Source organism: Streptomyces sp. NPDC033845 (genome assembly GCF_055576225.1).
Map to the genome: position 1 here is coordinate 55,515 of NZ_JBVIRI010000007.1, position 109,916 is coordinate 165,430.

The window sequence follows — 109,916 nt, forward strand, 5'->3', positions numbered from 1 at the left end:
CGGGGAGATCGTCCGGCTGCCCTCGGTGCACCTGGGCTTCGCGGCCCAGACCGAGCGCGGTCTGGTCGTACCGGTGGTCCGGGAGGCCCAGGGCATGAGCCCGGAGGCGCTGTCGGCCGAGTTCGCCCGGCTCACCGAGCTGGCCCGGACCGGGAAGCTGGCCCCGGCGGACCTCACCGGCGGGACCTTCACCCTCAACAACTACGGGGTGTTCGGTGTGGACGGCTCCACTCCGATCCTCAACCACCCCGAGGCGGCCATGCTGGGCGTCGGCCGGATCACCGCCAAACCGTGGGTGCACCAGGGCGAGTTGGCGGTGCGCCAGGTGGTGCAGCTGTCGTTCACCTTCGACCACCGGGTGTGCGACGGGGGCACGGCCGGCGGCTTCCTCCGCTTCGTCGCGGACTGCGTGGAGAACCCGGCGGTGCTGCTCCGGTCCCTCTAGGGGGCTCCGCTACAGCCAGATGTTGCGGGCCGCCGTCCACAGGGCGGCGGCCGTGAGCACCGCCGTGATCCCGCGGCGGCCCAGCGGCAGCCGGAAGCGGCGGCCCAGCAGGGTGGCCGAGGCCAGCCAGCGGCCGTAGCCGAAGGCCACCGCCGGCAGCAGGCCCAGCAGCACGGCGTTGGCGCGGACGGCGGCCGGCAGGTCCCCGTGCAGCAGGCTGTACGCCATCCGGGTGCCGCCGCAGGCCGGGCAGTCCAGACCGGTGACCAGCTGCCAGGGGCACCGGGGGAGCAGCTGCGCGGGGTCGTAGGGGCTGTGCCCGTAGAGGTAGACGGCGCCCGCGACGGCCGCGGCTCCGAGCACGGCCGGCAGGGCCCGTACCGTCCACGGTACGGGCCCTGAAGGAGTGTCGGGCAGACTCACGGTCAGCCGCGCAGGACCCGGCCCTGGGAGTCGGTGGTGGTGGTGCCGACCAGGATCATGATGGCGTCGATCAGGGCCCAGATGCCCAGGCCGCCGCAGGTGAAGAGCTGGGCCAGGGCCATACCGGTGTGACCGGTGTAGAAGCGTCCGGCACCGAAGCCACCCAGGAACAGCTGCAGGATGCCGGCGACGACCTTGGACTTCTCGGAGTACGGGACACCGTTCGGGGCGTAGCCGTAGGGCGCGTTGGGGTCGGACTGCGGGAAGGACATGAAGGGCTGGACCTTATCTGCTGAATTGACGCATGTTCAGGAAAGCGCGATCAGATCGTCGCACTTACCGTCACCTTATATGGCGTCGAAAGCCCCCAGGGAGAGGGCCGAAGGTCACAGATCAGCGACTGAATCCGTTGTCAAGATCACCGGAGCAGCAGGAGTTTTCCCACGTGGGCCCCGGATTCCAGCACCCGGTGCGCCTCGGCCGCCTCCGCCATGGGGAACTGCCCGAATACCACGGGCCGGACCCGCCCTGACTCGATCAGCGGCCAGACGTGCTCCCGGACCGCCGCCACGATGGCCGCCTTCTCCTCCAGTGGACGGGCCCGCAGCGAAGTCGCCGTCACCGCAGCCCGCTTGGCCAGCAGCGCGGCCAGATTGAGTTCCGCCTTGATCCCGCCCTGCAGACCGATGACGGCGAGCCGGCCGTTCACCGCCAGCGCCTCCACGTTCCGGGACAGGTACTTGGCGCCCATGATGTCCAGGATCACATCGGCACCGGCTCCCCCGGTGGCCGCGCGGAGCTCCTCGACGAAGTCCTGCTCGCGGTAGTCGATGAGGATGTCCGCGCCCAGTTCGGCACAGCGGGCCAGCTTCTCCGGGCCGCCCGCCGTCACGGCGACCCGCGCCCCGACCGCCTTGGCCAGCTGGATCGCCATGGTGCCGATCCCGCTGGCCCCGCCGTGCACCAGCAGGGTCTCGCCCGGACGGAGATGGGCCACCATGAACACGTTCGACCAGACCGTGGCCGCCACCTCGGGCAGGGCCGCGGCGGTCGCCAGATCGGTCCCCCGGGGCACCGGAAGCAGCTGGCCGGCCGGGACGGCCACCCGCTCCGCGTACCCCCCGCCCGCCAGCAGGGCGCAGACCTCGTCGCCCACCGACCAGCCGGAGACTCCCGGACCGAGGGCCGAGATCCGCCCCGAGCACTCCAGTCCGGGATACGGGGAGGAGCCGGGCGGCGGATCGTAGAACCCCTGCCGCTGGAGCACATCGGCGCGGTTCACCGCGCCGGCCGCCACCTCGACGAGGACCTCGCCCTCGCCGGGCACCGGATCGGGTACATCGGCCCAGACCAAGGCCTCGGGGCCGCCGGGCTGCGCAATGGTGATCGCATGCATGGCCCGGACAGTAGTACGCCCGCTCAGTCGGCGGGGGGCAGCGTCACCGCACGGCCGGCCGCCGGGTCCGCCCGGACGATCACGATCAGCCGGTCCGTCAGCTGGAGCGGGCTCGCGTGCGGATCGTCGTAGGCCAGCAGCCGGTGGCCGCGCAGCACGCTCACCACCAGGTCACCGGTGTCCCGGACGGACTTGCCGACCTCGGCCTTGTTCACCGGCCGCTCGATCATGTCCAGTCCGCTGCCCTGCTGGATCAGGTCCTCCATCACCGTGCCCGCACTCGGGCTGAGCACCGAGAGGCCCAGCAGCCGGCCGGCCGCACTGGCGCTGGTGATGACGGCATCGGCTCCGGACTGCTTCAGCAGCGGGGCGTTCTCCTCCTCGCGCACCGCGGCCACGATCTTCGCGCCCCGGTTGAGCTGCCGGGCCGTCAGGGTGACCAGCACCGCGGTGTCGTCCCGCTGGGTGGCCACGATGATCTGACGGGCCTTCTGCAACTCGGCCCGGAGCAGCACATCGGACCGGGTGGCATCGCCGACCACCCCGGTGAATCCCTCGGCGTTGGCGATGTCGATCACCTTGGCGCTCGGGTCCACGATCACGACCCGCTCCTTCTCCAGCCCCTTGGCCAGCAGGGTCTGCAGGGCCGAGCGGCCCTTGGTGCCGAAACCGACGACCACCGTGTGGTCACGCAACTGCTTCCTCCAGCGTTTCAGCCGCCATTCCTCCCGGGTCCGTTCGGTGAGGACTTCGAGAGTGGTGCCGACCAGGATGATCAGGAACAGCACCCGCAGCGGGGTGATCAGCAGGATGTTCACCAGCCGCGCGCTGTCGCTGTACGGGACGATATCTCCGTACCCCGTGGTCGACAGGGTCACGGTGGCGTAGTAGACGCAGTCGAGGAAATCGACCTGGTCATTGGCGTTGTCGTGATAGCCCGCACGGTCGATGTAGACGATGGTGACGGTCAGAGCCATCACCACCAAGGCCATCAGCAGCCGCTTTCCCACCTGCCAGAGCGGCTTCTCCACAATCTGCTTCGGCAGTTTGACGCGCCGTGAGGCGAGCTTGTCATCCGCATTGCGCGCCATTGCGTCATGGCCGCCCAGTTTCACGTGAAACACTCCCCCGCCGAGACTGCCCAGGGCAGTTCGAGAATCTCCAGTTCCTGACCGGCCCGGGCCCCGCCGCGCGGCACCACGGCCAGCGCGTCGGCCGCCGCCACACCCCGCAGCATGGCAGGCCCGCTGTAGCGCAGTGGCACCGCCAGGTCCCCCGAGAGCACCACGGGCACCAGACGGGTGTCCCGCGGATGCCCGGAGACCGCGTCGCGGACCGGCGCGGTCCACCCCGGCCGAGGGGCGAACCCGGCCAGCGCGCGGAGCAGCGGCTCGGCCAGGGTCAACAGCCCGGAAACCGCTGCCAGAGGATTCCCCGGCAGCCCCACCAGGTGCCGGCGGTCGTCCAGCCGGGCCAGCAGCATCGGATGGCCGGGGCGCACCGCCACCCCGTCCACCAGCAGTTCCGCACCGACCCGGGACAGCACCGGATGGACATGGTCCACCGGTCCGCCCGCCGTGCCCCCGGTCGTGACGATCAGATCGGCGGGGGACCCGGCCAGGATCCGGAACAACTCCTCGACGTCCGCCGGGCCGTCGCCGAGCCGCCGGGTACCGATGACATCGGCGCCCAGCCGGCGCAGCCAGGGGCCCAGCATCGGGCTCAGGGCATCCCGGATCAGCCCCTCCTGCGGCAGACCGGCATCGAGCAACTCGTCGCCCAGCACCAGGACCTCCACCCGCGGGCGGGGACGGGTCACCAGGGCGTCATAGCCGGCGGCGGCGGCCAGACCCAGTACGGCGGGGGTGACCCGGGCCCCGGACGGCAGCAGCAGATCCCCCGCGCGGCACTCCTGACCGCGCGGGCGGATGTCCTGACCGGCGACCACCGGGCGCTCCGCGAACAGCCGCTGCTTCTCCTGGTCGGCGCGGGCGTGCTCGCTGCGGATCACCGCCATGGTGTCCCGGGGGATCCGGGCGCCGGTGGCGATCGGTACGGCCTCCCCGTCGGCCAGCGGTGGGGGCAGAGCCGTGCCGGCCAGCACTCCGCCGGGGCGGACCGACCAGGGGCCGGGGCCGGCGACGGCCCAGCCGTCCATGGCCGAGGTGTCGAAGGGGGGCAGATCGGTGAGGGCCGCCAAGGGCTCGGTCAGGACCTCGCCGAGTGCCTCGGCGAGCGGCGCCCGATGGGATCCGGCCCGGCGGGCCGCTCCCGCCCGGGCGGCCGTCTCCCGGGCCCGGGCCCAGGTGGCGGCCCGGTGGCCGCCACCATCCGGGTTCCGGGCCACCAGAGCCAGGGCCTCGTCCAGCGCCTGCTCACCGGGCCCGCGCACCCGCCCCCCGCCTGCGGCGGCCACGCCACCCGCTCCGGCCGCGCCCGTGGCCTCCGGCCCGGCGGGCCGGCCCGACGCCTGCGCCCGCGCCGCGGCCCCGGCCACTCCGGCCGCGCCACCCGCTCCCGCCATGTCTGCTCCGGCCGCGCCGGCTCCGGCCGCTCCCGCCGTGTCGGCCGGGCCGGTGGTCTCCGGCCCGGCGGGAGGGCGCGGCGGCTGCGCCGCGGACCCGGGGGCCGGGGGCTCCTGCGCGGCTGCGGCCATGGGCTGCGCGTGCTGGGGCGCGGCCACGGTGGGGCGCGTCGGCTGCTGCCGCAGCGCGAGGTCCGCCAGCCCCTCGACCGGCACCGCCGGTCCATCGGGGCCACTCCCCGCGCCATGGCCCACCTCGGCCTGCGCCCCTGCGGCCCGCGCCGTACCCGACGCTGGGGCGGCGCCGGTGGCGCCCGCCCCGGCCGACTCCCCCTGAGACTCGCCGCCGGAGGCCGTACCGGGCTCCGGCACGGTGCCCGCCGGGCCCGGCCCCATGCCGGTGGCACTGCCCGCATCCCGGGCCGTCTCGGCCTGCGACCGCGATTCCGCGGCGTGTCCCGTACCCGGCTCCGCCGCAGTGCCGTTGGCGTCGGCCGATCCCTTGGCCGGCCCGGACCCCGGCTGCGCCTGCGGCGCGGTGCCGCAGGCGCAGCCCGAACCCTCGGACGGCTCGGGCTGCGGCGGCGCCCCTGTGGCGCGGGCGGCAGTCGGCTGCGGTGCGGCGTCGTTGGCGCCCGCGCCGGGATCCGGCAGCGCGCCTGCCGGGCCCGGGCCGGTGTCTTCGGCCCCGGACGCCCCCCTGGCCGCCTGCGCCTGCGGCCCGCGGGCTGAGGCCCTACCGGGCTCCGGCGCGGCGCCTACCGGGCCCAGGCCGACGCCGGTGGCGCTGCCCGCATCCCGGGCAGGCTTGGGCGCCTGCCGCGACTCCGTGGCTTGCGCCGAACCGGGCTCCGGCGCGACGCCGTGGGCCTCGGCCGATCCCCTGGCCGGCCCGGGCCCCTGCTGCGCCTGTGGCGCGGCGGCGGGGGCCGTGCTCGGGCCGGGTCCGGTGCTGCTGGCGTCGGCCTCGGCCGACCCTGTGGGCGGCTGCGCCTGCGGCGCGGTGGAGGACGCGCCCGGGTCCGGCAGAGTGCCTGCCGGTCCGGTGCCGGTGATGTCGGACTCGGCCGACCCGCTCGTCGGGTCGGGGCCCGCCGGCGGCTGGCCGGCGGAGGCCGTGGCGGGCTCCTGTGTGGTGCCCGCCGGGTCCGTGCCGGTACGGGTGGCGTCGGCGCCAGCTCGTTCTCCGGCGGGCGCGGGGTCCGTGGTGCGGGTCGCAGTGGTGGGATCGGTGCGTGTCGGCCTGGCGGCATGCGCAGGCTCCGAGGTGCGGGCCGTACCCGGCTGCGGTGCGGCGTTGTTGGCGCCCGCGCCGGGATCCGGCAGGGTGCCTGCCGGGCCGGTGGCGTCGGCGCCAGCTCGTTCTCCGGCGGGCGCGGGGTCCGTGGTGCGGGTCGCAGTGGTGGGATCGGTGCTTGTCGGCCTGGCGGCATGCGCAGGCTCCGGGGCATGGGCCGTACCCGGCTGCGGTGCGGGGTCGTTGGCGGCAGTCGGCCCCCCGGCGGGGGCAGGCTCTGGGGCGTGGGCCGTGGCCGTGGCGGGGGCTGTGCCCCTGGTGTCGGCCTGCCCGCCGGTCGGCTCGGGTTTCGGGACGGTGGTGGCGGCCTGACCCTCCGTCGGCACGCGCTCCGTGGCGTAGCCGTCGGTCGGCCCCCCGGCGGGAGCGGGCTCCGTGGCGCGGGCCGTGGCGGTGGGATTGGCGCTCGTCGTTCCGACGGCCGGCGCAGGTTCCGTGGCGCGGGTCCTGCGGGTGCCGGATTTCGTGGCGCGGGCCGTGGCCCTGGCGGCTGCCTGCCCGCCGGTCGGGCCGGGCTTGGTGGTGTGGGTGAGGGGTTCTGGGCGGCTGAGGAGGTCGATGGGGTCCACCGGGCCCAGGTGGAGGTGCGGGTATGCCGTGGGGGGCGGGGGCTCGGGTGGGGTGGTGGGGAGGAGCTGGGTGGGGGCCTCGGAGGACGGGGGGCGGGTGAGGCCCGTGGCGAAGGCGAGGGCTTCGTCCAGGGCGTGTTCCGCCGGGTCGACGGGGCGGGAGGCGGGGGGCGGGGTCATCCGGAGGGGGGTCCTTCGCCGGTCTCGGTCTCGGCGGCCCACCGCAGGGCCAGTTCGGCGGCCTGCCGGGAGGCGCGGGTCACGGCCTCGGCCGGGTCGGTACCGGCGGCCTGTGCCTGGGCGGCGGCGTAGCCGACCAGGAAGGTGGTCAGTGGTGCGGCGGGCCGGGCGACGCCGTGGGCGGCGTCACGGGCGAGGTCGAGCAGGGTCTTGGTGTCGACGTCGAGGTCGATGCCCAGCTCGTTCTTGACGGCGGTGATCCATTCGTCCAGCACGTTCCCATGCTCCCTGATCCTGGCCCTGGCGGCCGCGAGGTCCTCCCAGGTGTCGCAGTCGAAGGAGGCCGACGGCGGCGCCTGGACCCGGGCCAGGTCCAGTTCGGCGGTGAGGGCCCGGAGCGGGAGTCCGACGAGGGTGCCGTGCTCGGCGGCCAGCAGCGCGAGCTCGCGGCGCAGGGGTTCGGCCCGGTAGGCGGCGACCAGCGGCTGGTCGCGGCCCGTGGGATCGCGCAGCAGGGCCCCGTCGCGGTCGCCGGGGGCCGCCAGCAGGTCCCGTACGGTGTCGGGCGCGAGGAAGGGGAGGTCGGCGGAGAGGACCAGCAGCAGGTCGGCCGTGGTGTGCCGGAGTCCGGCGTCCAGGGCGGCCAGCGGGCCGCCGCCCGGCGGCTGCTCCAGGGCCCAGCCCACCGGGCGGCCGGTGGGCCGCCGGCCGCCGACCACCACGGTGGTCCGGGCGTCGGCGCAGGCGGCGAGGACCCGGTCGAGCAGGGCCCGGCCGCCGACGCTCAGCGCGGGCTTGTCGGCCCCGCCGAGCCGCCGGGCGGCTCCGCCGGCCAGGACGATGGCGTCGTAGGTCATGCAGCCGAGTATGCGTGGCGCGTGTCTCCGTCGTGGTCACCCGTTTACACGCGTCTTAACCCGCCCCCGGACCGGCCCCGGACCGGCCCCGGACCGGCTGCGGAACGGCCCCGGACCGCCCGCGTCCCCCGGCCCTGGGGGCACGGGGGACGCGGGTCCGAGGGGCTTACAGGTACGGGCCCGAGCGGATCGCTCCGTGGGGGCCGTCCTCCTCGTCGTGCGAGGCGCCCGGGGGAAGGGCGCGGCGCATCTGTTCCAGTTGGGCCCGCGCGGCCATCTGCTGCGCGAACAGGGCGGTCTGGATGCCGTGGAAGAGCCCTTCGAGCCAGCCCACCAACTGCGCCTGCGCGATCCGCAGTTCCGCTTCGGAGGGGATGGCCTCGTCGGTGAACGGCAGCGAGAGCCGTTCGAGTTCCTCCACCAGTTCGGGAGCCAGTCCGTCTTCCAGCTCCTTCACCGAGGAGGCGTGGATGTCCTTCAGACGGACCCGGCTGGCCTCGTCCAGAGGAGCGGCACGGACTTCTTCCAGAAGTTGCTTGATCATGCTGCCGATCCGCATGACCTTGGCTGGCTGTTCGACCATTTCCGTCACCGGGACCTCGCGCGACTCGTCATCGGCGCCGCCGACCGCCATCCCGTCCTGGCCCACGATCAGTACCTGCGGGGGGCTGTCCTGCGACCGTTCACTCCTCGGCATCTCCATGCCGTCATTGTCTCGCACACCTTCGTCACCACACGGTGTGCCCCCGCGGAGGGGTGATCCACCCTCCGCGGGGGCAGCGGGCCGGTCAGCCCGCGGCCCGGCGGGCCAGGGCGCCGTGGGAGCGGGTGACCAGGGCGGCCAGCAGGGCCGCGCCCAGCGGGACCAGGACCAGCAGCGCTCCGAGGGTCTCCCAGGGCACCACCACGGGCACGAAGGGCTTGACGTCCGATCCGAACCCGCTCGCCAGGGACTCCTGGTAGTGGGCCAGCTGTTCGCGCCGTTCGGTGAGCCGGAGCCCGACGGCGGGCAGCACACCGGCCGCGGAGCCCAGCACCACGCCCATCGCGGCGACCACCCCGCACTGGAACCCGCTGAGGGTGCGGCGCACCCGGGGAGCGGCGCCGACGGCGGCGAGGGTCTTCAGGTCGGCCTCGGCATCGGCTTGGGCCAGGCCGGTGGCGATGCCGGCGGCGCCGATGGTGACCAGTCCGGCGAAGACGGTGAGGACGAGCAGCATCAGCTGGGTCTCGCCCTGGTAGCCGTCCTCGATCCGGAACGCGGCGGCCAGGCCCATCCGGTCCAGTTCGCCGTCGAGCTTCTGCCGCTGCTCGCTGCCGGCCCCGCCGTCCAGGGTGAAGTACGTGCCGAAGGGGACGGTGCCGAGTCCGGCGGCCTTGGCCGCCGAGGGCGGCAGGACCAGTTCGATGCCCCAGGCCTCGGCGGATTCCGGTGCCTGGTGGACCGGGAAGCCGATCAGCTTGCCGGGCGGTTCGGTTCCGCGGGAGAGCGCCTCCTCGGCCTTCTGGAGGTCGGTGACGGCCCGGATGGTGGCCTTGCCGTCCTTGATGTTGCGGCGGTCGAAGGAGACGGCCTTGCCCTCGGACAGGGCCCGGGCGGCGGCCGGATCGGAGACGGCGAGCGCGGCCAGCAGCTTGGCGTCGGCGACCACGGTCTCGTGTTCGGCGTAGTGCGGCTGTTCCTTGCACCGCCAGTCGGCGTTCAGGGCCTTGCGCTGGGCCGGGCTGAAGGGGTCGGTCTCGCTGCGGTCCTCCCAGAGCGGGCAGCGCTGTTCCTTGGGCACCACGATCTCGGCCCGTCCGCAGCCCTTCTCGATCGCGTAGGGGTCGCAGTCGGCCCGGCCGATCACGATGCGTGCCACGTCCGCCCGGACGTCCAGGGGCAGGTTGCGGGCGAGGGCCTCGCGGGCGGCGGGCATGTCCCGCTGGCCGCCGGCCTCGGTGGTGCTGAGGAGTCCGGTGCCGGCCGGCAGCTGGGCCACGTACTCGTGGCGCATCTGGACGTCCCGGCTGTGCTGGTACGTGGCCACGGCGACGGTGCCGGCCACCGCGGCCAGTACGGCGGCCACGGCGGGGGCCGTGCGTCCCCGGTTGCGGACGGCGTCGCGCAGCGCCAGCCGGGGGGACAGCGGCAGCCAGCGGCCGAGCCGGCCGAACAGCCCGACCAGGGTCGGGGTGAGGGCGACGATGCCCAGTTCGGCGAGGGCGCTGCCGCCGGCGACGACCACGAAGCCCATCTCGGAGAACGTGCCGAGCAGGGCGATCGCGGCGCCGACCGCGACCGCGACCATGCCGATCACCGGGAGGACCCGGTTGGCCCGGCGCACTCCGCGGCGGCCGGTGAGCGAGGCCAGGACGGTGGCCCGGGAGGCGGTGACCGCGGGGGCGATGGCGGCCAGCAGTCCGGTGACCACGGCGAGCAGGGCGATGCCCGCCAGCTCCAGCGGACGCACGTCGAAGTGCCCGAAGCGGTTGCCCAGGAGGTCTTCCAGCACCGGTCGCAGGGCCAGGGTGAGCAGCAGGGCCAGCAGGATGCCGATGAAGGCCGCGGCGACGCCGATGACCAGGCCGCCGGAGAGCACGATGGCCCGGATGTGGCTGCGGTCACCGCCGTTGGCGCCGACCAGTCCGAGCTGTCGGCGGGAGCGCCGGGCGCCGACCGCGAAGGCGGGGCCGGCCAGCAGGCAGATCTCCAGCATGGCCAGGCCGACCACGGTGGCCAGGATGGCCATCTCGGTGGTCTGCCCGGTGATGCCGGGCTGGTAGGCGTCCTTCTCCTCGGTCTGGTAGAGCGGCACCTCGGAATCGGCGGGCGGATCGAGGATCACGGCCCGGGAGACGACCACGGCGCCCTTGGCGTTGGCCTCCTTGACCATGTTCCACGTGAAACCGGCGCTGCCCGCCACCTTCACCAGGTACTGGTCCTCGGTCATGACGCCGCGGAGTCCGGCCGCCTTCAGGTCCCGGTCCAGCGGGTCCAGCAGGGTGCCGGGCGGGGCCAGCAGCTGCTTCTCCTTGAGCTCGTCCGGCAGTTCGTAGGCCCCGACGATCGTGTAGGAGGTGCGCGACTCGCGGGGGGTCACCGAGGAGCCGACCGACAGCCCGGACTCGTCCAGGAAGGCCTGGGTGGCGATGAGTTCGCCGGACCGCTGGGGAAGCCGTCCCCGGTCCAGGGTGTAGAGCCCCTTCAACAGCGGGCCGCTGGTGTCCAGTTCTCGCAGGCCGGTCTCCATCACCCCGTGCGCGGTCCGGACCTTGGCCTGTCCGGACCGGTCCTTCAGGGCGGTGGACCCGGCCGGCAGGGCGTTCTCCAGCTTCGGCCGGGCCTGGTCCTCGCGCCCGGGTTCCGAGCTCGGCCCGTTGCCCCAGCCCTCCGCGGGCATGTACATGTCCCCGTCCGGGGACTGGAGGATCGGGTTCCCGCCGACCGTCTCGGAGAAGGTGACGAGCGCGTCGGTGGCGCCGAGGGTCCGTGCCAGCCGCTGTTCCGGGGACAGCTCGGCGCTGCGCAGGGTCAGGTCGGCGGCGCTCACGCCCAGGATGGGCAGCGCGATCATCGAGAGGACCAGCAGGCTGCGGCCCTTGGAGCGCCAGGCGTCGCGGCGGGCGATCCGGATGGCCGCGACCCAGGAGTGGTACCAGGAGATCACTGGCCGGCCGCCTGCCCGGAGAGCAGGCTGTCGGCCTGGGCGCTCAGGGTCTCGTCGACCACCCGGCCGTCCCGGAGGAAGACCACCCGGTCCGCCCAGGCGGCGAACCGGGGCTCGTGGGTGACCAGGACCCCGGCGGCGCCGGCGTCGCAGCGGGCCCGCAGCAGGCCGAGGACGGATTCGCCGGTCTCGGAGTCCAGGGCGCCGGTCGGCTCGTCGGCGAGCACCAGCCGGCGGTCGCCGACCAGGGCGCGGGCGATGGCCACGCGCTGCTGCTGGCCGCCGGACATCTCGTCCGGGAACCGGTCGGCGAGCTGGGCGAGGCCCATCTCCTCCAGGGCGGCCAGGGCGGAGACCCGGGCCTTGCGGGCGGATATCCCGTCGAGTTCGCGGGGCAGGGCCACGTTCTCGGCGGCGGTCAGGGCCGGGATCAGGTTGTAGTCCTGGAAGACGTAGCCGATGCTGCGGCGCCGCAGGGCGGCCAGCTGCTTGCGGTTGGCGGTGGTGATGTCGGTGCCCTCGACGATCACCCGGCCGCCGCTCGGGGTGTCCAGGCCGCCCGCGAGGGTCAGCAGGGTGGACTTTCCGGAGCCGGACGGGCCCATGACGGCGACGAGTTCGCCCGGGTACACGGAGAGGTCGATGCCGCGCAGGGCGTGCACCTCGGTGGCGCCGGTGCCGTGCACCCGGGTGAGCTGCTGGAGCCGGAGCACGGGTTCGGGTCGCCCGGAGGGCTGCTGCGGGTGGTGCCGGGTGTGGTGCTGCTGCTGGGTGTGGTGCAGGTCGGACATGGTGGTGGGGTCCCCCCTGGGACGGTTTCCGGGTCGGATTCGGGTCGGATTCGGGTCGGATCCGGGTCGGTTTCCGGGTCGGCTTCCGGGGCGGTTCAGCCGTGCGGGTGGCTGGCCGCGGGCCGCTCGGAAGCGATGGCGGTGGCCTGGGTCGGTGCGGGCTCGGCCCTCCGCTCGGCCAGGACGGAGAGCCGCACCAGCCTGGTCTCGGAGTGGTCGAGCCAGCGGGCCTCGGCCTCGGTCTGGAAGATCAGCTGTTCGAGCACCAGCAGCCAGGCCACGTCGTCGCGTTCGCTGGTCTGCCCGCTCTCGATGGAGGCCAGGGCCTGGGCCTTGAGCCGGGTGTAGTCCTGCATCGCCTTGATCGTGGCGCGCCGCTGGGCCTGGATGACGGCGCGGATGTCCACGCCGGGTGCCCCGACCGCCATGGCGAGCTTGATGGAGAGCTCGTCGCGGGGCGGGTTGGTCCGGTCGACGGGCCGTTCGTACCAGGTGGCCAGCTCGGTGCGGCCGGCCCCGGTGATGGCGTAGAGGGTGTGCCCGGCATCGTCCTCGCCGCCCGGTTCGACGAGGCCGTCGCGTTCGAGCCGGGCGAGGGTCGTATAGACCTGCCCGATGTTGAGGGGCCAGGTGGAGCCGGTGCGCGACTCGAACTCGGTACGCAGCTGTGAGCCGTACCGGGGGCCGCGTTCCAGCAGGGCGAGAAGGCCGTGGCGGATCGACATACTCAGTATGTATACCGAGTATGCCAGGCTGGGCAACCGCCCTGTGGCCTACATCTCAAGGGGGACGCGGACGGGACCGGCCGCCGGACCGGCCCCGGGGCCGGTCGCGGTTCAGTCGCGGCGCAGGCGCATCCCGATGAACCCGAGACCCACGCCCATCAGCGCGAATCCGGTGCCCAGCGGCAGCAGATGGGCGGCCAGATCGGCGGCCCGGGCGTTGGGCTCGGTCCCCAGCGCGGAGGAGGAGGTCCCGTCGCCCGTGCCGGGTTCCTCGGATCCGTCCGGCCGGCCGCTGGCGGCCGGACCCGGGGTCCGGGCGGTCTCGGGGAGGGTCTGGGGCTCCGGCAGCGCCTGGGCCTCGGGGCGGGCCGCCGTCCCGGGCGGCCGGGCCGGGCGGTCCGGCCGGCCGGCGTCCGGCCGCCGCTCCGGACCGGTGGGCCGCTCCCGGGCCCCGGGCTGCTGCTGTGCGTCGGGGTACTGCTGGGCGTCGAGCCGCTCCAGCCCCTCCGGGTGGACCGGCAGTGGCCGGGAGGCGAGGAGGGCGCGCGGGTCGGCGGGTGCCCCGGCGGGGCGTCCGGGCCGTTCCCGGCCGGCCCCGGCGGCGCTGCCGGCCAGCTCGCGGAGCCCGGAGTCCTCGGCCCGTGCGTACGGGTCGTCCGCGCGGCCGGCCGAGGCGGCCGGACCGGCCGGTGCCCGCTCGGCCAGCCCGTACGCGGGTGCGGCCGGCAGGAGCACGGCGCAGCCCAGCGCTGCCGCGGCGGACCAGCGCAGCGCGCGGAGTCGAGTCACGGGGAGCCCCTCCCGTACCGAACGACCGAGATGTCAGGCTCAGATTTGCATAAGTGTGCAAATCCGGCATCTCGGACACCCGGTGCCCGAGAGGCGGGCCCCGGCAAGATCCGGAAGAGACGGGCTAGGCGGGGTTGCCCGTGGAGATCACCAGGGTGAACTCGGCGCCCGTCTTGTCCACCGGCTCACCGGCCAGCGGGAACTGCTCCAGCACGGTGTCCTCGCCGTACGCCGCCTCGTCCCGCTCCTGGACCTTGTACTTCCAGCCGGCCGCCTGGATGCACTCCTTGACCGAGATCACGTTCTTGTAGCGGAAGTCCGGGGCGTTGACCTTCTTCGGGTCGTCCCAGGACTTGTACGCCTCCTTGCACTTCTCCGCGTCGATCGTGCGGCTCGGGTCCGGGCCCTTGTGGCCCGGCTTGGCCGAGCCGGTGCTCGGGGCGCCGTCGGTCGCCCCGCCCGAGGCACCGGAGGAGGCGGCGGCCGGGGTGTCCCCGCCGGAGGGCTCGTCGTCCTGGTTGATCACGATCGCGGTCACCAGACCGCCGACGGCGATCAGGGCCACCGCGATCGCCCCCATCACCACGGAGGTGTTCCGGCGGCCGCCCGGGCCGCCGCCCGCCGCCCGGTGGGGCTGCTGGGCCGGGGAGATGGTGAACGGCGGCGGGGTCTGCGCCCCGAACCCGTGCTGCTGGCCCGGCGCCTGGGTCTGGTGCTGCGGCGGGTAGGCGTAGCCCCCCTGCTGCGGGACCGGCGGCGGGGTGTGCTGCTGCGGCGCGTACGGGGACGGGGTGGGCGGCTGGTACGGCTGCTGGAGGGAGTGCGGCGGCGGCTGCGGCAGCGAGGCGTCCACCGGCGGGAACACGGCCGAGCCGACCCCGGCCCCGCTGTTCACCGGACCGCCCTGGACGATCACCGGCGCGGCCGTCTGCCCGGCCGACAGCACCCGGGCGATCTCGTCGCGCATCGCCGCGGCCGAGGGGAAGCGCTCGTTCGGGTTCTTCTTCAGCGCGCGCGCCACCAGCGCGTCCATGGCCGGGGACACCGAGCGGTTCACCGAGGAGGGCGCGACCGGCTCCTCCTGGACGTGCGCGTAGGCGATCGCCAGCGGCGAGTCCGCCTCGAACGGCAGCCGGCCGGTGAGCAGCTGGAACAGCATGATCCCGACCGAGTACAGGTCGGAGCGCGCGTCCACCCCGCGCCCCAGGGCCTGCTCCGGCGACAGGTACTGAGGGGTGCCGACGACCATGCCGGTCTGCGTCATCGAGGTGACCCCGGACTGCATCGCGCGGGCGATGCCGAAGTCCATGACCTTGACCACTCCGCGCTTGGTCATCATCACGTTGCCCGGCTTGATGTCCCGGTGCACCAGACCGACGTCGTGGCTGGTCTCCAGGGCGGCCAGCACATCGGCCGTCACCTTCAGCGCCTTGTCCGCCGGCATGGCCCCGTACTGGGCGATGTCCGCCGTCAGGACCGAGCCCAGCGGCTTGCCCTCCACGTACTCCATGACGATGTACGGCATCAGCGAGCCGTCGAACTCGTCCTCACCGGTGTCGAACACGGACACGATGTTGGTGTGCGACAGTTTCGCTACAGCCTGCGCCTCGCGGCGGAAACGTTCCCGGAAGGACTGCTCGCGGCCGAGTTCGGTGTGCAGGGTCTTGATCGCCACCTGCCGGTCCAGCGCGGTGTCGTAGGCGAGGTAGACCGCGGCCATCCCGCCCTCACCGAGCAGATCCCGTAGCTGGTAACGGCCACGGGCCAGGGAACCGCCTGCGTACCGGCCCTGAGTGCCGTCCTGGCTCATGACTGTTGCTTCCCCTCACCACGGCTGTGTCGCGCCCAGTCTGCCGGAGGGCAAGCACACGTCAAGCCGGGTGCCCGTTCCGTGACCAGGGGGTTGCCGGACAGTCACGGGCCCTCCACAGAAGTCCGTGCCCGAACGGTGACCCGCACGGAGGCTGTAGCGTTCGTCGGAGCACCCGAGACGAGCACCACACCGCACGCGCGGCCGAGAGAGACGACGGCGAGGACTGATGGCACCCGAACCCGAGGCAGGCGGAGCCGGGATGGCCGAGGATCCTTCGCACTGGGGGGCCGGCGGCCTCGTGGGCGACGGCCGGTACCGGCTCACCCACCGGCTGGGCCGTGGCGGAATGGCCGAGGTGTTCGCCGCAGAGGACGTGCGGCTGGGCCGCACCGTCGCCGTGAAGCTGCTGCGCGCGGACCTCGCCGAGGACCCGGTCTCCAAGGCCCGCTTCACCCGTGAGGCACAGTCGGTGGCCGGCCTCAACCACCATGCCGTGGTGGCCGTCTACGACTCCGGCGAGGACCGGGTCGGCCCGAACACCGTCCCGTACATCGTGATGGAGCTGGTCGAGGGCCGCACCATCCGCGAACTGCTGATCAGCGCCGAGGCCCCGGGCCCCGACCAGGCGCTCATCATCGTCTCGGGGGTGCTGGAGGCGCTCGCCTACTCGCACCAGCACGGCATCGTGCACCGCGACATCAAGCCCGCCAACGTCATCATCACGCACGCCGGTGCGGTGAAGGTGATGGACTTCGGCATCGCCCGGGCCCTGCACGGCGCCCAGTCGACGATGACCCAGACCGGCATGGTCATGGGCACCCCGCAGTACCTGTCGCCGGAACAGGCCCTCGGCAAGGCCGTGGACCACCGCAGCGACCTCTACGCCACCGGCTGCCTGCTGTACGAACTCCTGGCGCTGCGGCCCCCGTTCACCGGCGAGACCCCGCTGTCGGTGGTCTACCAGCACGTCCAGGACGCGCCCGTGCCGCCCTCACAGCTCGGCACCGGGGTGCCGGCCGAGCTCGACGGCCTGGTGATGCGCTCGCTGGCCAAGGACCCGGACGACCGGTTCCAGAGCGCCGAGGAGATGCGCGGACTCGTCCAGTACGCGCTCCAGATGCTGCACGACCAGGGCCCGCACACCGGCAGCTGGAACACCGGCCCGGTGTCGATGGCGCTGCCGCACGGGCGGGGTCCCGCGGCCACCACCGCGATGCCGATGGGGGCCACCGGGCAGCAGCCCGGCTACCCCTCGCACGCCTCCACCTCGCAGTTCCAGCAGCCGATGGTGCCGCCGCTCAACCCGGACGACGGCTCGGCCTTCCCCGGCGGCGGTGGGGGCGGCTACTACGACGGCGGCCAGGGCGGCGGCTACTACGACGGCGGGCACGGGGACAACGGGGACCGGCGTGGCGCCGGCCGCTGGAAGGTCTGGCTGTTCGCGGCGCTCGCGGTGCTCGCGATCGGCGCGGGTGTGGTGTTCGCCCTCGACAAGGCCGGGGGGAACAAGACCCCTCCGGCGAACAAGCCGTCCACCGCCCAGACCACGCCCTCCACCAAGGAGAGCACCCCGGAGGAGCCGCTGCCGGAGGAGTCCGAGGAGTCCCGGGAGCCCACCAGCAAGCGGACCAAGAGCTGGACGCCGAGCCGCAAGCCGTCCTACACGCCGAGCTGGACGCCCTCGTCGACGCCGACCCCGTCCTCCACGCCCTCGTCGGGTGAGCCCTCGGACGACCCCTCGTCCCCGGATCCGGAGCCGAGCAAGACCCCGGAGGAGCCGGAGCCGACGCCGAGCAAGACCTCGGAGAAGCCGCCGCCGGACGAGGGCGAGAACCAGCCGCGCAACCCGTAGCGCGGCGCGGCGCTCGCAGGGGCCGGCGTCCGTGGCTCAGAGCGCGTGCTGGAAATCCCGGTCGGACCGGCCTGATCGGTCCGACCGGCCGGCCAGGGTGTGCACGGTGAAGAACTGCGGCTCGATGCGCATGTAGACGGGGTCGAACAGCTCGCCGTCCACGTAGTGCGGCCCGCGGCCGAACAGTTCCAGTTCGGCGGTGGTCGGCTCCACGATCTCGGCCGTCCCGGTGAACTGGACCGACCAGAGGTCGATCTCGCCGGAGTTGAAGTTGTCCGCCCCGTAGGAGACGACGCTCCCGTTGCAGGCGTGGTGGTAGCCGAACCCGCTGTGCATCCTCAGGACCACCCGGCCGTCCACCACCACATGACGGGCGACGGCGAGGAAGGGCAGCGCGCGCATGCTGGTGGCCACCCGGCCGTAGGGGACCCGGCACAGGAGTTCGATGGCGTGGAGTTCCTCTGGGGACATAGGGCCACTGTCCGTTACCGGCCCGGTGTCGGGAAAGAGGATCCCGCCCCCAGGACCGGGGACGTTGGTCCCGAATGATTCCCCGGATGCGGTGAATCAGCTGGTCGGCACGTGATGCGGCGGAATCAGCTGCGCTTCTCGGCCTGGATCCGGGCCACGTAGGCGGCCGCCTGGGAGCGGCGCTCCATGCCCAGCTTGGACAGCAGGCTGGACACGTAGTTCTTGATCGTCTTCTCGGCCAGGTGCAGCCGCTCGCCGATCACCCGGTTGGTCAGGCCCTCCCCGATCAGATCGAGGATCTTCCGCTCCTGCTCGGTGAGGTTCGCCAGCCGGTCGTCGCCCTTGCCGTTCTTGCCGTCCCGCAGCCGCTCCAGCACCCGCGCCGTGGCCACCGGGTCCAGCAGGGACTTTCCGGCGGCGACGTCACGGACCGCGTGCAGCAGCTCATTGCCGCGGATCGCCTTGAGGACGTACCCGGAAGCACCGGCCATGATCGCGTCGAACAGCGCCTCGTCGTCGGCGAACGAGGTGAGCATCAGGCACTTGATGTCCTCGTTCTGGGAACGGACCTCGCGGCAGACCTCGACGCCGCTGCCGTCCGGCAGCCGCACGTCCAGGACCGCCACATCGGGCCTCGTCGCCGGGATCCGCACCAGTGCGTCGGCGGCCGTACCGGCCTCGCCCACCACCTCGATATCGGATTCGCTGGACAGCAGCTCGTAGACACCTCGGCGGACCACTTCGTGGTCGTCCAGGAGGAATACCGTGATTTTTCCATCTTCGCGCACGAAGTCAGTTTCACACACTCACCCCTTCCCTGCCGCTGTTACCCGGGATAACGTGCCGTTGTTCCGGCCCCCTGCAAGGCTGTGACCAGTGGTTGTTCCCGATTCCCCGGATTTACTTGGAAATCCAAGCAAAATCGCAGGTCAAATGGGGTTTCGCGGTTCCGCGACGCACTGGGTAACGTGCATTGCGCAGGGCACTCGCCGGGGCACCTGTCACGCCTGTTCTCCCAACCGAGTCGCACCCACCCCGTGCGCGGGTACGGAAACAGGCGAGCCGCACTGGACCCCGGAGAACCCGGGTGCCGGACCGACGGAGGAGCACACGTGACCGTGGAGAGCACTGCCGCGCGCAAGCCGCGACGCAGCAGCGGCACCAAGCGAGCGGCGTCCGGGGCCAGCCCCCGCAAGACGGCGGCCGCGGCCGCAGCCGCCGAGAGTGCCGAGCCCCAGCTCGTACAGCTGCTGACGCCCGAAGGGGACCGGGTCGAGAACGCGCAGAACGCGGAGTTCCTCCCCTACGTCGCCGACATCACCGCCGAGGACCTGCGCGGGCTCTACCGCGACATGGTCCTCACCCGCCGTTTCGACGGCGAGGCGACCTCCCTGCAGCGTCAGGGCGAGCTGGGCCTGTGGGCCTCGCTGCTGGGCCAGGAGGCCGCCCAGATCGGCTCCGGCCGGGCGCTGCGCGAGGACGACTACATCTTCCCGACCTACCGCGAACACGGTGTCGCCTGGTGCCGCGGGGTCGACCCGACGAACCTGCTGGGCATGTTCCGGGGCGTCAACCACGGCGGCTGGGACCCCACCGTCAACAACTTCCACCTCTACACGATCGTCATCGGCTCGCAGACCCTGCACGCCACCGGCTACGCCATGGGCGTGGCCAAGGACGGCGCCGACTCCGCGGTCATCGCCTACTTCGGCGACGGCGCCTCCAGCCAGGGCGACGTCAACGAGGCCTTCACCTTCTCGGCGGTCTACAACGCCCCCGTGGTGTTCTTCTGCCAGAACAACCAGTGGGCCATCTCCGAGCCCACCGAGCGCCAGATGCGCGTCCCGCTCTACCAGCGCGCCGCCGGCTTCGGCTTCCCCGGCGTCCGGGTGGACGGCAACGACGTGCTGGCCTGCCTGGCCGTGACCCGCTGGGCCCTGGAGCGGGCCCGCAACGGCGAGGGCCCGGCCCTGATCGAGGCGTTCACCTACCGGATGGGCGCGCACACCACCTCCGACGACCCGACCCGCTACCGGCGGGACGAGGAGCGGGCGGCCTGGGAGGCCAAGGACCCGATCGAGCGGCTGAAGGCCCACCTGCTGGCCTCCGGCGACGCCGACGAGGAGTTCTTCGCCGCCCTCGAAACCGAGAGCGAGCAGCTGGGCAAGCGGGTGCGCGAGGTCGTGCGCGCCATGCCCGACCCCGACACCATGGCGATCTTCGAGAACGTCTACGCCGACGGGCACGCGCTGGTGGACGAGGAGCGCGCCCAGTTCGCGGCCTACCTCGCGTCGTTCGAGGAGGGCAACTGATCATGGCCGTTGAGAAGATGTCGATCGCCAAGGCGCTCAACGAGTCGCTGCGCAAGGCCCTGGAGACGGACCCCAAGGTCCTGATCATGGGCGAGGACGTCGGCAAGCTGGGCGGGGTCTTCCGGATCACCGACGGCCTGCAGAAGGACTTCGGCGAGGAGCGGGTCATCGACACCCCGCTCGCCGAGTCGGGCATCGTCGGCACCGCCATCGGCCTGGCCCTGCGCGGCTACCGGCCGGTGGTGGAGATCCAGTTCGACGGGTTCGTGTTCCCTGCCTACGACCAGATCGTCACCCAGCTCGCCAAGATGCACGCGCGGGCCCTGGGCAAGGTCAAGATGCCGGTGGTCATCCGCATCCCGTACGCGGGCGGCATCGGCGCGGTGGAGCACCACAGCGAGTCCCCGGAAGCCCTGTTCGCGCACGTGCCGGGCCTGAAGGTGGTGTCGCCGAGCAACCCCAGCGACGCCTACTGGATGCTCCAGCAGGCCATCCAGAGCGATGACCCGGTGATCTTCTTCGAGCCGAAGCGCCGCTACTGGGACAAGGGCGAGCTCGATGTCGAGGCCATCCCCGGGGCGCTGCACGAGGCCAAGGTGGAGCGGGCCGGCACCGACCTCACCCTGGCGGCCTACGGGCCGATGGTGAAGGTGTGCCTGGAGGCGGCGGCCGCGGCGGCCGAGGAGGGCAAGTCGGTGGAGGTCGTGGACCTGCGCTCGATGTCCCCGATCGACTTCGACGGGCTCCAGCGGTCGGTGGAGAAGACCCGCCGGCTGGTGGTCGTGCACGAGGCCCCGGTGTTCCTCGGCGTGGGTTCGGAGATCGCCGCCCGCATCACGGAGCGGTGCTTCTACCACCTGGAGGCCCCGGTGCTCCGGGTCGGCGGCTTCCACGCCCCGTACCCGCCGGCCCGCCTGGAGGACGAGTACCTGCCGGGCCTGGACCGTGTGCTCGACGCCGTCGACCGCTCGCTGGCGTTCTGAGGAGATCCGCTGTGACGATCCGCGAATTCAAGATGCCCGACGTGGGCGAGGGCCTCACCGAGGCCGAGATCCTCAAGTGGTACGTCCAGCCGGGCGACACCGTCACCGACGGCCAGGTCGTCTGCGAGGTGGAGACGGCGAAGGCTGCCGTGGAACTCCCCATCCCCTTCGACGGGGTGGTGCACGAACTGCGCTTCGCCGAGGGCGTCACCGTCGACGTCGGCCAGGTCATCATCTCGGTGGCGGTCGACGGCGGCGAACCGGCTGCCCCGCCGGTCGAGGCGGCCGCCCCGGCCGCCGTGCCCGCGCCCGCGCCGGTCCCGGCGGCGGAGGCCGCCGGCGAGGCGGCCCCCGCCGCCCGCCAGCCGGTGCTGGTCGGCTACGGGGTCTCCCAGGGCTCCACCAAGCGGCGCCCGCGCAAGGCGGCGGCCCAGCCGGCCGTCGCCGCCCCGGCCGAGGCCGCCGCGGCGGCCGCCGCCGGAGTCGGGGCCGCCGCCCGGGCGCTGGCCGCCGGTACCGCCCCGGCGGGCCCGGACACCGGCCGCGCCGGCACCAACGGCACCGCTGCCCCGGCGTACGCCCCGGCCCCGGCGGGCGGGGAGCGGCCGCTGGCCAAGCCGCCCGTGCGCAAGCTCGCCAAGGACCTCGGCATCGACCTCGCCACGGTGGCCCCCACCGGCGGGGGCGGGATCGTGACCCGCGAGGACGTGCACGCGGCGGCCGCCGCCGCGGCGCAGGCCCTCCAGGCCGCCCCGGCGAGCACCAACGGCACCACCGCCCCGGCCCCGGCGGCCGTACCGTCCGAGGCCGCGGCGCCCGCGTCCGTCCCGGCCGCCGCCGAGCCGCTCGCGGCCGGTGCCCGGGAGACCCGGATCCCGGTCAAGGGCGTCCGCAAGGTCACCGCCCAGGCCATGGTCGGCTCCGCCTTCACCGCCCCGCACGTCACCGAGTTCATCACCTTCGACGTGACCCGCACCATGAAGCTGGTGCAGGAACTCAAGGCCGACCCGGACCTGGCGGGGCTGCGGATCAACCCGCTGCTGCTCATCGCCAAGGCCGTGCTGGTCGCCGTACGCCGCAACCCGGACGTCAACGCGTCCTGGGACGAGGCGGCCCAGGAGATCGTGCTCAAGCACTACGTCAACCTCGGGATCGCGGCCGCGACCCCGCGCGGGCTGATCGTCCCCAACATCAAGGACGCGCACGCCAAGACGCTCCCCGAGCTGTCCACGGCACTGTCCGGCCTGGTCGCCACCGCCCGCGAGGGCAAGACCTCCCCCGCCGACATGCAGGGCGGCACGATCACCATCACCAACGTCGGGGTCTTCGGGGTCGACACCGGCACGCCGATCCTGAACCCGGGCGAGTCCGCGATCCTCGCGGTCGGGGCCATCAAGCTCCAGCCGTGGGTCCACAAGGGCAAGGTGAAGCCCCGCCAGGTCACCACCCTGGCCCTCTCCTTCGACCACCGCCTGATCGACGGCGAACTGGGCTCCCGGTTCCTCGCCGACGTCGCGGCGGTCCTGGAGAACCCGAAGCGCCTGATCACCTGGGCCTGACGGCAACCAGCGAACGGCCGGCCCCCCCCACGGGGGACCGGCCGTTCCTTCATGCGGAGGGGGCCACGCGCGGTGATGGTCGGGTTCGGGGTGCGGGACGGGCAGGGGGAGGCCGGGAGGTGGCGGGCTGACCCACGGGGGACCGGCCGTTCCTTCGTCTAGGCTCCCGCCGGGGAAGGGGGTCGGATGGCCATTGCCGAGCTGCAGGTGTACTCCGTGGAGGAGGCCGACGTCTTCGGCGGGGTGTGTGTGGTGCGGTGCGTCGGCGGGGTGGCGCGGGCCGGGCAGGTGTACGCCGCCGGGGAGTCCCGGCTCGGGCTGCGGAGGATCGAGCGGTACGGGCGGGTGGTCGGGTCCTTCGACGCCGGGCACACCGCCAGGGTGCGGCTGAGCGGGGCGGTGGTGGCGCTGCTGGCCCGCGGGCAGGTGCTGACCTCGGTGCCGGCCGCGGCGCTCGGGCTGGAGGAGGTCGAGGCCTGGCTGGCCGCCGGCCACGGACTGCCCGCCGGGGGCTTCGGCCCGGAGCCGGCGGGCGCGGGCGGTGATCCGGATCCGGCCACCCTGCGGGTGCTGGCGCTGACCCGGATGCAGACCCCGGAGCTGCCGGACGCGGTCCGGCTCCGCTGGGGCCGGGTCGCGATCGTCGCGGCGGCCCGGGCGGACGGCTGCCCGGGCGGCCGGGAGCCGCTGTCCGCCGCGCTGGCGCAGGCGCGGGTGCGGGCGTATCTGGTGCAGTGCCTCGGGGACCTCCCCGACCCGACCGGGGAGGGGCTGGCGGATGCCGCCGCGCTCTGCCGGTTCGTGCTCGACCGGGTCGGGATGACCCTGGAGGAGGCGCGCCGGGCCGGGGCGGGCTGGCGGGAGCTGGACCGGGAGCGGATCCTGCGCCTGCGCGGGGTGAAGAGCCTGCTGGGCGCGGCCGGCGCCGCCCGCCCGTACCTCGCGGACGGCGATCCGCTGGCCGCCCTGGTGGACGAATGGCTGCGGATCCGGGCCCGGCTGCCGTGAACACCCCCGGGCGGGCGGCCGGAAGGGCCCCTTGACGGACCGTCCGGGCGGATGGACGCTCACGCTTTGGCATCCGTACGGTTCGAGGGGGGCCGGAATGCCGGAGGAGTACGACCGGCCGGTGGCGCGCGCGGGGGAACTGCGGGCCAGGCTGATGGAGTCCGGCGCGCCCTGGAGCGTGAGCGAACGGCTGGCCGACGAGGATCCGGTGCCGCCCGCACCGCTCGGGCTGGATCCGGCCGGGCCGCTGACCACCGCCGCCGAGGCCGGCGTGGTCGATCTGCGGGCGCTGGCCGGCCGGGAGAGCGGCAATCCGCACCTCACCCGCCGGCGGACCGCCCACGGGCTGCTCGCGGACCGCAAGGCGCAGGCCCTGGCGCCGCGTCCGGCCGCCGTGGACTGGCGGCACCGCTGGGGCTGGCCCTGGATCGGCCGGGTGAAGGACCAGGGCCCATGCCGGTCGGGCTGGGCCTTTGCGGCGGCCGGGCTGGTGGAGTCCATGGCCCGGATCGAGCACCACGTGTGGGCCGAGCGGGCCGCGGGGGACCTGCACGACGGGATGCGGGCCGGCTGCGGGCAGCGCGGCAGTCCGGAGGCCGCCCTCGACTGGATCCGGGACAACGGCGGGATCGCGGACCCCGACTGCCATCCGCCGGCGGACCCGCCGCCGGGGCTGCCGGCCGGCCGGCTGGAGGGCTGGCGGGCGGCCTATCCGCCCAGCTGGGACCGGTCCGGACGGACGGTGCGGATCACCGACTGGGTGCGGCTGGGGGATGTGGAGCAGCAGAAGGTGTGGCTGGACACGGTGGGCCCGCTGATCGCCTCCTTCGACGTCTACGAGGACTTCTTCGGGCTCGGCGCCGGGGTGTACCGGCGGACCACCGACCGCCGGGCGGGCGGCCACTGCGTGCTGGTGGTGGGCTATGACGACGCGGCCGGCTGCTGGCTGTTCCGCAACTCCTGGGGCACCGGACGGCACATGGCCGGTTTCGGCCGGATCGGATACGGGGAGGCCCGGATCGACCACTGGGCCAAGTGCGGGCTACTCGGCACCAATGTGGACCCGTGGACCAAACGCCGGCTGCACACCGGGAACGTCTACGAGAGCGGCAACGGCCGCGCCCACCGGAACTTCGAACTCCTGCTGGGTGACGCGGAGTCGCAGCCCGGCGGGGGCCGGCTGCGGCACTGGTCGCGGGCCGGTGACCCGCCGCACCGCTGGATCCGTGCCGGGGCCTTCGCCGCGGACGCCTCGGCGCTGCCCGCCTTCACCGGCTCCACCTACAACCGGAACATGGAGTCCCTGCACGTCACCCCGGGCGGCCGGCTGCGGCACTGGTACTACGAGCAGTCCGCCCGGACCTGGCGGGACGGCGGCCTGTTCGGCGCGGACGGGGACGCGGCGCCCGGGTCCACCCCCGGGTTCATCCAGAGCGACTACGGCAAGCCCGGCAACTTCGAGGTGGTGGTGCGCACGTCCGACGGCGGTCTGCGGCACTGGTGGCGGATCAACGGCTCGCCCTGGACCTGGCAGGACGGCGGCCGGTTCGGGGAGGACATCGCGCACTACGGGCCCGCGCTGGTGCAGACCCGGGGCCGTCGGCTGGACCTGGTGGCGGCCCGTACGGACGGCCGGATGCAGCTGTGGTGGCGGGACGACGCGGCCGGGTTCGTCTGGCGGCCGGGGGAGGTCTTCGGTGCCGGGATCGTCTCGGCGCCCTGTCTGATCGAGGGGCAGTACGAGGCCCGCGACGAGGAGACCCCGGGGAACTACGAGCTGTGCGCGGTGACGGCGGAGGGCCGGGTGGAGCACTGGTGGCGGGGCAACGCGAGCGGTTCGGGCTGGACCCGGAGCACGGCCTTCGGCTCGGACGCGGTGGCGGTCACCGGGATGCTGCAGGGCAGCTTCGGGTTCCATCTGGAGGTGTTCGTGCTGGGCACCGACCGGCGGGTGCGGCACTGGTGGCGGGACGGCGCCGGGGTCTGGCACGCGGGCGCGGTGATCGGCTGACCGACCACCGCGCCCGGTGTCCAGGTGCGGGTTCCGCTGTTCGCGGGCGCCGCGGGGCGGGTTCCGCTAGTCGCGGTTGGCGCCCGGCGGGAGCTCGCGGAGCTCGGGCAGACCGGAGCGCTGTGCCTTCGGCGTCGCACCGAGGCTGTAGTCCATGATCTTCTTCGCGTCGGCGTAGCGGGCGTCGACCGAGGTGGCGCCGAGCACCACGCCGATGACGGTCTTGCCGTTGCGGGTGGCGGCGAACACCAGGCAGGGGCCGGCCGGGGTGGTGGTGCCGGTCTTCACGCCGATCGCGCCGGAGTAGGCGCCCAGCAGCTGGTTGCTGTTGGACCAGGTGTACCAGCGGACCTTGCCGTTGGCCGCGGTGGCGTAGGCCTTCACGGTCGGGGACTTGACCACGGTGCGGAAGGTGCTGTTGCCCATCGCGGCGCGGGCGAGCTTCGCCAGGTCGCGCGGGGTGGTGTAGTTGTTGGCGCTGTTGTTCGGCGAATTGCCGTCGAACGAGTCGAACTTGGTGTTGGTCAGGCCCAGGGCCTTGGCCTTGTCGTTCATCTGCTTGATGAAGTCGGCCTTGCGGGCGGCGCGGGTGGTGCCCTTGCCGTACGCGTCGGCGAGGGCGTACGCGGCGTCGCAGCCGGAGGGCGCCATCATGCCGTTGAGCATGCCGGTGACGGTCAGCTTGTCGCCGACGAACAGGTAGGCGCTGCTCGCGCCGATGGAGTTGACGTAGTCCGGGTACGCCTTGTCCACGGTCAGCTTGCGGGCCAGGTCCAGCTTGGGCTGGGTGAGGACCACATAGGCCGTCATGATCTTGGTGGTGCTGGCCATCGGGCGGCGGGTGTCCGCCGCCTTGGCGTACTGGCCGACGCCGTTGGCGTTGTCCAGCAGGAAGGCGCCCTTGGCGGTCACCGTGGGCCAGCCGGGCGGGTTGGCGGCGTTGGCGGTGGCGGCGAGCGGGGCGGCGGTCAGCAGCGCGCCCGTGGCGGTGGCCACGATCACGGCGCGGCGGGCGCGCGAGAAGCCGGTTGTGCCGAAGTTCAAGAGAAATCCCCCGAGTTCGCGGTACGGATGGGTGCGTGGATCGGTCGGGGCCGGGTGTGTGACAAGGGCCCCCGGACAGTGACGCCCGGGAGTGGTGAATGGATGTGCGGGGGTGCCATGTTTTTGCTATTCCGAGACCTGGGGCCGATTCCGGACCCCGGTGGTCCGCATGCTGGACGGGGGTCCGCTTGTGTCCCTGTTGTATCTATGCTGCGTCCATGCCAGCAGCAGTCCGACAGCCCCCCGCCGCCGACCGGGTGTACCGGCACGTCAAACAAGGCGTGCTCGACCGCCGCTACGAGGGCGGCACCCTCCTCACCGAGGGCGAGCTCGCCGAGGCCGTCGGGGTCTCCCGCACCCCGGTCCGCGAGGCGCTGCTCCGGCTGGAGACCGAGGGACTGCTCCGGCTGTACCCGAAGAAGGGCGCCCTGGTGCTGCCCGTCTCGGCCCAGGAGATCACCGACGTGATCGAGACCCGGCTGCTGGTCGAGGAGTTCACCGTCCGCCGGGCCGTCCCCGCGCCCCCGGCGCTGCTGGAGCGGCTGGCGGAACTGCTGGAGGAGCAACGGCTGCACGCCGCGAGCGGGGACACCGCCGCGATGATGGTCGCCGACCGCTGCTTCCACGCCGAGATCGTCCGGCACGCCGGCAACGAGATCCTGGCCCGGCTCTACGACCAGCTGCGCGACCGGCAGCTGCGGATGGGCGTCGCCCTGCTGCACGCGCACCCGGACCGGGTGGCCCGCACCCTCGACGAGCACGCGGAGATCCTGGCCGCCCTGCGGGCCGGCGAGGCGGAGGCCGCGGCGGCGGCCGTCCGCGGCCATATCGGCCGGGTCTCCGCACTGGTCCGCGGGGCGGACCGATGACGGCGCCGTCCGCGCCGTCGGCTCCGTCCGCCCCCCGCCGGCCCCCGGCCGATCCGCCCGGCGGCCGGCAGGCCGTCCTGGTGTGGTCCGTCGGCGTGGCCGTCTACTTCGTGGCGGTCATCTTCCGCACCAGCCTCGGCGTCGCCGGACTCGACGCCGCCGACCGCTTCCAGGTCAACTCCTCGGCCCTGGCCACCTTCTCCCTCCTCCAGCTGCTGGTCTACGCGGGCATGCAGATACCCGTCGGCCTGATGGTCGACCGGCTGGGCACCAAGAAGGTCCTGACCCTCGGCGCCGTCCTCTTCACCGCCGGCCAGATCGGCTTCGCCCTGTCCCCGTCCTACGGGATGGCCCTGGCCGCCCGCGCCCTGCTGGGCTGCGGGGACGCCATGACCTTCATCTCGGTGCTCCGGCTCGGCACCCGCTGGTTCCCGGCCCACCGGGGCCCACTGATGGCCCAGCTCGCCGGGCTGGTCGGCATGGCCGGCAACCTGGTGTCCACCCTGGTCCTCGCCCCCGTCCTGCACGGGATCGGCTGGGTCCCGGCCTTCGCCGGCAGCGCGGTCGCCGGCCTGCTGGTCCTGGTCCCGCTGGTGCTGTTCCTCCGGGACAACCCGCCCGGACACGAGCCGGAGCCCGCCGGGTCCGCCTCCCGGGGCTTCGTCCGGACCCAGCTCGCCGAGTCCTGGCGGGAGCCGGGCACCCGGCTCGGCCTGTGGGTGCACTTCACCACCCAGTTCCCGGCCATGGTGTTCCTGCTGCTGTGGGGGATGCCGTTCCTGGTCGAGGCCCAGGGGCTGTCCCGGACCACGGCCGGCGGCCTGCTCACCCTGATCGTCTCGGCGAACATGGGGTTCGGGCTGCTCTACGGGCAGATCGTCGGCCGCCGCCAGTCCGCCCGGATCCCGCTCGCGCTGGCCACCGTCGGCCTGACCGCCCTGCTGTGGGGAGCCGTCCTCGGCTACCCGGGGGACCGGGCCCCCATGTGGCTGCTGGCCGCCCTGTGCGTGGTCCTCGGCACCTGCGGCCCCGCCTCGATGATCGGGTTCGACTTCGCCCGGCCCGCCAACCCGCCGGCCCGCCAGGGCACCGCCTCCGGGATCACCAACATGGGCGGCTTCCTCGCCTCGATGACCACCCTGCTGCTGGTCGGGGTGCTGCTGGACGCCACCGGGGACGACTACCGGATCGCCTTCTCCACCGTCTTCGTGCTCCAGGCCTTCGGGCTCAGCCAGATCCTGCGGCTGCGCGGCCCCGCACTCCGCCGCGAGGCGGCCCGCCCGGCCGCCGCGGCCGATCCGGCCGTCACGGGAGCCGGCCCGGTGGTCCCGCCGCAGGAGTCCCCGGCGGCCCCGGCCGCCGTCACGGGGTGACGGAGAAGTTCCCCAGGATCGCCTCGGCCAGCTCCGGATCGCCCTCCACCTTCACCCGGTCGGCCACGGCCGCCGGCCGCACCCGCCCGGCGGCCAGCCGTACGTACGTCTCCCAGTCCATCGCCAGGGTCACCGCCGGGCCCAGCGAGGGGGTGCCGTCCACCGACCCCCGGCCGGAGGCGTCCACCCGGACCGTCCGCAGGAACTCCACCGGACCGTGCACGTCCAGCACCACCGCCGAGTTCGCGGGCGCCCCGGCCCGCTTCGCCACCACCTTCGGCAGCCCGGCCAGCAGCATGTCCCGCACGATCACCGCGCCCGGCGAGTCCAGGTTCCCCGGCACGCCCAGTGCCGTCCGCAGGTCCTGCTCGTGGATCCACACGTCGAAGGCGCGCAGCCGCATCGCCTCCTCCAGCGTGGTCTGCTCGCCCAGCGGCCCGCGCACCGTCGTCTGCGGGTCCCGCTTGTCGTTGCGCAGCTGCCGGTTCCGCCGGATCAGCGTGTACTCCAGCTCGGAGGTCATCTCCGGGGCCGTGTGGTGCCGGCGGACGTCCACCTGCACCTCCATGTACCGGGTGAACTCGTCGACCACGTGCCGCAGGTCCCTCGGCAGGGTGTGGATCGGCCGCGGGTCGCCGAGCATCTCGCACTCGATCCCGATGACGTGCGACACCACATCCCGCACCGACCAGCCGGGACACGGGGTCGCCCGGTTCCACTCGCCCTCCGCCAACGGGAGGACGAGTTCCGATATCGCCTCTATGGAGTGGGTCCACGCGTCGGTATAGGGCTGGAGGCTGGGATGGGGATGGACGGTCAACGGGACCCCTCGCGTGCTGTTCAGTGGCGCAGTGGCGCGTTGTGTACTTGCTTCCCAAAGCTACGCTGCCCAGGAGCACCCCGGCAGTGCTTTCGTGTGACGATCGTAGGCCCGAGTTGACGGCTTGAATGCCAGGACGGTGGTACCGTGCGCGCCTCCCTCATCCAAATCGCCGTGGACGACGCCGAGTCGGCGTCCGTCCGCCGCTCCCGCGTCGCCGCGCTCGTCCGCGAACAGCGCGGCAGCGACCTGGTGGTGCTGCCCGAGCTGTGGCCGGTCGGGGCCTTCGCCTACGAGCAGTTCGAGACGGAGGCCGAACCGCTGGACGGCCCCACCTACGCGGAACTGGCCAAGGCCGCCCGGGACGCCGCCGTCTGGCTGCACGCCGGGACCATCGTCGAGCGGGCGGGCGACGGCCGGCTCTACAACACGGCCCTGGTGATCTCCCCGGCCGGGGAGCTGGCCGCCACCTACCGGAAGATCCACCGCTTCGGCTTCGACGAGGGCGAGGCCGTGCTGATGTCCGCCGGGGACTCGCTGACCGTGGTCGAGCTCCCGGAGCAGACCCTGGGCCTGGCCACCTGCTACGACCTGCGGTTCCCCGAGCTGTTCCGCGGACTGGTCGACTCCGGTGCCACCGCCCTCGTCGTCTCGGCGGGCTGGCCGGAGCGCCGCCGGGAGCACTGGACCCTGCTGAACCGGGCCAGGGCGGTGGAGCAGCAGTCGTACGTCCTGGCCTGCGGCACGGCCGGCACCCACGCCGGGGTCCGGCAGGCCGGGCACAGCCTGGTCGTCGACCCCTGGGGCGAGGTCCTCGCCGAGGCCGGGGCCGGCGAGCAGGTCCTGACCGTGGACCTGGACCCGGCCAGGGTGGCCGAGACCCGCGAGCAGTTCCCCGTCCTGAAGGACCGCGTCCTGGGCCTGCGCCCCACCCGCTGACCTGCGGCGGGTGCCGTCCGGCCCGCTCCGCGCCCGGCCGGGCCGGGTGGCACCCTTGACCCCATGACTTCCGCCGCGCCCACCCCCGCGCCCGCGCCCCGCCGTGCCCGTGTCCGTGCCCCCGAGCTGATCGGCAAGGGCGGCTGGCTGAACACCGGGGGCAAGGACCTCAGCCTCGCCGACCTGCGGGGCAAGATCGTCATCGCCGATTTCTGGACCTTCTGCTGCATCAACTGCCTGCACGTGCTCGACGAGCTGCGGGAGCTGGAGGAGAAGCACCGGGACACCGTGGTGATCGTCGGGGTGCACTCCCCGAAGTTCGTGCACGAGGCCGACCACCGGGCGGTGGTCGACGCCGTCGAGCGGTACGAGGTGCACCACCCCGTGCTGGACGACCCCGAGCTGCACACCTGGAAGCAGTACGCCGTCCGGGCCTGGCCCACCCTGGTGGTCATCGACCCCGAGGGCTACGTGGTCGCCCAGCACGCGGGCGAGGGCCACGCGCACGCCATCGCGAAGCTGGTCGAGGAGCTGGAGGCCGAGCACGCCGCCAAGGGCACCCTGCGGCGCGGGGACGGCCCGTACGTGGCCCCGGAGCCGGAGGCCACCCATCTGCGGTTCCCCGGCAAGGCCCTGACCCTGCCCGGCGGGAACTTCCTGGTCTCCGACTCCACCCGGCACCAGCTGGTGGAGATCGCCCCGGACGGGGAGACCGTGGTCCGCCGGATCGGCAGCGGCTCGCGCGGCTTCGGCCCGGACGCCTTCAGCGAGCCGCAGGGGCTGGCGCTGCTGCCCGACGGGCGGGTGGTGGTCGCGGACACCGTCAACCACGCGCTGCGGGTCCTCGACCCGGAGAGCGGCGCGGTGGAGACCGTCGCCGGGACCGGCCGGCAGTGGTGGCAGGGCTCCCCCACCGCCGGGCCCGCCCTGGAGGTGGACCTGTCCTCGCCGTGGGACGTGGCCTGGTGGCAGGACCGGGTGTGGATCGCGATGGCCGGCGTGCACCAGCTGTGGACCTGGGACCCGGCCGACGGGACGGTCCGGGTCGCGGCCGGCACCACCAACGAGGGGCTGGTGGACGGGCCGGCCGCCGAGGCCTGGTTCGCCCAGCCCTCCGGGCTGGCCGCCGCCGGGGACCGGCTGTGGATCGCCGATTCCGAGACCTCCGCGCTGCGCTGGATCGACACCGGCGGCACCGTGCACACCGCCGTCGGCTCCGGCCTCTTCGACTTCGGGCACCGGGACGGCGAGGCCGGGCAGGCCCTGCTCCAGCACCCGCTCGGGGTGACCGCCCTGCCCGACGGCTCGGTCGCGGTCTGCGACACGTACAACCACGCGCTGCGCCGCTACGACCCGGCGAGCGGGGAGGTCAGCACGCTGGCCACCGATCTGCGCGAGCCCAGCGCCGCCGTGCTGGCCGGCGAGGACATCGTGGTGGTGGAGTCGGCCCGGCACCGGCTGACCCGGCTCCGGCTGCCCGAGGAGGCGGTCCGGGTGGACGCGGTCGCGCACCGCACCCGGCGGGCCGCCACCGAGGTCGCGGCCGGCGCCCTCCGGCTGGACGTGGTGTTCCAGGCACCGACCGGGCAGAAGCTGGACACCCGCTACGGGCCCTCCACCCGGCTGCTGGTGTCCTCGACCCCGCCCGAGCTGCTCGCCGAGGGGGCCGGCCCGGGCACGGACCTGTTCCGGGACCTGCGGCTGGCGGAGGGCGTCACCGAGGGCGTGCTGCACGTGTCGGCGATGGCCGCCTCCTGCGACGACGACCCGGCGAACGAGTACCCGGCCTGCCATGTCCACCAGCAGGACTGGGGCGTTCCGGTGACCGTCACCGCCGACGGGACGTCCCGGCTGGCCCTGGTCCTGGCCGGACTGGACGCGTGACCGTCCCGGCCGGGCCGCCGACCCCGGTGCTGCGGTCGGCGCGGCTGCTGCTGGAGCCGTACCGGCCCGAGGACGAGGACGCGTTCACGGCGCTGTTCCAGGAGCCCCTGGTGAGCCGCTGGATGGGGGAGGGCACCGACACCGAGGAGAACGACCGGGCGCTGTTCGGCCGGATCTTCGGCACGGTGTACGCGCGGCGGCTGTTCGACGTCTGGGCGGTCCGCCGGTCCGCGGGCGGTCCGCTGATCGGCCATGCCGAGATCAAGCGGACCGACGAGGTCGACGGGCACGAGATCGTCTACGCGCTGGCGCCGGAGGCCTGGGGCTCCGGCCTGGGCACCGAACTGGCCCGCACGGTGCTGGCGCACGGCTTCGGCACCCTGGACCTGTCGGAGGTGTACGCGACGGTGGCCGCCCCGAACGAGGCCTCCCTGGTGCTGCTGGAACGGCTGGGGTTCCGGCACCTCCGGGACGTGGCGGAGCAGGACGGCAGCACCACCCGGGTGCTGGTCATCGCCAGACCAGGACATCGACCGTGACGGTCTTCTCCTTCTCGTCGACCCGGGCGACGGTCACCCGCGCGTACCTGTCGGCGTTGGTCTTGATGCAGAGGACCAGTCCCGGGGTCACGTCGTCGGGGCGGATCTTGTCGTCGGTGTAGCCGGGTTGCTGACACGAGGCCTTGTCGGGGGCGGCGCCGACCTTCAGGTGCGCGCCGAGCAGCGCGGTGCGGTCGGAGAGGAAGAGGAGGTCGGTCCGCAGGACGTAGTTGTCGTAACCCCAGTCCGGTGACTCCGCGGCGGTTGTGTCCAGGTCGATGCCGTACCCGTACGGCAGGGTGATGCCGTCCCGGGCCCGGCGCACGGTGGCCGAGGAGGTGTCGGGTGCGGGCGCCACGACCGGGGGCCCGGCCGCCGTGGGGCCGCCGGTCGACGGCGCGGGTGGGGTGGGCGCGGGTGTGGACGGGCCCGGTGCGGAGGGTCCGGGGGCGGAGGGCCCAGGGGTGCCGGAGGCGATGTGAGCAGCCTGCTTGCCGGGCTTGTCCCCGCCCTGGATCAGGCCGAACACGCCGGTGATGACGGCGGCCAGCAGCGCGGTCCCGGCGGGGACCATCAGGGCGGCGTTCCGCCACCACGGCCGGGGCGCGCGGTGCGAGGCCGGGCCCGCCGCGGGCTCCGGGGGACCCGCTGCCGGATCGGAGGTGCCCGGCGCCGGGTCCGGTGAGCCCTCCGCCGGTCGGCCGCCCTCGCCCTGAGTCTGTGTCATGGACCCGATCCCCGTTCCCGGTCCCCCCGGACCGCCCTGCCCCCTCCCTTCCCGTCCGGCGCCCCCGCAATCCTCGGGAGGGCGCCGCGCGGGGGCGTGCGGGGACCGCGCCGGGGGGTCAGCCCTCCAGGAAGGAGAGGAGGGCGTTGGCGAGGAGGTAGGGGTCGTCCGCTCCGCACAGTTCGCGGGCGCTGTGCATGGAGAGGATGGCCACGCCGATGTCCACGGTCTGGATGCCGTGCCGGGCCGCGGTGATCGGGCCGATGGTGGTGCCGCAGGGCATCGAGTTGTTGGAGACGAAGGTCTGCCACGGCACCCCGGCCCGCTCGCAGGCGGCGGCGAACACGGCCCGGCCGCTGCCGTCGGTGGCGTAGCGCTGGTTGACGTTGACCTTCAGGATGGGGCCGCCGTTGGCCCGCGGGTGGTGGGTCGGGTCGTGCCGCTCGCCGTAGTTGGGGTGCACGGCGTGGCCGGTGTCGGAGGACAGGCAGACGGTGCCGGCGAAGGCGCGGGCCCGGTCCTCGTAGTTTCCGCCGCGGGCGAAGACGGATCGTTCCAGCACGTTGCCGAGGAGCGGGCCGTCGGCGCCGGTGTCGGACTGGGAGCCGTTCTCCTCGTGGTCGAAGGCGGCGAGCACCGGGATGTACGGCAGTGCCTCCGCGGGGCCGGCCGAGACGGCGGCGAGGGCGGCCACCCCGGCGTGCACCGACAGCAGGTTGTCCATCCGGGGGCCGGCCAGGAGTTCGCGGTCGCGGCCCAGGTAGGCGGGCGGCTCGATGGAGTGGACCATCAGGTCCCAGCCGGCCACCGAGCCCTGTTCCAGGCCCTCTTCCTCCTCCAGGAAGGCGATCAGGTCGCCCTCCTGGACCTCGCCGAGTCCCCAGATCGGCTGCATGTGCCGCTGCTTGTCCAGCTTCAGGCCGTCGGTGTTCACCGACCGGTCGAGGTGCACGGCGAGTTGGGGGACCCGCAGCAGCGCGCGGTCGATGTTGACGAGCCGTTCGCTGCCGTCCCGCAGGGTGAGCCGCCCCGCGAGGCCGAGGTCCCGGTCCAGCCAGGTGTTCAGCAGGGTCCCGCCGTAGATCTCGACCGCGATCTGCCGCCAGCCCTGGGAGCCGGTGTCCGGCATCGGCTTGACCCGCAGGTTGGGGGAGTCGGTGTGGGCGCCGATGATCCGGAAGGGGGTGTGCGCGGAGGCGCCCTCGGGCACGAACCAGGCGATGGCGGCACCGCCGCGTAGCACGAACTTGCCGCCCGCGCTCGAATCCCAGGCGTCCGTTTCCGACAACTGCCTGAAGCCCGCCTTCTCCAGCCGCTCGGCCGCGTTGGCGACGGCGTGGTACGGCGAGGGGCTCGCCGCCAGGAAGGTCATCAGATCGTCGGTGTGGCCGCGGTCGAAGCGGGCGGGAAAGCTCATGTGGTTCACCTTAACGACGGTCGTGTTCGCCATGGCCGGACTGCGGCGGATGGCCGAAGAGTGCGGGTGCGTGGAGGTGAACGCGGTCCCGTTTCGAGTCAGCCCGGCGGTCGCTCGAATCGGCGTTCCAGTCGGCGCCGCTCGCCGCGGCGGATGCGCGGGAGCATCTCCGGGGTCTGCGGCGGCCGCTGAGCGCGTCTTCTGCGTCCGGCGCAGAAGATACAGCCTTCACCGGCCGGAGCATCGGGGTCGATGGGCGCGCCGGGGTGTTCGGAGCATCCCGAGGCGTTGCGCGGGCGGGAGAGTTCCCGGGCCACGATGAAGGCCCGGTGCAGTTCGTCGGCGACCCGGACGAACTCGTGGTCGGGGGAGCCGAGGGTGAGGTGGAAGCGCTGTTCGTCGATGGTGCGCAGATGTCCGCGGAGCAGGTCCAGGGTGTAGGGCGGCTCCGGGACCGGGTATCCCAGCCGGGGCTGGTCGGCCGCGGCGGGGGCGCTCGGCCGGCCGCCCTGGCGGCGGTGTCCGAGCCGGCGGCGGTCGTTGCAGAGCAGGCAGCGGCCCCAGCCGGCCGGGGCCTCGGGGTCGAGGGCGCCGTTGGGGTGCTCGGCGCAGCCGGTGTAGCTGCGGACCGGCGCCAGCGCGGCGGCGGTCCGGAAGGCCACGTAGAGGGCGTCGGTGATGCCCTCGTACTCGGCGGGGTGGGTTCCGTCGTACAGGTCCTTGACCTGGTCGCCGAGGGCGCCCAGGTTGGCCTGCAGTTCCTTGAGGGCGTACGGCCGCCCGGTCGGGACGGAGTATCCCCGGCTGTACTGCTGCTCCTGTGGACTCATGCCTACGAGCGTCCCATGGATGTCCGACAACGGTGAACTGCCTGCCGGGGCGGACGTGCCACAGTGGCCGGACCCCCGGTACGGGAAGGTCCGGCCACTGTGCGTACGTACACCGCGTACGTTCCGGGGCGGGCTGGGCGGTGCCCTAGAAGGCGGCCTCGTCCAGCTCCATCAGGGAGTTGTCCACGGACTCGGCGAGCTGCCGGGCGACCGTGACCTGGGGCAGCACCTGGGAGGCGAAGAACTTCGCCGCCGCGATCTTGCCCTGGTAGAACGGCAGGTCCTTGGCGGAGGCGCCGGCCAGCTTGCCGGCGGCCACGGCCGCGCCGCGCAGCAGCAGCCAGCCGACGACCACGTCGCCGGAGGCCATCAGCAGGCGGGTGGTGTTCTGGCCCACCTTGTAGATGTTCTTGACGTCCTCGCCGGTGGCGGTGAGGTCGGTGATCATCGCGCCGACGATGCCTTCGAGGTCCACGGCGGCCTTGGCGAGCGCGTCGCGGGCGCCGGCCAGCTCCTCGCCGCCCTCGGCCTCGGCCAGGAACTTCTTGATCGACTCGGAGAGCAGGTTCAGCGCGGCGCCCTGGTCGCGGACGATCTTCCGGAAGAAGAAGTCCTGGCCCTGGATCGCGGTGGTGCCCTCGTAGAGGGTGTCGATCTTGGCGTCCCGGATGTACTGCTCGATCGGGTACTCCTGGAGGTACCCGGAGCCGCCGAAGGTCTGCAGGGACTGGGCGAGCTGCTCGTAGGAGCGCTCGGAGCCGTAGCCCTTGACGATCGGGAGGAGCAGGTCGTTGAGGCCGATCTCGGCGGAGGCGTCCTGGCCGGAGGCCTGCTTGAGGGCGATCTCGTCCTGGACGGCCGCGGTGTGCAGCACCAAGGCGCGCATGCCCTCGGCGTAGGCCTTCTGCGTCATCAGCGAGCGGCGGACGTCGGGGTGGTGCGTGATGGTGACCTTGGGCGCGGTCTTGTCCATGAAGTTCGCCAGGTCGGGACCCTGGACGCGCTCCTTGGCGTACTCCAGGGCGTTGAGGTAGCCGGTGGAGAGGGTGGCGATGGCCTTCGTGCCGACCATCATCCGGGCGAACTCGATGATCATGAACATCTGGCGGATGCCGTCGTGCTTGTCGCCGATCAGCCAGCCCTGGGCGGGGTGCTGGTCGCCGAAGGTCATCTCGCAGGTGTTGGAGGCCTTCAGGCCCATCTTGTGCTCGACGTTGGTGGCGTAGACGCCGTTGCGCTCGCCCAGCTCGCCGGTCTCCCAGTCGAAGTGGAACTTGGGGACCAGGAAGAGGGAGAGGCCCTTGGTGCCGGGGCCGTGGCCCTCGGGGCGGGCGAGGACGTAGTGGAGGATGTTCTCCTCCATGTCGTGCTCGCCGGAGGTGATGAAGCGCTTCACGCCCTCGATGTGCCAGGAGCCGTCGGGCTGCTGGACGGCCTTGGTGCGGCCGGCGCCGACGTCCGAGCCGGCGTCCGGCTCGGTGAGGACCATGGTGGAGCCCCAGCGCTTCTCGACGGCGATCTGCGCGACCTTCTTCTGCGCCTCGTTGCCCTCCTCGAAGAGGATGCCGGCGAACGCCGGGCCCGAGGAGTACATCCAGATCGCCGGGTTGGCGCCGAGCAGCAGCTCCGCGTAGGCCCAGATCAGGGAGCGCGGGGAGGTGGTGCCGCCGATCTCCTCGGGCAGGCCCAGGCGCCAGTACTCGGAGTCCATGAAGGCTTCGTAGCTCTTCTTGAACGAGGCCGGGACCGGGGCGGTGTTGGTGGCCGGGTCGAAGACCGGGGGGTTGCGGTCGGCGTCCTCGAAGGAGGCGGCCAGCTCGTTCTCGGCGAGCCGGGCGAGCTCGGAGAGGACGCTCTTGGCGGTCTCGGTGTCCATCTCCTCGAACGGGCCGGTGCCGTACAGCTTGTCGCGGCCGAGCACCTCGAAGAGGTTGAACTCGATGTCGCGGAGATTCGACTTGTAGTGCCCCATGGCGACGGCTCCGTTTAGCGCTCGGGAGACAGGTTCTCGGGAGACAGGTTCGTCGTGCGTACCAATCAGTAACCTCATGATGCTACCCACGGGTAATAAGATGCAACCCCTGGATCCGGACTGTGACCAGCATCGCGGGACCGGCTCGGTAGTCTTGGCCCATGTACGGCTACGACCAGCAGCAGCAGTACGCCGCCCCGCAGCAGCAGATGCCCGGCGGTTACGCCGAGCAGCCGCTCTACCCCGAGCCCTCCCCGCCGTCGCTGGCGGACGCGGTGCGGGCCTTCACCACAGGCTCGCTCTCGGCCGAGGACTTCCAGCAGATTTTCGCTACATCCCGGGTCTACTGCCCCCGGGGGGACACTCCGGGCTTCCTCGCGCTCCACAACACCCAGCAGCCGGTGATCCCGATGTTCACCGCGCTCAAGGAGCTCCGCCGGTACGCCGGCAAGGAGTCCAAGTACTTCGTGATCACCGGGGCCGAGGTCATCGACCTGCTGCCCACGGGGTACGGGTTCGTGCTGGACATGGAGGGCGACCACCGGATGGTCTTCGACGCGAAGGCGGTCGAGCAGATGGTCGACTTCGCGATGCGCCGGATGTACGGCTAGGGGGCGACCCCTTCCGGGCCGAGGCCCGCCGGGGGGCGGGGGACAGGGGGTGGGCGGTGCTCAGGGTGCACTTCAGCGCGGAGGACCTGCTCGACGTCACCTTCGCCGCCGAACCGATGCCGCTGGTGGAGCTGTGCCTGGCGCTGGTCGCCGGACAGCGCACCGATCAGAGGGCCGTTTTCGGCCACTGGCGCCGCCGGCTGGCCCGTGAGCTCCCGGCCGAGACCAGACCGCTGCTGGAACTGCTCCGGCCGGACGGGGACAACCCCGGCTTCGTGGAACCGGCCGTGCCGGACCTCGGCGCCGCCCTGGACGCGGTCCGGGAGGCCGGCCGCCGGCTGACCCGTGAGGACCTGGTCCGCACCGCCGCCCGGAGCCGGACCGGCGGCGACCCCGGCGGCTGGCTGCGGGCCCTCTGGGAGCAGGACCGGGCCGCCTGGGCGGTGCTGGACCGGGCCCTGCGGTCCGGGTACGCGGCCCTGGTCGGTCCGCGCTGGGGGGAGATCCGGCAGTCCTTCCGGGCCGATGTGGCCTGGCGGGCCCGACTCCTCGCCGGACACGGCATCAAGGCCGCCCTGGCCAGTACCCATCCGTCCGCCCGTTGGGAGGGCACCACCTTCGAGGCGGCCGGGCCGCCGTGCTTCGAGGCCCGGCTCGGCGGCCGCGGGCTGACCCTGATGCCCTCGCCGTTCTGGACCGGCCGGCCGCTGCTGGCCGCCCGCCCGGACGGCTCGCCCCTGCTGATCTACCCGGCGCTGACCCCGCTGCCCCTGGTGGTGCCCGGCGGCCCGGACGGCTCCCTGGACGCCCTGCTGGGCCGCACCAGGGCGGCGGTGCTCCAGCACCTCACCGACCGGCGGACCACCAGCGAGCTCGCCCGCGAACTGGGCATCTCCCTGCCCTCGGTCTCCGAGCACACCCGCACCCTGCGGGCGGCGGGTCTGATCACCACGGAGCGGGACGGCAAGGCGGTCCTCCACGCGGCCACCGGGCTGGGCGTGGACCTGCTGCGCAGCGGGGCCTGAGGCCGCGCGGCCGGGTGCGTACGGCCCGTGCGCACGGGCCCTTCGGCGCGTCCTCGGCGCACTCTTCGAAGGCCCCTCGGCGCACCCTTCGGCGGAGCCCGAAAGGATCGCGGGGCGCCCGTCCCCCGGCCGACCATCGGTGCGGAGGGGGACGCGGCGCCGGGTACGGGGGTTCCGGCGCCGCGGCCGGCCCGGCCGCGCCCCGCGGCCCCTTACGCCCCGGCCCGGCGCCGGGTGAGGAGCGCGTAGCCGCACCAGGCGGCGGTGGCCAGCAGCACGGCCGCGGCGCCGGCCGCCAGGACCGCGGGCCCGGGGCGGAAGCCGAGTGCCAGCCGGGTGCCGAGGAAGCCGAGGAGGAAGACGATCCGGCCCGCGGCGTAGAGCGGGATCCGGGCCGCGGTGGCGCGCATCAGCGCGGCGGACAGCAGGACCACCCCGGTGCAGAGGGCCAGCAGGCCCCAGGTGGAGCCGGAACCGGCCCGGGGGATGCCGAAGTCCTCGGGGCCGAAGTGCCAGAGCGAGGCGAGCCGGCCGAGGCCGACGGCGAAGGCGGTGACGCCCACCGCCCACAGGGCGTGCCGCCACAGCGGTCCGGGCCGGGGGACGCGCTCTTCCTCGTCGTCGTCCGCGAGGTCGTCGAAGCCGATCAGATCCATCACGAGAGGTGTGACGCGCGGGGGTGGGCGAAGGTTGGGGCCCCGGGGGAATTTCCTCCGGGGCCCGTTCCGTTCAGTGCGGGTGTGGCAGAAAGTTCGAGTTTCAACTAAACTCGGCGCCAGAAGGAGGTTCCGACCATGCCTGCAGTGACTGTGGAGAACCCGTTGACGCTCCCCCGCGTCGCCGAGCCCCAGGCGGCCGTGCCGCGCAAGGTGCTGGCCGTGTCGACGGCGCCGGGCGGATTCGAGGGCGAGGGGTTCCCGGTGCGCCGCGCGTTCGCCGGGATCGACTACCGCCACCTCGACCCGTTCATCATGATGGACCAGATGGGCGAGGTGGAGTACGCGCCGGGCGAGCCCAAGGGCACCCCCTGGCACCCGCACCGCGGCTTCGAGACCGTCACCTACCTGATCGACGGAACCTTCGTCCACCAGGACAGCAACGGCGGCGGCGGAGTCATCAACGGCGGAGACACCCAGTGGATGACCGCGGGCTCCGGCCTGCTCCACATCGAGGCCCCGCCGGAGTCCCTGGTGGTCTCCGGCGGACTCTTCCACGGCCTCCAGCTGTGGGTGAACCTCCCGGCCACCGACAAGATGATGCCCCCGCGCTACCAGGACATCGGCGGCGGCCAGGTCCAGCTGCTCACCACCCCGGACGGCGGCGCGCTGCTCCGCGTCATCGCCGGCGAGCTCGACGGCCACCAGGGCCCCGGCATCACCCACACCCCGATCACGATGATCCACGCGACCGTCACCCCGGGCGCGCAGATCACCCTCCCCTGGCGAGAGGACTTCAACGGCCTCGCCTACGTGCTGGCCGGGCGGGGGTCGGTCGGTGCCGAGCGGCGGCCGGTCCACACCGGGCAGACCGCGGTCTTCGGCGAGGGCGGCTCGATCACCCTCCGGGCGGACGAGTCCCAGGACTCCAACGCCCCCGACCTGGAGGTCGTGCTGCTCGGCGGGCGACCGATCCGGGAGCCCATGGCGCACTACGGCCCGTTCGTGATGAACAGCCGCCAGGAGCTCCAGCAGGCCTTCGACGACTTCCAGGCGGGCCGGCTGGGCACCATCCCCACCACCCCGCGCTGAGCGGCGGACGCGCCACGACGCGGAGCCGGCCGGGTGACTACCCGGCCGGCTCCGACGCGTAGCGCCCGCGCAGCTCCGAGACCACCCCGAACGCGGCCGCGGTCAGCGGCACGGCCAGCAGCATCCCCAGGATCCCGGCCACGCTCGCGCCCGCGGTGATCGCGAGCATCACCACGGCCGGATGCATCTGCACGGTCCGGCTCTGCACCACCGGCTGGAGCACGTTGCCCTCCAGCACCTGCACCGCCAGCACCAGCCCGAACGCCCACAGCCCGATCACCCAGCCCCGGTCGGCCAGCGCCACCAGCACCGCCACCGCCCCCGACAGGAACGCGCCCAGGTAGGGGATGTACGCGGTGACGAACACCAGCGCGCCCAGCCCCACCGCCCCCGGCACCCGGAGCACCAGCAGACCGGCGGTGATCAGCACGGCGTCGATCAGCGCGACGAAGGTGGTGCCTCGCATGAACCCCTCGACGGCCTCGAAGGCCCGCCGCCCCATCGCCTCGATCATGTCCCCGGAACGGGCCGGCACCAGGGAGCGCAAGGTTCCGGCGGCCCGGTGCGAGTCCCGCAGGAAGAAGAAGACCAGCAGCAGCGCCAGCACGGCCATGGCCAGCATCTGACCGACCACGCTCAGCCCGCTGATCACCCCGGATGCGGCCGTCCCGCCGAACTTGGACAGCAGGTCCCTGGAGTTCTCGGCCAGGTCCTCCACCGAGGTGCCGGCCGCCCCGAAGTGCTCGGCCAGGTCCTGACCGGCCTTGCGCAGCGACTCGATGATCTGGTCGCCGGTCTCGATCAGCGCCAGCACCACGATGTACGAGGCCCCGCCGACCACCGCGACCACCGCCAGACAGGTCAGCGCCGCCGAGAGGGACCGGTTCACCCCCATCCCGGCCAGCCGCCGGTGCATCGGCCCGAGCAGGGCGGTGCCCAGCAGCGCCAGCAGCACCGGGGTGACGGCGGTCTGGAAGACCGTGCACAGCCAGACCAGCACCGCGGCCACACCCGTGGCCAGCAGGATGACGGCGCACCAGGCGGCCAGCCGACGGACTGGTTCGGGAAGCAGCGAGCTCGGCACGCCGTCATCCAACCACCGAGGACCGGTGCCCGGAGGGCGCCGCTCCGGGCGCACCCGGTCAGTCGGACTCCGGCTTCGTCTCCTCGTACAGCTCGAACCAGATCGACTTGCCCTCGCCGCGCGGGTCCACGCCCCAGCCGTCGGCCAGCATCTCCATCAGCAGCACCCCGCGACCGCTGGAGGCCATCTCGCCGGGCTGCCGCTTGTGCGGGAGCTCGTCGCTGGCGTCCGCCACCTCCACCCGCAGCCGCCGCCGGCCCAGCTCGCCGACCGCCTCCGCGACCAGCAGGGCGTCCCCGTCGGTGTGTACCAGCACATTGGTGACCATCTCCGACACCATCAGCACCGCCGAGTCCACCTGGTCCTCGTCCGCCCAGTCGTGGAGCAGCTCCCGGATCTGCCGGCGGGCCCCCGAGATGCGTTCCGGTTCGGCCTGGGCCACGGTCAGCACGGTCCGGCGGACCGGCCGCACCTCGTGCCCGCCCCCGGTCCCGCAGCCGCAGCCCGGCCCCTCCCGGCACAGCAGCAGCACCGCTATGTCGTCCTCCCGCCGGTCGGCCAGCGGACCGGTGGTGTGGTGCGAGGACGGGCCGTGCACCGCCGACACCAGCCGGTCGGCGAGCTTCTCCAGGGTGTCCGCCTCGTGCGGCTCGGCCTCCAGGATCGACCGCAGCCGCGCCCACCCGGTGTCCAGGTCGTGCCCGCCGGTCTCGATCAGCCCGTCCGTGCACAGCATCATCGTCTCGCCCGGCTCCAGGGTGAACCGGGTGGTGGGGTAGTCGGTGTCCGGGACGATGCCCAGCGGCAGCCCACCGGCCGTGGGCCGCATCAGCACCGTGCCGTCGGCCATCCGGACGGCCGGATCGGGATGCCCGGCCCGCGCCAGCTCCAGCCGCCCGGTCTCCGGATCGCACTCCACGTACAGACAGGTCGCGAACCGGGGGCCGCCGGCGGTGTCCGCCGCGTCCGCGTCCCGGGCGTCCCCGGTGTCCCAGGCGTCCGAGTCGGCCAGACCGGCCAGGAACCGGGAGGCCCGGGACAGCACCGCGTCCGGCCGGTGCCCCTCCGAGGCATACGCCCGCACCGCGATCCGCAGCTGCCCCATCAGCCCGGCCGCCCGCACGTCGTGGCCCTGCACATCACCGATGACCAGCGCGAACCGGCCGCTCGGCAGCGGGATCATGTCGTACCAGTCGCCGCCGACCTGGAGCCCGCCGCCGGTCGGCACATAGCGGGCGGCGACCGTCATCCCCGGGATCTCCGGACCCAGCGTGGGCATCATCGACCGCTGGAGCCCGGTGGTGAGCTCCCGCTCCGACTCCGCGACCCCGGCCCGCTGGAGGGCCTGCGCCAGCATCCGGGCCACCGTGGTCAGCACCGACCGCTCGTCCGGGGAGAAGGACACCGGATGCTTGAACGCGGCCATCCAGGCGCCCATGGTCCGCCCGGCCACGATCAGCGGCAGGAACGCCCAGGAGATCCGGCCGAACCGCTGGGCCAGCGGCCAGGCCGCCGGATAGCGCCGCTTGTACTCCTCCGGGGTCGGCAGATAGATGGCCCGCCCGGTGCGGACCACCTCGGCCGCCGGATAGCGGGTCTCCAGCAGCATGTCCGTGAAGGGGCCCTCGTCCGCCGGATCGTGCCCGTGGTGCCCGATGATCGACAGCCGGTCCCCGGACACCCCGAACACCGCCAGCCCGTCCGGGGTGAACCCGGGCATCGACAGCGAGGCCGCCACCCGCAGCACCTCGGCGGTGGACCGGGCCTCGGCCAGCGCCCGCCCCGCGTCCAGCAGGAACGCCTCGCGGGACCGCCGCCAGTCCCCGGTGATCGCCGTGTGCGAGGCGGTGGTGCCCGGCTGCGGCGCCGCGATCTCCTGGATGGTGCCGATCAGCTCGTAGTCCGTCCGCCCGTCGGCACTGACGTTCTCCACCGGCTTGGACCGGCTGCGCACGGTCCGCAGCACCCGGCCGTCCTCGTCCATCACCCGCAGCAGCGCCTCGGCGAGGGTGCCCTCGGCGACCGCCAGGTTCACGATCCCGTTGATCTCGTTCCAGTCCACCGGATGGAACCGGGACCGCACCGCCACCTCGGGCAGGTCGACCTGCTCGGCGGGCAGCCCGAGCAGCCGGGCGGCCTCGCTGTCGAGGGTGACCGTCCCGGAGGCGTTGTCCCAGCGCCACAGACCCGTCGCGATGGCGGCCAGGACGTCCTCGGTGCGCATTCAGTCATCTTTACAGGTCATGGACCCGGGGCGCCCGTCAGGCCGTCGGCGGGCCACCGGGCGCCCGCCCGGTAACCTTGGTGGGGTTGAATTCCACCTGCTATCGCGAAGAACTGGATGAATGATGCATCGGTACAGGTCCCACTCCTGCGGCGAGCTCCGCGCCTCTGACGTCGGCACCGACGTCCGGCTGAGCGGCTGGCTGCACAATCGGCGCGACCTGGGCGGCATCCTCTTCATCGATCTGCGCGACCACTACGGCATCACGCAGCTCGTCGCCCGGCCGGGTACCGCCGCCGCCGACGCCCTGGACAAGCTGTCCAAGGAGACCGTCGTCCGCATCGACGGCAAGGTCGTCTCCCGCGGCACCGACAACGTCAACCCCGAGCTCCCCACCGGCGAGATCGAGGTCGAGGCCGTCGAGGTCGAGGTGCTCGGCGCGGCCGCCCCGCTGCCGTTCACCATCAACACCGACGACGGGGTCAACGAGGAGCGGCGCCTGGAGTACCGCTTCCTCGACCTGCGCCGCGAGCGCATGCACCGCAACATCATGCTGCGCTCCGCCGTCATCGCGTCGATCCGCTCCAAGATGGTCAACCTCGGCTTCAACGAGATGGCCACCCCGATCCTCACCGCGACCTCCCCCGAGGGCGCCCGTGACTTCGTGGTCCCCTCCCGCCTGAACCCGGGCAAGTTCTACGCCCTGCCGCAGGCCCCGCAGCAGTTCAAGCAGCTGCTGATGATCTCCGGCTTCGACCGCTACTTCCAGATCGCGCCCTGCTTCCGCGACGAGGACGCCCGCGCCGACCGCTCGCCCGGCGAGTTCTACCAGCTCGACGTGGAGATGTCCTTCGTCGAGCAGGAGGACGTCTTCCAGCCGATCGAGAAGCTGATGACCGAGCTCTTCACCGAGTTCGGCGGCGGCCGCCCGGTCACCTCGCCGTTCCCGCGGATCCCGTTCCGCGAGTCGATGCTGAAGTACGGCAACGACAAGCCCGACCTGCGCGCCAAGCTCGAACTGGTCGACATCACCGATGTCTTCGAGGGCTCCGAGTTCAAGGCCTTCGCCGGCAAGCACGTCCGCGCCCTGGCCGTCCCGGACACCGCCGCCCAGCCGCGCAAGTTCTTCGACGGCCTCGGCGAGTACGCGATCTCGCTCGGCGCCAAGGGCCTGGCCTGGGTCCGGGTCGGCGAGGACGGCGGCCTGACCGGCCCCATCGCCAAGTTCCTCACCGAGGACAACGTCAAGGTCCTCACCGACCGCCTCGGCCTGGCGGCCGGCCACGCCGTGTTCTTCGGCGCGGGCGAGTTCGACGAGGTCTCCAAGATCATGTCCGGCGTGCGCGTCGAGGCCGCCAAGCGGGCCGGGCAGTTCGAGGAGAACGTCTTCCGGTTCTGCTGGATCGTCGACTTCCCGATGTACGAGAAGGACGAGGAGACCGGCCGGATCGACTTCTCCCACAACCCCTTCTCCATGCCCCAGGGCGGCATGAAGGACCTGGAGGAGAAGGACCCCCTCGACATCCTCGCCTGGCAGTACGACATCGTCTGCAACGGCATCGAGCTGTCCTCCGGCGCCATCCGCAACCACGAGCCCGAGGTCATGCTGAAGGCCTTCGAGATCGCGGGCTACGAGGCGGAGACCGTCGAGCGCGAGTTCGCCGGCATGCTGCGCGCCTTCCGCCTCGGCGCCCCGCCGCACGGTGGCATCGCCCCCGGCGTGGACCGCATCGTGATGCTGCTGGCCGACGAGCCGAACATCCGCGAGACCATCGCCTTCCCGCTCAACGGCAACGCCCAGGACCTGATGATGGGCGCGCCGACGGTGCTGGAGGAGACCCGTCTGCGCGAGCTGAACATCGCCCTGCGCAAGCCGGTCGAGACCAAGTCCGCGGGTGCGGCCGAGTAACCCACCGGATGTGCGGAAGGGCCCGGGATCCCCTTGGATCCCGGGCCCTTCCGGCCTTCCCGGCCGGGCCGCGGCTAGCGCTGCGGGAAGTCCTTGAGCACGCCCTTCAGCAGGGCGGCGGAGGTCAGCTCCCGGGGGGCCGGCCCGGCGTGGAAGAACCCGGCGTTGCCGGCGTCCAGCTTCCGCAGGAAGTCGAAGGCCTTGGCGTCGTGGTCGCCGAAGGCCACGAACTGCCAGTGGATCTCGTGCGCGGCGGCCTCGGCGAGGGCCTCCCGGGCGGGCACCCGGTTGTCGGGCGCCCCATCGGTCTGGAAGACCACGAAGGCGGGGCCCTCCGCGCCGGCCTTCTCGTAGTGCTCGACCACGGCCTGCACGGCCCGGTGGTAGCTGGTCCGGCCCATACGGCCGAGCTCGGCGTGGGCGGTGTCGACCCAGTCGGCGGCGTGGGTGTCCAGGGTGAGGTCCCGGGTGCCGTCGATGTCCGTGGAGAAGAACACGGTGTGCACCTCGGCCTCCGCGTCCAGGTGCGCGGCGAGGGCGAGGGTGTGGTCGGCGAGGTGCTGGACACTGCCGTCCTTGTAGAACGGCCGCATCGACCCGGAGCGGTCGAGCACCAGGTACACCCGGGCCCGGGCCCCCGTCAGCTCCTTCCCCCGAAGCACCTGCCCGGCCGCCTTGTAAGCCCCGACCACCCCACCGGCCCGCCGCCTGACCTCACCCAACCCCACCGCAGCCACCGCCACCGGCTCCGCCGGGACAGGCTCAGCCGGTACGGCAACGGGCTCGGCCACCGGCTCCGCCGGGGCGGCCACGACCTCGACCGGCTCCACCGGAGCCGCGACGGCCACCGGCTCCGCCGGGACAGGCTCAGCCGGTACGGCCACGGGCTCGGTCGCACCGGCGGCAGCCGCAACCGGCTCCGCCGGAGCGGCCGTGACGGCCTCGGTAACGGGCTCGTCAGCGGCCGGCGGCTCCGCCGGCGCGGGCACGACGGCCTCAACGGCCGCGTCGGCGGCGACGGGCTCCGCCGGGGCGGGCCCGGCGGCCTCGGCCGGTACGGCAACGGGCTCGGTCGCATCGGCGGCAGGCTCCGCCGCGGCAGCGGCGACCGGCTCCGCCGGCGCGGGTACGACGGCCTCAACGGCCGCGTCGGCGGCGACGGGCTCCGCTGCCGGCTCCGCCGGGGCGGCCACGACCTCGACCGGCTCCGCCGGGACGGGCTCGGCCGGCACGGCCACGGGCTCGGTCACCTCAACGTCAGCCGCAGCCGCAGCCGGAACCGGCTCCACCGGAGCGCCCGCGACGGGTTCGGCGACGGGCTCGGTCGCATCGGCGGCAGGCTCCGCCGCGGCAGCGGCGACCGGCTCCGCCGGCGCGGGTACGACGGCCTCAACGGCCGCGTCGGCGGCCACCGGCTCGGCCGGGGTCTCGCGTCGCGCTTCGGGGACCGTGGGGTCCGGGGCGGGTGCCGTCAGGAGGGTGCCCCGGTCACGGGGTGCCGACTGCGGTGGGACGGTCGGATTGTCGAAGGAGGCGGCCACGAGTTCCGCGGCCGCGTCGAGCGGGGTCCGCTCGGCGGCCTGCGAGGGGAGCGCGGGCTGGCCGCTGCCCGTGGGATCGGTGGTCGCGTCCGGTTCCGCAGACCGGCCGAACACCTTGCGCAACAAGCTCCGAATACCCATGGGCCAGGCCTTTCGCATGAGTGCGTGCGTCATTTGTCCGTGCTGCGCCGATGATCCCTGCCCAGAGTGGACACGTAAGGTTATCGGCCCCTTGGCTGGAAACCCCGGCAGGGCGCCCTTTCGGGGCGCCTGCCGCACCAGCACAGGGTCCGCCCGGGTGAACTCCCTGTCCGACCGGCCGCGTTCATGAGGTGTTCACTCCGCTGCCCCCGTCTTGGCGCAACGCCCTCCTACCGTCACGGCTGGATTCATTCCGACACGTTGTCGGCGCAGGGGGCGTCGCCGTGTACCTATCCGGAGGACGTCGTCGTGCGCAAGTTGCTGCCCCTTCTGACCAACAACCACGGCGGTGGCCGGTCGGCCCTCACCTGCCGCTACCGCTGTGGTGACGCCTGCTTCCACGAGGTTCCGAACACCAGCGACAACGAGTACGCCGGCGATGTCATAGCCAAGGCCTACTCGCGCCGGTCGATGATGCGCGCCGCCGCCGTGGTCACCGTCGCCGGTGCCGTCGGCACGACCGCGGCCCTGAGCCAGGGCGGCGGTACCGCGAGTGCCGCCACGGCCCATGGCGGCCACGGTCCGGCCGATCCGGCCGGACAGGCCGCCCGAGGACTCCGTTTCACGGCCGTCGCCCCCAACACCGCCGACCAGGTCACCATCCCCGAGGGCTACGCCCAGAACGTGGTCATCAAGTGGGGTGACCCGATCCTCCGCGGCGCCCCCGGTTTCAACGCCGACAAGCAGACGGCCGCCGCGCAGGCCGGTCAGTTCGGCTACAACAACGACTTCCTGAGCCTGCTGCCGCTGGGCGACTCCTACGCCCGCCAGCAGCTGCTGGTCGCCAACCACGAGTACACCGACGAAGTCCTGATGTTCAAGGGCTACGACGCCGCCAACCCGACCCGTGAGCAGGTCGAGATCGCCTGGGCCGCGCACGGCCTGTCCGTGGTCGTGGTCCAGGAGGACCACCGCAGCGGCAAGCTGACCGCGGTCAGCCGCCACCAGCTCAACCGCCGTCTGACCGCGACCAGCCAGTTCCGGATGACCGGTCCGGCCGCCGGCAGCGCCCTGCTGAAGACCTCGGTGGACCCGACCGGAACGAAGGTCCTCGGCACCCTCAACAACTGTGCGGGCGGCACCACCCCGTGGGGGACCACCCTGCACGGCGAGGAGAACTTCAACCAGTACTTCGCCAACGGCGGGGCGGTCACCGACCCGGTCCAGGCGGCCCGGCTGAAGCGCTACGGCATCGGCGGCGCGGCCTCCGAGCGCAAGTGGGAGCGCTTCGACAAGCGCTTCGACGTCACCCAGGAGCCGAACGAGTCGCACCGCTTCGGCTGGGTCGTCGAACTCGACCCGTACGACCCGAACTCGGTGCCGCGCAAGCGCACCGCCCTGGGCCGCTTCAAGCACGAGGCCGCCCAGCCCCGTCTCACCGAGGACGGCCGTCCGGTCGTCTACATGGGCGACGACGAGCGCTTCGACTACTTCTACAAGTTCGTCTCCAGCAAGCAGATGAAGAAGGGCGGCAGCCGGGCGGCGAAGGAGCACAACCTCACGCTCCTCGACGAGGGCACCCTCTATGTCGCCAAGCTGACCGGCGACTCCCCGGCGGACCAGATCGACGGCTCCGGCAAGTACCCCACCGACGGCCTGTTCGACGGCACCGGTGTGTGGATCCCGCTGGCCACCGGCGATGTCTCGCACGTGGAGGGCTTCACGGCCGAGGAGGTGTACGTCTTCACGCGGCAGGCCGCCGACAAGGTGGGCGCCACCAAGATGGACCGCCCCGAGGATGTCGAGCCCTCCCCGCGCACCGGCCGGGTCTATGTGGCGCTGACCAACAACACCGACCGCGGCAAGCCCGGCAAGGAAGGCGCCACCGAGGCCAACCCGCGCAACCTGAACAAGCACGGCCAGATCCTGGAGCTCGCCGAGAGCTTCGACGACCCGGCCGGGGACGCCTTCGCCTGGCGGCTGTTCCTGGTCGCCGGTGACCCCAACGACCCGGCCACCTACTTCGCCGGGTTCCCGAAGGACAAGGTCAGCCCGATCTCCTGCCCGGACAACGTGGCCTTCGACCCGCACGGCAACCTGTGGATCTCCACCGACGGTTCCCAGCTGGGTTCCCACGACGGTCTGTTCGGCGTGGCCACGACCGGCGAGCGGCGCGGTGAGCTCAAGCAGTTCCTGACCGTCCCGAAGGGCGCCGAGACCTGCGGTCCGCTGATCCAGGACAAGCGGGTGCTGGTCGCCGTCCAGCACCCGGGCGAGATCGACGGGGCCTCCGTGGAGAAGCCCGCCTCGGTGTGGCCCGACGGTCCCGGCAAGATGGTGCGTCCCGCCGTGGTCAGCGTCTGGCGCAAGGACGGCCGCAACATCGGCGTCTGACCGCCGGATTGGGGGTGGTGTTTCACGTGAAACACCACCCCGGTCCGCTCGGCCCCGCCCAACTGGCCCTCAGTCGGCGGGGAACGGCGGAATCCTGAGGACGGTCACCGCCCCGCCGTCCGGGGCGTTGGCGAAGCTCAGCCCCAGGTCCAGCACGGCGGCCTGGCCCGCCACGATGGTGAGGCCCAGGCCGTGGCCGCGCCCGCGTCCGGGGTCCCCGGTGCGGAACCGGCGGGGACCGTGCTCGACCAGTTCGGCCGGATAGCCGGGGCCGTGGTCCCGGACGGTGACCACCGGCCCGTCCACGGTCACCTCCACCGGGGGCCGGCCGTGCTTGTGCGCGTTGACGAGGAGGTTGCTCAGGATCCGGTCCAGCCGGCGCCGCTCGGTGAGCACCACCGCGTCGGTCAGGACGGTGACCGTGACCCCGTCCCCGGCCGGGCCGCTCGCGGCGACGGCCCGGCGCACCGCCCGGCCCAGCTCCAGTCTGGACAGATCCGCCCGTTCCACCCCGGAGTCGAGCCGGGAGATCTCCAGCAGGTCCTCGGTCAGCAGGTGCAGGGCCCGCAGCCGGTCGTCGATCATCTCCTTGGGCCGGCCGTCGGGCAGCAGCGAGGCCGCCGCCAGCGAGCCGGTGAGCGGGGTGCGCAGTTCGTGCGCCACATCGGCGGTGAAGCGCTTCTCCGCCTCCAGCCGGGACTGGAGGGACTCGGCCATGGAGTCCAGGGCCACCGCCACGTCCCGGACCTCGTCCCGGTGCCGCCGTCCTCCGGCGGGCTCCCCGGCGGGGAGGCCCACCCGGGCGTCCAGGTCCCCGGCGCTGATCCGGCGGGCCACGGCGGCGGTGGTGGCCAGCCGCCGCCCGATCCGGCCGGCCAGGAACACCCCGGCGAGGGCCACCAGCCCGGCGGCCAGGGCCGCCGAGGCCAGGATCGCGGTGTCGATCTCGCGGAGCCGGTTCCGGGTGCTGGTGTACGGCAGCCAGACCGCCAGCGGCTTTCCGTCGGCGGGGCCCGCCGCCCACATCACCGGCTCCCCGCCGTAGCTGCCGACCATGCTGCCGGTCTCGCCCCGGGCCACCAGCGCGCGCAGCCGGCCGGGCAGCCCTGCCGGGTCCAGCAGGCTGTTCACGTCCCCGTGGGTGGTGCCGTACTCGTAGTGCAGCAGTGCGTGGTCCAGGTCCCGCCGCACGTCCTTGCGGAGCTCCCCGCTGATCTGCTGGGACACCACGTTGTGCACCAGGATCCCGAGGACCGCGGCCACCGCGCAGCAGACGGCGGTGGTGGTGGCGGCGATCCGCCAGCGGAGACTGCTCAGCGCCCGCATCCGCCGCCCCCTCAGCCCTCGTCCGGCGGGCAGGAGGAGGCGGCGGCGCCCTGGACCGGGGGACAGTCGTCGAGGGTGAGCGCGGCCAGCGACATCACCCCGGCCCCGGGGTCCCAGACGTATTCGGTGATGGCGACCAGCCCCGGGGTGGAGGCGGGTTCGCGGACGGCCAGATGGGCCGCGGCGACCTCGACCCCCGCCAGCACCGCCCGGCGTGACAGCACCCGGGTGACCCGCCCGTTCCGGACGGTGTAGACGCGGAGCTCGCTGAGCCTGCCGTCCAGGTCCAGAGCGGTGATCAGGTCCTCCTTGCCGTCCCCGGTGAGGTCGTGCAGGACCGGCGGGCGGACCGGGCAGTCCGGGCCGCCGCCCGCGGCCGCCGTGCAGCCGGCCAGCCGGCCGACCGCCCGGGGGTCCACCAGCCGTCCGGTCCCGCCGTCCTGCCGGGCGGCGGCGGTGAGGTCGGCACGCACCACGGACAGGGGGTCCACCCCCCGCATGCTGCCGCCGGGTACGGGACCGAGCCCGGGCACCGTCACCGCGGAGCCGCGGGTCTCGCCCGGGGCGGGCGCGGCGGGGTGGAGGTCCGCCCACAGGGTGAGCGGGGCATGGACCTCGCCCTGGTCGCCGGCGCTGCGCAGCCCCTCCACATCGGCGCAGCCGGTCGCCGTCCCCGCCAGGGCGAGGAGGGCGGCCAGGAGGCGTGGGAGGGGAGCCCGCATGCTCCGATGCTCCCCCGCCGCACCGCTCCCGGCCCGGCCCCGGGGCCGTTCGGGGGACGGTACGCCCGCTGGGCCGTCCCTTCCGGACCGTGGCGGTCTACCGGCCGGCCGGTCCGGGGCCGGTGCCCAGGGTGATGGCGCGGGCCGCGAACAGCTCCTGGCGGACCGGGGTGAGCACCCCGGGTCCGGACTCCTCCGGGTCCGGGACGGGCCCGGGGCCCGGCGGCACCGGGACCCCGCGTCCGGCCCCGCCCCGGACGGTCCCGGCCAGGGCCCGCAGTCCGGCGGTGATCTCGGCGACCTCGGCGGCGGACGGCGGTTCGGCGCCGTGGTTGACCCGGACCCGGGCCGCCGTGGTCGCGTCCACGATCCGTTCCACCGCCACCACCAGCGGCCACCAGGCGGCGGCCCGGGCCCCGGTCGGCGGGGGCTCGGTGAGGGCCCGCTGGAACTCGCTGCGGACCCCGGACAGATCGCGGTAGATCCGGCGGCGGGCCTGCACCCGGGCGGTCCGCGCGGCAGCCAGGGCAGCTTCGGACTCCACCGGGGCGAAGGCGTGTTCCACATAGGCCGCGGCCTCGTCCACCGAGTCCGCCAGCCGGTCCCCGATCCGGGCGTGCCAGCTCTCCGGCCACAGCAGGTAGCCGGCGAACAGCACGATCCCGCAGCCGATCAGGCTGTCCAGCAGCCGGGGCAGGATCAGATCGAACCCGGAGTGGTTCAGCAGGTCCGACAGCATCAGGATCACCGGGGTGATCGCGGCGGTCTGGAAGGCGTAGCCCTTCACCGAGAAGGCCGGGATCAGGGCGGCGAGGAAGAACATCACCGGCACGTCCCACCAGCCGCGCGGCACCTCGGCGAGCACCGCCGCCGCGATCAGCAGGCCTCCGGCGGTGCCCAGGGCCCGGAGCACCGCCCGGGAGAACACCGAGCCGAAGTCCGGTTTCAGGACCAGGGTGATGGTCAGCGACACCCAGTAGGAGCGCTCCACCTCGATCACCGACACCAGGACCTGGGCCAGTCCGATGCACAGGGCGAGCCGCAGGCCGTAGCGCCAGGAGCCGGTGGAGAACAGGGTGGTGCGCACGGTCCGGCGGATCCGGATGCGCAGGGCGGCGGGGCGGCCGAGCCGGTCGTCGATGTTGTAGGGGTCGGGGTCCCGTCGGTGCACCACGTCCCGGGCGTGCCGGAGGGCGCTGTCCAGGGCCCGTGCCGAGGGCACCCCGGGCGGGGGTTCGGGGAGGGGCGGGGGCAGCGGGTCGGTGCGGCCCGTCTCGACGGCGTCGGCGAGGGCGCGGACCGCCGCCGGGAGTTCCGGGGGCAGCGGTCGGCCGCGCAGATGGACCGCGGGGGCCGCCTCGACCAGCGGGACCAGCGCGTTGAGCTGGGCGAGCATCCGCACCAGTGCGGAGTTCCGGCCGTGTTCCCGGGCGCGGCGGCCCAGGACCAGGTCGTAGGCCTGGTCGAGGGCCCGGGTGACCGCGTGCCGGCGCTCCTCGTAGGCGGTCCCGCCCGCGGCGTCCAGCAGGTCGGCGACCGCCCGGTAGGTGGCGGCCACGGCGGTGCGTTCGGGGCGGCGGCCGCGCAGCGGCCAGCCCAGCAGGGTCAGCAGCAGGACGAAGAGCCCGCCGGCGCCGAGCAGCAGGGGCGCGGTCCACCAGGGCTGCGGCAGCGGGAGTCCGGCGCCGATGACCGCGTTGAGCAGGAGCAGCAGTCCGGAGACGGAGGCGACGCTGCCGACCGAGGAGATCATCCCGGAGACCAGGGCGATCAGGGTGAGGGCGGCGACGGCCAGCCAGCCCTGGCCGTAGACCAGGGTGCCCAGGGCCACGCCGGCCGCGCCGAACAGCTGGGGGACGGCGATGTTGAGGATCCGCATCCGGTAGGCGTCGGCGGTGTCGCCGATCACCCCGGACAGGGCGCCCATGGAGACCAGGGCGCCGTACTCCGGCTCGCCGAGGGCGAATCCCAGGGCGAGCGGGGCGGCCAGCGCCACTCCGGCGCGGAACACGGCGGCCCAGGGGATCGGGGCGTCGTTCGGCCGCAGGCCGCGCAGCAGCCATTCGGGTGGTGCCGGTGGTCGGAGGCGGGCCCGTCCGGCTCTGCCGCCGGCCGGTCCGCCGGCCGGTATCTGTTCGGTGCTCATGCGGTGCTCATGCCGTTCCCTGCCGCCGCTCGCGACCCGCGTGGAGCGCGTTATGGACTGGTATGCCGTGTTCGTATACCGAGCTTATGGGGTGCGGCGCAGCCTTCCGGCCAGCCAGGCGGCGAGGGCGGCCGCGAGCCCTAGGGCCAGCACGGCCCAGGCGGTGGTGCGCAGGAAGGCGGTGAGGGCGTCGTAGACCGCTCCGGCGGCCGGGCGGTCCACGTCCGGCGGCAGGTCGGAGAGGGCGATCCGCCGACAGACCAGCACGGCCGCCCACAGCAGGAGCGCCCCGACGGCCAGGCCGAGCCCGGTGGCCACCACGGCGCGGCGCCGCCGTACGGCGACGGCGATCGCGGCGAGGGCCACCGCCAGGGTGAGCAGGGGAAGCCAGACACCGGCGTGCTGGAGCATGCGGAACCCCTTCCGGAGCGAGCCGAGGCCGTCGAACTCCATGACCTCGATGGCGGTGTGGGTCACCGGGATCCGGTCGGCGAAGGGCACCCCGTCGGCGACGAGCTCCCCCTTGATCTGCTCGACCACCGGGGCGAGGTCGAGGGTGACCGCGTTGCCCCGGCCTGAGGTGAGCGCCTCCAGGAAGGCGGTGTGCGCGGCCCGGTTGGCGGCGTCCCAGGCGGTCCGGTAGGCGGGGGTGGTGGTGAAGGAGCCCAGTGCCTCGACGAGCAGCGACTCCACCCCGTCCTGGAAGATCCCGGCGTCGATCTGCCCGGCGATCGCCCGGGTGGCCTGGGTGACGACCACGTTCCGTACGGCGGGGTCCTCGGCGAGCGGGGACATGGCGGCGGTGTATCGGTCGGCGTCGCCGAGCTCGCGGTCGGCCCAGTACGCGACGGCGCCGAGCGGCACCAGGAGGGCCAGCAGTGCGACGAGGGTCGCCGAGAGGAAGGTGCGCACGTCACCAGGGAAGTCCCGGTGGCGGCGGGGCGCGAGCGGTGTTGCTGCGTGCGGGTGGTCCAGAGGCGGCCCGTCTTCTAATCTGGACATGTAATATCCAGATTATGAAGATGAGTGAGGGCGTCGAGTGGGCGCTGCACAGCTGCGTCAACCTGGCCTGGGCCGGGCCCGACCGGGCCGTCTCCGCGGCCCGCCTGGCGGCCTGGCACGATCTGCCGGCCGCCTATCTGAACAAGCAGCTCCAGGCCCTGGCCCGGGCCGGCATCCTCGGCTCCACCCCCGGCCCGCGGGGCGGCTTCCGGCTCGCCCGCCCGCTGGACCGGATCACGCTGATGGACGTGGTCACCGCCGTGGAGGGCCCGGAGGAGGCCTTCCGCTGCGCCGAGATCCGGCAGCAGGGCCCCGGCGGCGGCCCGGCCGCCGGGTACACCGCGGACTGCGCCATCGCCCACGCCATGAACGGCGCCGAACTGGCCTGGCGCCGCGAACTCGCCGCCCGGAACCTCGACGAGATCCGGCTCCGGGCCGAACTCCAGGCCCCCGAGGCCCCCGACCGGCTCCGCGCCTGGCTGGCCGCCGCCCGCTGACCGCGGCCCGCCGACTGCCGACTGCCGCCCGCCGACCGCGGCAACGCACCGGCCGACCCCCGCCACCACCCGTACGGACAGACCTGAGGAGCTTGGAAATGACCCGCAGCATCACCAACCCGGCAGGACTCCACAACCCCACCGCCTTCGGCTACAGCCACATCGTCTCCGCCCCCGGCGAGCAGGTGTTCATAGCCGGCCAGTACGGCTCCGACGAGACCGGTGCGGTGGTCTCCGAGGACTTCGCCGAGCAGGTCGCGCGGACCTTCGCCAACCTGCGCACCGCCCTGGACGCGGCCGGCCTCGGCCCCGCCGACGTGGTCCGCATCGGCACGTACGTGGTCGACCACGACCTGAGCCGGCTGGAGGTGCTCCTGAAGCACCTGCACGCCACCTGGGGCACCGAACTGCCCGCGCAGACCCTGATCGGGGTGGCCTCCCTCGCCCTGCCCGGAATGCTCTTCGAGATGGACGCCGTCGCCGTCCGCCCCGCCGACCGGGGCTGATCCACTTGCCGGACCGGGACGGCGGGTGTGCCCTGGATGGACGGGGGAGAGGGAAGGAGTCCCTGCCATGGCACATGCGGCACCCACCGCCTCCCGGCGGCACGCGGCACCCACCCGCCCGGCCGGCGGCCGGAACCCCCTGGTCCGCCCGCTGTCCTGGGGTCTGGTCTACGGCATCTACGCGGCCTTCATGAACCGCCAGATGGGACCCGTGGACGCGGGCAACGTCTTCTACGGCATCCTCTGCGGCGCGCTGTTCGCCGCCTGTCTGTACGGGCTCGCCCGGATCGGCCCCAGCCTGCCGCGGGAACTGCGGGCCGCCGCCTACGCGGCCTTCGCCGGCATCGCCATGGGCTACCTCTACAGCCTCTCCGGCGAGAGCGTGCTCAGATCCACCGGAATCGCCCTCGCCGTCGCGGTGGGCGTGGGAGCGGCCGCCTTCTACCGCTACTACACCCACGAGAAATAGCCCGCCCCGCCCCGGCCATCCCCTCCGCCCCGGCCATCCCCTCCGCCCCGTCCGCCACGCCCGCACTGGTCCTTTCGACCGGGGCGGGCGTGGCCGCACGTCCGATGCGGGCCGGGCCACCGGAGCCGGAGACTGGGGACACGGCGCCGGTTCCCGCGCTCCGTGGTCGAACCTCACGTGACCACTCTCCGTTGCCGAGGGCGCGGGAACCGGCGTCCTTCACATCCGCACGGCCTCCGGCCGGTCAGCGGGCCGGCGGGTGGGCCGGTCAGCCGGCCGGGCGGCCCGCCGGGTGCTCGGCGGGTACGGAGGTCGCCTCGGGCTCGGGCTTCTGCACCGGTACGGCGGGCTCGGCGGCCGGCTCCGACGCGGTCTGCTTGGGCGCCGGCGGGGTGAACCGCGCGGCTTCGGCTCGGAGCATGGCGTTCAGCGCGGCATAGGGATCGATGGGCATGACGGCACCTCGGGGTGTCGGTGGGGAGTGGGGGGTTCGCTGCCGCTCGGCGCGCTCAGCACCGCAGCACCACGCTCCGCACCGCCCACCGGGCCTCACCCGGTTCCCGCTGCCCGTACCGGGGCCCGCGCCCGCCCGTCGGAACCACGAACGGCACACCGGCCCCGGGGGGCCTGCGCACCGGAGCCGTTCCGCGGGCCGCCGTCCTGACCGTCGCCCGGAGTTCCGCGTCCAGCACGGAGTCCGCGGGTGCCTCGGCCGGGGCCGAGGGCTCGACGGGGGCGGACGGGCCGGACCTGGGCGCCACCGCCCCGGGGGAGGCCGCCGCCGCACCGGGGGTGAAGAGGGCGAGCAGCACCACACAGGCCACCGTCAGGGCCCTGGTCAGTACGTGCCGCATCCCGCTCATGGGAGGGATCTGCCCCGACACGCCGGGAATGCTCCCCATCGCGGCGCAGAAGCCCCCGACCGGGGGACGAAGACACCCCCGTCGGCTGACGTTCCGTCATCGATCCTGCGGCCGGACGGGTGAGGGGTCCGCAATGCCGGAATCGGGCGTGCTAGCGGACCGGTTCGGCCCGCCGTCTAGCCCGCCGGGTCAGGCGCCCGCTTCGGGAACCGGGTGCGGGCCCGGGCCCGCTCAGAGGTCCACGCACGCGATCGCCGCCGCACCCATCAGTGCGGCGGCGAGGTGGACGGCGGGATGTCCGTAGTCACCGAACCAGAGCTGGCGGACCAGCCCGCCCAGCGCCGCCACCGCCGTGATCACGGCGAGCTGCGCCGGGAGCGGCCCGGTGGTGACCGGGATCAGCGCCAGCAGCAGGGCGTTCAGCCAGAGCGGGGTCGCCCCCGTCCAGCCGTACCAGTCCCGGATCGCCGCCCGTGTCATCCCGGCCCCACCGTCCGTGTGCGTCGCCCATGCTCAACCGGCGGGCTGTGCCGCCTCCTCGACAGCCTTGCGGCCTCCGGCGCCCGGGACAAGCAGACGTTCGGCAAGAGCTGCGAAGACCAGGCCGAAACTCGCCCACAGGGCGGCCTGGATGGCGAGCGAGGCCAGCCGGAACTGCCAGATGAGCCCGGCCGGGAAGTCGGCCGGGACCTCGTTGATCCCGGGCAGCAGGGCGTAGGACAGTCCGACCGCGAGGACGAACGCGGCACCGGCCGCCACGCTCGCGTTCCAGTTGCCGAGCACCGGTGCCAGCCGCCGCCCCAGGATCAGGGCGGCCGCCGCCAGCAGCACGCTCAGCGCGATCATCAGCAGATAGAGGGCGGTACGGCGGCCCGCGGTCTCCGGGTCGCCGACGGCCGGCGGGTTCGCCGGGTACTTGAAGAAGGGCACCAGGGTCACGGTCACGAACAGACCCGCGGTGGTGAGGGCGGCGGTGGCGCGCGGCGAGAAGCGGCCGACGCGTCCCAGCGCGAAGCAGAAGACGAGCGCGGCGATGCCGCCGAGCGCGACTCCGTAGAGGAGGACGCCGGTGCCCAGGCCGGCGGTGGCCTGGAGGGTCCGGCTGACCGGGGCGGACTCGCCGTGGTCGTGGCCGTGGCCGTCGGCGGCGGCCGCCGCCTCCTCGATGGCGATGGCCGCGTCGACCTTCGACTCACCGAGGAAGTAGGCGACCAGCAGGGCGATGGCACCGGCCGCGAGGCCGGCGAGCATGCCGCGCACGAGCAGCGCGCGGACGGAGGGGGAGTTCATGGTCGGTTCCCTTGCGTGGCTGCGGGTGCTGATCGGGCAGGGGGTCCGCTGGATCAGTGGCAGGGGAAGCCGAGCAGGTGGCGGCCGTCGTGCAGCCACTCGTGGATGGTCTCGCCCTCGAAGACCGCGGTGGCGCCCTGTTCGGCGCCGACGAAGTAGAGCAGGACGAGCATCAGGACGCCGGTGAACACCGCCCAGGGGGCCAGGGTCCTGAGCGAGATGGGGGCGATGGGGGCCGTCGTCGTGGTGGGCGTGGGCGTGGCGGAGTGGGCCATGACAGAACCTCCAGGGGGAACACGCGTCCCGGTCAGTGGTGCCGAAGGACGACGGAGGCGGGTCTGACTTTCACAGTGGCGCGACCGTGCCGGATTCCCACCGGTACTTCCGTCCTACCGTCGTCATGTCGTCCGAGACCGTACCGCGTTTATGCTGCGCTTATGAATCCCCCCGGCGTACGAGTCCGTCTGGTGACCCGCGCGCTGGACGCGGACATGCGCGAGCACCGGTTCGGGCCCGAACACGGGGTCTGGGCGGGCCGGACCCTGGACGAGGTGGCCGCCGAGGACCCGGCCGCGGTCCACCGCTGGCTCACCGACACCTCCTACGCCCCGCCCGGCGGGGAGTCCGTGGACGCGCTCGTCGCCCGGGCCGGGGCCTGGCTGGACGGCCTGCCGCCCGGCACCCACGAGACCACCGCCGACCAGGCCTTCGTCCGGGCGGCCGTGGTGCACGCCCTGGGACTGCCGGCCGCGGCGTTCTGGAGGCTGGACGCGAGACCCCGCACGCGCACCGAACTCAGCGGGCGTGCGGGGCGGTGGAACCTGCGGCTGGGCGGGCCCTGCGGGGAGGCGTAGGCCCGGCCCGGCGAGGGTTCTAGGCCACGATCCAGTCGCTGGTCGCGATGACCGGGGTGACCCCCTCGCGGTGGACGGTGCCCTCGATCAGGCCGTACATCCGGTCCGCCGCGAAGTAGACCTCGTTGTCGTTCTTGAGGCCGAAGGGCTCCAGGTCGACGAGGAAGTGGTGCTTGTTGGGGAGGTTCAGCCGGACCTCGTTCACCTTCGGGCAGTGGTCGAGCACCCGCTCGGCCATCTGGTTCAGGGTCTGCTGGAGCGAGTAGGAGTACGTCTCCGCGAAGGCCTCCAGCATGTGCTTGCGGACCTTCTTGTACGACTGGTCCCAGTCGTGGCCGGCGTCGTCGGCGGCCAGCGCCGAGTGCGCCCAGCGCGCGGTGACCTTGGTGGCGAGGATGCGGTCGTACGCTTCCTTCAGGGTCGTGTACTTGTCCTTGATGTAGCCGTGGAACTCCGAGTCGGTGGAGTTCATCACGGTCAGGTCCTTCAGACCCGAGATCACCTGGAGCCCGCTGGACTCCCCGTAGGTGATCTGCGCGGTGCGCACCTCCTGTCCCTTGAGGACGAAGGAGTGCTGCTCCTTGCGGGTGGGGACCGGGATCCGCTCCCAGGCGAACTCCTCGATCCGGATCTGCGCCTCGCGGATCGGGGTCTGGGAGGAGACGAAGTGCTTGGCCAGCAGGATGCCGAGGGCCTCCGGGGAGGCGATGCCGTGCTCCTTGGCGAACGCGTACACCGTGTTCTTGGTGGTGTCGGTCGGCAGGCAGTTGGCGTTGTCGCCGGTCAGGTGGACGTCGCGGAACTCGCCGCGGAGCGCCACCGAGACGTTCAGGTCCCGGATCTCGTGCCAGGAACCGTCGGAGCCCTTGCGGGTGACCTTCACGATGCGGTTCTCGGCCTTGCCGTACTGGTTCTGCGCCAGGACGTGCTTGCTCATGCGTTTTCCTTCGGGTACTCGGGAACACGGAGTCCGTTGGTTCTGGATCCCGTACGCCCGGCGTCCAGCGGTCACCCGCCCCCCGCCGTTCGGCCCCTGAAGGGCCGCCCCGGGACTGACGTGCATCCCGGTCCGTAGGTGCTGCTTCGGATTGCAGCATGTTTGCGCGCCCTTGGGAACGGCGCGGAACCTCCGATAAGCGGCACCCGCGGACTGGACGAAAACCCATCGCGCCGCCGTCAGCCGGTGTGCGCGTCCGCCACCGACAGGGCCCCGTCGAGGATCTCCAGCCCCTTGGCGACATCGGCCGCCCCGATGTTGCAGGCGGGGGCGATGTGGATGCGGTTCCCGGCCGTCAGCGGCCACAGACCGCCCTTCTTGCAGGCCGCCGCGAACTCCGCCATCGGCGCGTTGTCGGCCCCGGCCGCCGCGTACGGCACCAGCGGCTCCCGGGTCTCCCGGTCCCGGACCAGCTCCAGCGCCCAGAAGGTGCCCAGCCCGCGGACCTCGCCCACCGACGGGTGCCGCTCGGCCAGCTCGCGCAGGCCCGGTCCGAGGAGCTCGGCCCCGGTCCGCGCGGACTGCTCGACGATGCCCTCCTCCTCCATGGTGGTGATGGTGGCGACGGCGGCGGCGCAGGCCAGGGGGTGGCCGGAGTAGGTGAGGCCGCCGGGGTAGGGGCGGCGGGCGAAGGTGGCGGCGATCTCGGCGGAGATGGCGACCCCGCCCAGCGGGACGTATCCGCTGTTGACGCCCTTGGCGAAGGTCAGCAGGTCGGGGGTGACGTCCCAGTGCTCGGCGGCGAACCAGCGCCCGGTGCGGCCGAAGCCCACCATCACCTCGTCCAGGACGAACACGATGCCGTAGCGGTCGCAGAGCTCCCGGACCCCCGGCAGATAGCCGGCCGGCGGCACCAGCACCCCGGCCGCACCGACCACCGGCTCCAGGATGAGCGCCGCGATGGACTGCGGCCCCTCGAACACGATGGTGTCCTCCAGGTGCCGCAGCGCCCGCTCGCACTCCTGGGCCTCGTCGGCGGAGTGGAACGGGGAGCGGTAGGCGAAGGGCCCCCAGAAGTGCACCACCCCGGCGGTGGCCGTGTCGTTGCCGAACCGCCGGGAGTCGCCGGTCAGGTTGATCGCCCCGGTGGTGGCGCCGTGGTAGGAGCGGTAGGCGCTCAGCACCTTGGGCCGGCCGGTGTGCAGCCGGGCCATCCGGACGGCGTTCTCCACGGCCTCGGCGCCGCCGTTGGTGAAGAAGACCTTGTCCAGGTCGCCGGGGGTGCGCTCGGCGATGAGGCGCGCGGCCTCGGAGCGTACGTCCACGGCGAAACCGGGGGCCACCGTGCACATCCGGCCGGCCTGCTCCTGGATCGCGGCGACGACCTTGGGGTGCTGGTACCCGATGTTGGTGTAGACGAGGGCGCTGGTGAAGTCCAGCCAGCGGTTGCCCTCGTAGTCCCAGAAGTACGAGCCCTCGGCCCCGGCCACGGGGAGCGGGTCGATGAGCTCCTGCGCGGACCAGGAGTGGAAGACGTGCTTCCGGTCTGCCGTTCTGACGGTCTCGACATCTGCGTTCATGGATCGAGAGTAAGCGTCCGCGATGTGGACGCCCGGCGATGTCCGGGCCGTCCGTCAGGTCGCCGCCCGGCGGGTTCACCGCTACGGGGAGTCGGTGAGCAGTCCGGACCGCAGGCGGCCCAGGGTCCGGGCGAGCAGCCGCGAGACGTGCATCTGGGAGAGCCCCAGCAGATCGCCGATCTCGGACTGGGTCAGCTCCCCGCCGAAGCGCAGCGACAGCAGGGTGCGCTCCCGTTCCGGCAGTGCGGCGAGCAGCGGTTTGAGGGACTCCACGCACTCGATCCGGTCGTAGGCCGGCTCCTCGGCCCCCAGTGAGGCGGTGGTGGCGTACGCGTCGCCGTCCTCCTGGACCGGGGCGTCCAGCGAGCGGGCGGTGTACGCCTGGGCGGCCAGCCGGCCCTCGGCGATCTCCGCCTCCGGCACCCCGAGGTGCGCGGCGAGCTCGGCGTCGGTGGGGCCGTGGCCCAGGGTCTGCTCCAGGGCGTCGTAGGCCTTGGCGGTGTCGATCCGGAGCTCCTGGAGGTGCCGGGGCACCCGGACCGCCCAGCTGGTGTCCCGGAAGAAGCGTTTGATCTCGCCGGTGACCGTGGGCAGCGCGAAGGTGGTGAACTCCACGCCGCGCTCCGGGTCGAACCGGTTGATGGCCTTGATCAGGCCGATGGTGCCGACCTGGATGATGTCCTCGACCGGCTCGCTGCGGTTGCGGAACCGGCGGGCGGCGTACTTCACCAGGCTGAGGTTGAGCTCGACCAGGGTGTTGCGGACGTAGGAGTACTCCGGGGTGCCCTCGTCCAGTTCCCGCAGCCGGCGGAACAGGGCCACCGACAGGGTCCGGGCCTCCGCCGTACTGGCCCGCAGCGGCTCGGCGGGAATCGGCGGGGGCGGGCCCGTGAGGGTGCTGGCGGTCTGGTTGCGTTCCATGCCACTCGCTCCTCCGACGGCTGCGGGGTCGCACCGCGCGGGGCGCGCGGCGAGGCCGTCGTTCGTGAGCTGTTCGTGACGAATATACCCGTCAGCGATGGTTCGTACTCTTTCGGAGCGGCATGCCAGAGGGGCATGACCGGTCAGAGGGCCATGGCCGCCAGGGCCAGGGCCGAGCCGGCGAAGACCACGGTGTGCCGGAGGTTCTGCAGGGCGCCTACCCAGGAGGGGAAGCCGGACTCGGCGGCCTTCAGCAGGGCGGGCACGTCGATCCCCCGCAGCACCGGGTCGCCCTTGCGCTCGAAGGCGGCCTCGACGGACTTCACGGCGGTCAGCTGGCTGTGCAGGATCAGGGCGTTCGCGATCAGCACCAGGGACTGGAAGACCCAGGTCAGCGGCTCGGCCAGATCGTTGCCGGTGAGGTTGAGCGCGGCCAGCGCGATCATCACGGCGGCCACCGCGACGGGGGCGGCGGTCTCGTGGCCGCCGGCGTCGAAGCGGATCCCGTTCGCCTCCAGCACCCCGCCGGGCACGCCCTGGCGGGCCAGCTCGGCCTCGGCGCCGGTCTTGGCGGCGGGGCCGAAGCGGTGCCGGACCAGCGGGATGCTCAGGAAGGCGGCGGCGACGAGCAGCTGCAGGACGGCGGCGAAGACATTCACGGCGATTCCCCTCGGATCGGCGGTGCCCGATGGCCCGGCGATGGACTTGCACTGTGTTCAAGTCGAAGGTAGCCCAGGACTTGAACGATGTGCAACTACTCACTTGAACTATGTGCAAGCCGGGTTCGCCGGTTTATCGTGTGCCCATGCCGCGCGAGACCCTGACCAGAGAACAGATCATCCGGACCGCCATCGAACTCCTGGACGAAGGCGGTCTGGAGGGGCTGAACATGCGCAGCCTCGGGCGCCGCCTCGAATCGGCCGCCACAGCCGTCTACTGGCACGTCAAGAACAAGAACGACCTCGTCACCCTGGCCGGCGACCAGATCTGGGACGAGATCCGGCTGCCCGACCTCGCCACCGTCGACTGGCGCACCGCGGCCACCACCATGGCCACCGACCTGCACGCCATGCTGACCAGGCACCCCTGGCTGGTGCAGGCCTTCGCCTCCCACCTCTTCTACGGGGCCGGCAAGGCCCGCCACGACGACCACAGCCTGGCCGTCTGGGAGGCCGCCGGATTCAGCGGACCGGACGCCGACCGGGCCGCCGCCACCCTCTTCACCTATGTGCTCGGCAACGCCTCCGGAGCCTCCGCCCAGGCCGCCCTCACCCGCCAGCTGAACCGGCACGGCGGCAGCGCCGACGACGTCCTGCGGGAGACCATGCGCCAGGCCACCGAGGTGGCCATGCGCTTCCCCCACCTGCGCACCCGGCTGGAGGCACCCGCCAGCACCGGATACACCGAAGGCCCCACCGGCAGCTTCGAGTTCGGCCTGGAGGCCCTCCTGGACGGCCTGGCCGCCCAACTGGCCCGCCACCCCTGACGGGGGGCTCCCGGCCTACGGGGTACGGGCGAAGGAGCGGCGGTAGGAGCGGGGCGGGACCCCGCGGCGCCGGACGAACCGGGCCCGCAGCACGGCCGCGCTGCCGAACCCGGTCAGCCGGGCCACCTCCTCCACGGGCAGATCGGTGGTCTCCAGCAACTCCTCGGCCCGGCTCAGCCGCAGACCGAGCAGCCAGGCGTGCGGGGTGGTGCCGGTCGCGGCGCTGAAGCGGCGGGCGAAGGAACGCCGGCTCATCAGGGCCCGCCGCGCCAACTCGGCCACCGGCAGCGGCCGGTGGAGGTTCTCCCGGGCCCAGCCCAGTACCTCGGCCAGCCGATCGTCCCGGCAGTCCTCCGGGGCCGGGGCGGTCAGGTACTGGGCCTGGCCGCCGTCCCGGTGCGAGGGCAGCACCAGGTCCCGGGCGATGGCGTTCGCCGTCACCGCCCCGTACTCCCGGCGCAGCAGGTGCAGCAGCAGATCGAAACCGGCGGCGGCACCGGCCCCGGTCAGGATCCGGCCCTCGTCGACGTACAGGGCGCCCGGGTCCACGCTGACGGCCGGATGCCGTTCGGCCAGCAGGTCGGCGAACCGCCAGTGCGTGGTGGCCCGCCGCCCGTCCAGCAGCCCGGCCGCGGCCAGCGCGAACGTGCCGACGCAGTGGCCGGCGACCAGCGCCCCCCGCTCGTACGCGGAGGTCAGCGCCTCCACCACGGCCGGGCCCGGCGGCCTACGGAACCCGGCCCAGGGCAGCACGACCACCAGGTCCGCGGCGGCCAGCCGGTCCAGCCCGTGCCCGACCACCAGCGGCAGCCCCACATCGGTCCGCACCTGCCCCGGCCGCTCCCCGCACAACGCGAACTCGAACGCGGGCAGACCGGCCCCCCGAGGATCGAACACCTCGGAGACGATCCCCGCCCCGAGCATCCCGACCCCCTCCGGCGCGTAGGCGGCAACGGACAGAAAGGACGACGACATCCGCGAAGTCTCCCACGCCGCCGGGGCGGGACCTCCGCCCCCGCCCCGCACGGCAGTTGGCCCGGCCGCGCCTGAGCGGGCGGCCGCCCGGCCGGGGTGCGGGCCCGGCCCCCCCGGGCCCGGGGGTCCCGGGCCCGGGGCCCAGGTCCCGGGCCCAGCCCCCCGGCCGGGGACCTGGGCCCCGGCGGAGCCGCCGGGCGGGCCCGGGCCCCCGGGCCGGGCGGCTGGGCCCGCAGGGCCCGCTGGGCCCGCACCCCGCCCCTCGGGCCCTGGCCTCTGCTAACCAGGGCACGAGCCCTGCGCGGAGCGCCCGGGCAGAGCCCCGCGCCCCGGGGTCTCGGGGCCCGGGGCCCCCGGGGCGCGGGTCGCCCTGCGCGGGCCCGCGTTGGGCATTTGGGTAGGAGGCCGCGCCCCGGGGTCTCGGACCCGGGCCTCGGCTGGTCAGGCGTGGGCCCTGCGCGGAGCGCTCGGGCAGGGCCCCGCGCCCCGGGGGCCCCCGGGCCGGGCGGCTGGGCCCGCAGGGCCCGCTGGGCCCGCACCCCGCCCCTCGGGCCCTGGCCTCTGCTAACCAGGGCACGAGCCCTGCGCGGAGCGCCCGGGCAGAGCCCCGCGCCCCGGGGTCTCGGGGCCCGGGGCCCGAGGCCCCCGGGGCGGCCCGGGGTGCCGGGGGTCGGCGGAGCGCCCGAGGGGCGGAGCTCCGAGGGCGTGGCACGAATGATGCGATCAGTGGCATCAAGGCCACTCGTCCCGCCCCCGGCCCCCCGGAAGACTCGGGCCATGACCACGGACACCCCGCTCGGCCGCAGCGCCGCGTACACGATCCTGACCACCGGCTACACGCTCTCCACCGGCCCCGGCGTCGCCGCCACCGTCTCGTACGTCACCGACGGGGACCGCCGTGTGATCGTCGATCCGGGCATGGTGGCGGGCCGCCACCGGATCCTCGGCCCGCTCGCCGAACTCGGCCTGGGGCCGGAAGACATCACCGATGTGGTCCTCAGTCACCACCACCCGGACAACACCATGAACGTCGGGCTGTTCGGCGAGGCCCGGGTCCATGACCACAAGGCGGTGTACCGGCACGACCAGTGGACCGACCGGGACGCCGAGGGCTACGAGCTCACCCCGGCACTGCGCCTGATCCGCACCCCGGGGCACAGCCCGGAGGACATCACCCTGCTGGCCGGTACCGCCACCGGCGTGACGGCTTTCGTCGGCGACCTGTGGTGGCGGCCGGACGGCCCGGTGGCCGATCCGGTCGCCCCCGACCAGGACCGGCTGCTGGCCTCCCGGCTCCGGGTGCTGGCCGTCGCCGATCTGATCGTGCCCGGCCACGGGCCCGCCTTCCCGGCCGACGCCTCCGCCCCCCGCTGACCAGCCAGCCAGCCAGCCGGCCGACCAACCGGCCGGTCGGCCGCACGCCGCAGGCCGGGTCGCCGCCCGCCGTCCCGCCCGCCACACTTGAGGGGACGGGGAGCGGGCAGGCCCATCGGGAGGTCAGCGTGGTGCCGAAGCCCTGGGACTCCGGCCCCGACGGGGGCCGGACCGGCCGGGCCTGGGTGCGTGTCCTGCCGGTCCTGCTGATCCTCGTGGGATACGTCTTCAACGCCCTCACCCCGCCGAACGTCACCGGAACCTTCTTCTTCTCCGCCGCCCCGCTCGTCGCCGCACCGTTCTACTCCCTGGGCGGCACCCTGCTGACCGGTGCCGCCTCCCTGCTGACGGTCACCCTGCTGCACCTGACGAACGGCACGGTGCGCCGGGTGGAGACCGTCACCGAGCTGGTGACGGTGGTGACCGTCTCAGCCCTGGCCGTCCTGATCAACCGGGCCGTCCGGCGCGGCGGCGCCCGGCTGGCCTCCGCCCGGGGGATCGCCGAGGTCGCCCAGCGGGCCGTGCTGCCGACCCCGCCCGAGCGTCTGGGCGGTCTGCACATCGCCGCCTGCTACGAGGCCGCCGAGGCGGACGCGCTGATCGGCGGCGACCTGTACGCCGTCCAGGACACCCCGTACGGGGTCCGGCTGGCCGTGGGGGACGTGCGCGGCAAGGGGCTGGGTGCGGTCGAGTCGGTCGCCGTGGTGCTCGGGGCGTTCCGGGAGGCGGCGCACGACGAGCCCTCGCTGACGGGGGTCGCCGACCGGCTGGAGCGGTCCCTGCTCCGGGAGGGGCGGCACCGGGCGGGCCTGGACGCGGTCGAGGGCTTCACCACCTGTCTGCTCGTGGAGATCCCCCCGGACGAGCGGGTGCTGCGGATCGTGAACCGGGGCCATCCCGGACCGCTGCTCCTGCACCCGGACGGCAGTGTGGACGCGGTCCTCCCGGAGGAGCCGGACCTGCCGCTGGGCCTGGGCGCGCTGGGCGCCCTGATGTCCCCGGGCGGGCGGTCGGCCGTCCCCCGGGAGCTGCCGTTCCCGCCCGGTGCGGTGCTGCTGCTGCACACGGACGGTCTGAGCGAGGCCCGGGACGCGGCGGGCACCTTCTACGACCCCGTCGCCCGGCTGCGCGGCCGCTCCTTCGGCACCCCGGAGGAGCTGCTGGCCGCGCTCACCTCGGACGTCCGCACTCACACCGGCGGCCGCTCCACCGACGACATGGCCCTCCTGGCCGTATCCCGCCCGGCCCTCCCGCCGTCCCCGTCCCCGTCCCCGTGAAGCGCCGGCCCGGATCCGAACTGGATCTCGTCGGAATGGGTGCCGGTACCGGCCGGGGCCCTGCTGGCGGACAGCCACGACCGGGCGGGACCGGTGGGTGCAGGTGCCGCCGTGTCCACGGTGAGGTGCAGTCGGGTGCTGCCGTCGAGCGCGGGATAGCTGCGCTGCTCCGCACCGGCGAAGCGGTGCCGCAGTGCGTCCGCGACCGCCCGGGCGGCTTCGGGGGTGTGCGCGATGATCCGCACCTCGGCGTGCGCGGCCGACGGCAGTACCGGCGGTTCGTCCATGGCGTTCATCTCCAGCCGTGCGGGGACGGGGTTCCGTAGGGGGACATGCAGGCCCCGCCCTCGCTCTCCCAAGTGGCCTCCAGGCGCCGGGAGTCGGGGCCGGCACCGGGGCCCGGGCCGGGTTGCGAATCCCGGATGCCGCCGCCGATGACGGCTTCGCCGGCCATCAGGGCCCGTGCGGCCAGGACACTGCCGGGGACGGCGGCCGCCGCCATCAGCCGGGCCGCGGCCGCGGGTTCGGTCTCGGGCGGGACCACCAGCAGGTCCCAGCGGCCGACGGTGTAGGAGAGCAGCAGCAGTTTGTCGGGGTCCTGTTCGGTGAACCAGCCCACGTGCAGGGTGCGCCCGTGCACGTCGATCCGGCGCGGTATCACCGGCCAGCGGGTGGGGTTGACGGTGACACGGGTGATGCGCCCCCAGGGTTCCTCCAACGCCGCGATGAGTGGCGGGAGTTCTGCTCCGAGGTCGCGGGAGTAGGGCCACCAGGCCCCGTCCAGCTGGCCGGCGAGCGGGGTTTTCGGGGTGAGGGACAAACGCACCGGGGACGCCGAGGAGGCCGGGGGAACCGGGGACTTCGTGGCGAGGTCTCGGGGCGCGGTCCGGTCGAGGATGACGGTCATGAGGGGACCTCTGCCCCCGGACTGCCCGTCGGCAGTCCGGTTCATAGGCGATCGCCGGAAATGACACCTGCGTGAAAGCCGGTGTGCGAAGTACTCCCGGTACGTCAACAGTACGCCTGCGCGGAGGGAAACGGCTCAGGCCCGGGCCGCCGTCTTCGGCCGCGCACCGGCCGGGGCCTCCTGCCGGACGACCCGGCGGCGCCGGGACGGTACGCCCAGGGTCGGGTTGGCGGCGCCCCAGGCGGCGCCCTTGCAGATCAGCTCCTTGTAGAAGGTGGCCACCCGGCCGGTCAGGGCCTTTTCCACGGCCCGGTCGTCGGGGGTGACGAACTGGATCAGGGCCGCCGAGCGGCCGAGGGAGATGCACTGCTGGTTGTAGTGGATGTCGATTTCGGGCACCTTGGTGCCGGCCAGCCGCGCGGCGAGGGCGTCGGCGGCCTGCCAGGCCATCGGGACGCCCGAGGCGCAGGACATGCGCAGCGGCTCGCCACCCGGGCCGGCCGCCATCGCCGCGTCCCCCACGGCGTAGACCTCCGGGTGGGACAGCGAGCGCATCGTGCCGTCGACCGCGATCCGGCCGTCGGCGGAGAGTTCCAGGGCGCTGGCCCCGGCGATCGGGTGGACGGCGAACCCGGTGGTCCAGACGGTGACCTCGGCGGGGACGGTCCGGCCGTCGGCGGTCCGCAGGGCGTCGGCCGCCACGGCCTCGACGGCGGTGTGCTCGTGGACCGTGATGCCGAGCTTGTCCACCACCTGTCGCAGGTGGGCGCGGCCCTTCTCGGAGAGCCAGTCGCCGAGGGCGCCCCGGGTGGCCAGGGCGACGTCCAGGTCGGGGCGGGCCTCGGCGATCTCGGTCGCCGCCTCCAGCCCGGTCAGACCGCCGCCGACCACCACCACCGGCCGTCCGGCGCCGAGGACGGCCAGCCGGTCGCGCAGCCGGAGGGCGCCCGCGCGGCCGGACAGTTCGTGGGTGTGCTCGGCGGTGCCGGGCACGTCGCCGTGGTTCCAGCCGCTGCCGAGGGCGTAGACCAGGGTGTCGTAGCCCAGTTCCTCCGGCGCCGCAGCCGCGACGGCGGCGCCGGGGGTGCCCGGGGTGCCGGGGGCGGCGACCGGGGTGACCGTCACCGTCCTGCGGTCCACGTCCAGCCCGGTGACCCGGCCGAGCTTCAGCTCCACCCCCGTGCCGGCGAACATCTCGGCGAACGGGCGGGGCCGGAGCTCCTGGCCGACCGCGAGCTGGTGCAGGCGCACCCGCTCGACGAAGTCGGGCTCGGCGTTGACCAGGGTGATGGCGACGTCCTCGGGGTGCAGCCGCCGGGCGAGGCGGCCGGCGACGATGGCACCGGTGTAGCCGGCTCCGAGGACGACGATGCGGTGCTCCATGTCCGTGCTCCTGTCAGGAAGGGGGATGTCCGGCTCGGTGTGACGCCTCTTGAACCGGACAGCCCCCCGATCCCTGACAGGGTCCGGACGTGACCTGTGTCACATCCCCCTCGCGGGTCGGTCAGAGCGTGTGGAGCGGGCCCTCCCGGTGGTCGGCGGCGGCCCACAGCGCGGTGGCGCGGACCAGCTTGTCGGGGTTGACCTGGTGGCGGATCGCGGAGATGCCGTCCGCCGTGACCTCCAGGCAGCTGATCCCGACGACCCGGCCGTCCACGACCGCCAGGACGGCGGGCCCGCCGTTCGCGGTGACGGCGTAGATCTCCGGCACGCCCCCGACATGGGCCCGCTTGGCCGGACCGGGCTTGAACAGCCCGCGCATGAAGGTGGCCACCGCACGCGCGCCCTCGAAGGCCTTGGCGCGGGCCGGCATCTTGCCGCCGCCGTCCCCGACCGAGACGGCGTCCTCGGTGAGCAGCCGGACCAGGGGTTCGGTGCGGCCGCTGGTCGCTGCGGTCAGGAACTCCTCGACGATCCGCCGGGCGGTGGCCTCGTCGACCTCGGTGCGCGCCCGGCCCTCCGCGATGTGCTTCCTGGCCCGGTGGTGGACCTGCTGGCTGGCGGCCTCGCTGATGTCCAGGATCTCGGCGACCTCCCGGTGCGAGTGCCCGAAGGCCTCGCGCAGCACGTACACCGCCCGCTCGCCGGGTGTCAGCCGCTCCAGCAGGACGAGTACGGCGTACGACACCGAATCGCGCTGCTCGGCGGTGTCGGCCGGGCCGAGCATCGGGTCCCCCGCGAGCAGCGGCTCGGGCAGCCACCTCCCCACGTACGTCTCGCGCCGGGCGCGGGCCGAAGTGAGCAGGTTGAGGCACCAGTTGGTGAGGACCTTGGTCAGCCAGGCCTCGGGCACCGCGATCCGTTCCTGGTCGGCGGCCTGCCAGCGCAGGAAGGTCTCCTGCACGGCGTCCTCGGCCTCGCCCGCCGAGCCGAGCAGCCGGTAGGCGATGGCCTCCAGTCGCGGCCTGGCGCTCTCGAAGCGCTCCACATCACTCGCGGTCATCAACCCCATGCCCGCGATCCTAGGGCGTGCCCTCGAACTGCCTTCCGGGTGGCGGGCGTACGGGCGTACGGGTGTCCGGGGCGGGGCCCGCCGGCCGCCGGGACTCGCCCATGGTCAACGGTCCCCGTCCCCGTTGTTGTCGTTCCAGGGACGGAGCTTCTCGGGGTTGCGGACCGCCCAGATGCGGCTGATGCGGTCTCCGGTGACGCTGAACGCCGCCACGGTCACGGTGGTGCCGGTGTGCTGGGCGACCAGTCCGGGCCGTCCGTTGACCGTCCGCTCCAGGAGCACCAGCCCAGGCGCCTTGTCGGCGATGTGGATCAGGTATTCGGCGATCCGGGCGCTGCCCTCGACCGGGCGCAGGACGGTGCCGACCAGACCGCCGCCGTCGGCCGTCATCGTGGCGTCGGGGTCGAGCAGGCCGACGAGGGCCTGGATGTCCTTGGCCTCCCAGGCCTCCTTGAAGTTCCGCACCACATCGGCCTGACCGGCCGTCGAGGTCGCCGCGGCCGTCGCCGTCGCCGGGGGGTGTGCGGAGTCGATGCGACGCCGGGCCGAGGAGGCCAGTTGGCGGCAGGCCGCGGGCGTCCGGCCGACGATCGCGGCGACCTCGGCGAAGGGGTAACGGAAGACGTCGTGCAGGACGAACGCCACGCGCTCGGCCGGTGTCATCGACTCCAGCACCACGAGGAAGGCCATGTTCACCGACTCGTCCAGGGTGACCCGGTCGGCGGGGTCGGCCGAATCGGGCAGCCCGCCGCCGGTCCGCCCGCTCGTCCACTCGGTGCGGTCGGGCAGCGGTTCGGGTATCCACGAGCCGACGTAGCGTTCGCGCCGGGCCCGCGCCGAGCCGAGCACATCCAGGCAGATCCGCCCGGCCACCTTGGTCAGCCAGGCCCCGGGCGACTCGATGGCCGCCTGCTGGCGCTGGGTCAGGGCGTACCAGCGGGTGTAGGTCTCCTGTACGGCGTCCTCGGCCTCGGCCAGTGAACCGAGCAACCGGTAGGCCAGATTGATCAGTTGGCGCCGCTCGTCGACGACCGCTTCGGATGGGGTGCTCATGGCTGCGACGCTCCCTGGTTCTGCTGCTCTTCCGGTCTTGCGGTCTTCCGGTCTTCCGATCGTGCTTTCCGTCGTTTCGACGAAACAGCTCCCCCGATTGTGAGTTCGTCCCCCGTCGCCCGCGCCTCACATTTCGGGGGCCTGTGTCGTCGTACCGGCGAGACAGCGACGATCCACCGCCGCGAGGCAGAACAGGGGGGCCGCACCATGGCCACGCAGACGACGGCAGCACCGGTCCGGATCACCTTCCTGCGGGCCGCGTCGGCCGCACAGACCCTGGCCCTCTTCTTCCAGGCCTCGACCGCCGGAATCCTGCTGTCCTCCGCCACCGGCGCGGCACTGCACGACGCCGGCTCGCGGGTGATGTACGGCGCCTCGATGCTGTACGTGCTGGCCGCCGTCCTGGCCTGGCGCCCGGGCGGCGGCTCGCCGCGGCCCGTCCTGTACGCCTCCGGCTTCCTGGTCCTCGCCTCGGTGCAGGTGGTGCTGGGCGTCACGCACCATGCCTCGCTCCATGTCCCGCTGGGGATCCTGATGTTCGGCCTGAGCGTGCTGGACCTCGGCCTCGTCCTGTCGGGCCGCCCGGCGGGCCGAACGGGGGGCCGCCCGGGGGGTCGTTCCGGGCGCCGCGGATAGCCGGGGCAGAGGGGGCCGTAGGGGGGCACGGGGATCGAACTGACCTTCCTGGCCGGCCCGGCGGAACTGGAGGTGGTCCTCGAAGCCGATGTGCGCGGCGGCCACTTCGGCGAGGGCCACGACCTGCTCGCGCACCACACGGTGCCGTACGCCGGGGCGGGCGACCGGAACCGTAACGCCGAGGTGGAGGACTGGATCCGCCGCCTGGTCGGGTCCGGTTCGCACGGCCCGGTACCCCATCCAGGCCACCACGACGCCCACCGCTCGGGTCCCGGCATGGGCACGGTCGTGGCCGCGGGCGCGGCCGGCCCGGCCGTCGGCGTCGTCGACGGGATGGTCGCCGCCGAGGTCATCGACGAGATCGGCGACGCCTTCGAGGACGAGGGGCTGGGCGAGGACGAGGGCGAGGGCGAGGGCGAGGAGGACGAGGAGCCGTAGCGCGGGCGGCGGGCGCCTACAGCGGGGTGGCGGCCTTGAGGATGAAGAACAGGCTGACCGCCGAGTTGGCCGAGGACAGCGCCGAGGCCGCGGTCCCCGCCGCGGCCCCCCAGACGGCCAGACCGACCGTGGTGAAGGCCGGCGGCCACAGCCGCGCCGCCGGTGCCGGACCCAGCAGGGCGGCCACCCGGCGCGGCACCGGCCCCGCCGCGAACCCCGCCAGCGTCGCGGCGGGCGTACCCCGGGAGATCAGCGCCGCCTTGCCCACGGACCGGGCCACGGTGCGGCGGCTGCCGATGCTGGCGGCCGCCTCCTCGTCCGCCCAGCGCTCCGTCGTGTAGGTGACCGCCGTACGCAGCGGCCGCAGGAACGGGTTCGCCCGCGCGGCCAGCTGCACCGCGAGCAGGAACCGGTGGTGCCCGCCCGCCAGATGGGCCCGCTCGTGGGCGAACAGGGCCCGCCGCTCCGGCGCGGACAGCGCGGCGAGCATCCCGGCCGTCACCACGATCCGGCCCCGCCCGCCCGGCAGCGCGTACGCGTAGGGGACCTCGTCGGGCAGTACGGCCACCGGGGTCGCCGGCAGCCCGGCCAGGGCCCGGCCGGCCCGCAGCCGTACCCGGACGTGCCGCCGGGCCGCCCGCGCACAGGAGACGAGGACGGCGGCCAGCGCCGGGATCGCGGCCCGTCCGGCCACCTCGTCGTACGGCACGGCTTCCCGCACCTCGGGATCGGACCAGCCGTCCGGCAGCGGATTGCCGGGGAGCTGGGCCGTGCCGACCACCATCAGCAGGGCCAGACAGAGCGTGCTGCACACGGCCAGCACGGCCGCCACCCAGGCCAGCAGCCGGGTCGCGGTGCGCGGGTGCAGATGGTGCTCGGCCAGCCGCGCGATCGGCCAGGCGGTCAAGGGAAGGACCAGCGGCAGGAAGACGAAGACCCCCATGGGTGTCAGTCTTCCCCGTCCTCGCCGGCCTGAGCGAGCAGATCCCGCAGGAGCTGCTCGTCCCCCGGTGGCAGAGCGGTCACGAAGCTCGCCAGCACCGCCTCCCGGTCCGCCTCCGCGTCCAGCACCCTCCGCATCCGCAGGGCCGCGAGCCCCGACTCGTCGGCCACCGGCGTCCACTCGAAGGACCGGCCGGCCCGCTGCCGGGTCACCGCCCCCTTGGTGTGCAGCCGGGTCAGGATCGTCACCACGGTCGTGTAGGCCAGGCCGCCGCCGACGTGCTCCTGCACCCAGCCGGCGTTGACCGGCCCCGGGGCCCGGTTCAGCGCGGCCAGCACCTGGGACTCCAGCTCGCCCTGGCCCCGCCGCGGACCCCGCTGCGCGGGCTCGCCCTCGAACCGGTCCGCCATGTCACCGACCTTCCGTCTCCCGCTCCGCGGCGCGGCCCGCGGAGTGCCTCATCGTAGTCCCGGCCCGCCCGCCACCCCCGTGGACCGGGTGTCGGTACGGGGCCCGGTGCCGGGGTTCCGCCATTGTCGGTAGCCGGTGCCCGGCGGCCGGCGGCCGTGCCGGAGCGCTGGGCGCGCCGTCGTAGAACCGGGAGAGACAGACGTATGACGATCAAGGACATCGGGCCGGATCCCCAGAGCTTCGACCTGGAGCGGGCGACCCTCGACAACACGGACTACCGCGCGGTCGCCTGGTCCGGGAAGTACCTTCAACTGACCCTGATGTCCATCCCGGCGGGTGAGGACATCGGCCTGGAGGCGCACCCGGAGACCGACCAGTTCCTCCGGCTCGACGCCGGCCGGGGCCGGGTCCAGATGGGCCCGGAGAGGGAGTGCCTCGACTTCGACCGGGAGGTCGGGGACGGCTGGTCGATCCTCGTCCCCGCGGGCACCTGGCACAACGTGACCAACATCGGCGACGAGCCGATGCGCCTCTACGCCGTCTACGCGCCGGTCCACCACGCCCCGGGGAGGATCCACCCGACGGCCGCCGACGCGGAACGCGACGAGGACTCGGGCGCCGACGAGCCCCCGAACTGGTCGGTCCAGCCCACCCGCCGCCCCTCGGACGAACACGCCTGACGGCAGCCCGGGACCGGCGCCGACCCAGGCCGCCGGTCCCGACCCGCCGAACTTCCAGGCACTCAGCCGCAGTCCAGGGTCTTCAGCGTCTCCGTCATATAGCTCCGCATAAACGCCTCGACGGCCGGCCGCAGATCCCGCTCCGCCTGGCCGCGGCGCTCCACCCCCACTCGGAGGGTGAAGTGGTCACCGCCCTTCGTCCTGCACGGGGCGGTGGCCGTGGCGCCGTCGGCGCCGACCACCGAGTCCTCGAAGCCGAGGTCCACCCGCCGGGGATCCAGCAGCCCGTAGATCGCGCTCCCGCGCGACAGCGCCAGCAGGTCCTCCGGCGCACCCCTGTGCCAGCTGAACCGGAAGGCGAGCGCCCGCTCACCGTCCACGCTCAGCACACAGGGCGCCGACACCTGCGGCTCGTTACGGTCCACCTTGCTGGCTTCGGTGATCTTCCCGTAGGGCTTCAGCAACGGCTCGGACAGCTCGCTTGACACGGTAGTCCCACAGATCACTCCCGGCACTTTGTCACCACCAGCCCCACACCCCACCACTGACACCAGCAGCGCCAAACTCCCCGCAACCGCCACCACCCCCCGCCACCTCACACGGCACCCCCGCTGGGCGGTGCGGTGACGCCCTTGGCACGGTTCTCGCCCGCGCCGGCGGCCAGGTCCATCGTGTGCTGGCGGTCGAAGGGGGAGCCGTCCTTGTCGTGCTGCTTCATCCACTCCTCGGTGAGCGCCATCAGCTGGCCGTTCCGCTTCTCATAGGCCTCGTAGTCCTTGTCCGCGAACGCCTGGTCGATGTTCTTCTGCTCGTCCGCCTGCCACTTGTCGACCACGTAGTCGAAGCCGGCCTGGACCTCCGCGTCGTAGGCGGGCAGGTAGCCGATGGCGGTGTCGAACATCCACTTCTCCTCCCAGGCAGCCGTCCCGGCCGGTCCGACGGCCGCGGTGCGGGCCTCCTCCAGGAAGCCCACCGTGCGCCCGGCGCGCAGCAGCGACTCCTCCGGGTGCTGCTGTCCCGGTTCGTGAATGTCGGCGACCATGGCCTGGTTGATCCCGTAGTTCAGGGACCCGTAGGCCTCCTGGTCCTTCGAGACCTGCTTGATGACCTCGTACATGTCGTTCTGCGGCACCGCCAGGGAGCGCATGTCCACGCTGCTGGTGACCTCGTGCACCGTGTCGGCGTGGTTGACCAGGACGTTCGCCATCGGTTCGCGCAACGACCCGGGAAGGTCGTCGCCGGTCTTGGCGAACTGGTCGACGGCGTTCTTGAAGACGGCCCTGTTGTCGGCGGAGTGCTCGACGAACCCCGGGTTCTCGGCGGCCGGGTCGATGCCGGTCGCCCCGGCCTGCAGAGCGGCCGCGAAGCCCGCCCGGTCGTCCTTGTCGAGCGCCGCCGAGTAGTGCACGGAGTTGCCGTGCTCGTTGGCCTCCAGCACGACCTCCCAGTTGCGCCCCATCAGGTGCTTCATCCGGTCCTCGTCCTTGAGGTAGGACGCCGCGGCCTCCGGGTCGCGGCTCATCACGCCGAGCAGCCCGTCCATCGGGTCGTTGGCGAACCAGCCGGTCCGCTCCCCGCTGTACTCGCCGCCCTTCATGACCCAGATGTCCTCCCGGCCCTTCTCCGCCTGCATGATGTCGTCGCCCATGTCGTGCAGGAACTGCCGGGAGTAGTGCCCGCCGCCCTGGCTCATCAGGGTGACCAGCGACTGGTAGCCGTACGCCTTCTCCAGCCGCAGATCGGTGAAGGAGGTGTTGCGCCGTTCGAGACCTTCCTTCCGCATGTCGGCCCGGAACTTCCGGTAGACCTCCGAGTCCGGGTCCTTCGTGGCGGAGGCGAGCGTGGCGCCGAGGCCCTTCCGCAGATCGGAGTAGTCCGCCTTGTCGGAGGGGTTCCGGACGTGGATCTGGTCGTTGAGGCGGTTGGTCAGCTCGATCGTGCCCTTGGCGCCCAGCCCGTTGATGAACACCTGGCTGAACTCGGGCCTGCCGGAATTGTCACGGAAGGACCGCCGGAGCTCTGCCATCTCGGCCGGCGGGATCTTCTCGCCCCCGGCCAGCCGGGTCGCGATGTCCTCCGCGTTCCGGGCCTCGTACACCTCGACATCACCCTGTGCCGCGCCGTTGAAACCGGTGCCGAAGGTCGTGTCGTCCTTGGCGCCGTAGCCGTCCGCGCAGACCGCCTCCAGCGCGATCTTGACGCCTTGGTCGGCGTCGTCGAGCGCCTTGACCGCGCTCTCGATGTGCTGCGACCAGGCGTTCTCGACGCCCTTCAGATCCGGGTCGTGCCGGGCGGCGTTCGCGGTGCCGGCGTCCGCCTTGGCGTAGTCGAAGGTGCAGCGGCCCTGATCGGACACCTTCATGCCCGCCTTCACCGCATCATCGCGGGCGGACTCGACCCTCTTCTTCAGCTCGGTGAACTGCTCGTGCGCGTCACGCAGCAGACCGCCGATCGCCTTCGCCTGGGTCTGTGCGGCGGCGTACTCGTAGCGGGTACCGGCGAAGTTGGTGTGCGCCGCACCCACGCTCACCCCCGTCCAGGCCTGACCACCCATGGTGATCTTCTGGACGCCGTCCCGGTAACGTTCCTCGACCTTCTTGAACTCCCCGGCCATGGCCTCCCACTTGGCCGCGGCGGTGGTCAGGTGTCCGAAGTCGGTCGTCATGACCTCGTGGTACGTCAGCATGGTCCTCGTCCTCACCCGCCGCCTAGAGCCCGTTCAGTTTCGAGTCAGGGGAGGGTTTCAGGACGCCGAAGCCGTCGCCCGTGGCGATGTCGTTCCGCAGAAACAGATTCGATGTCCCGCGCAGCGCGGTCTTCTCCGCCGCCAGCCGTCCCATCAACCCGGTCACCTGCCGGTCCCAGGTCTCCTGCACCTTCTTGAGACCACCGGCGGTACCCCAGCCCTCGAAGGCCTTGACCGCACCGTTCGAAGCCTCGTCGGCATGGTCCGCCGCCTTCTTGGTGCTCGGCTCCAGGTCGTTCTCGATGGTGTTCGCCGCGGCCTTCTTCTCCGCGGGCGTCGAGGCGAAGTCCTTCCCGGCGGGACCCGGCGGGCCCGTCGGCGCTCCGGAGTTCAGCCGCATCCCCACCTGATCCGCCGCGCCGGCCCGCGCCTGACGCCAGTCCTGCTCGAACCCCATACCGCTACCTCCCGCGCACGCGCCCCTACCGCCGACCCTCGCCGCCCGCCGCCCAGAACGCGCCATCGACGCTACCAGTGCCCGAACCACCACCCCCCCGGCGGTGCGTAAGCGGCGCGCCACGCGTCCCACCGCACCGACCGCCACCTCATGGCACGCACCGGTCAGGGATTCCGGCCGGGAGTGCGCAGGGAGTCGAGCCAGCGGTGGAGGCGTGCTCCCTCGCGGGTCATGATGTCCGGGTCGCGCAGGGCGTTGGCCAGCAGTGACATGCCCTGGTAGCCGGAGACGAGGCTGACGGCGAGGCCGTCCGGGTCGGGCAGGCCGAGGGCGCGGAACTGGTGTCCGGCCCAGTCCAGCAGCCGCCGGATCACCGCTCCGGCCGCCACGTCGAGGGTCCCGTCCGCGCGCTTGTCCAGTTCGACGGCCAGGGTTCCGGTGGGGCAGCCGTAGCGGGCGGCGGTGTCGCGCTGAGCGACCCAGGCTTCGATCAGGGCCTTGAGACGGTCCAGGGGGTCGGGCAACTCGTCCAGCTGCCGGGCGAGTTCGTCCAGGTGCTCGCTGTGCTCGGACAGTGCGGCCCGGACCAGCTCGTCCTTGGTCTTGAAGTAGTAGTAGACGTTTCCGACGGGGACGTCTGCCACGCGCGCGATGTCGGCGAGGGTGGTGCGTTCCACGCCCTGCTCGTGGAGGAGCCGGGCCGCCGCGTCCGTGAGCCGTCGGCGTTTGTCGGCTGCCCGCGTCCGAGGCGTCCCTGAGTTAGTCACCCAACCAACTATAGATTCGACATGGGGGAAGAAATGATCGTGGTGACGGGTGCGACCGGCGACATCGGGCGGACGCCGGTACAGGTGCTGGCCGAGGCGGGCGAGGAGGTCACGGCCGTCTCGCGGCGCCCGCGGTCCGAGGCGGCGCCGACCGCCGTCCGGCACCTCCAGGCCTACGTCGGGAACGCCGCGAGCATGCGGCCGGTCCTCGAAGGCGCCGACGCCCTCTTCGTCCTGCTGGGCGGCGAGCTCAACGGTCACGGCGAGCACCCCGACACCGTGCTGCGCCCGGGCGGATTCGCCGCCAACGCCTTCGCCTGGGCCGAGCCGGCCCGTGCGAAGCGCACGGTCTTCGCCCCGTTCGGTGAACACCCTGGACGTCCTCGGCCGGCCGTAGTCGTGGAGCAGGATCCGAGGCCCGCGGCCGCCCGGCCGGGCCACTGCCGCCGCGTCGAGGGGGACACCAAGTGTCCGGGCACCTCGGGCGGCGGGGGCGATTCGAGGCGTGTCGGGAGATGCAGACCGTCGGCGGTTTCAGGCCTAGGTCGGAGGAGATGGCGATTGGGCGGCGCGGCGGTATTCGGCGTTGATGCGCTGGGCCTCTTCGAGCTGGTCTTCGAGGATGATGATGCGGCAGGCGGCCTCGATGGGCGTGCCCTGGTCGACGAGTTCGCGGGCCCGGGCGGCGATGCGCAACTGGTAGCGGGAGTAGCGGCGGTGACCGCCCTCGGAGCGCAGCGGGGTGATGAGGCGGGCTTCGCCGATGGCGCGCAGGAATCCCTGGCTGGTGCCGAGCATTTCGGCGGCCCGGCCCATCGTGTAGGCGGGGTAGTCGTCGTCGTCGAGGCGGCCGAACGAGTCGTCTGCTGTCATTGAACCTCTCTCATGGAATGCGTGGAGGGGCCCTGGTGCCATATGGCACCAGGGCCCCGAAGGAACTACTACACCATCTGTCGGCCCTGGTACTGCGCCGACCTTCTGTTTCCGCGGACCCGACCTGGCTGCTGTCGGGCGTGCGGGGATCGCGGTTGCTTGACCGGAGACCACCTCGCTATCGATGTCCTGCGGTACCCGGGCCGACGTGCGCCCGGGCGATCCTGATGGTGCTGGGGCTCCTCCGTTCTTCCCTCGGTGATGAACTGTTTACCTGATGGAACTGCGTACTGCGTACTGCTCGGCGGCCTTGCCCAGCGCCGCCCTCCGGCAGCCAGCCCCGTCGCCCGTTGTGCGTCTGCTCTGGCTTGGAACCCCACTGCCGAACTTCCCGGTGCGTGCGTCCGCAGCCGACGCCTTCACCGAGGTGCTGCTCACTGACTTCACTGCGGGGTACTGCCACTGCGTCAACCGCGGTACCTCTCTCGGCGGCCCCTTATCACCGCGGGCCGCCCGGTCCGGTGGTCAGTCCCGTCGCCGTCCTGCAAACCTCCTGGCTTCGACACTCCACCACCGCACCGTCCTGCTGAACTGCAACTACCTGTACTGCGGTACTGCCGCCCGGCAGTTCGTGTCTGCCGGGCCCTGCGATCTCTCTGGCTACGAGAGAAACCATAACCAGGCCGCAGCCCAATGTCTACTCTGGCTGGCATAGATTTTTGCCTGTCCGGCGAAGAGGTAATCGGCGCCGCCTGCGACGGGAACCTCCTGATACGAGCGAGGGGCCGACCGGCACGTGCCGGTCGGCCCCTCATCGCTGTTTCGGGTGTCGGCTCACGCCGCCCTGCCGCCCTGCCGGTCAGACGGCCACCGGGCGGTGCGGCCGGTCAGCGGGCGCGGGCGAGGACCCCGAGGCGTCCGGGCCGCGGTGGCGCGTCGTGTGCTCGGCTTCGTCCGTCGTCGTCCTGGACGAGGTGACGACCGGTCCGCGCTCGCCGATCACAGCGCGCAGACGGACCTGGTCCGTGTACGCCGAGCTGTCACGGATGGTGGCGAGCTGGACCTGGGTGACCAGCCCGGTGCACCGGCCGTCCTCGTCGCAGACGAGCAGATGGTCCGTGCGGGCACTGGACATGACGGCCAGGGCCACCTCGACCGTCATGTCGTCGCAGACCTGCGGTCCGGCGGCAGCGATGGCATCGTCCACCACCCGGCGTGCCGGGTCGGGAGATGCTGAGCGGGACTGCATCTGGACCAGCGTCACAACGTGCCTCCTGCAGAGATGGGTCAGTCTTCTGATCACGTGGTCCCTCATCCGGCCGCGTCGAAGGCGGGCTTTCGCGCACCTTCGAGCCGGGCCGCCGAAGCGGGGCGCCGCCTGCCGCGGGAGGCCGCACCACGCTTGGCGCGTTCGGTGACCGGTGCCGTGATGACCACGGGGATGCCGGAGGGGGCCTGGGCGCCGGTGATTCGGTCGAGGGCCGCTTCGCCGGCACCGGCGGTGATCTCCGTCGTCGTGGCGTGCTTGTCCGCGCCGTGGACGTACACGACGGGGTGCTCCATGGTCGTCACCGCACCCTGCGAGGGGTCCACCGAGTGCACGACCGGGTCGGTGAGGTAGCGGCGCACCAGCAGGTCGACACTGCGGTCCAGGGTGGCGGAGAACAGCATCCGCTGGCCCTCGGGACGCACCTGGTCCAGCAGGGCCGTGACCTGCGGCATGAAGCCCATGTCGGCCATCTGGTCGGCCTCGTCCAGGACGGTGATCGCGACCTGGTCCAGGCGGCAGTCCCCACGGTCGATGAGGTCCTTCAGCGGTCCCGGGGTGGCGACGACGACTTCCGCACCGCCGCGCAGCGCGCCGGCCTGCCGCCCGATGGGCATACCGCCGACGACCGCGGCCAGCCGCAGCCTGACCGAGCGGGCGTACGGGGTGAGGGCGTCGGTCACCTGCTGGGCCAGCTCACGCGTCGGCACCAGGACCAGCGCGAGCGGCTGACGGGGCTCGGCACGCTGCCCGGCGGTGAGGGCCAGCAGGGCGAGGCCGAAGGCGAGGGTCTTGCCGGAGCCGCTGCGTCCGCGGCCGAGCACGTCACGTCCGGCGAGGGAGTTCGGCAGCGTCGCGCCCTGGATCGGGAACGGCACCGTCACACCCTGCGTACGCAGTGCGGCCAGCAGCTCGGCGGGCATGTCCAGAGCGGCGAAGGTCTCGACGGGCGCCAGCGCCGGAGTGACCGTCTTCGGCAGGGCGGGCTCACTCTGCACCGCGGCGGGCCGGCGGCCGTAGCCGCCCGAACGGCTCGGACCGCCGGAACGTCCCCCGGAGCGGTTGTCCGTACGGATGGGGTTCATTCAGAACCTTCCTTGATACGGCACGTACCAAGGAATTCCCGCAGCCGAAAAGCAGTGCCGAGAATTGCAGGAACGGGCCGAATGGAATGCGCTAGCGCGGCCGGCCCGGAAGAAACTGCATGGGGTTGCGGCGCGGGCGCTGGAATGTGCGGCGTCGAATGGGCGCGCGCCGTCAGGAGAATTGCCCGGGTGCGGGGCCTTGGGGAGGGCGCGTCCCCTCCGTGCTTCTTCCGGGTGACACACCGCGGGAAATGCGTGCAGCTGGGGCCCGCACCCCGAGGGATGCGGGCCCCAGCTGCAAGATGCGCGTCAGTCTCAGGCGGGAACGATGTTCTCGGCCGTCGGGCCCTTCTGGCCCTGCGCGATGTCGAAGCTGACCTTCTGGCCCTCGCTCAGCTCGCGGAAGCCCTGGGCGGCGATGTTCGAGAAGTGGGCGAAGACGTCGTCGCCGCCACCGTCCTGCTCGATGAAGCCGAAGCCCTTGGCCGCGTTGAACCACTTGACGGTGCCGGTAGCCATGTCATGTCTCCTTCGGGGCAGTACACCAGCTTCCGCATGATGCGGATGCCGTGTCGCCGCGATGATGCCCCGCCGGAGAATGATCCGGGAAATGAAGCGCTTGCGTACGGCCTCGGAGGCCGATGTGGGCGCTTGAAGTTTTTGGGTACCAAAACTGCAACCGAGATCGACAGTAGCATGCCGCACGGGCTTGCGTGTGTTAAATATTCTCGCCCTGTGCGGTGCGGCGAAAATTCTTCCTGCGGGGCCGATCGAACTCTTAGACCGCCGCGGCAGATATTGACTCACCCCGAGTGCAGTGTTTCGAGGGGGCGGGTATCCGCCATTTTGGACGTGGGCGCTTCGCCGGGTCAGCGTCTCGCACCCGGGACGAAGCCCCAGGTCTTCGACCTGGGGATACCGAGGAGGCGGTTGCCCTCGACGGCTTCGTACAGGACCCGGAGCACCTGTGCGCGGTAGGTCCGGCGTTCGCGCAGGGTGGCCACGGCCGTGTCCTCTCGTGCGCGGGCTCCAGGGCCCGTCGGGTCTCTCAGGTCTCGTAGGGGTGGGCGCCGGTGCCGAGGGAGCTGCGGCTGGCGTCCAGCCAGGAGCGGGCGGGGCCGGCCGGTGCGGCCGTGTGACCTGCTCGTACGTGTGGGGTTCATGAAGAACCTTCCTTGATGCGGCATGCATCGAGGAGTTCCGCAACAAGGAATGAGAGAAGCGGCAGCGAGCGGGATGCAGCGGAAAATGAATGCGCGAAAAATTGCATCCGAGGCGTCGAGGAGGATTTGCGTACCTTGAGGCTGTGTCCCGGCAGGGCAAATCGCTGCGGAAATGAATGCAGCTGGGTCCCGCACCCCGAGGGATGCGGGACCCAGCTGCAAGATGCGCGTCAGCGTCAGACGGTGACGATGTTCTCGGCCGTCGGGCCCTTCTGGCCCTGGGCGATGTCGAAGGAGACCTTCTGGCCCTCCTGCAGCTCGCGGAAGCCCGAGGCGGCGATGTTCGAGAAGTGGGCGAACACGTCAGCGCCGCCACCGTCCTGCTCGATGAAGCCGAAACCCTTTTCCGCGTTGAACCACTTCACGGTGCCATTAGCCATGTCGTATCTCCTTGGGGCAGTACGCCGGCATCCGTACCGTACGGAAGCCGTGTCGCCGCGATGATGCCCTGCCCGGAAAATGACCGGAAATACAGAGCGCTTCCGTGCGGCACGGGCCGACGGGAGCGCTCGAAGTTTTCGGGTACCAAAACTGCAACTGAGATGGACGGTAGCACGTCCCCGCAGTATCCGTGCGCCGAATAGTTCCCCCCGGAGCGCCGCCGGTAAAAACCCTCTCTGTGATAGCAGTCAAAATCTCAGGCCGCGAGCACAGGTATTCGTGTATTTCGAATGGGGTGTTTCGGAGGGGGCGGCCGGTGGTGGGCGATCGTGGCGCCGGCGCCGGACCTGCCGCGAGCTGGGCGTACGGGTCGCCCGCCCGCGCCTGGGCGAGGGGAGGAAGGGCCTGGCGGCGGGCGCTCGGGCGCGGCCCGGAGGGCCGATTGCACGGCCGTGCCGCCGCAACTGCCCACGGGGTGGTCGTCACCTTGCGGCTGGTGGATCGGACGCCTCGGCTGCGCGGCGGTATTCGGCGTTGATGCGCTGGGCCTCTTCGGGCTGGTCTTCGAGGATGATGATGCGGCAGGCGGCCTCGATGGGGGTGCCCTGGTCGACGAGCTCGCGGGCGCGGGGATCGCGGTTGCTTGACCGGAGACCACCTCACTGTCGATGTCCTGCGGTACCCGGGTTCCGTCATTCGCCCCGGGCGATCCTGATGGCGGTCAACTCCTCCGTTCTTCCCTCGGCGATCTCGCTGTGTCACGAGCGACGGACGGTCTCCGCCGGGTTCGAGGGGTGGGGCGGGACATACAATCGATTGCTATGTCGAAGCCTGACGAGTTGCTCGTGAGCGTTGCTGCACTGGTGGAGTCCGGGCAGAGCAACCAGATGTCCCTGACCGTGGTCGTCGGCGGTGCTGTGATCACCGGCCGGTTGGCTCCCGAAGCCGTGTGGCGGCAGCGGGTGTCGGAGGTGCTGGAGGATTCGGCCCGGCTGGGCGAGTTCTCCGGCGTGTTCACCGCCACGACAGGCGGGGAGGCTCCGCCGACGCACCTGCACTTCCACGTGGCGCGGATCCTGCAGGAAACCATGGGCATCCCGGAGACGGGCGGTATGTACCGCGTGTCGATCGAGGACGTCACGGCCTGGACCGTGGGCGACTTCAGCTACTCCGACCACTGATCGAGTCCTACGGTAGGAACCCGCGGGCTGGGGTGAGAGCCCGGTCCGGCTGAGCCCTCACCCCGGTCGTCCGCGGGCGGTCATGCGTGCTGGGGCCGGCGGAGTTCTGCCCGGCCGAAGAGGAGGGCGTAGCCGCCCGGGAGTGCGCGGAGGATCCGGGCGAGGAGGTCGGGTCCGGCGAGGCGGGTGACGGCGGCGAGGACGGCGCCGGTGTCCCAGCGGGCGACGGCGGGGCTGGTGCCGGTGCGGGCGGCGAGGTCCTTGACGAAGCCCCAGCCGGTGAGGGGTTCGGTGGCGGGGATCTGGGCCGTGAGGACGAGGGCGGCTTCGACGGGGAGGGCCTGGGCGAGGTCGACGCGTTCGTCGCCGACGAGCTGGCGTCCGAGTGCGGTCAGGACGGTGCGGACGGCTTCTTCTGCGCGTTCGCGGGTGGGGTAGGCGCCTTCGTAGCGCACGCGTTCCAGCATCTGCTCGAACGTCATGGCCGGCTGGGCCTGGTGCGGTCGAGGCTGGTCGTACATGGTGCCGTGATTGCCTTTCTCGTCTGGGGGCTGGTGGTTTTCGGCCTGCAGGGGGGCTGGTCAGGATGGTCAAGGGGTGGCCGAAGAGGAGGTCGTACTCGATCCAGAGGCCGAGGTGGCGCGGACGAACCGCTCGGGCGAGAGGGGCTCCGCGGGTGCAGCGGGCGGCAGCGGGCTGAGGAGGATCAGCGCGTCGGACTCCGGGAGACGGGCGACGGTCTCGCCCCGTACGGTGCCGACCGGGTGGGCGCCGAGCAGGGCCAGGACGACGCGGGCCGCCCGTTCGGCTTCCTCCCGGGTCCGGTACTCGCCGCGTTCCTGGATGTGGCCCGGGAACGCTTCCCGGCGCACCGGCATCTCACGTCACCCCCCGAGGAGGGGTGAACGGGAAACGGGGTGCGGGGGACGGGGTCCCGGAGTGGGATCGGGTTCCCCGTCCTCCGCCGCTGGTGCCGGCCGGGTCAGCCGGAGATCTGCTTGCGGTCGGCGTTGCCGCCGATGGCGATCTTCCGCGGCTTGGCGCGCTCGGAGATCGGGATCCGCAGGGTCAGCACACCGGCTTCGTAGTCGGCTTCGATGTGCTCGGTGTCGAGGGTGTCGGCCAGCATGACCTGGCGGGAGAAGACCCCGAGGGGCCGCTCGGAGAGCTCCATCTGCACGCCGTCGCCCCTGGCCGCGGGCCGGCGCTCGGCCTTGACGGTGAGCATGTTCCGTTCGACGTCGATGTCGATCGCCTCGGGGCTCACTCCGGGGAGGTCGAAGGCGACGACGTACGAGTCTCCCTCCCTGTAGGCGTCCATCGGCATCACGGACGGCTTCGACCACGTACCGGACGTGCCGGAGAGCTGCTGGACGATGCGGTCCATCTCGCGGAACGGGTCGGTGCGCATCAACATCGCGAAACACCTCCAGTTGGTTCAGGCAGAAACTGCCAATGCGCTTCAACGTGCCTCCGTTGTAACATGTCATCGAAACGATGACAAGCAAGAAGTCATCCGGAGGACGACAGTGCACGGGACCGCCCTGGCCGAGGCCGCAGAGCCGACCGCACCGTCCCCCTCCTCGCCGCCGCCGCGGCACTGGAGACCATCGACCAGGCTGTCAAGGACGCGCGGAAAGCCCCCACGAGCACGCCGACAGCCTCCTCCGCACCGGCCGCGGACCCGCACCCGGCCCTGGCCGCGCTGTTGACGCTCCGCGAGGTCCGCGAACAGCTCGCCGGCTGGGAATCCGGCCTGATCGAGAACGCCCGCGGCCAGGGGGCCAGTTGGGCCGATCTGCGGCCCGAGGACGCCGACCTCGCCGACCGCATCGACGCCGTCACCCGGCATGTCGACCGGCTCCGCCAGGACACCCGCGACCAGCGCAGCGCGTGACCCGTGCCCGCGGGGGCCGTGGGCAGGGGGCGCGCCGCCCGTAGACGCAGGAAGTGATCACCGCGGCCGGGCAGTTTCCCCGGACTGCCGACCTCCACGGCATCGCCGTGGAGGTCCTGTGCTCTCCTGTGCCTCCTGGAGATCACGGACGATCGGCCCCCCTTACCCGTGGACCCGGCACCGCCGACCGGTCTGCAGGGCGCGGAGGTGGCCGCCGACCGAGCGGTCGCGTCCGTCAACTGCCTTTGGGGGTCGCGAATTCACCCAGGGCGGCACCGTTGGGTGCGGGCTGCGCGAATCGCTTCTCGCGGTACGGGACGCGGTCCCGTCCGGGTGGTGCGAGCGGGGCGGAGAGGTCTGGACAACGACGAAGGCCCAGGTCGCTGACCTGGGCCTTCGTATCTGAGCGGATGACGGGAATCGAACCCGCGCTATAAGCTTGGGAATTACCCGGCACTTGGGCGTGTGCGCGTCTTCTGACCTGCGGTAACTTCTCTTGAACCCGTGCGGTCGGCCCCTTTCGATGCGCCCCTGGTGACCGCGGTTTACCGGCCCTACTGGCACTTTGTGGCACGTCCGTTGACGGTCCTCATTGAAGGCAGGGTTGGGTGATCGCTACGCCGATAGTCGCAACAGTACTTCTCGGCGGCTGGCTGGGTCTGCCACGATGTGGTCGACCACGGCTTGCCAGACATCAGCGCGTTCTAGCTGTCGAACCACTGCCTCGGCCGGCATGGCACTGGCTTGGTTCGGGATCTGCCGGGAGCCGATTGCGGATCGGTACTCACTCGCCGTCACGCGCTTCAGGCCTTGGCTGGCTGCGGTGTCGATCATCGAGCGAAGAGCGTCCCAGCGTTGATGATCAGGCGTACCAGACCTTGAGTAGTCGCAGGCTGCTTCCCTCAAGACGGAGTAGGAGACCTGGACATCAGCGAAGATGCGCGCGCGCATATCGGGGCTGAACCACCGCGCAAGAGCCACGTACTCCCTTGCCCTGGCTGCTGGCAGACCGTAGCGGGTAGCTGCATGTTTGAAGGCGCTCGAACGGCAAGCCGTATCACTGGGAAACTGAACCAGCAGCGCGTCACCCACCTGGATGCGACCTGCCGCATCCAGGTCGCCAGAGGGGGCGGGGCTCGCTGGTTCGGGGAAGAGTGCGGACATGCAACCTTCATAGCGGGTCGTCCGAAGGCCATGTGGTCTATGCGGTGCCGATCACCCGCATGGGTTGCGGGGCGCAGCACGGTCCGTGTGACCGCCATGGCCGCCTCGGTACATCACGATCCTGGGGCTTGCTGCCGCCGAGGAGGGTACGGGCAAGTGGATTGCTCAGATAACCGTTGATCGCCTCGATGGTCCGCATCGCGGGCAGCAGGCTTTCGTACCAGGCCAGGCCGAGTTGGTTACCAGCGTGGGACAGCAGACCCCGGGCGCACTGCTGACAGCCGCGCGCCCGGGTCTCACAGCGGTTGTGGTGTCAGGTCTCCCAGTAAGCGGCGAGGCCTAAGAGCTCCAGACAACGAAGAAGGCCCAGGTCGCTGACCTGGGCCTTCTTGCAAGAGCGGATGACGGGAATCGAACCCGCGCTATAAGCTTGGGAATCACCCAGCACTTGGATGCCTGCATGGCGGATGACCTGGGAAAACGTCCGTGCCGGGCGCCGTCTGGCAGTTCGCCGGAGCTCTCCTGTTGACCGCTGCTTACCGTCGCTACTGGCGCGTTGTGGCACGGCCACTGCGTCAGCATGCCCCGTGCCCGGCGCGAGGATCTTGAGGCATGTGTGGACGGAGAACGGTGTCCTGCCACTGTCGCCGGGCCGGGCGGCCGAGACGGCTGCGCGTCTGCGCGAGGAGCTCATCACCCGAGGGATCGCCGAGGAGGGGGGTAACTGGCCTTCTCGAAAAGGCCAATTACCCACCCAGTATGGAGCCGCGCATGGCTCAGGTCACCGAATGCTCGTTCCGCGATGCAGGTCGGCCGGGGGTGCGTGTGGCACGGATAGGGCACGCGTCTGTCGGTCCGGGCCGTGCGGCACATCCCTGCCTCGGTGGTTGCGTCTTATCTCCCGGAATCGTGAGTCTTGACGCAAGAGGATGCGGGTAGGAGACTACTTGCGTGTTCCCTCCTGGTTTCGTGAGGGGAGGCGTAAGGAGATGGTCATGGAACTGCTGTCGGTGAAAGAGGCTGCGGCCCTGCTCGGGGTGGATGATTCCCGTGTCCGTCAGTTGCTGCATGACGGGAAGCTGCAGGGGCAGCGAGTCGGTGGTCGCTGGCTGGTTGCCGGGGACAGTGTCCGGGATCGCAAGGACCGGGGTCCTCGTTCACGGAGACCACTGTCGGCCCGCAATGCGTGGGGCGTCCTGGCGTTGCTGGACGGCCATCAGCCAGTGAATCTGTCCGACGCCGAGAAGTCCCGGCTGAGAATGCGGTTGCGGAATCTCCTTGCCCACGGGCAACTGGCTCCGGCCCTGCTCCAGGAGCTTCTTGCCGCCCGTGCCGAAGTTCGCTCGTACCGCGTTCATTCAGGCGTACTGCCGGTTCTGCTCGCCGCTCAGGATGTGGTGAGGGGGGGAGCGGGCGCGGCGGCGCAGGCGGGGGCGGACTACGTCGCTCTCGGTCGCGCGGAGATCTACGTACATCCCGACAGGGTCGACAAGCTGGAAGCTGAGCTCGGCATGGTCCGTGATGAAGAGCGGGGCAACGTCTCGGTCCGAATTCCCCCGGCGGAGATGTGGTCGTTCCTGACCTCAAGATCTGAAACGCCTGGGCAGGGCCACGACGCCCCTGCCTCAGTGGTGGCGGCCGACTTGCTGGACCGCCACGAGGGCCGAGCCGACGCTGCCGCAGCTGGGTTGCTTGAGCCTCTGCTGACTCGCTACGCACAGCCTCGGAGGACGTGATCATGGTGGCTGACTCGCCCGACGTGCGACTGGAGTCGGACCTGTTCACCGGCCCCCTGGTGGAGTTGTGGGGCGTGCTGTTCGACCTTTCGGAGCGGGTGCCGGATGCCTGGTCGCTGATCGGCGGGCAGATGGTGCTCCTGCACGGCCTGGAGCACGGTCGGACTCCACCGGCGGCGAGCGCCGATCTGGATGTCCTGGCTGACGTGCAGTCGGACCAGCAGAGCTTGCGCCGTTTGGTTGCGGCACTGGGACGGCTCGGATTCTCCCCCGCCGGCATGTCGCCGCAGGGCAACCTGTTGCACCGCTATCAGCGCGGTGTGGAGCCGCAGCGGTTGGTGGTGGATCTTCTGGCGCCCGACAACCTCGGCCCCCGTGCAGACCTCACAACGACGCCGCCCGGCCGCACGCTGGAGGTGCCGGGCGGTCGGCAGGCTGCGCAGAGAACCGAGGCTGTGAGTGTGCAACTGGGGCTTCGGACCGGCCGGATCCGTCGCCCCAGCCTGTTGGGGGCGATCGTGGCGAAGGCCGCAGCGGTGAGCATCAAGACCGCTTCACCGGAGCGGCACTACCGGGATCTGGCGTTCTTGCTCTCGTTGCCTGCCAATCCGCTGCAACTCAGAGATCAACTCGACAAGGGCGACCGTAAGAAGCTCGAGTTCGCGAAAGCTCTGCACGATCCGCAGCATGCCGCGTGGCGTCAACTGTCCGACGAGGCTGAGAGGGCTGACGGCCGGGCTATGTACGCATTCTTGTCTCCGCCTGCGTGACGTGAGGGCGGCGAGCGCCCGTGACCTCGTCGCCGTCGAGGTGGTGCGCAAGTGGGGCAGGACTCCTGAAGAGGTCTAGACAACAACGAAGGCCCAGGTCTCTGACCTGGGCCTTCGTATCTGAGCGGATGACGGGAATCGAACCCGCGCTATAAGCTTGGGAAGCTCATGTTCTACCATTAAACTACATCCGCACGGCGCGGCCGTTGGTTGGTCGCGCAGCGTTGCACACACTTTACCCCATGATCGGCCCCCGGCGTGCGCGCCCGGGGGTCGTTGTGTTGTTCGGGGTGCACGGGCGGTCCCGGTGACGGGAGTTGGGCGTAGCGTGGGGTGCGGGTCGTGGGTGGAGTGGCGGCTGGAGTGGGTCTTGGTCATCCCCTAATGTGGCGATTCGTCGCAGTACGGTTGGTTGGGGAAAGGGACTCGATGGAGCACACCGTCGTCCGTTGTGCCGAAGGGCACGTATTCAGCACCGCCTCGTTCCCGCTGCAGCACCTCGGTGCCGGCCGGATCGGGCCGGGGCGGCTCATCCGGTGTCCGCGGTGCGCGCGGCTTCGGCAGGCCGTTCCGGTGGGCGGCGCGAAGCGGTAGCAGCGGCTGGGCGGGACGCGCGCGGGGGCTCTCGATTGGGGGTGGCCCGCGCGCTCTGCGTATCCTCGGGGCGTGCTTCTCTCAGACAAGGACATCCGGGCCGAGATCGACAGCGGACGGGTGCGCATCGACCCGTTCGACGAATCGATGGTGCAGCCCTCCAGCATCGACGTACGCCTCGACCGGTTCTTCCGGGTCTTCGAGAACCACCGGTACGCCCATATCGATCCCGCGATCGAGCAGGCCGATCTGACCAGGCTGGTCGAACCGGAGGGCGACGAGGCCTTCATTCTGCATCCCGGCGAGTTCGTCCTGGCCTCCACTTACGAGGTCATCTCGCTGCCCGACGACATTGCCTCCAGACTGGAGGGGAAGTCGAGCCTCGGGCGGCTGGGACTGGTCACGCATTCCACGGCCGGTTTCATCGACCCGGGGTTCTCCGGGCACGTGACCCTGGAGCTGTCGAATCTCGCGACGCTCCCGATCAAGCTGTGGCCCGGGATGAAGATCGGGCAGCTGTGCCTCTTCCGGCTCAGCTCGCCCGCCGAGTTCCCGTACGGCAGTGAGCGGTACGGGTCGAGGTACCAGGGCCAGCGCGGTCCGACGGCCTCGCGGTCCTTCCAGAACTTCCACCGCACCCAGGTAGGCGACCGGAATGAGTGACGTAGTACGCGAGGAGCTCGATTACGCGGGCTTCGGACGGGCTGTGCGGGAACTCGCGCAGACCATCGCCGACGACGGTTACGAGCCCGACATCATTCTCAGCATCGCCCGGGGCGGTGTATTCGTCGCCGGCGGTCTGGCCTACGCGCTCGACTGCAAGAACATCCACCTGGTGAACGTGGAGTTCTACACGGGCGTGGGCACCACCTTGGAAATGCCGGTCATGCTGGCACCGGTGCCGGACGCGATCGACTTCTCCGACAAGAAGATCCTGATCGCCGACGATGTCGCCGATACCGGAAAGACCCTGAAGCTGGTCCACGACTTCTGCCTCGGGACGGTGGCGGAGGTGCGGTCGGCGGTCATCTACGAGAAGTCGCACTCGCTGGTGAAGTGCGAATACGTCTGGAAGAAGACCGACGACTGGATCAACTTCCCGTGGTCGGTGGAGCCGCCGGTGGTCCGGCGGGCCGGGCAGGTCCTCGACGCCTGAGGCGCGGGTGCCGGTACGGAGCGAGGACATGACTGAGGGGCGGGCCCGCGGGCCCGCCCCTCAGTCGTGCACGGCGCCCGCTACAGGGTGCCCAGCTTGATGATCGAGAGCAGGGCGATCAGCTGGATGGCGGAGGCGCCCAGGGCCTTCGGCCACGGCAGATCGTGGGACTTGGAGACCAGGGTGGTGAAGAGGAAGCCGGCCACCACCCAGGTCGCCCAGCCGAGCACCTGGACCAGGCCGTTGTCCCCGCCGAGGAAGACCGCGAACACCAGGCGCGGGGCGTCGGTCAGCGACATCACCAGCATGGAGAGGCCCACGGTGGGCTGCCAGGCCCCGTCCCCGCCGAGCTGCCGGGCCAGCGTGTGGGTGACCGCGCCCAGGATCAGTCCGCAGACGACGAAGGCGACACCGGTCGACAGCACGATGGGGACGGCGTTGGTGAGGGTCGCGTTGATCACGTCCTCGCGTGCCTCGTCCAGGCCGAAGACGGCGAGCAGCCCGTACAGGAAGGTGACGAGCAGCGCCGGGCCCCAGACCGCGTAGTCCCGCATCTGGAGGAAGGTCGGGCCGGGCCGCGTCACGATGCCGCGGATCAGGTCCTTCCAGTGCAGCCGGGGTCCGGCCGGAGCGCCGCCGCCGTTGCTGCCGCCCGCCTGGTAGACCGCCCCCTGGCTGTACGGGTCCTCGCCGATGGCGAAGGCCTGGGTGTGGCCGGGGTTGTCGGCGTACGAGCCGCCCTGCGCGGGGCCCGGGCCGGGGTAGCCGTACGCGGGTCCGCCGCCGTGCCCCTGGTGTCCCTGGTAGCCCTGGTGCCCCTGTGGGGCGTGCGGGTCGTGGGGGTCGAAGTACTCGGGCTCGCCGTGGCCCCCGTGCTGCTGCGGCCAGGCCTGCTGGGGCGGCTGCTGGGAGCCCTGCGGGTACGGCCGGCCGCCGTACGGTGCGGGCGCCTGCGGGGGCCGCTGCTGACCGTACGGCTGCTGCCGCGGGGGTTGTTGAGAGCCGCGGTCGTTGTTCCTGCCGCGTCCGATCCTGAATCCAGCCACGTGATCGAACGTACCCGGTCCGGCGGGCGGCGGTGCACGGGCGGCCCGAAGACGTCCCCTTTGCGGCTGACCTGTGACATCCCCTAAGGGAACCCCGGGGGGCTTTCCCCCGTCCGTTCTGTGGCCATTTGACGGAGTTACGGTGCTGTGCGGTGGTCTGTGGCCAGCCGTTACGTTGCCGATGGAATACCCACATACCGGGTCCGTAGCTTCGTCGTATCCCCCCACGGAGTCACGAAGAAGCGACGAAGGAAGAGCCCTCTCATGCGAACCCCCCGCCGGATCACCACCCTCCGAGCCGCCGCCGCCACCGTCGGAGCCGCCGCCGTCCTGGCCCTCCCGGCCGGGCACGCCTTCGCCGATTCCCCGGCCGTCCCCGAGCCGCAGGTGCTGCCCGGGCACGAGCAGCAGATCACCGACCCGACCACCGACCCGAGCACCGATCCTTCCGTGCCGCCGGTGAAGGAGAAGAAGGACGAGAAGAAGGACGAGAAGAAGGACGAGGACAGGGACCAGAAGGAGACCAAGAAGGGGCGGGCCTTCGTCACCAGTGTGAAGCTGGCCGACGGGTCCGTCGCGAAGGTCTACCGGATCGGGACGGACCGGGTGGAGGCCGAGATCTGGGCCGGTTCCACCAAGCTCGACACCCTGGTCAGCGAGGGCGGTTCGCCGGCCTACGGCCAGAACAACGGGCTGCACGTGGTGCTCCGGCCCGACGGCACCGTCAGCTCCTGGCTCGAAGGCGGCCCGAAGCCCAAGCCGCACCCGGACCACCAGCACAAGCCGAAGCCGAAGCCGAAGCACGAGGTGCGGAAGGAGTCCTCCGCGAAGGTGGTCATGGCCGACGGCCGCACCGCCAAGCTGATCGACGGACGGCACGGCAAGCGCGTCGAGTTCTTCATGCCGAACGGCGCCTTCCTGGGCACGATCGACCTCGCCCACCCGAGCGTGGTGAACGACGGCTGGACCTACAAGCTGGTCCAGGACGGCCAGCGGGTCACCTTCGTGGTCATCGACGGCAAGGGCGGCGGCAACAGCTGGGTCTACGACTTCGGCGGCCGGCTGGTGGCGAAGTACACGGTGGACCAGCACGGGGCCGTGAAGCCCGCGCCCAAGCCCGTGGCGCCCAAGATCGTGGACAAGGCCGCGGACAAGGCCGCGGACAAGGCCGCCGACAAGCCCGTCGCGAACCCCGTGCAGCGGATCGCCGACCGGCCTGCGGCGCAGCCGGGCGGGCACGCCGTGCCCAAGGGCGGCGTGGCCGCCGGGGCCCCGGGCGCCGAGCAGGACTCCGAGACCCCGGTGCTGCTCGCCGCGGGCGGTGGCATGGCGGCCGTCGGCGCGGCCGGACTGGGCTTCGCCCTGCTGCGCCGCGACCGGGCCTGACCCGTACGGCGACGCGACACGTACCAGAACAGGTGCGGGTACCCGAACGGCCGGCCCCCCGAGCGGGGGACCGGCCGTTCCGGTGGTGCGGTGGTGCCGTACGCGGTGCTACTGCGCGGGCTCCGGCTCGGCGGCCGGTTCCGGCTCGGGCTCCGCCGGGGTCTTCACGGACTCCAGCAGCAGCTGGGCCACGTCGACGACCTGCACGGACTCCTTGGCCTGGCCGTCGTTCTTCTTGCCGTTGACCGAGTCGGTCAGCATCACCAGGCAGAACGGGCAGGCGGTGGAGACGATGTCCGGGTTGAGGGACAGGGCCTCCTCGACGCGCTCGTTGTTGATGCGCTTGCCGATCCGCTCCTCCATCCACATGCGCGCGCCGCCGGCGCCGCAGCAGAAGCCGCGCTCCTTGTGGCGGTGCATCTCCTGCTGGCGCAGGCCCGGGACGGCCGACATGATCTCGCGCGGCGGCGTGTAGACCTTGTTGTGGCGGCCCAGGTAGCAGGGGTCGTGGTAGGTGATCAGACCGTCGACCGGGGTGACCGGGGTGAGCCGGCCCTCGTCGATCAGGTGCTGGAGCAGCTGGGTGTGGTGGATGACCTCGTACTCGCCGCCCAGCTGCGGGTACTCGTTGGCGATGGTGTTGAAGCAGTGCGGGCAGGTGGAGACGATCTTCTTGGAAGCCTTGGGCTTCTTCGTCGACTCGTCCTCGTCGTCCTCGCCGAAGGCCATGTTCAGCATGGCCACGTTCTCCTGGGCCAGCTGCTGGAACAGCGGCTCGTTGCCCAGGCGGCGCGGGGAGTCGCCGGTGCACTTCTCGTCCCCGCCCATGATCGCGAACTTGACGCCCGCGATGTTCAGCAGCTCGGCGAAGGCCTTGGTGGTCTTCTTGGCCCGGTCCTCCAGGGCGCCCGCGCAGCCGACCCAGTACAGGTAGTCGAACTCGGAGAGGTCCTCCGCGTCCTTCCCGATGATCGGGACCTCGAAGTCGACCTCCTTGGTCCACTCCACCCGCTGCTTCTTGGCCAGGCCCCAGGGGTTGCCCTTCTTCTCCAGGTTCTTGAGCATGGTGCCCGCCTCGGAGGGGAAGGCGCTCTCGATCATCACCTGGTAGCGGCGCATGTCGACGATGTGGTCGATGTGCTCGATGTCGACCGGGCACTGCTCCACGCAGGCGCCGCAGGTGGTGCAGGACCACAGCACGTCGGGGTCGATGACCCCGTTCTCCTCGGCGGTGCCGATCAGCGGGCGCTCGGCCTCGGCGAGGGCTTCGGCCGGGACTCCGGCGAGCTGCTCCTCGGTGGCCTTCTCCTCGCCCTCCACGGTCTTGCCGCCGCCGGCCAGCAGGTACGGGGCCTTGGCGTGCGCGTGGTCGCGCAGCGACATGATCAGGAGCTTGGGGGAGAGCGGCTTGCCGGTGTTCCAGGCGGGGCACTGCGACTGGCAGCGGCCGCACTCGGTGCAGGTGGAGAAGTCGAGGATGCCCTTCCAGGAGAACTGCTCGACCTGGGAGACGCCGAAGACGTCGTCCTCGCCCGGGTCCTCGAAGTCGATCTCCTTGCCGCCCGAGGTCATCGGCAGCAGCGCGCCGAGCGCGGTGCCGCCGTCGGCCTTGCGCTTGAACCAGATGTTCGGGAAGCCGAGGAAGCGGTGCCAGGCCACACCCATGTTGGTGTTGAGGCTGACCACGATCATCCAGGTGAAGGACGTGGCGATCTTGAGGGCCGCGAAGAAGTAGGTGAGGTGCTGGAGCGTGTTCAGGCTCAGCCCGTCGAAGGCGGCGATCAGCGGGTACGAGGCGAAGAAGCCCGGCTCCCAGCCGTCCACGCCGTGCTGGGCGCCCTCCAGCGCGCGCAGCGTCATGATGCAGACGCCGACGGTCAGGATGACGGCCTCGACGAAGTACGCCTGGCCCGTCTTGGAGCCCGCGAAACGCGATTTGCGGCCCGCCTTGCCCGGCCGGCTCAGCTGGCGGATCACGATGAGGGTGACGATGCCGAGCACGGTCATCAGGCCGAGGAACTCGGTGAAGATCTCGTACGGCAGCCAGTCGCCGATGATCGGGATCAGCCAGTCGGCCTGGAACAGCTGGCCGAAGGCGTTGACGATGGTGAGCAGCAGCGAGAAGAAGCCCACCGCCACGAACCAGTGCGCCGCCCCGACGATGCCCCAGCGGTTCATCCGGGTGTGGCCGAGGAACTCCTTGGCCAGCGTGAGGGTGCGCTGGGTGGGGTCGCCGGTGCGCGTGCCCGCGGGCACTGGCTGGCCGAGGCGCACGAAGCGGTAGATCTGCGCGATGGCACGGCCGAACAGCGCGACGGCTACCACCGTGATGACCAGCGACACGATGATCGCGGCGAGTTGCATGGGAGGGCTCCTCGGGCGGCACTTACTAAGCGGTAACTTATTGAGTCGAACCTGAGGTTACCCACTCTCGACGCCGCAATGTAGCCGAGGGCGCGGTGATCTGTGTCGCTCAGGGGACCCTTCGCGCGCCCATCGCCGCCCTCGGGGTGCGGGCGAGGATCCCCAGGTCCATCCCCAGCCAGTGGTTCTCCACATAGTGCCGGTCCAGCAGGTCCATCTCCTCCCAGGGCAGCCCGGAGTCCCCGCTGACCTGCCAGAGCCCGGTCATGCCGGGGCGCACCAGCAGCCGTTCCGGAGGGTGCGGGGCGCCCGGCGGCAGCGGGCGGGGGCCGACCAGGGACATCTCCCCGCGGACCACGTTGACCAGCCGGGGCAGTCCGTCGAGCCCGTACCGGCCCAGCGGCCCGTCCCGTTCCACAGCGAACCTCCAGCTCCGGTACGGCCGGCCGCCGAGCCCCGCGGCCGGCTCGCCGGCCAGCACCCGGCCGCCCCGCAGGACGTACAGGGCGGCCGTCACGGCCAGCAGGGGAAGCGCGAGGGCGGCCAGCAGCGCCAGCGCGCCCAGCAGGTCGAGGACCCGTTTGGCGGAGGGCGGGCCGGGCGGGCCGGCCGGGCCGGGCGGGGTGGGCGGAGCGGACGGGGTGGACGGGATCAGCGGGAGCCGCATACCGGCGATCGTGCCCCGGGCCCCGCCGCGCCCCCGGGCCCGCCGCCCGCGCCGCGCGGCACGATCCCCCACCCGGCCGATCCCGGGGGTGTACGGGCATTCGCGCCCCGGCGGGTCCGCACCCGGAGCCCGTGGGCCGTTCGTGGCCGTTCGCAGGGCCTGATTTCCGCTCTCACGGAGTGAAAATCGCAGGTCAGGGCCTTCTTGCGTGTAAGGGTGAGTTAAAAGTTGAGTGGTGGCGACTCAGGTCTGTTGACGTGGCGGGGGCGGATGATGCATGGTTGAGTCTGTTCCACTCAAGTCAGCTGGAGGAATCAAAATGGCTCGTGCGGTCGGCATCGACCTGGGCACCACCAACTCGGTCGTCAGCGTTCTGGAAGGCGGCGAGCCCACCGTCATCACCAACGCCGAGGGCGCCAGGACCACGCCGTCCGTCGTCGCCTTCGCCAAGAACGGCGAGGTCCTCGTCGGCGAGGTCGCCAAGCGTCAGGCGGTCACCAACGTCGACCGCACCATCCGGTCGGTCAAGCGCCACATGGGCACCGACTGGAAGATCGAGATCGACGGCAAGTCCTTCAACCCGCAGCAGATGAGCGCCTTCATCCTGCAGAAGCTCAAGCGCGACGCCGAGGCGTACCTGGGCGAGAAGGTCACCGACGCGGTCATCACCGTCCCGGCGTACTTCAACGACTCCGAGCGCCAGGCCACCAAGGAGGCCGGTGAGATCGCGGGCCTCAACGTCCTGCGCATCGTCAACGAGCCCACCGCGGCCGCCCTGGCCTACGGCCTCGACAAGGACGACCAGACCATCCTCGTCTTCGACCTCGGCGGCGGCACCTTCGACGTGTCGCTCCTGGAGATCGGCGACGGCGTGGTCGAGGTCAAGGCCACCAACGGCGACAACCACCTCGGTGGCGACGACTGGGACCAGCGCGTCGTCGACTACCTGGTGAAGCAGTTCGCCAACGGCCACGGCGTGGACCTCTCCAAGGACAAGATGGCGCTCCAGCGCCTGCGCGAGGCCGCCGAGAAGGCGAAGATCGAGCTGTCCTCGTCCACCGAGACCTCGATCAACCTGCCCTACATCACGGCTTCCGCCGAGGGCCCGCTGCACCTGGACGAGAAGCTCACCCGCGCCCAGTTCCAGCAGCTCACCGCGGACCTCCTGGACCGCTGCAAGACCCCCTTCCACAACGTCATCAAGGACGCCGGCATCGCGCTGTCCGAGATCGACCACGTGGTCCTGGTCGGCGGCTCCACCCGCATGCCGGCCGTCGCGGAGCTCGTCAAGGAGCTGACCGGCGGCAAGGACGCCAACAAGGGCGTCAACCCGGACGAGGTCGTCGCCATCGGCGCCACCCTCCAGGCCGGTGTGCTCAAGGGTGAGGTCAAGGACGTCCTGCTCCTCGACGTGACCCCGCTGTCCCTCGGCATCGAGACCAAGGGCGGCATCATGACCAAGCTCATCGAGCGGAACACCACGATTCCGACGAAGCGCTCCGAGATCTTCACCACGGCCGAGGACAACCAGCCGTCCGTGCAGATCCAGGTCTACCAGGGCGAGCGCGAGATCGCGGCGTACAACAAGAAGCTCGGCATGTTCGAGCTGACCGGTCTGCCGCCGGCCCCGCGCGGGGTCCCGCAGATCGAGGTGTCCTTCGACATCGACGCCAACGGCATCATGCACGTGACCGCCAAGGACCTGGGCACGGGCAAGGAACAGAAGATGACCGTCACCGGCGGTTCCTCGCTCGGCAAGGACGAGGTCGACCGGATGCGCCAGGAGGCCGAGCAGTACGCGGAGGAGGACACCCGCCGCCGCGAGTCCGCCGAGACCCGCAACCAGGCCGAGCAGCTCGTCTACCAGACCGAGAAGTTCCTCAAGGACAACGAGGACAAGGTCCCGGCCGACGTCAAGACCGAGGTCGAGACGGTCATCGCCGAGCTGAAGGAGAAGCTCAAGGGCGAGGACACCGCCGAGATCCGCACCGCGACCGAGAAGGTCGCCGCGGTCAGCCAGAAGCTGGGCCAGGCCATCTACGCCGACGCCCAGGGCGGCGCGGCCGCCGGTGCCGCCGGTGCCGAGGCCCCCAAGGCCGACGACGACGTGGTCGACGCCGAGATCGTCGACGAGGACAAGCAGCAGAAGGGCGGCGCTGCCTGATGCCGGAGGAGACCCCGGGCTTCGAGGAGAAGCCCGAAGTCCCCGCCGAGGGCACGCCCGAGGAGCCGAAGGCCGCCGACTCCGCCGACCAGGCGGAGGGGGCGGCCCCGGCCGGGGACGGCGCGAAGGCCGCCGGCGGAGCACAGGAAACCGCTCTGCTGGCCCAGCTGGACCAGGCCCGCACCGCGCTCGGCGAGCGCACCGCGGACCTCCAGCGGCTCCAGGCCGAGTACCAGAACTACCGTCGCCGGGTCGACCGGGACCGGGTCACGGTCAAGGAGGTCGCCGTCGCGAGCCTCCTGACCGAGCTCCTCCCGACGCTCGACGACATCGGCCGCGCCCGCGAGCACGGCGAACTGGTCGGCGGCTTCAAGTCGGTGGCCGAGTCGCTGGAGACGGTCGCGGGCAAGATGGGCCTGATGCAGTTCGGCAAGGAGGGCGAGCCCTTCGACCCGACGATCCACGAGGCCCTGATGCACTCGTACGCGCCGGACGTCACCGAGACGACCTGCGTGGCGATCCTGCAGCCCGGGTACCGGATCGGCGAGCGTACGATCCGCCCCGCGCGGGTCGCGGTCGCCGAGCCCCAGCCCGGGGCGACGGGTGCCAAGTCGGAGGACACGGAAGAGTCCGCCGACCAGAAGGACAGTGAGTAACAGCAGCGGCAGGGCCGGCAGTACCCGGGAGGAGGGACGTCGATGAGCACGAAGGACTTCGTGGAGAAGGACTACTACAAGGTTCTCGGCGTCCCCAAGGACGCCACCGAGGCCGAGATCAAGAAGGCGTACCGGAAGCTCGCCCGCGAGTTCCACCCGGACGCCAACAAGGGCGACAGCTCGGCGGAGGAGCGGTTCAAGGAGGTCTCCGAGGCGAACGACGTCCTCGGTGACCCCAAGAAGCGCAAGGAGTACGACGAGGCGCGCGCCCTCTTCGGCAGCGGTGGCTTCCGGCCCGGCCCGGGGGCCGGCGGCGGTTCGTTCAACTTCGACCTGGGCGACCTCTTCGGAGGCGCCCAGGGCGGGGCCCAGGGCGGCTTCGGCGGCGGCATCGGCGACGTGTTCGGCGGGCTGTTCAACCGCGGCGGCCCCGGCACCGGCACCCGCACCCAGCCGCGCCGCGGCCAGGACATCGAGTCCGAGGTCACCCTCAGCTTCACCGAGGCGGTGGACGGGGCCACGGTCCCGCTCCGGATGTCCTCCCAGTCCCCCTGCAAGGCCTGCTCCGGCACCGGCGACAAGAACGGCACGCCCAGGGTGTGTCCGACCTGCGTGGGCACCGGACAGGTCTCCCGGGGCTCCGGCGGCGGCTTCTCGCTCACCGACCCCTGCGCGGACTGCAAGGGCCGCGGTCTGATCGCGGAAACCCCCTGCGAGGTCTGCAAGGGCAGCGGCCGGGCCCGCTCCTCCCGCACCATGCAGGTCCGGATCCCGGCGGGCGTCCTGGACGGCCAGCGGATCCGGCTGCGCGGCAAGGGCGCCCCGGGCGAGCGCGGCGGCCCGGCCGGCGACCTGTACGTGGTCGTCCACGTCGGCACGCACCCCGTGTTCGGCCGCAAGGACGACAACCTGACCGTCACCGTGCCGGTCTCCTACCCGGAGGCCACCCTCGGCGGGGACGTCCGGGTGCCCACCCTGGGCGGCCCGCCCGTCACCCTCAAGCTGCCCCCGGGCACGCCGAACGGCCGGACCATGCGGGCCCGCGGCAAGGGCGCGGTCCGCAAGGACGGCACCCGCGGCGACCTGCTGGTGACGGTCGAGGTGGCGGTCCCCACCGATCTGTCCGACAAGGCCCGCGAGGCCCTGGAGGCCTATCGGGACGCGACGGTGGACGAGGATCCGCGCGCCGCCCTGTTCGAGGCAGCGAAGGGAGCATGAAGTGGACGGCCGACGACGCAATCCCTACCAACTGACGGATGAGACCCCGGTCTACGTGATCTCGGTCGCCGCCCAGCTCTCCGGACTGCATCCGCAGACCCTGCGGCAGTACGACCGGCTCGGCCTGGTCTCCCCGGACCGCACGGCCGGCCGCGGCCGGCGCTATTCGGCCCGGGACATCGAACTGCTCCGCACGGTGCAGGCGCTGTCCCAGGACGAGGGCATCAACCTGGCCGGCATCAAGCGGATCATCGAGCTGGAGAACCAGGTCGCCGCCCTCCAGCAGCGGGTCGCGGAGCTGTCCGCGGCCGTGGACGGGGCCGCGGTGGCCATGCGGCAGCGCGAGGCCCAGGTGCACGCCTCCTACCGGCGGGACCTGGTCCCGTACCAGGACGTGCACCAGACCAGCGCCCTGGTCGTCTGGCGGCCCAAGCGCCCCCAGGACTGACCGCCCCGGGACAGCCCCCGGCAGCAGCGTCATGCGGCCCCCGCCCGGCACCGGGCGGGGGCCGCACGGCGTCCGGGATCAGGCCTCGGGCCCGTTGAGGATCCCGGACTGCGCGATCAGATAGCCCAGCTGGGCCCGGCTGCCGCTGCCCAGGGTGCTGGCCAGCTTGGCGATGTGCGCCCGGCAGGTCCGGACGTTCATCCCCAGCCGGCGCGCGATCGCCTCGTCCACGTGCCCCTCGACCAGCAGCAGGGCGATGGACCGCTGCACCCCCGAGATGCCCTCCGGGGTCGGCACGTAGCTGATCTCCTCGCGCAGCGGCACCGCCCGGTGCCACAACTGCTCGAACACCTTGATGAGGTAGCGCACCAGCGCCGGGTGCCGCAGCTCCAGGGCCACCTGCTGGTCGTCCCGGGCCGGGATGAAGGCCACCGACTCGTCGCAGATGATCAGCCGCTCGACCAGCTCCTCCAGGGTGCGGAACTCCACCTTGCCGCCCGCGATCCGGTCGATGTACGCCATCGTGCCGCGGCTGTGCCGGACCGTGTGCTGGTAGAGCGTGCGCATGCTCACGCCCCGGCGGATCAGCGGCTGGTCGCGCTCGATCGCCTGGTTCAGGATGTGCTCGGCCCGCCCCCCGCCCGGCTGGATGGTCAGCATCTCGGTGTGGCACTCGGCGGTGGCCACGTTCAGCGCCGCGTTGATCCGGTTGTTCCCCTCCAGCACGGTGATCGCGTGGGTGGGTGCCGGGCTCAGCGCGCTGATGGCCATGAATGGCTCAAACGCTTCGGTCAGCTCGATGGAAGCCCGCCGGCTCTGCAGGATCTCCCGTTCGAGCGGATGCAGCCGCTGCGCCAGGGCCACCGACGGGGGAACCGGACGGAGCCAGTTCGCGTCGTCCGGGTCAGGGTGCAGCAGCGCGAATTCCAGCAGGCAGGGCGTCTGCTCGGCATCCGCGCGGGCAAGCCGGCCCGAACTCAGCGCGCTGGCGTACAGCTCGGCGCCCAAGTCGCACAGTTCGGTGACCGAGTGGGGATGTGTCTTCTTAGCCCCGTTTATCACCTAATCTCCCACCCCCAGGGTCCTGCATCTACAGGAACATGATGCATCGCCACAGTGGCATGGACGTGGCTCGATAAGTCATCGTCTGTCATGCGGGGGAGAGGAATCCATCCAGTGAGGACGAAGTCGACCATGTACATGAAATTGCTTCGCTCGGTGGTTGCCGTTGCTCTCTCCACGGTTGTGGCCTACGGGGTCGCGGGGGGCGACCTCGGCATAGCCGACAGTGGCTGGGGCAGCGCGCCGGCCGACAGTGGCTGGGGCAGCGGCCCGCTGGACGGCTGGGACAGCGGTTGGGGTACCGCTCCGCTGGACGGGAAGTTCGACGCATGACCCCCGACGACCGCGACTTCCGGCGGGAAATGGCGTCCGCCTACCGCTCCGGCTGGCAGTTCATCGATCTGGTCACGGCGATCCCGCACAGCGGGGACTCGTTGATGGTCACTCTTTTCGGTCAGCCCATCGTCATCGTGCGCGAGGAGGACGAAGACGTCCGCGCCTACCGCTGCCTGCGCCGCCCCCGAGGCGCCCCGCAACCCGTTCGTTGCGAGGTCCGGTACGGCATGGTCTTCGTCAATCTGGATCAGCGTGACCACCAGCTCTTCGAGCCCGATATCACCACCGCCACCCCCCGCAGTGCCTGAAGCGATTCCCCCGTCGTCGCCGATCGCTCAGGTGCTTCCCCCACACAACGGCGCCATCGTGGACCTGAACACGATGGCGCCGTTGTGATGTCCGCGTCCAGTACCTGAACCGGACAAGCGCGCCCGCGGCCCCCCGGGGCCCCTCAGGCCCGACCTCTCGGGCCCGGCCCCTCAGGCCCGGCCCATGGCCCGGTCCAGCGCGATCTCGATGACCACCCGGTCCGGATTCGGCGACGGGGTGCGTCCGTAGCGCTCCGCGTAGCGCGCCACCGCCTCGGCGACCGAGGCCTCGTCGGTGCGCACCTCCGCCCGGCCCTCCAGCGTGGCCCAGCGGCGCCCCTCCATCTGGCAGACCGCCGCCCTGGCGGTGCCCGGCTCCGCCGCGAGCACGTTCCGCGCCTTCTTGCTGTGCCTGTTGCAGATCACCCGTGCCAGTCCGGCCGCCGGATCGTAGGTCACCCCCACCGGCACCACGTGCGGGGTGCCGTCCGGGCGGGGGGTGGTCAGGGTGCAGACGTGCCGCTCCCGCCAGAAGGCGAGGTACTCCGGCGTCGGGTTGAGTGGATCGTGGGACATGGCCGAAGCGTACGCGGAGCAGCGCCCATCGCCTTGAGTGGAATAGACTCAACTTTGTATACGCTATACGTGTCACCGTGACATCGTGACATCGCCCGTGGGACCGCCGGAGAGGAGAAGCCGCACGTGGAAGCCGAGCTGACCAACAAGAGCCGGGACGCGCTGAACGCCGCCACCAGCAGGGCCGTCAAGGACGGTCACCCCGACCTGACCCCGGCACACCTGCTGCTGGCCCTGCTCGCCGGCCAGGACAACGAGAACATCACCGACCTGCTGGCCGCCGTGGAGGCCGACCAGGCCGCCGTCCGGGCCGGCGCCGAGCGCGTCCTCGCCGGGCTGCCCAGCGTCACCGGATCCACCGTCGCGCCCCCGCAGCCCAGCCGTGAGCTGCTGGCCGTACTGGCCGAGGCCGACGCCGAGGCGGGCCGCCTCGGTGACGAGTACCTCTCCACCGAACACCTCCTCATCGGAACCGCCGCCAAGGGCGGAGCGGCCGGTGAGGTCCTGAACCAGCAGGGCGCGAGCGCGGCGAAGCTGCTCGAAGCCTTCGGAAACGTACGAGGAGGACGGCGGGTGACCAGCCCCGACCCGGAGGGCCAGTACAAGGCCCTGGAGAAGTTCGGCACCGATTTCACGGCGGCCGCCCGCGAGGGCAAGCTCGACCCGGTGATCGGCCGGGACCACGAGATCCGCCGGGTGGTGCAGGTCCTGTCCCGCCGCACCAAGAACAACCCGGTGCTGATCGGCGAGCCCGGCGTCGGCAAGACCGCCGTGGTCGAGGGACTGGCCCAGCGGATCGTCAAGGGCGACGTCCCGGAGTCCCTGAAGAACAAGCGGCTGGTCTCCCTGGACCTCGGCGCCATGGTGGCCGGAGCCAAGTACCGCGGCGAGTTCGAGGAACGGCTGAAGACCGTCCTCGCCGAGATCAAGTCCAGCGACGGCCAGATCATCACCTTCATCGACGAGCTGCACACCGTGGTCGGGGCCGGCGCGGGCGGGGACTCCGCCATGGACGCCGGGAACATGCTGAAGCCCATGCTGGCCCGCGGCGAACTGCGGATGGTCGGTGCCACCACCCTCGACGAGTACCGCGAGCGGATCGAGAAGGACCCGGCGCTGGAGCGGCGCTTCCAGCAGGTGCTGGTCGCCGAGCCCTCGGTGGAGGACACCATCGCCATCCTGCGCGGCCTCAAGGGCCGCTACGAGGCCCACCACAAGGTGGTCATCAACGACAGCGCGCTGGTGGCCGCCGCCACCCTCTCCGACCGCTACATCACCTCCCGGTTCCTCCCCGACAAGGCCATCGACCTGGTTGACGAGGCCGCCTCCCGGCTGCGCATGGAGATCGACTCCTCCCCGGTGGAGATCGACGAGCTCCAGCGCTCGGTGGACCGGCTCCGGATGGAGGAGCTGGCCCTGCACAACGAGTCCGACCCGGCCTCCCTGGAACGCCTCGACAAGATCCGCAAGGACCTCGCCGACAAGGAGGAGGAGCTCCGCGGGCTCACCGCCCGCTGGGAGAAGGAGAAGCAGTCCCTCAACCGGGTCGGCGCCCTCAAGGAGCGCCTGGACGAGCTGCGCGGCCAGGCCGAGCGGGCCGAGCGGGACGGCGACTTCGACGCCGCCTCCAAGCTGCTCTACGGGGAGATCCCGGCCCTGGAGCGGGAGCTGCTGGAGGCCACCGAGGCCGAGCAGGAGGCCGCCCGCGACACCATGGTCAAGGACGAGGTGGGCCCCGACGACATCGCCGACGTGGTCGGTGCCTGGACCGGGATCCCGGCCGGCCGGCTGCTGGAGGGCGAGACGCAGAAGCTGCTGCGGATGGAGGAGGAGCTCGGCCGCCGGCTGATCGGCCAGACCCAGGCCGTCCGGGCGGTCTCCGACGCCGTCCGCCGCACCCGGGCCGGGATCGCCGACCCGGACCGGCCCACCGGATCCTTCCTGTTCCTCGGCCCGACCGGGGTCGGCAAGACCGAGCTGGCCAAGGCCCTCGCCGACTTCCTCTTCGACGACGAGCGGGCCATGATCCGCATCGACATGTCGGAGTACGGCGAGAAGCACAGCGTGGCCCGGCTGGTCGGGGCGCCCCCCGGCTACGTGGGCTACGAGGAGGGCGGCCAGCTCACCGAGGCCGTCCGCCGCCGCCCGTACTCGGTGGTCCTCCTCGACGAGGTGGAGAAGGCCCACCCGGAGGTCTTCGACGTGCTGCTCCAGGTCCTGGACGACGGCCGGCTCACCGACGGCCAGGGCCGCACCGTGGACTTCCGCAACACCATCCTGATCCTGACCTCCAACCTGGGCAGCCAGTTCCTGACCGACCCGGCCAGCACCGAGGAGCAGAAGCGGGAGCGGGTGCTGGAGGTGGTCCGCGCCTCCTTCAAGCCCGAGTTCCTCAACCGGCTCGACGACCTGGTGGTCTTCTCCGCCCTGGGCCGGGACGAGCTGGCGCACATCGCCGAGCTCCAGATCGGCCGGCTCGCCAAGCGGCTCGCCGAACGCCGGCTCACCCTGGAGGTGACCCCGGAGGCCCTGGCCTGGCTGGCCGACAAGGGCAACGACCCGGCCTACGGCGCCCGCCCGCTGCGCCGGCTGATCCAGACCGCGGTGGGCGACCGGCTGGCCCGGGAGATCCTGGCCGGCGAGGTCCGCGACGGGGACACCGTCCGGGTCGCCGTGGCGGGCGAGGACCTGCTGGTCGGAAAGGCCCTCTGAGCCCCGCGGACCGCCGCTCCGGGAGGAAGTTTGCGCCCGGAGCGGATCGGTCCGCCCGGGGGTACCACCCGGCGTGAGCGATGGTGGAGGATGACAGCATCCGCACGAAGGGAAATTCACGGTGAGCATCGACCCGGCCTCGATTCCGAATTTCGGGGGACAGCCCGAACCGCAGGCCTCAGGACCGGCGGGCCCCGTCGTCCCTGACCAGGATCTGGTCAAGCAGCTGCTGGAGCAGATGGAGCTCAAGTACGTCGTCGACGACGAGGGAGACCTCGCGGCGCCGTGGGAGGAGTTCCGCACCTACTTCATGTTCCGCGGGGAGGGCGAGCAGCAGGTCTTCTCGGTCCGGACCTTCTACGACCGCCCGCACGCCATCGAGGAGAAGCCCGCGCTCCTCGAATCGATCGACGACTGGAACCGCCGCACCCTGTGGCCCAAGGTCTACAGCCACACCCACGACGACGGCTCGGTCCGCCTGATCGGCGAGGCGCAGATGCTGATCGGCACCGGCGTCTCCCTGGAGCACTTCGTGTCCTCCACGGTCAGCTGGGTCCGCGCCTCCATCGAGTTCGACAAGTGGCTCGTGGAGCAGCTCGGCCTGGAGCAGGACCTCGACTCCGGCGAGCAGAAGGACCAGGGCGAGGACCAGGGCGAGGACCAGAACTGACCCGCCCGGTCACAGCGGCAGCGGGGCGCTGAGCAGCAGATACGCCCCGTAGCCGTAGGAGAGCCCGGCCAGGGCGGCGGTCACCGCGACCGCCGTCCGGGGCCGGGCTCTCGCCATGGCGGCGGCCGCCGGCAGCAGCAGCGGGAAGGCGGGCAGCAGGAACCGCGGCTTGGACTCGAAGAACCCGGCCCCGCCGAGGGTGATCACCAGCAGCATGCCGGTGTACACCAGCAGCGGCAGCGGCACCCAGGAGTACGAGCGCACCAGCAGCACCGTCAGCACCAGGGCCGTCGCGACCAGCACCGGGACCGCGGCCGTGGCGAGGGGGGTCCGCTCGGTCAGCACCCGCCACACCGAGCCGAGCACCCCGTAGCCGAAGTCGTAGTACGACCCCCAGCCGCGCTGCACCGCGAAGTACCCGCCCAGCGGGTCCCCCCGCCGCACCCCCACGGCCAGCAGGTACGCCAGCCAGCCGGCGGGCGCCAGCAGGGCGGCCGGCCAGACCCGGGACGCCGTCTCCCGCCGCTTCACCAGCGCGTACAGCGCGGCCACCGACACCGCCGCGGCCACCGCGA

The 109,916-nt window shown here is 72.3% G+C and carries 104 protein-coding genes, 1 tRNA gene and 5 pseudogenes (2 of these 110 cut by a window edge); 43 read left to right on the plus strand and 67 right to left on the minus strand.

Annotated elements, in window-relative coordinates:
- A protein-coding gene (locus tag ACZ50K_RS16905) for a dihydrolipoamide acetyltransferase family protein (protein WP_468903358.1) crosses the window boundary here: on the plus strand, positions 1-445 show its 3' portion. The gene continues 956 nt to the left of window position 1, outside the view; the window shows 445 of its 1,401 coding nt (coding positions 957-1,401); the start codon falls outside the window, past its left edge; the stop codon is at positions 443-445.
- 9 nt (positions 446-454) lie between these two features.
- On the opposite strand, the gene ACZ50K_RS16910 is transcribed toward ACZ50K_RS16905, so the two are convergent.
- The 12 genes and pseudogenes from ACZ50K_RS16910 to ACZ50K_RS16965 form a co-directional block, all read right to left on the minus strand.
- Positions 455-868: a DUF2752 domain-containing protein gene (locus ACZ50K_RS16910; RefSeq protein WP_468903360.1), complete on the minus strand. Its 414-nt coding sequence runs from the start codon at positions 866-868 to the stop codon at positions 455-457.
- 2 nt (positions 869-870) lie between these two features.
- Positions 871-1,122, minus strand: a pseudogene (locus ACZ50K_RS16915) (TM2 domain-containing protein); the annotation flags it as partial.
- Positions 1,123-1,286: 164 nt separating this feature from the next.
- Positions 1,287-2,264: an NAD(P)H-quinone oxidoreductase gene (locus ACZ50K_RS16920; protein ID WP_468903363.1), complete on the minus strand. Its 978-nt coding sequence runs from the start codon at positions 2,262-2,264 to the stop codon at positions 1,287-1,289.
- Between the two features lie 23 nt (positions 2,265-2,287).
- Positions 2,288-3,355, minus strand: coding sequence for a potassium channel family protein (locus tag ACZ50K_RS16925; protein ID WP_468903365.1), 1,068 nt, complete (start codon positions 3,353-3,355; stop codon positions 2,288-2,290).
- 20 nt (positions 3,356-3,375) lie between these two features.
- Positions 3,376-4,920: a molybdopterin molybdotransferase MoeA gene (locus tag ACZ50K_RS16930; protein WP_468903983.1), complete on the minus strand. Its 1,545-nt coding sequence runs from the start codon at positions 4,918-4,920 to the stop codon at positions 3,376-3,378.
- Between the two features lie 1,910 nt (positions 4,921-6,830).
- On the minus strand, positions 6,831-7,691 hold the full coding sequence (locus ACZ50K_RS16935) for an NTP transferase domain-containing protein (protein WP_468903367.1): 861 nt from the start codon (positions 7,689-7,691) through the stop codon (positions 6,831-6,833).
- A 166-nt stretch (positions 7,692-7,857) separates the two neighbouring features.
- Entirely contained in the window at positions 7,858-8,394 is a 537-nt protein-coding gene (locus ACZ50K_RS16940) for a bacterial proteasome activator family protein (protein ID WP_468903369.1), read from the minus strand.
- An 85-nt stretch (positions 8,395-8,479) separates the two neighbouring features.
- Positions 8,480-11,341 carry an FtsX-like permease family protein gene (locus ACZ50K_RS16945; RefSeq protein WP_468903371.1) on the minus strand — a complete coding sequence of 954 codons (2,862 nt, stop codon included), beginning with the start codon at positions 11,339-11,341 and terminating at the stop codon, positions 8,480-8,482.
- Complete coding sequence (locus ACZ50K_RS16950; RefSeq protein WP_468903373.1) at positions 11,338-12,132, minus strand: ABC transporter ATP-binding protein; 795 nt, start codon at positions 12,130-12,132, stop codon at positions 11,338-11,340. Before ACZ50K_RS16950 ends, ACZ50K_RS16945 begins: the two co-directional genes overlap by 4 nt.
- A 95-nt stretch (positions 12,133-12,227) precedes the next feature.
- The gene (locus ACZ50K_RS16955; protein ID WP_468903376.1) at positions 12,228-12,857 is read right to left on the minus strand and encodes a PadR family transcriptional regulator; all 630 of its coding nucleotides are present in this window, start codon (positions 12,855-12,857) and stop codon (positions 12,228-12,230) included.
- A 111-nt stretch (positions 12,858-12,968) separates the two neighbouring features.
- A complete protein-coding gene (locus tag ACZ50K_RS16960) occupies positions 12,969-13,646 on the minus strand; it encodes a hypothetical protein (protein ID WP_468903378.1) in 678 nt (225 codons plus the stop codon).
- Between the two features lie 124 nt (positions 13,647-13,770).
- Complete coding sequence (locus ACZ50K_RS16965) at positions 13,771-15,456, minus strand: protein kinase domain-containing protein (protein ID WP_468903380.1); 1,686 nt, start codon at positions 15,454-15,456, stop codon at positions 13,771-13,773.
- 229 nt (positions 15,457-15,685) lie between these two features.
- On the opposite strand from ACZ50K_RS16965, the gene ACZ50K_RS16970 reads away from it, so the two are divergent.
- Positions 15,686-17,311, plus strand: a complete 1,626-nt coding sequence (locus tag ACZ50K_RS16970; protein WP_468903382.1) for a protein kinase domain-containing protein — start codon at positions 15,686-15,688, stop codon at positions 17,309-17,311.
- A 36-nt stretch (positions 17,312-17,347) separates the two neighbouring features.
- On the opposite strand, the gene ACZ50K_RS16975 is transcribed toward ACZ50K_RS16970, so the two are convergent.
- Together ACZ50K_RS16975 and ACZ50K_RS16980 are read right to left on the minus strand one after the other, a co-directional pair.
- Complete coding sequence (locus ACZ50K_RS16975; RefSeq protein ID WP_468903385.1) at positions 17,348-17,782, minus strand: pyridoxamine 5'-phosphate oxidase family protein; 435 nt, start codon at positions 17,780-17,782, stop codon at positions 17,348-17,350.
- Positions 17,783-17,907: 125 nt separating this feature from the next.
- Positions 17,908-18,570, minus strand: a complete 663-nt coding sequence (locus ACZ50K_RS16980; protein WP_468903387.1) for a response regulator — start codon at positions 18,568-18,570, stop codon at positions 17,908-17,910.
- Positions 18,571-18,894: 324 nt separating this feature from the next.
- On the opposite strand from ACZ50K_RS16980, the gene pdhA reads away from it, so the two are divergent.
- From pdhA to ACZ50K_RS17005, 5 genes are all read left to right on the plus strand, one after another.
- On the plus strand, positions 18,895-20,094 hold the full coding sequence (gene pdhA / locus ACZ50K_RS16985; protein WP_468903389.1) for a pyruvate dehydrogenase (acetyl-transferring) E1 component subunit alpha: 1,200 nt from the start codon (positions 18,895-18,897) through the stop codon (positions 20,092-20,094).
- 2 nt (positions 20,095-20,096) lie between these two features.
- Complete coding sequence (locus ACZ50K_RS16990; protein ID WP_468903391.1) at positions 20,097-21,077, plus strand: alpha-ketoacid dehydrogenase subunit beta; 981 nt, start codon at positions 20,097-20,099, stop codon at positions 21,075-21,077.
- A gap of 32 nt (positions 21,078-21,109) precedes the next feature.
- A complete protein-coding gene (locus tag ACZ50K_RS16995; protein ID WP_468903985.1) occupies positions 21,110-22,636 on the plus strand; it encodes a dihydrolipoamide acetyltransferase family protein in 1,527 nt (508 codons plus the stop codon).
- 186 nt (positions 22,637-22,822) lie between these two features.
- Positions 22,823-23,644 (plus strand): hypothetical protein, encoded by an 822-nt coding sequence (locus tag ACZ50K_RS17000; RefSeq protein ID WP_468903393.1) that lies wholly within the window; start codon positions 22,823-22,825, stop codon positions 23,642-23,644.
- Positions 23,645-23,741: 97 nt separating this feature from the next.
- Positions 23,742-25,655: a C1 family peptidase gene (locus ACZ50K_RS17005; RefSeq protein ID WP_468903395.1), complete on the plus strand. Its 1,914-nt coding sequence runs from the start codon at positions 23,742-23,744 to the stop codon at positions 25,653-25,655.
- A gap of 66 nt (positions 25,656-25,721) precedes the next feature.
- Here ACZ50K_RS17005 and ACZ50K_RS17010 read toward each other — a convergent pair whose 3' ends face one another.
- On the minus strand, positions 25,722-26,699 hold the full coding sequence (locus tag ACZ50K_RS17010) for a D-alanyl-D-alanine carboxypeptidase family protein (RefSeq protein ID WP_468903397.1): 978 nt from the start codon (positions 26,697-26,699) through the stop codon (positions 25,722-25,724).
- Positions 26,700-26,917: 218 nt separating this feature from the next.
- On the opposite strand from ACZ50K_RS17010, the gene ACZ50K_RS17015 reads away from it, so the two are divergent.
- Positions 26,918-27,568: a GntR family transcriptional regulator gene (locus tag ACZ50K_RS17015; protein ID WP_468903399.1), complete on the plus strand. Its 651-nt coding sequence runs from the start codon at positions 26,918-26,920 to the stop codon at positions 27,566-27,568.
- Entirely contained in the window at positions 27,565-28,941 is a 1,377-nt protein-coding gene (locus tag ACZ50K_RS17020; protein ID WP_468903401.1) for an MFS transporter, read from the plus strand. The genes ACZ50K_RS17015 and ACZ50K_RS17020 overlap by 4 nt, the downstream gene beginning before the upstream one ends.
- Here the strand turns inward: ACZ50K_RS17020 and ACZ50K_RS17025 are convergent.
- Positions 28,931-29,761 carry a maleylpyruvate isomerase family mycothiol-dependent enzyme gene (locus ACZ50K_RS17025; protein WP_468903403.1) on the minus strand — a complete coding sequence of 277 codons (831 nt, stop codon included), beginning with the start codon at positions 29,759-29,761 and terminating at the stop codon, positions 28,931-28,933. The genes ACZ50K_RS17020 and ACZ50K_RS17025 overlap by 11 nt on opposite strands.
- 147 nt (positions 29,762-29,908) lie before the next feature.
- Here ACZ50K_RS17025 and ACZ50K_RS17030 point away from each other — a divergent pair, with 147 nt between their 5' ends.
- The 3 genes from ACZ50K_RS17030 (at position 29,909) to ACZ50K_RS17040 (ending at position 33,123) form a co-directional block, all read left to right on the plus strand.
- Positions 29,909-30,700: a carbon-nitrogen family hydrolase gene (locus ACZ50K_RS17030; RefSeq protein ID WP_468903405.1), complete on the plus strand. Its 792-nt coding sequence runs from the start codon at positions 29,909-29,911 to the stop codon at positions 30,698-30,700.
- A 63-nt stretch (positions 30,701-30,763) separates the two neighbouring features.
- Positions 30,764-32,584 carry an NHL domain-containing thioredoxin family protein gene (locus tag ACZ50K_RS17035; protein ID WP_468903407.1) on the plus strand — a complete coding sequence of 607 codons (1,821 nt, stop codon included), beginning with the start codon at positions 30,764-30,766 and terminating at the stop codon, positions 32,582-32,584.
- On the plus strand, positions 32,581-33,123 hold the full coding sequence (locus ACZ50K_RS17040; protein WP_468903410.1) for a GNAT family N-acetyltransferase: 543 nt from the start codon (positions 32,581-32,583) through the stop codon (positions 33,121-33,123). The genes ACZ50K_RS17035 and ACZ50K_RS17040 overlap by 4 nt, the downstream gene beginning before the upstream one ends.
- Here the strand turns inward: ACZ50K_RS17040 and ACZ50K_RS17045 are convergent.
- The 4 genes from ACZ50K_RS17045 to ACZ50K_RS17060 form a co-directional block, all read right to left on the minus strand.
- Positions 33,095-33,850: a hypothetical protein gene (locus tag ACZ50K_RS17045; RefSeq protein ID WP_468903412.1), complete on the minus strand. Its 756-nt coding sequence runs from the start codon at positions 33,848-33,850 to the stop codon at positions 33,095-33,097. The genes ACZ50K_RS17040 and ACZ50K_RS17045 overlap by 29 nt on opposite strands.
- A 118-nt stretch (positions 33,851-33,968) precedes the next feature.
- Positions 33,969-35,267, minus strand: a complete 1,299-nt coding sequence (locus ACZ50K_RS17050) for a M18 family aminopeptidase (protein WP_468903414.1) — start codon at positions 35,265-35,267, stop codon at positions 33,969-33,971.
- A gap of 98 nt (positions 35,268-35,365) precedes the next feature.
- Positions 35,366-36,097 (minus strand): hypothetical protein, encoded by a 732-nt coding sequence (locus ACZ50K_RS17055; RefSeq protein WP_468903415.1) that lies wholly within the window; start codon positions 36,095-36,097, stop codon positions 35,366-35,368.
- 145 nt (positions 36,098-36,242) lie between these two features.
- Positions 36,243-38,069, minus strand: a complete 1,827-nt coding sequence (locus ACZ50K_RS17060) for an acyl-CoA dehydrogenase (protein WP_468903417.1) — start codon at positions 38,067-38,069, stop codon at positions 36,243-36,245.
- Between the two features lie 161 nt (positions 38,070-38,230).
- Here ACZ50K_RS17060 and ACZ50K_RS17065 point away from each other — a divergent pair, with 161 nt between their 5' ends.
- On the plus strand, positions 38,231-38,680 hold the full coding sequence (locus ACZ50K_RS17065) for an SseB family protein (protein ID WP_468903419.1): 450 nt from the start codon (positions 38,231-38,233) through the stop codon (positions 38,678-38,680).
- A 56-nt stretch (positions 38,681-38,736) separates the two neighbouring features.
- Positions 38,737-39,705: an ArsR/SmtB family transcription factor gene (locus tag ACZ50K_RS17070; RefSeq protein WP_468903421.1), complete on the plus strand. Its 969-nt coding sequence runs from the start codon at positions 38,737-38,739 to the stop codon at positions 39,703-39,705.
- A gap of 212 nt (positions 39,706-39,917) precedes the next feature.
- Here ACZ50K_RS17070 and ACZ50K_RS17075 read toward each other — a convergent pair whose 3' ends face one another.
- Positions 39,918-40,361, minus strand: a complete 444-nt coding sequence (locus ACZ50K_RS17075) for a hypothetical protein (protein WP_468903423.1) — start codon at positions 40,359-40,361, stop codon at positions 39,918-39,920.
- A gap of 138 nt (positions 40,362-40,499) precedes the next feature.
- On the opposite strand from ACZ50K_RS17075, the gene ACZ50K_RS17080 reads away from it, so the two are divergent.
- On the plus strand, positions 40,500-41,453 hold the full coding sequence (locus ACZ50K_RS17080) for a pirin family protein (protein ID WP_468903425.1): 954 nt from the start codon (positions 40,500-40,502) through the stop codon (positions 41,451-41,453).
- Positions 41,454-41,490: 37 nt separating this feature from the next.
- On the opposite strand, the gene ACZ50K_RS17085 is transcribed toward ACZ50K_RS17080, so the two are convergent.
- Positions 41,491-42,537, minus strand: coding sequence for an AI-2E family transporter (locus tag ACZ50K_RS17085; protein WP_468903427.1), 1,047 nt, complete (start codon positions 42,535-42,537; stop codon positions 41,491-41,493).
- 58 nt (positions 42,538-42,595) lie between these two features.
- Entirely contained in the window at positions 42,596-44,761 is a 2,166-nt protein-coding gene (locus ACZ50K_RS17090) for an ATP-binding SpoIIE family protein phosphatase (RefSeq protein ID WP_468903429.1), read from the minus strand.
- A gap of 124 nt (positions 44,762-44,885) precedes the next feature.
- Between ACZ50K_RS17090 and aspS the strand changes: the two genes are divergently transcribed.
- A complete protein-coding gene (aspS, locus tag ACZ50K_RS17095) occupies positions 44,886-46,670 on the plus strand; it encodes an aspartate--tRNA ligase (protein WP_468903988.1) in 1,785 nt (594 codons plus the stop codon).
- A 74-nt stretch (positions 46,671-46,744) separates the two neighbouring features.
- On the opposite strand, the gene ACZ50K_RS17100 is transcribed toward aspS, so the two are convergent.
- Positions 46,745-48,352: a VWA domain-containing protein gene (locus ACZ50K_RS17100; protein ID WP_468903431.1), complete on the minus strand. Its 1,608-nt coding sequence runs from the start codon at positions 48,350-48,352 to the stop codon at positions 46,745-46,747.
- Positions 48,353-48,661: 309 nt separating this feature from the next.
- Between ACZ50K_RS17100 and ACZ50K_RS17105 the strand changes: the two genes are divergently transcribed.
- A complete protein-coding gene (locus ACZ50K_RS17105) occupies positions 48,662-50,746 on the plus strand; it encodes a PhoX family protein (RefSeq protein ID WP_468903433.1) in 2,085 nt (694 codons plus the stop codon).
- Between the two features lie 69 nt (positions 50,747-50,815).
- On the opposite strand, the gene ACZ50K_RS17110 is transcribed toward ACZ50K_RS17105, so the two are convergent.
- From ACZ50K_RS17110 to ACZ50K_RS17125, 4 genes are all read right to left on the minus strand, one after another.
- On the minus strand, positions 50,816-52,072 hold the full coding sequence (locus ACZ50K_RS17110) for an ATP-binding protein (RefSeq protein ID WP_468903436.1): 1,257 nt from the start codon (positions 52,070-52,072) through the stop codon (positions 50,816-50,818).
- Positions 52,073-52,083: 11 nt separating this feature from the next.
- Positions 52,084-52,794 (minus strand): hypothetical protein, encoded by a 711-nt coding sequence (locus tag ACZ50K_RS17115; RefSeq protein ID WP_468903438.1) that lies wholly within the window; start codon positions 52,792-52,794, stop codon positions 52,084-52,086.
- A gap of 97 nt (positions 52,795-52,891) precedes the next feature.
- Positions 52,892-54,940 (minus strand): FUSC family protein, encoded by a 2,049-nt coding sequence (locus ACZ50K_RS17120; protein ID WP_468903439.1) that lies wholly within the window; start codon positions 54,938-54,940, stop codon positions 52,892-52,894.
- An 84-nt stretch (positions 54,941-55,024) separates the two neighbouring features.
- A complete protein-coding gene (locus ACZ50K_RS17125; RefSeq protein WP_468903441.1) occupies positions 55,025-55,852 on the minus strand; it encodes a hypothetical protein in 828 nt (275 codons plus the stop codon).
- Between the two features lie 110 nt (positions 55,853-55,962).
- Here ACZ50K_RS17125 and ACZ50K_RS17130 point away from each other — a divergent pair, with 110 nt between their 5' ends.
- The 3 genes from ACZ50K_RS17130 to ACZ50K_RS17140 all read left to right on the plus strand — a co-directional run bounded on the left by ACZ50K_RS17130 (position 55,963) and on the right by ACZ50K_RS17140 (position 57,414).
- Positions 55,963-56,439: an RrF2 family transcriptional regulator gene (locus tag ACZ50K_RS17130; RefSeq protein WP_468903990.1), complete on the plus strand. Its 477-nt coding sequence runs from the start codon at positions 55,963-55,965 to the stop codon at positions 56,437-56,439.
- A 98-nt stretch (positions 56,440-56,537) separates the two neighbouring features.
- On the plus strand, positions 56,538-56,945 hold the full coding sequence (locus tag ACZ50K_RS17135) for a RidA family protein (RefSeq protein WP_468903444.1): 408 nt from the start codon (positions 56,538-56,540) through the stop codon (positions 56,943-56,945).
- Between the two features lie 67 nt (positions 56,946-57,012).
- A complete protein-coding gene (locus tag ACZ50K_RS17140) occupies positions 57,013-57,414 on the plus strand; it encodes a hypothetical protein (protein WP_468903446.1) in 402 nt (133 codons plus the stop codon).
- Between the two features lie 268 nt (positions 57,415-57,682).
- Here the strand turns inward: ACZ50K_RS17140 and ACZ50K_RS17145 are convergent, their stop codons facing one another.
- From ACZ50K_RS17145 to ACZ50K_RS17165, 5 genes are all read right to left on the minus strand, one after another.
- Positions 57,683-57,868, minus strand: coding sequence for a hypothetical protein (locus tag ACZ50K_RS17145; protein WP_468903447.1), 186 nt, complete (start codon positions 57,866-57,868; stop codon positions 57,683-57,685).
- 55 nt (positions 57,869-57,923) lie between these two features.
- Positions 57,924-58,268, minus strand: coding sequence for a hypothetical protein (locus ACZ50K_RS17150; RefSeq protein WP_468903449.1), 345 nt, complete (start codon positions 58,266-58,268; stop codon positions 57,924-57,926).
- Positions 58,269-58,508: 240 nt separating this feature from the next.
- On the minus strand, positions 58,509-58,757 hold the full coding sequence (locus tag ACZ50K_RS17155) for a hypothetical protein (protein WP_468903451.1): 249 nt from the start codon (positions 58,755-58,757) through the stop codon (positions 58,509-58,511).
- Between the two features lie 33 nt (positions 58,758-58,790).
- On the minus strand, positions 58,791-59,567 hold the full coding sequence (locus ACZ50K_RS17160) for a CbtA family protein (RefSeq protein ID WP_468903453.1): 777 nt from the start codon (positions 59,565-59,567) through the stop codon (positions 58,791-58,793).
- 53 nt (positions 59,568-59,620) lie between these two features.
- Positions 59,621-59,842 carry a CbtB domain-containing protein gene (locus tag ACZ50K_RS17165; protein ID WP_468903455.1) on the minus strand — a complete coding sequence of 74 codons (222 nt, stop codon included), beginning with the start codon at positions 59,840-59,842 and terminating at the stop codon, positions 59,621-59,623.
- Positions 59,843-60,004: 162 nt separating this feature from the next.
- Between ACZ50K_RS17165 and ACZ50K_RS17170 the strand changes: the two genes are divergently transcribed.
- Positions 60,005-60,421 carry a histidine phosphatase family protein gene (locus ACZ50K_RS17170; protein WP_468903457.1) on the plus strand — a complete coding sequence of 139 codons (417 nt, stop codon included), beginning with the start codon at positions 60,005-60,007 and terminating at the stop codon, positions 60,419-60,421.
- Positions 60,422-60,440: 19 nt separating this feature from the next.
- Here ACZ50K_RS17170 and pucL read toward each other — a convergent pair whose 3' ends face one another.
- From pucL to ACZ50K_RS17190, 4 genes are all read right to left on the minus strand, one after another.
- A complete protein-coding gene (pucL, locus tag ACZ50K_RS17175) occupies positions 60,441-61,358 on the minus strand; it encodes a factor-independent urate hydroxylase (RefSeq protein WP_468903459.1) in 918 nt (305 codons plus the stop codon).
- A gap of 239 nt (positions 61,359-61,597) precedes the next feature.
- Positions 61,598-62,938: an aminotransferase class III-fold pyridoxal phosphate-dependent enzyme gene (locus tag ACZ50K_RS17180; RefSeq protein ID WP_468903461.1), complete on the minus strand. Its 1,341-nt coding sequence runs from the start codon at positions 62,936-62,938 to the stop codon at positions 61,598-61,600.
- An 81-nt stretch (positions 62,939-63,019) separates the two neighbouring features.
- Positions 63,020-63,859, minus strand: coding sequence for an RNA polymerase sigma factor SigF (locus ACZ50K_RS17185; protein ID WP_468903464.1), 840 nt, complete (start codon positions 63,857-63,859; stop codon positions 63,020-63,022).
- Between the two features lie 143 nt (positions 63,860-64,002).
- Positions 64,003-64,518, minus strand: a complete 516-nt coding sequence (locus ACZ50K_RS17190) for a hypothetical protein (protein ID WP_468903466.1) — start codon at positions 64,516-64,518, stop codon at positions 64,003-64,005.
- Between the two features lie 146 nt (positions 64,519-64,664).
- Between ACZ50K_RS17190 and ACZ50K_RS17195 the strand changes: the two genes are divergently transcribed.
- Positions 64,665-65,345, plus strand: coding sequence for a TetR/AcrR family transcriptional regulator C-terminal domain-containing protein (locus ACZ50K_RS17195; protein ID WP_468903468.1), 681 nt, complete (start codon positions 64,665-64,667; stop codon positions 65,343-65,345).
- Positions 65,346-65,360: 15 nt separating this feature from the next.
- Here the strand turns inward: ACZ50K_RS17195 and ACZ50K_RS17200 are convergent, their stop codons facing one another.
- Positions 65,361-66,320 carry a GlxA family transcriptional regulator gene (locus tag ACZ50K_RS17200; protein WP_468903470.1) on the minus strand — a complete coding sequence of 320 codons (960 nt, stop codon included), beginning with the start codon at positions 66,318-66,320 and terminating at the stop codon, positions 65,361-65,363.
- A gap of 777 nt (positions 66,321-67,097) precedes the next feature.
- Between ACZ50K_RS17200 and ACZ50K_RS17205 the strand changes: the two genes are divergently transcribed.
- Both ACZ50K_RS17205 and ACZ50K_RS17210 read left to right on the plus strand, forming a co-directional pair.
- Complete coding sequence (locus tag ACZ50K_RS17205) at positions 67,098-67,694, plus strand: MBL fold metallo-hydrolase (RefSeq protein WP_468903472.1); 597 nt, start codon at positions 67,098-67,100, stop codon at positions 67,692-67,694.
- Between the two features lie 128 nt (positions 67,695-67,822).
- A complete protein-coding gene (locus ACZ50K_RS17210) occupies positions 67,823-68,971 on the plus strand; it encodes a PP2C family protein-serine/threonine phosphatase (protein ID WP_468903473.1) in 1,149 nt (382 codons plus the stop codon).
- Here ACZ50K_RS17210 and ACZ50K_RS17215 read toward each other — a convergent pair.
- From ACZ50K_RS17215 to sigJ (ACZ50K_RS17235), 5 genes are all read right to left on the minus strand, one after another.
- Positions 68,884-69,258: a hypothetical protein gene (locus ACZ50K_RS17215; protein ID WP_468903476.1), complete on the minus strand. Its 375-nt coding sequence runs from the start codon at positions 69,256-69,258 to the stop codon at positions 68,884-68,886. The genes ACZ50K_RS17210 and ACZ50K_RS17215 overlap by 88 nt on opposite strands.
- A gap of 5 nt (positions 69,259-69,263) precedes the next feature.
- Positions 69,264-69,878: a DUF5994 family protein gene (locus ACZ50K_RS17220; protein ID WP_468903478.1), complete on the minus strand. Its 615-nt coding sequence runs from the start codon at positions 69,876-69,878 to the stop codon at positions 69,264-69,266.
- A 135-nt stretch (positions 69,879-70,013) separates the two neighbouring features.
- On the minus strand, positions 70,014-71,261 hold the full coding sequence (locus ACZ50K_RS17225; RefSeq protein WP_468903479.1) for an NAD(P)/FAD-dependent oxidoreductase: 1,248 nt from the start codon (positions 71,259-71,261) through the stop codon (positions 70,014-70,016).
- Between the two features lie 121 nt (positions 71,262-71,382).
- On the minus strand, positions 71,383-72,330 hold the full coding sequence (sigJ, locus tag ACZ50K_RS17230) for an RNA polymerase sigma factor SigJ (protein WP_468903481.1): 948 nt from the start codon (positions 72,328-72,330) through the stop codon (positions 71,383-71,385).
- A gap of 105 nt (positions 72,331-72,435) precedes the next feature.
- A complete protein-coding gene (gene sigJ / locus ACZ50K_RS17235) occupies positions 72,436-73,383 on the minus strand; it encodes an RNA polymerase sigma factor SigJ (protein WP_468903483.1) in 948 nt (315 codons plus the stop codon).
- Positions 73,384-73,590: 207 nt separating this feature from the next.
- Between sigJ (ACZ50K_RS17235) and ACZ50K_RS17240 the strand changes: the two genes are divergently transcribed.
- Positions 73,591-74,019 carry a hypothetical protein gene (locus ACZ50K_RS17240; protein WP_468903485.1) on the plus strand — a complete coding sequence of 143 codons (429 nt, stop codon included), beginning with the start codon at positions 73,591-73,593 and terminating at the stop codon, positions 74,017-74,019.
- A gap of 33 nt (positions 74,020-74,052) precedes the next feature.
- Positions 74,053-74,457, plus strand: a pseudogene (locus ACZ50K_RS17245) (sporulation protein); the annotation flags it as partial.
- A 16-nt stretch (positions 74,458-74,473) separates the two neighbouring features.
- Here ACZ50K_RS17245 and ACZ50K_RS17250 read toward each other — a convergent pair.
- Positions 74,474-75,400 carry a M56 family metallopeptidase gene (locus ACZ50K_RS17250; protein ID WP_468903487.1) on the minus strand — a complete coding sequence of 309 codons (927 nt, stop codon included), beginning with the start codon at positions 75,398-75,400 and terminating at the stop codon, positions 74,474-74,476.
- A gap of 5 nt (positions 75,401-75,405) precedes the next feature.
- Positions 75,406-75,810: a BlaI/MecI/CopY family transcriptional regulator gene (locus ACZ50K_RS17255; protein WP_468903490.1), complete on the minus strand. Its 405-nt coding sequence runs from the start codon at positions 75,808-75,810 to the stop codon at positions 75,406-75,408.
- A 204-nt stretch (positions 75,811-76,014) separates the two neighbouring features.
- On the opposite strand from ACZ50K_RS17255, the gene ACZ50K_RS17260 reads away from it, so the two are divergent.
- Positions 76,015-76,491 (plus strand): cupin domain-containing protein, encoded by a 477-nt coding sequence (locus ACZ50K_RS17260; protein WP_468903492.1) that lies wholly within the window; start codon positions 76,015-76,017, stop codon positions 76,489-76,491.
- Positions 76,492-76,553: 62 nt separating this feature from the next.
- On the opposite strand, the gene ACZ50K_RS17265 is transcribed toward ACZ50K_RS17260, so the two are convergent.
- The 4 genes from ACZ50K_RS17265 to ACZ50K_RS17280 all read right to left on the minus strand — a co-directional run bounded on the left by ACZ50K_RS17265 (position 76,554) and on the right by ACZ50K_RS17280 (position 80,401).
- A complete protein-coding gene (locus tag ACZ50K_RS17265; protein WP_468903494.1) occupies positions 76,554-76,979 on the minus strand; it encodes a hypothetical protein in 426 nt (141 codons plus the stop codon).
- A 107-nt stretch (positions 76,980-77,086) separates the two neighbouring features.
- A complete protein-coding gene (locus tag ACZ50K_RS17270) occupies positions 77,087-79,177 on the minus strand; it encodes a hypothetical protein (protein WP_468903496.1) in 2,091 nt (696 codons plus the stop codon).
- A 22-nt stretch (positions 79,178-79,199) separates the two neighbouring features.
- Positions 79,200-79,634 (minus strand): hypothetical protein, encoded by a 435-nt coding sequence (locus ACZ50K_RS17275; protein ID WP_468903498.1) that lies wholly within the window; start codon positions 79,632-79,634, stop codon positions 79,200-79,202.
- Between the two features lie 164 nt (positions 79,635-79,798).
- Positions 79,799-80,401: a TetR/AcrR family transcriptional regulator gene (locus ACZ50K_RS17280; RefSeq protein ID WP_468903500.1), complete on the minus strand. Its 603-nt coding sequence runs from the start codon at positions 80,399-80,401 to the stop codon at positions 79,799-79,801.
- A 33-nt stretch (positions 80,402-80,434) separates the two neighbouring features.
- On the opposite strand from ACZ50K_RS17280, the pseudogene ACZ50K_RS17285 reads away from it, so the two are divergent.
- Positions 80,435-80,743, plus strand: a pseudogene (locus tag ACZ50K_RS17285) (NAD(P)H-binding protein); the annotation flags it as partial.
- Positions 80,744-80,941: 198 nt separating this feature from the next.
- Here the strand turns inward: ACZ50K_RS17285 and ACZ50K_RS17290 are convergent.
- From ACZ50K_RS17290 to ACZ50K_RS17320, 7 genes and pseudogenes are all read right to left on the minus strand, one after another.
- A complete protein-coding gene (locus tag ACZ50K_RS17290) occupies positions 80,942-81,274 on the minus strand; it encodes a MerR family transcriptional regulator (protein ID WP_468903502.1) in 333 nt (110 codons plus the stop codon).
- An 859-nt stretch (positions 81,275-82,133) separates the two neighbouring features.
- Entirely contained in the window at positions 82,134-82,538 is a 405-nt protein-coding gene (locus ACZ50K_RS17295) for a CBS domain-containing protein (RefSeq protein ID WP_468903505.1), read from the minus strand.
- 47 nt (positions 82,539-82,585) lie between these two features.
- Positions 82,586-83,626, minus strand: coding sequence for a DEAD/DEAH box helicase (locus ACZ50K_RS17300; protein WP_468903507.1), 1,041 nt, complete (start codon positions 83,624-83,626; stop codon positions 82,586-82,588).
- Positions 83,627-83,941: 315 nt separating this feature from the next.
- On the minus strand, positions 83,942-84,145 hold the full coding sequence (locus ACZ50K_RS17305) for a cold-shock protein (protein ID WP_392055214.1): 204 nt from the start codon (positions 84,143-84,145) through the stop codon (positions 83,942-83,944).
- A gap of 350 nt (positions 84,146-84,495) precedes the next feature.
- Positions 84,496-84,630, minus strand: coding sequence for a hypothetical protein (locus tag ACZ50K_RS17310; RefSeq protein WP_468903509.1), 135 nt, complete (start codon positions 84,628-84,630; stop codon positions 84,496-84,498).
- Positions 84,631-85,025: 395 nt separating this feature from the next.
- The gene (locus ACZ50K_RS17315) at positions 85,026-85,229 is read right to left on the minus strand and encodes a cold-shock protein (protein ID WP_468903511.1); all 204 of its coding nucleotides are present in this window, start codon (positions 85,227-85,229) and stop codon (positions 85,026-85,028) included.
- A gap of 483 nt (positions 85,230-85,712) precedes the next feature.
- Positions 85,713-85,859, minus strand: a pseudogene (locus ACZ50K_RS17320) (MerR family transcriptional regulator); the annotation flags it as partial.
- Between the two features lie 192 nt (positions 85,860-86,051).
- Between ACZ50K_RS17320 and ACZ50K_RS17325 the strand changes: the two are divergent.
- Positions 86,052-86,411 carry a hypothetical protein gene (locus tag ACZ50K_RS17325; protein WP_468903513.1) on the plus strand — a complete coding sequence of 120 codons (360 nt, stop codon included), beginning with the start codon at positions 86,052-86,054 and terminating at the stop codon, positions 86,409-86,411.
- 80 nt (positions 86,412-86,491) lie between these two features.
- Here ACZ50K_RS17325 and ACZ50K_RS17330 read toward each other — a convergent pair whose 3' ends face one another.
- The 3 genes and pseudogenes from ACZ50K_RS17330 to ACZ50K_RS17340 all read right to left on the minus strand — a co-directional run bounded on the left by ACZ50K_RS17330 (position 86,492) and on the right by ACZ50K_RS17340 (position 87,828).
- Complete coding sequence (locus ACZ50K_RS17330; protein WP_468903515.1) at positions 86,492-86,932, minus strand: DUF2267 domain-containing protein; 441 nt, start codon at positions 86,930-86,932, stop codon at positions 86,492-86,494.
- A gap of 78 nt (positions 86,933-87,010) precedes the next feature.
- A pseudogene (locus tag ACZ50K_RS17335) lies at positions 87,011-87,289 on the minus strand (DUF2267 domain-containing protein); the annotation flags it as partial.
- Between the two features lie 104 nt (positions 87,290-87,393).
- Positions 87,394-87,828, minus strand: a complete 435-nt coding sequence (locus ACZ50K_RS17340; protein WP_468903517.1) for an Hsp20/alpha crystallin family protein — start codon at positions 87,826-87,828, stop codon at positions 87,394-87,396.
- A gap of 291 nt (positions 87,829-88,119) precedes the next feature.
- On the opposite strand from ACZ50K_RS17340, the gene ACZ50K_RS17345 reads away from it, so the two are divergent.
- A complete protein-coding gene (locus tag ACZ50K_RS17345) occupies positions 88,120-88,308 on the plus strand; it encodes a hypothetical protein (protein WP_468903519.1) in 189 nt (62 codons plus the stop codon).
- A 615-nt stretch (positions 88,309-88,923) separates the two neighbouring features.
- Here the strand turns inward: ACZ50K_RS17345 and ACZ50K_RS17350 are convergent.
- The gene (locus tag ACZ50K_RS17350; RefSeq protein WP_468903521.1) at positions 88,924-89,472 is read right to left on the minus strand and encodes a hypothetical protein; all 549 of its coding nucleotides are present in this window, start codon (positions 89,470-89,472) and stop codon (positions 88,924-88,926) included.
- A 995-nt stretch (positions 89,473-90,467) separates the two neighbouring features.
- On the opposite strand from ACZ50K_RS17350, the gene ACZ50K_RS17355 reads away from it, so the two are divergent.
- Positions 90,468-91,208, plus strand: coding sequence for a helix-turn-helix domain-containing protein (locus ACZ50K_RS17355; RefSeq protein ID WP_468903523.1), 741 nt, complete (start codon positions 90,468-90,470; stop codon positions 91,206-91,208).
- Positions 91,209-91,210: 2 nt separating this feature from the next.
- The gene (locus ACZ50K_RS17360; RefSeq protein WP_468903525.1) at positions 91,211-91,978 is read left to right on the plus strand and encodes a hypothetical protein; all 768 of its coding nucleotides are present in this window, start codon (positions 91,211-91,213) and stop codon (positions 91,976-91,978) included.
- Between the two features lie 123 nt (positions 91,979-92,101).
- Here ACZ50K_RS17360 and ACZ50K_RS17365 read toward each other — a convergent pair.
- Positions 92,102-92,172, minus strand: a tRNA-Gly gene (locus ACZ50K_RS17365).
- A gap of 472 nt (positions 92,173-92,644) precedes the next feature.
- Between ACZ50K_RS17365 and dcd the strand changes: the two genes are divergently transcribed.
- Positions 92,645-93,235, plus strand: a complete 591-nt coding sequence (dcd, locus tag ACZ50K_RS17370; RefSeq protein WP_468903527.1) for a dCTP deaminase — start codon at positions 92,645-92,647, stop codon at positions 93,233-93,235.
- Entirely contained in the window at positions 93,228-93,728 is a 501-nt protein-coding gene (locus tag ACZ50K_RS17375; protein ID WP_468903529.1) for a phosphoribosyltransferase, read from the plus strand. Before dcd ends, ACZ50K_RS17375 begins: the two co-directional genes overlap by 8 nt.
- An 80-nt stretch (positions 93,729-93,808) precedes the next feature.
- Here the strand turns inward: ACZ50K_RS17375 and ACZ50K_RS17380 are convergent, their stop codons facing one another.
- Positions 93,809-94,774, minus strand: a complete 966-nt coding sequence (locus tag ACZ50K_RS17380) for a Yip1 family protein (RefSeq protein ID WP_468903531.1) — start codon at positions 94,772-94,774, stop codon at positions 93,809-93,811.
- 264 nt (positions 94,775-95,038) lie between these two features.
- On the opposite strand from ACZ50K_RS17380, the gene ACZ50K_RS17385 reads away from it, so the two are divergent.
- The gene (locus ACZ50K_RS17385) at positions 95,039-96,160 is read left to right on the plus strand and encodes a hypothetical protein (RefSeq protein ID WP_468903533.1); all 1,122 of its coding nucleotides are present in this window, start codon (positions 95,039-95,041) and stop codon (positions 96,158-96,160) included.
- Between the two features lie 108 nt (positions 96,161-96,268).
- Here ACZ50K_RS17385 and ACZ50K_RS17390 read toward each other — a convergent pair whose 3' ends face one another.
- Complete coding sequence (locus tag ACZ50K_RS17390; RefSeq protein ID WP_468903535.1) at positions 96,269-98,524, minus strand: (Fe-S)-binding protein; 2,256 nt, start codon at positions 98,522-98,524, stop codon at positions 96,269-96,271.
- 109 nt (positions 98,525-98,633) lie between these two features.
- On the minus strand, positions 98,634-99,191 hold the full coding sequence (locus ACZ50K_RS17395) for a sugar transferase (protein ID WP_468903538.1): 558 nt from the start codon (positions 99,189-99,191) through the stop codon (positions 98,634-98,636).
- A gap of 319 nt (positions 99,192-99,510) precedes the next feature.
- Between ACZ50K_RS17395 and dnaK the strand changes: the two genes are divergently transcribed.
- The 4 genes from dnaK to ACZ50K_RS17415 are packed head-to-tail and all read left to right on the plus strand — an operon-like array spanning position 99,511 to position 103,677.
- Positions 99,511-101,355 (plus strand): molecular chaperone DnaK, encoded by a 1,845-nt coding sequence (dnaK, locus tag ACZ50K_RS17400; RefSeq protein WP_468903540.1) that lies wholly within the window; start codon positions 99,511-99,513, stop codon positions 101,353-101,355.
- The gene (grpE, locus tag ACZ50K_RS17405; RefSeq protein ID WP_468903542.1) at positions 101,355-102,011 is read left to right on the plus strand and encodes a nucleotide exchange factor GrpE; all 657 of its coding nucleotides are present in this window, start codon (positions 101,355-101,357) and stop codon (positions 102,009-102,011) included. The genes dnaK and grpE overlap by 1 nt, the downstream gene beginning before the upstream one ends.
- A gap of 42 nt (positions 102,012-102,053) precedes the next feature.
- Positions 102,054-103,229 carry a molecular chaperone DnaJ gene (gene dnaJ, locus ACZ50K_RS17410; protein ID WP_468903543.1) on the plus strand — a complete coding sequence of 392 codons (1,176 nt, stop codon included), beginning with the start codon at positions 102,054-102,056 and terminating at the stop codon, positions 103,227-103,229.
- Position 103,230: 1 nt separating this feature from the next.
- Positions 103,231-103,677 carry a heat shock protein transcriptional repressor HspR gene (locus ACZ50K_RS17415; RefSeq protein WP_468903545.1) on the plus strand — a complete coding sequence of 149 codons (447 nt, stop codon included), beginning with the start codon at positions 103,231-103,233 and terminating at the stop codon, positions 103,675-103,677.
- 78 nt (positions 103,678-103,755) lie between these two features.
- Here ACZ50K_RS17415 and ACZ50K_RS17420 read toward each other — a convergent pair whose 3' ends face one another.
- Positions 103,756-104,739 (minus strand): helix-turn-helix transcriptional regulator, encoded by a 984-nt coding sequence (locus ACZ50K_RS17420; protein WP_468903547.1) that lies wholly within the window; start codon positions 104,737-104,739, stop codon positions 103,756-103,758.
- A 156-nt stretch (positions 104,740-104,895) separates the two neighbouring features.
- On the opposite strand from ACZ50K_RS17420, the gene ACZ50K_RS17425 reads away from it, so the two are divergent.
- Entirely contained in the window at positions 104,896-105,072 is a 177-nt protein-coding gene (locus ACZ50K_RS17425) for a hypothetical protein (RefSeq protein WP_468903549.1), read from the plus strand.
- Entirely contained in the window at positions 105,069-105,383 is a 315-nt protein-coding gene (locus tag ACZ50K_RS17430; protein WP_468903550.1) for a (2Fe-2S)-binding protein, read from the plus strand. The genes ACZ50K_RS17425 and ACZ50K_RS17430 overlap by 4 nt, the downstream gene beginning before the upstream one ends.
- A gap of 171 nt (positions 105,384-105,554) precedes the next feature.
- Here ACZ50K_RS17430 and ACZ50K_RS17435 read toward each other — a convergent pair whose 3' ends face one another.
- Positions 105,555-105,959 (minus strand): pyridoxamine 5'-phosphate oxidase family protein, encoded by a 405-nt coding sequence (locus ACZ50K_RS17435; protein WP_468903553.1) that lies wholly within the window; start codon positions 105,957-105,959, stop codon positions 105,555-105,557.
- A gap of 126 nt (positions 105,960-106,085) precedes the next feature.
- Here ACZ50K_RS17435 and clpB point away from each other — a divergent pair, with 126 nt between their 5' ends.
- Complete coding sequence (gene clpB / locus ACZ50K_RS17440) at positions 106,086-108,671, plus strand: ATP-dependent chaperone ClpB (protein ID WP_468903555.1); 2,586 nt, start codon at positions 106,086-106,088, stop codon at positions 108,669-108,671.
- Between the two features lie 121 nt (positions 108,672-108,792).
- Positions 108,793-109,341 carry a YbjN domain-containing protein gene (locus ACZ50K_RS17445; protein WP_468903557.1) on the plus strand — a complete coding sequence of 183 codons (549 nt, stop codon included), beginning with the start codon at positions 108,793-108,795 and terminating at the stop codon, positions 109,339-109,341.
- 9 nt (positions 109,342-109,350) lie between these two features.
- Here ACZ50K_RS17445 and ACZ50K_RS17450 read toward each other — a convergent pair whose 3' ends face one another.
- Positions 109,351-109,916, minus strand: the 3' end of a protein-coding gene (locus tag ACZ50K_RS17450; RefSeq protein WP_468903559.1) for a hypothetical protein. Its footprint extends 658 nt past the window's final position; only the last 566 of its 1,224 coding nucleotides appear in the window; its start codon lies off the right edge, out of view — the gene reads right to left on this strand; its stop codon occupies positions 109,351-109,353.

What these genes read in the sequence shown, in the direction of transcription:
- ACZ50K_RS16920 (WP_468903363.1), bottom strand. Translation starts at nt 2,264, where the DNA reads ATGCATGCGATCACCATTGCGCAGCCCGGCGGCCCCGAGGCCTTGGTC.
- ACZ50K_RS16925 (WP_468903365.1), bottom strand. Translation starts at nt 3,355, where the DNA reads ATGGCGCGCAATGCGGATGACAAGCTCGCCTCACGGCGCGTCAAACTG.
- ACZ50K_RS16930 (WP_468903983.1), bottom strand. Translation starts at nt 4,920, where the DNA reads ATGGCCGCAGCCGCGCAGGAGCCCCCGGCCCCCGGGTCCGCGGCGCAG.
- ACZ50K_RS16935 (WP_468903367.1), bottom strand. Translation starts at nt 7,691, where the DNA reads ATGACCTACGACGCCATCGTCCTGGCCGGCGGAGCCGCCCGGCGGCTC.
- ACZ50K_RS16940 (WP_468903369.1), bottom strand. Translation starts at nt 8,394, where the DNA reads ATGGAGATGCCGAGGAGTGAACGGTCGCAGGACAGCCCCCCGCAGGTA.
- ACZ50K_RS16950 (WP_468903373.1), bottom strand. Translation starts at nt 12,132, where the DNA reads ATGTCCGACCTGCACCACACCCAGCAGCAGCACCACACCCGGCACCAC.
- ACZ50K_RS16955 (WP_468903376.1), bottom strand. Translation starts at nt 12,857, where the DNA reads ATGTCGATCCGCCACGGCCTTCTCGCCCTGCTGGAACGCGGCCCCCGG.
- ACZ50K_RS16965 (WP_468903380.1), bottom strand. Translation starts at nt 15,456, where the DNA reads ATGAGCCAGGACGGCACTCAGGGCCGGTACGCAGGCGGTTCCCTGGCC.
- ACZ50K_RS16970 (WP_468903382.1), top strand. Translation starts at nt 15,686, where the DNA reads ATGGCACCCGAACCCGAGGCAGGCGGAGCCGGGATGGCCGAGGATCCT.
- ACZ50K_RS16975 (WP_468903385.1), bottom strand. Translation starts at nt 17,782, where the DNA reads ATGTCCCCAGAGGAACTCCACGCCATCGAACTCCTGTGCCGGGTCCCC.
- ACZ50K_RS16990 (WP_468903391.1), top strand. Translation starts at nt 20,097, where the DNA reads ATGGCCGTTGAGAAGATGTCGATCGCCAAGGCGCTCAACGAGTCGCTG.
- ACZ50K_RS16995 (WP_468903985.1), top strand. Translation starts at nt 21,110, where the DNA reads ATGCCCGACGTGGGCGAGGGCCTCACCGAGGCCGAGATCCTCAAGTGG.
- ACZ50K_RS17000 (WP_468903393.1), top strand. Translation starts at nt 22,823, where the DNA reads ATGGCCATTGCCGAGCTGCAGGTGTACTCCGTGGAGGAGGCCGACGTC.
- ACZ50K_RS17005 (WP_468903395.1), top strand. Translation starts at nt 23,742, where the DNA reads ATGCCGGAGGAGTACGACCGGCCGGTGGCGCGCGCGGGGGAACTGCGG.
- ACZ50K_RS17015 (WP_468903399.1), top strand. Translation starts at nt 26,918, where the DNA reads ATGCCAGCAGCAGTCCGACAGCCCCCCGCCGCCGACCGGGTGTACCGG.
- ACZ50K_RS17020 (WP_468903401.1), top strand. Translation starts at nt 27,565, where the DNA reads ATGACGGCGCCGTCCGCGCCGTCGGCTCCGTCCGCCCCCCGCCGGCCC.
- ACZ50K_RS17035 (WP_468903407.1), top strand. Translation starts at nt 30,764, where the DNA reads ATGACTTCCGCCGCGCCCACCCCCGCGCCCGCGCCCCGCCGTGCCCGT.
- ACZ50K_RS17045 (WP_468903412.1), bottom strand. Translation starts at nt 33,850, where the DNA reads ATGACACAGACTCAGGGCGAGGGCGGCCGACCGGCGGAGGGCTCACCG.
- ACZ50K_RS17050 (WP_468903414.1), bottom strand. Translation starts at nt 35,267, where the DNA reads ATGAGCTTTCCCGCCCGCTTCGACCGCGGCCACACCGACGATCTGATG.
- ACZ50K_RS17055 (WP_468903415.1), bottom strand. Translation starts at nt 36,097, where the DNA reads ATGAGTCCACAGGAGCAGCAGTACAGCCGGGGATACTCCGTCCCGACC.
- ACZ50K_RS17060 (WP_468903417.1), bottom strand. Translation starts at nt 38,069, where the DNA reads ATGGGGCACTACAAGTCGAATCTCCGCGACATCGAGTTCAACCTCTTC.
- ACZ50K_RS17065 (WP_468903419.1), top strand. Translation starts at nt 38,231, where the DNA reads ATGTACGGCTACGACCAGCAGCAGCAGTACGCCGCCCCGCAGCAGCAG.
- ACZ50K_RS17075 (WP_468903423.1), bottom strand. Translation starts at nt 40,361, where the DNA reads ATGGATCTGATCGGCTTCGACGACCTCGCGGACGACGACGAGGAAGAG.
- ACZ50K_RS17080 (WP_468903425.1), top strand. Translation starts at nt 40,500, where the DNA reads ATGCCTGCAGTGACTGTGGAGAACCCGTTGACGCTCCCCCGCGTCGCC.
- ACZ50K_RS17090 (WP_468903429.1), bottom strand. Translation starts at nt 44,761, where the DNA reads ATGCGCACCGAGGACGTCCTGGCCGCCATCGCGACGGGTCTGTGGCGC.
- aspS (WP_468903988.1), top strand. Translation starts at nt 44,886, where the DNA reads ATGCATCGGTACAGGTCCCACTCCTGCGGCGAGCTCCGCGCCTCTGAC.
- ACZ50K_RS17100 (WP_468903431.1), bottom strand. Translation starts at nt 48,352, where the DNA reads ATGGGTATTCGGAGCTTGTTGCGCAAGGTGTTCGGCCGGTCTGCGGAA.
- ACZ50K_RS17110 (WP_468903436.1), bottom strand. Translation starts at nt 52,072, where the DNA reads ATGCGGGCGCTGAGCAGTCTCCGCTGGCGGATCGCCGCCACCACCACC.
- ACZ50K_RS17115 (WP_468903438.1), bottom strand. Translation starts at nt 52,794, where the DNA reads ATGCGGGCTCCCCTCCCACGCCTCCTGGCCGCCCTCCTCGCCCTGGCG.
- ACZ50K_RS17120 (WP_468903439.1), bottom strand. Translation starts at nt 54,940, where the DNA reads ATGAGCACCGAACAGATACCGGCCGGCGGACCGGCCGGCGGCAGAGCC.
- ACZ50K_RS17130 (WP_468903990.1), top strand. Translation starts at nt 55,963, where the DNA reads ATGAGTGAGGGCGTCGAGTGGGCGCTGCACAGCTGCGTCAACCTGGCC.
- ACZ50K_RS17135 (WP_468903444.1), top strand. Translation starts at nt 56,538, where the DNA reads ATGACCCGCAGCATCACCAACCCGGCAGGACTCCACAACCCCACCGCC.
- ACZ50K_RS17140 (WP_468903446.1), top strand. Translation starts at nt 57,013, where the DNA reads ATGGCACATGCGGCACCCACCGCCTCCCGGCGGCACGCGGCACCCACC.
- ACZ50K_RS17145 (WP_468903447.1), bottom strand. Translation starts at nt 57,868, where the DNA reads ATGCCCATCGATCCCTATGCCGCGCTGAACGCCATGCTCCGAGCCGAA.
- ACZ50K_RS17150 (WP_468903449.1), bottom strand. Translation starts at nt 58,268, where the DNA reads ATGCGGCACGTACTGACCAGGGCCCTGACGGTGGCCTGTGTGGTGCTG.
- ACZ50K_RS17155 (WP_468903451.1), bottom strand. Translation starts at nt 58,757, where the DNA reads ATGACACGGGCGGCGATCCGGGACTGGTACGGCTGGACGGGGGCGACC.
- ACZ50K_RS17160 (WP_468903453.1), bottom strand. Translation starts at nt 59,567, where the DNA reads ATGAACTCCCCCTCCGTCCGCGCGCTGCTCGTGCGCGGCATGCTCGCC.
- ACZ50K_RS17165 (WP_468903455.1), bottom strand. Translation starts at nt 59,842, where the DNA reads ATGGCCCACTCCGCCACGCCCACGCCCACCACGACGACGGCCCCCATC.
- ACZ50K_RS17170 (WP_468903457.1), top strand. Translation starts at nt 60,005, where the DNA reads ATGAATCCCCCCGGCGTACGAGTCCGTCTGGTGACCCGCGCGCTGGAC.
- pucL (WP_468903459.1), bottom strand. Translation starts at nt 61,358, where the DNA reads ATGAGCAAGCACGTCCTGGCGCAGAACCAGTACGGCAAGGCCGAGAAC.
- ACZ50K_RS17180 (WP_468903461.1), bottom strand. Translation starts at nt 62,938, where the DNA reads ATGAACGCAGATGTCGAGACCGTCAGAACGGCAGACCGGAAGCACGTC.
- ACZ50K_RS17185 (WP_468903464.1), bottom strand. Translation starts at nt 63,859, where the DNA reads ATGGAACGCAACCAGACCGCCAGCACCCTCACGGGCCCGCCCCCGCCG.
- ACZ50K_RS17195 (WP_468903468.1), top strand. Translation starts at nt 64,665, where the DNA reads ATGCCGCGCGAGACCCTGACCAGAGAACAGATCATCCGGACCGCCATC.
- ACZ50K_RS17200 (WP_468903470.1), bottom strand. Translation starts at nt 66,320, where the DNA reads ATGTCGTCGTCCTTTCTGTCCGTTGCCGCCTACGCGCCGGAGGGGGTC.
- ACZ50K_RS17205 (WP_468903472.1), top strand. Translation starts at nt 67,098, where the DNA reads ATGACCACGGACACCCCGCTCGGCCGCAGCGCCGCGTACACGATCCTG.
- ACZ50K_RS17215 (WP_468903476.1), bottom strand. Translation starts at nt 69,258, where the DNA reads ATGGACGAACCGCCGGTACTGCCGTCGGCCGCGCACGCCGAGGTGCGG.
- ACZ50K_RS17220 (WP_468903478.1), bottom strand. Translation starts at nt 69,878, where the DNA reads ATGACCGTCATCCTCGACCGGACCGCGCCCCGAGACCTCGCCACGAAG.
- ACZ50K_RS17225 (WP_468903479.1), bottom strand. Translation starts at nt 71,261, where the DNA reads ATGGAGCACCGCATCGTCGTCCTCGGAGCCGGCTACACCGGTGCCATC.
- sigJ (WP_468903481.1), bottom strand. Translation starts at nt 72,330, where the DNA reads ATGGGGTTGATGACCGCGAGTGATGTGGAGCGCTTCGAGAGCGCCAGG.
- sigJ (WP_468903483.1), bottom strand. Translation starts at nt 73,383, where the DNA reads ATGAGCACCCCATCCGAAGCGGTCGTCGACGAGCGGCGCCAACTGATC.
- ACZ50K_RS17240 (WP_468903485.1), top strand. Translation starts at nt 73,591, where the DNA reads ATGGCCACGCAGACGACGGCAGCACCGGTCCGGATCACCTTCCTGCGG.
- ACZ50K_RS17250 (WP_468903487.1), bottom strand. Translation starts at nt 75,400, where the DNA reads ATGGGGGTCTTCGTCTTCCTGCCGCTGGTCCTTCCCTTGACCGCCTGG.
- ACZ50K_RS17255 (WP_468903490.1), bottom strand. Translation starts at nt 75,810, where the DNA reads ATGGCGGACCGGTTCGAGGGCGAGCCCGCGCAGCGGGGTCCGCGGCGG.
- ACZ50K_RS17260 (WP_468903492.1), top strand. Translation starts at nt 76,015, where the DNA reads ATGACGATCAAGGACATCGGGCCGGATCCCCAGAGCTTCGACCTGGAG.
- ACZ50K_RS17270 (WP_468903496.1), bottom strand. Translation starts at nt 79,177, where the DNA reads ATGCTGACGTACCACGAGGTCATGACGACCGACTTCGGACACCTGACC.
- ACZ50K_RS17275 (WP_468903498.1), bottom strand. Translation starts at nt 79,634, where the DNA reads ATGGGGTTCGAGCAGGACTGGCGTCAGGCGCGGGCCGGCGCGGCGGAT.
- ACZ50K_RS17290 (WP_468903502.1), bottom strand. Translation starts at nt 81,274, where the DNA reads ATGACAGCAGACGACTCGTTCGGCCGCCTCGACGACGACGACTACCCC.
- ACZ50K_RS17300 (WP_468903507.1), bottom strand. Translation starts at nt 83,626, where the DNA reads ATGAACCCCATCCGTACGGACAACCGCTCCGGGGGACGTTCCGGCGGT.
- ACZ50K_RS17305 (WP_392055214.1), bottom strand. Translation starts at nt 84,145, where the DNA reads ATGGCTACCGGCACCGTCAAGTGGTTCAACGCGGCCAAGGGCTTCGGC.
- ACZ50K_RS17315 (WP_468903511.1), bottom strand. Translation starts at nt 85,229, where the DNA reads ATGGCTAATGGCACCGTGAAGTGGTTCAACGCGGAAAAGGGTTTCGGC.
- ACZ50K_RS17325 (WP_468903513.1), top strand. Translation starts at nt 86,052, where the DNA reads ATGTCGAAGCCTGACGAGTTGCTCGTGAGCGTTGCTGCACTGGTGGAG.
- ACZ50K_RS17330 (WP_468903515.1), bottom strand. Translation starts at nt 86,932, where the DNA reads ATGTACGACCAGCCTCGACCGCACCAGGCCCAGCCGGCCATGACGTTC.
- ACZ50K_RS17340 (WP_468903517.1), bottom strand. Translation starts at nt 87,828, where the DNA reads ATGTTGATGCGCACCGACCCGTTCCGCGAGATGGACCGCATCGTCCAG.
- ACZ50K_RS17350 (WP_468903521.1), bottom strand. Translation starts at nt 89,472, where the DNA reads ATGTCCGCACTCTTCCCCGAACCAGCGAGCCCCGCCCCCTCTGGCGAC.
- ACZ50K_RS17355 (WP_468903523.1), top strand. Translation starts at nt 90,468, where the DNA reads ATGGAACTGCTGTCGGTGAAAGAGGCTGCGGCCCTGCTCGGGGTGGAT.
- ACZ50K_RS17360 (WP_468903525.1), top strand. Translation starts at nt 91,211, where the DNA reads ATGGTGGCTGACTCGCCCGACGTGCGACTGGAGTCGGACCTGTTCACC.
- ACZ50K_RS17375 (WP_468903529.1), top strand. Translation starts at nt 93,228, where the DNA reads ATGAGTGACGTAGTACGCGAGGAGCTCGATTACGCGGGCTTCGGACGG.
- ACZ50K_RS17385 (WP_468903533.1), top strand. Translation starts at nt 95,039, where the DNA reads ATGCGAACCCCCCGCCGGATCACCACCCTCCGAGCCGCCGCCGCCACC.
- ACZ50K_RS17390 (WP_468903535.1), bottom strand. Translation starts at nt 98,524, where the DNA reads ATGCAACTCGCCGCGATCATCGTGTCGCTGGTCATCACGGTGGTAGCC.
- ACZ50K_RS17395 (WP_468903538.1), bottom strand. Translation starts at nt 99,191, where the DNA reads ATGCGGCTCCCGCTGATCCCGTCCACCCCGTCCGCTCCGCCCACCCCG.
- dnaK (WP_468903540.1), top strand. Translation starts at nt 99,511, where the DNA reads ATGGCTCGTGCGGTCGGCATCGACCTGGGCACCACCAACTCGGTCGTC.
- grpE (WP_468903542.1), top strand. Translation starts at nt 101,355, where the DNA reads ATGCCGGAGGAGACCCCGGGCTTCGAGGAGAAGCCCGAAGTCCCCGCC.
- dnaJ (WP_468903543.1), top strand. Translation starts at nt 102,054, where the DNA reads ATGAGCACGAAGGACTTCGTGGAGAAGGACTACTACAAGGTTCTCGGC.
- ACZ50K_RS17430 (WP_468903550.1), top strand. Translation starts at nt 105,069, where the DNA reads ATGACCCCCGACGACCGCGACTTCCGGCGGGAAATGGCGTCCGCCTAC.
- ACZ50K_RS17435 (WP_468903553.1), bottom strand. Translation starts at nt 105,959, where the DNA reads ATGTCCCACGATCCACTCAACCCGACGCCGGAGTACCTCGCCTTCTGG.